Annotated in this window: 93 protein-coding genes, 2 tRNA genes and 1 pseudogene (2 of these 96 only partly in view); 45 read left to right on the top strand and 51 right to left on the bottom strand. The window is 62.0% G+C overall.

Annotated features, from left to right (window positions below; genetic code table 11):
- The 3 genes from AUC43_RS17840 to AUC43_RS17835 all read left to right on the top strand — a co-directional run.
- Positions 1–153 carry the 3' end of a response regulator gene (locus AUC43_RS17840; protein ID WP_068196832.1) on the top strand. It extends 267 nt beyond the left edge of the window, so the window shows 153 of its 420 coding nt (coding positions 268–420); the start codon falls outside the window, past its left edge; it ends in the stop codon at positions 151–153.
- 93 nt (positions 154–246) lie between these two features.
- The gene (locus tag AUC43_RS21110) at positions 247–687 is read left to right on the top strand and encodes a hypothetical protein (RefSeq protein ID WP_157781157.1); all 441 of its coding nucleotides are present in this window, start codon (positions 247–249) and stop codon (positions 685–687) included.
- Between the two features lie 270 nt (positions 688–957).
- Entirely contained in the window at positions 958–2232 is a 1275-nt protein-coding gene (locus AUC43_RS17835; protein ID WP_199243472.1) for an ice-binding family protein, read from the top strand.
- A gap of 221 nt (positions 2233–2453) precedes the next feature.
- On the opposite strand, the gene AUC43_RS17830 is transcribed toward AUC43_RS17835, so the two are convergent.
- Positions 2454–3266 carry a hypothetical protein gene (locus AUC43_RS17830; RefSeq protein WP_233254046.1) on the bottom strand — a complete coding sequence of 271 codons (813 nt, stop codon included), beginning with the start codon at positions 3264–3266 and terminating at the stop codon, positions 2454–2456.
- Positions 3267–3868: 602 nt separating this feature from the next.
- Here AUC43_RS17830 and AUC43_RS17820 point away from each other — a divergent pair.
- Positions 3869–4744 carry a COG4315 family predicted lipoprotein gene (locus AUC43_RS17820; RefSeq protein ID WP_068196818.1) on the top strand — a complete coding sequence of 292 codons (876 nt, stop codon included), beginning with the start codon at positions 3869–3871 and terminating at the stop codon, positions 4742–4744.
- Positions 4745–4911: 167 nt separating this feature from the next.
- Here AUC43_RS17820 and AUC43_RS17815 read toward each other — a convergent pair whose 3' ends face one another.
- Positions 4912–5571 carry an ABC transporter ATP-binding protein gene (locus AUC43_RS17815; protein ID WP_068196816.1) on the bottom strand — a complete coding sequence of 220 codons (660 nt, stop codon included), beginning with the start codon at positions 5569–5571 and terminating at the stop codon, positions 4912–4914.
- A gap of 152 nt (positions 5572–5723) precedes the next feature.
- Between AUC43_RS17815 and AUC43_RS17810 the strand changes: the two genes are divergently transcribed.
- The gene (locus tag AUC43_RS17810) at positions 5724–6869 is read left to right on the top strand and encodes a glycoside hydrolase family 113 (RefSeq protein WP_082685188.1); all 1146 of its coding nucleotides are present in this window, start codon (positions 5724–5726) and stop codon (positions 6867–6869) included.
- Between the two features lie 69 nt (positions 6870–6938).
- Positions 6939–8135 (top strand): ADP-forming succinate--CoA ligase subunit beta, encoded by a 1197-nt coding sequence (gene sucC / locus AUC43_RS17805; RefSeq protein ID WP_068196814.1) that lies wholly within the window; start codon positions 6939–6941, stop codon positions 8133–8135.
- Positions 8136–8464: 329 nt separating this feature from the next.
- On the opposite strand, the gene AUC43_RS17800 is transcribed toward sucC, so the two are convergent.
- Positions 8465–8935: an Ohr family peroxiredoxin gene (locus AUC43_RS17800; RefSeq protein ID WP_068196811.1), complete on the bottom strand. Its 471-nt coding sequence runs from the start codon at positions 8933–8935 to the stop codon at positions 8465–8467.
- A gap of 161 nt (positions 8936–9096) precedes the next feature.
- On the opposite strand from AUC43_RS17800, the gene AUC43_RS17795 reads away from it, so the two are divergent.
- Positions 9097–9171: transfer RNA gene (locus AUC43_RS17795), tRNA-Arg, on the top strand.
- A 171-nt stretch (positions 9172–9342) separates the two neighbouring features.
- Here AUC43_RS17795 and AUC43_RS17790 read toward each other — a convergent pair.
- Positions 9343–9825 (bottom strand): META domain-containing protein, encoded by a 483-nt coding sequence (locus AUC43_RS17790; protein ID WP_082685187.1) that lies wholly within the window; start codon positions 9823–9825, stop codon positions 9343–9345.
- 355 nt (positions 9826–10180) lie between these two features.
- On the opposite strand from AUC43_RS17790, the gene AUC43_RS21820 reads away from it, so the two are divergent.
- On the top strand, positions 10181–11653 hold the full coding sequence (locus AUC43_RS21820) for an OmpA family protein (protein ID WP_199243471.1): 1473 nt from the start codon (positions 10181–10183) through the stop codon (positions 11651–11653).
- 121 nt (positions 11654–11774) lie between these two features.
- Here AUC43_RS21820 and AUC43_RS17780 read toward each other — a convergent pair whose 3' ends face one another.
- The 5 genes from AUC43_RS17780 to AUC43_RS17765 form a co-directional block, all read right to left on the bottom strand.
- Positions 11775–13850 (bottom strand): outer membrane beta-barrel family protein, encoded by a 2076-nt coding sequence (locus tag AUC43_RS17780; protein WP_068196799.1) that lies wholly within the window; start codon positions 13848–13850, stop codon positions 11775–11777.
- 513 nt (positions 13851–14363) lie between these two features.
- Positions 14364–14855: a hypothetical protein gene (locus tag AUC43_RS21105; protein ID WP_157781156.1), complete on the bottom strand. Its 492-nt coding sequence runs from the start codon at positions 14853–14855 to the stop codon at positions 14364–14366.
- 984 nt (positions 14856–15839) lie between these two features.
- Positions 15840–16325: a peptide deformylase gene (locus tag AUC43_RS17775; protein WP_068196795.1), complete on the bottom strand. Its 486-nt coding sequence runs from the start codon at positions 16323–16325 to the stop codon at positions 15840–15842.
- Between the two features lie 165 nt (positions 16326–16490).
- Entirely contained in the window at positions 16491–17549 is a 1059-nt protein-coding gene (locus AUC43_RS17770; protein ID WP_068196792.1) for a response regulator, read from the bottom strand.
- Complete coding sequence (locus AUC43_RS17765) at positions 17546–19144, bottom strand: sensor histidine kinase (protein ID WP_068196789.1); 1599 nt, start codon at positions 19142–19144, stop codon at positions 17546–17548. Before AUC43_RS17765 ends, AUC43_RS17770 begins: the two co-directional genes overlap by 4 nt.
- A gap of 184 nt (positions 19145–19328) precedes the next feature.
- Between AUC43_RS17765 and AUC43_RS17760 the strand changes: the two genes are divergently transcribed.
- The 4 genes and pseudogenes from AUC43_RS17760 to AUC43_RS21645 all read left to right on the top strand — a co-directional run bounded on the left by AUC43_RS17760 (position 19329) and on the right by AUC43_RS21645 (position 21892).
- Positions 19329–19646, top strand: a complete 318-nt coding sequence (locus AUC43_RS17760; RefSeq protein ID WP_068196786.1) for a hypothetical protein — start codon at positions 19329–19331, stop codon at positions 19644–19646.
- 972 nt (positions 19647–20618) lie between these two features.
- Complete coding sequence (locus tag AUC43_RS17750; RefSeq protein WP_068196778.1) at positions 20619–21506, top strand: universal stress protein; 888 nt, start codon at positions 20619–20621, stop codon at positions 21504–21506.
- Positions 21466–21663, top strand: a pseudogene (locus AUC43_RS21740) (L,D-transpeptidase family protein); the annotation flags it as partial. The gene AUC43_RS17750 and the pseudogene AUC43_RS21740, both read left to right, overlap by 41 nt.
- 91 nt (positions 21664–21754) lie before the next feature.
- Complete coding sequence (locus tag AUC43_RS21645; protein WP_233254176.1) at positions 21755–21892, top strand: hypothetical protein; 138 nt, start codon at positions 21755–21757, stop codon at positions 21890–21892.
- 145 nt (positions 21893–22037) lie between these two features.
- On the opposite strand, the gene AUC43_RS17740 is transcribed toward AUC43_RS21645, so the two are convergent.
- Together AUC43_RS17740 and AUC43_RS21100 are read right to left on the bottom strand one after the other, a co-directional pair.
- Positions 22038–22526, bottom strand: a complete 489-nt coding sequence (locus AUC43_RS17740; RefSeq protein WP_157781155.1) for a cation transporting ATPase C-terminal domain-containing protein — start codon at positions 22524–22526, stop codon at positions 22038–22040.
- Between the two features lie 170 nt (positions 22527–22696).
- A complete protein-coding gene (locus AUC43_RS21100) occupies positions 22697–22921 on the bottom strand; it encodes a hypothetical protein (RefSeq protein ID WP_157781154.1) in 225 nt (74 codons plus the stop codon).
- A 536-nt stretch (positions 22922–23457) separates the two neighbouring features.
- On the opposite strand from AUC43_RS21100, the gene AUC43_RS17735 reads away from it, so the two are divergent.
- The 8 genes from AUC43_RS17735 to AUC43_RS17700 all read left to right on the top strand — a co-directional run bounded on the left by AUC43_RS17735 (position 23458) and on the right by AUC43_RS17700 (position 28286).
- The gene (locus tag AUC43_RS17735; RefSeq protein ID WP_199243470.1) at positions 23458–23601 is read left to right on the top strand and encodes a hypothetical protein; all 144 of its coding nucleotides are present in this window, start codon (positions 23458–23460) and stop codon (positions 23599–23601) included.
- A gap of 20 nt (positions 23602–23621) precedes the next feature.
- A complete protein-coding gene (locus AUC43_RS17730; protein ID WP_068196768.1) occupies positions 23622–24452 on the top strand; it encodes a universal stress protein in 831 nt (276 codons plus the stop codon).
- An 88-nt stretch (positions 24453–24540) separates the two neighbouring features.
- Positions 24541–25443 carry a universal stress protein gene (locus AUC43_RS17725; protein WP_068196766.1) on the top strand — a complete coding sequence of 301 codons (903 nt, stop codon included), beginning with the start codon at positions 24541–24543 and terminating at the stop codon, positions 25441–25443.
- A 171-nt stretch (positions 25444–25614) separates the two neighbouring features.
- Positions 25615–25827 (top strand): YgaP family membrane protein, encoded by a 213-nt coding sequence (locus AUC43_RS17720; protein ID WP_068196764.1) that lies wholly within the window; start codon positions 25615–25617, stop codon positions 25825–25827.
- Positions 25828–25973: 146 nt separating this feature from the next.
- A complete protein-coding gene (locus tag AUC43_RS17715) occupies positions 25974–26282 on the top strand; it encodes a YtxH domain-containing protein (protein ID WP_068196761.1) in 309 nt (102 codons plus the stop codon).
- A 55-nt stretch (positions 26283–26337) separates the two neighbouring features.
- Positions 26338–26796 carry an Hsp20/alpha crystallin family protein gene (locus tag AUC43_RS17710; RefSeq protein WP_082685184.1) on the top strand — a complete coding sequence of 153 codons (459 nt, stop codon included), beginning with the start codon at positions 26338–26340 and terminating at the stop codon, positions 26794–26796.
- A 110-nt stretch (positions 26797–26906) separates the two neighbouring features.
- Complete coding sequence (locus tag AUC43_RS17705; RefSeq protein ID WP_068196758.1) at positions 26907–27731, top strand: universal stress protein; 825 nt, start codon at positions 26907–26909, stop codon at positions 27729–27731.
- Between the two features lie 147 nt (positions 27732–27878).
- On the top strand, positions 27879–28286 hold the full coding sequence (locus AUC43_RS17700) for a spore germination protein GerW family protein (protein WP_068196756.1): 408 nt from the start codon (positions 27879–27881) through the stop codon (positions 28284–28286).
- A 78-nt stretch (positions 28287–28364) separates the two neighbouring features.
- Here AUC43_RS17700 and AUC43_RS17695 read toward each other — a convergent pair whose 3' ends face one another.
- The 8 genes from AUC43_RS17695 to AUC43_RS17660 form a co-directional block, all read right to left on the bottom strand.
- A complete protein-coding gene (locus AUC43_RS17695) occupies positions 28365–29402 on the bottom strand; it encodes an AI-2E family transporter (RefSeq protein ID WP_068196754.1) in 1038 nt (345 codons plus the stop codon).
- A gap of 32 nt (positions 29403–29434) precedes the next feature.
- Entirely contained in the window at positions 29435–30454 is a 1020-nt protein-coding gene (locus tag AUC43_RS17690; protein WP_068196751.1) for an MlaD family protein, read from the bottom strand.
- 44 nt (positions 30455–30498) lie between these two features.
- A complete protein-coding gene (locus AUC43_RS17685; protein WP_082685183.1) occupies positions 30499–31284 on the bottom strand; it encodes an ABC transporter ATP-binding protein in 786 nt (261 codons plus the stop codon).
- An 11-nt stretch (positions 31285–31295) separates the two neighbouring features.
- Positions 31296–32054 (bottom strand): MlaE family ABC transporter permease, encoded by a 759-nt coding sequence (locus AUC43_RS17680; protein ID WP_068196748.1) that lies wholly within the window; start codon positions 32052–32054, stop codon positions 31296–31298.
- Between the two features lie 38 nt (positions 32055–32092).
- Entirely contained in the window at positions 32093–32992 is a 900-nt protein-coding gene (locus AUC43_RS17675; protein ID WP_068196746.1) for a universal stress protein, read from the bottom strand.
- Between the two features lie 353 nt (positions 32993–33345).
- A complete protein-coding gene (locus AUC43_RS17670) occupies positions 33346–34803 on the bottom strand; it encodes a BON domain-containing protein (protein WP_199243468.1) in 1458 nt (485 codons plus the stop codon).
- A 53-nt stretch (positions 34804–34856) separates the two neighbouring features.
- Positions 34857–37298: a phosphoenolpyruvate synthase gene (gene ppsA / locus AUC43_RS17665; protein WP_068196741.1), complete on the bottom strand. Its 2442-nt coding sequence runs from the start codon at positions 37296–37298 to the stop codon at positions 34857–34859.
- Positions 37299–37360: 62 nt separating this feature from the next.
- On the bottom strand, positions 37361–38179 hold the full coding sequence (locus tag AUC43_RS17660) for a universal stress protein (RefSeq protein WP_068196738.1): 819 nt from the start codon (positions 38177–38179) through the stop codon (positions 37361–37363).
- A 307-nt stretch (positions 38180–38486) separates the two neighbouring features.
- On the opposite strand from AUC43_RS17660, the gene AUC43_RS17655 reads away from it, so the two are divergent.
- Positions 38487–39212 (top strand): DUF1003 domain-containing protein, encoded by a 726-nt coding sequence (locus AUC43_RS17655; RefSeq protein ID WP_068196734.1) that lies wholly within the window; start codon positions 38487–38489, stop codon positions 39210–39212.
- A 15-nt stretch (positions 39213–39227) separates the two neighbouring features.
- Positions 39228–40217, top strand: a complete 990-nt coding sequence (locus tag AUC43_RS17650; RefSeq protein WP_068196731.1) for a 2-hydroxyacid dehydrogenase — start codon at positions 39228–39230, stop codon at positions 40215–40217.
- 64 nt (positions 40218–40281) lie between these two features.
- Here the strand turns inward: AUC43_RS17650 and AUC43_RS17645 are convergent, their stop codons facing one another.
- Positions 40282–41730 (bottom strand): BON domain-containing protein, encoded by a 1449-nt coding sequence (locus tag AUC43_RS17645; RefSeq protein WP_082685181.1) that lies wholly within the window; start codon positions 41728–41730, stop codon positions 40282–40284.
- Positions 41731–42070: 340 nt separating this feature from the next.
- Between AUC43_RS17645 and AUC43_RS17640 the strand changes: the two genes are divergently transcribed.
- Positions 42071–42814 (top strand): cupin domain-containing protein, encoded by a 744-nt coding sequence (locus tag AUC43_RS17640; protein ID WP_068196726.1) that lies wholly within the window; start codon positions 42071–42073, stop codon positions 42812–42814.
- Between the two features lie 26 nt (positions 42815–42840).
- Here AUC43_RS17640 and AUC43_RS17635 read toward each other — a convergent pair whose 3' ends face one another.
- From AUC43_RS17635 to AUC43_RS17595, 11 genes are all read right to left on the bottom strand, one after another.
- Positions 42841–43959: an ABC transporter permease gene (locus tag AUC43_RS17635; protein WP_068196724.1), complete on the bottom strand. Its 1119-nt coding sequence runs from the start codon at positions 43957–43959 to the stop codon at positions 42841–42843.
- Complete coding sequence (locus AUC43_RS17630) at positions 43956–45065, bottom strand: ABC transporter permease (protein ID WP_068196721.1); 1110 nt, start codon at positions 45063–45065, stop codon at positions 43956–43958. Before AUC43_RS17630 ends, AUC43_RS17635 begins: the two co-directional genes overlap by 4 nt.
- A gap of 241 nt (positions 45066–45306) precedes the next feature.
- A complete protein-coding gene (locus AUC43_RS17625) occupies positions 45307–46056 on the bottom strand; it encodes an ABC transporter ATP-binding protein (RefSeq protein ID WP_082685180.1) in 750 nt (249 codons plus the stop codon).
- Positions 46046–46987 (bottom strand): ABC transporter ATP-binding protein, encoded by a 942-nt coding sequence (locus AUC43_RS17620; protein ID WP_068196718.1) that lies wholly within the window; start codon positions 46985–46987, stop codon positions 46046–46048. Before AUC43_RS17620 ends, AUC43_RS17625 begins: the two co-directional genes overlap by 11 nt.
- Before the next feature lie 12 nt (positions 46988–46999).
- Complete coding sequence (locus AUC43_RS17615) at positions 47000–47962, bottom strand: HlyD family secretion protein (RefSeq protein ID WP_068196716.1); 963 nt, start codon at positions 47960–47962, stop codon at positions 47000–47002.
- Between the two features lie 16 nt (positions 47963–47978).
- On the bottom strand, positions 47979–49262 hold the full coding sequence (locus AUC43_RS17610) for a TolC family protein (RefSeq protein ID WP_068196713.1): 1284 nt from the start codon (positions 49260–49262) through the stop codon (positions 47979–47981).
- A gap of 58 nt (positions 49263–49320) precedes the next feature.
- Positions 49321–49947 (bottom strand): TetR/AcrR family transcriptional regulator, encoded by a 627-nt coding sequence (locus AUC43_RS17605; protein ID WP_068196709.1) that lies wholly within the window; start codon positions 49945–49947, stop codon positions 49321–49323.
- A 318-nt stretch (positions 49948–50265) separates the two neighbouring features.
- Entirely contained in the window at positions 50266–50436 is a 171-nt protein-coding gene (locus AUC43_RS20520) for a DUF3606 domain-containing protein (RefSeq protein ID WP_157781152.1), read from the bottom strand.
- 397 nt (positions 50437–50833) lie between these two features.
- Entirely contained in the window at positions 50834–52090 is a 1257-nt protein-coding gene (locus AUC43_RS17600) for a pyruvate kinase (protein ID WP_199243467.1), read from the bottom strand.
- Between the two features lie 6 nt (positions 52091–52096).
- Positions 52097–52711, bottom strand: a complete 615-nt coding sequence (locus AUC43_RS21335; RefSeq protein WP_199243466.1) for a pyruvate kinase — start codon at positions 52709–52711, stop codon at positions 52097–52099.
- Positions 52712–52859: 148 nt separating this feature from the next.
- Positions 52860–53759 (bottom strand): hypothetical protein, encoded by a 900-nt coding sequence (locus AUC43_RS17595; protein WP_068196706.1) that lies wholly within the window; start codon positions 53757–53759, stop codon positions 52860–52862.
- A 356-nt stretch (positions 53760–54115) separates the two neighbouring features.
- Between AUC43_RS17595 and AUC43_RS17590 the strand changes: the two genes are divergently transcribed.
- The 8 genes from AUC43_RS17590 (at position 54116) to AUC43_RS17555 (ending at position 66257) form a co-directional block, all read left to right on the top strand.
- Positions 54116–55117, top strand: coding sequence for a helix-turn-helix domain-containing protein (locus AUC43_RS17590; protein WP_068196703.1), 1002 nt, complete (start codon positions 54116–54118; stop codon positions 55115–55117).
- Between the two features lie 32 nt (positions 55118–55149).
- Positions 55150–56658: a sensor histidine kinase gene (locus AUC43_RS17585; RefSeq protein WP_068196697.1), complete on the top strand. Its 1509-nt coding sequence runs from the start codon at positions 55150–55152 to the stop codon at positions 56656–56658.
- 389 nt (positions 56659–57047) lie between these two features.
- Positions 57048–58517 (top strand): BON domain-containing protein, encoded by a 1470-nt coding sequence (locus AUC43_RS17580; protein WP_068196693.1) that lies wholly within the window; start codon positions 57048–57050, stop codon positions 58515–58517.
- 64 nt (positions 58518–58581) lie between these two features.
- Entirely contained in the window at positions 58582–59406 is an 825-nt protein-coding gene (locus AUC43_RS17575; protein ID WP_068196691.1) for a universal stress protein, read from the top strand.
- A gap of 130 nt (positions 59407–59536) precedes the next feature.
- Positions 59537–60436 (top strand): universal stress protein, encoded by a 900-nt coding sequence (locus AUC43_RS17570; RefSeq protein WP_068196688.1) that lies wholly within the window; start codon positions 59537–59539, stop codon positions 60434–60436.
- A gap of 189 nt (positions 60437–60625) precedes the next feature.
- Positions 60626–63310: a cation-translocating P-type ATPase gene (locus AUC43_RS17565; RefSeq protein WP_071885960.1), complete on the top strand. Its 2685-nt coding sequence runs from the start codon at positions 60626–60628 to the stop codon at positions 63308–63310.
- A 295-nt stretch (positions 63311–63605) separates the two neighbouring features.
- Positions 63606–64400: a universal stress protein gene (locus AUC43_RS17560; protein ID WP_068196685.1), complete on the top strand. Its 795-nt coding sequence runs from the start codon at positions 63606–63608 to the stop codon at positions 64398–64400.
- A 75-nt stretch (positions 64401–64475) separates the two neighbouring features.
- Positions 64476–66257 carry an ABC transporter ATP-binding protein gene (locus tag AUC43_RS17555; RefSeq protein ID WP_068196681.1) on the top strand — a complete coding sequence of 594 codons (1782 nt, stop codon included), beginning with the start codon at positions 64476–64478 and terminating at the stop codon, positions 66255–66257.
- Positions 66258–66301: 44 nt separating this feature from the next.
- Here AUC43_RS17555 and AUC43_RS20200 read toward each other — a convergent pair whose 3' ends face one another.
- The 5 genes from AUC43_RS20200 to AUC43_RS17535 all read right to left on the bottom strand — a co-directional run bounded on the left by AUC43_RS20200 (position 66302) and on the right by AUC43_RS17535 (position 72108).
- Complete coding sequence (locus AUC43_RS20200) at positions 66302–66598, bottom strand: transposase (protein WP_071885959.1); 297 nt, start codon at positions 66596–66598, stop codon at positions 66302–66304.
- A 108-nt stretch (positions 66599–66706) separates the two neighbouring features.
- Positions 66707–67438 (bottom strand): hypothetical protein, encoded by a 732-nt coding sequence (locus AUC43_RS21095; protein WP_157781150.1) that lies wholly within the window; start codon positions 67436–67438, stop codon positions 66707–66709.
- A 684-nt stretch (positions 67439–68122) separates the two neighbouring features.
- A complete protein-coding gene (locus AUC43_RS17545) occupies positions 68123–70006 on the bottom strand; it encodes a gamma-glutamyltransferase family protein (RefSeq protein ID WP_068196678.1) in 1884 nt (627 codons plus the stop codon).
- Positions 70007–70127: 121 nt separating this feature from the next.
- Positions 70128–70994: an aminotransferase class IV gene (locus AUC43_RS17540; protein ID WP_068196675.1), complete on the bottom strand. Its 867-nt coding sequence runs from the start codon at positions 70992–70994 to the stop codon at positions 70128–70130.
- Entirely contained in the window at positions 70984–72108 is a 1125-nt protein-coding gene (locus AUC43_RS17535) for a DmpA family aminopeptidase (protein ID WP_068196672.1), read from the bottom strand. The genes AUC43_RS17540 and AUC43_RS17535 overlap by 11 nt, the downstream gene beginning before the upstream one ends.
- A 678-nt stretch (positions 72109–72786) precedes the next feature.
- Between AUC43_RS17535 and AUC43_RS17530 the strand changes: the two genes are divergently transcribed.
- The 3 genes from AUC43_RS17530 (at position 72787) to AUC43_RS17520 (ending at position 79241) form a co-directional block, all read left to right on the top strand.
- Entirely contained in the window at positions 72787–75069 is a 2283-nt protein-coding gene (locus AUC43_RS17530) for a heavy metal translocating P-type ATPase (RefSeq protein ID WP_068196669.1), read from the top strand.
- Between the two features lie 57 nt (positions 75070–75126).
- Positions 75127–75504, top strand: a complete 378-nt coding sequence (locus AUC43_RS17525) for a cupredoxin domain-containing protein (RefSeq protein WP_068196667.1) — start codon at positions 75127–75129, stop codon at positions 75502–75504.
- 500 nt (positions 75505–76004) lie between these two features.
- Positions 76005–79241: an IPT/TIG domain-containing protein gene (locus tag AUC43_RS17520; protein ID WP_068196663.1), complete on the top strand. Its 3237-nt coding sequence runs from the start codon at positions 76005–76007 to the stop codon at positions 79239–79241.
- A 759-nt stretch (positions 79242–80000) separates the two neighbouring features.
- Here AUC43_RS17520 and AUC43_RS17515 read toward each other — a convergent pair.
- Positions 80001–80192: a hypothetical protein gene (locus AUC43_RS17515; protein ID WP_068196660.1), complete on the bottom strand. Its 192-nt coding sequence runs from the start codon at positions 80190–80192 to the stop codon at positions 80001–80003.
- A gap of 340 nt (positions 80193–80532) precedes the next feature.
- Between AUC43_RS17515 and AUC43_RS21890 the strand changes: the two genes are divergently transcribed.
- On the top strand, positions 80533–81372 hold the full coding sequence (locus tag AUC43_RS21890; RefSeq protein WP_068196657.1) for a fasciclin domain-containing protein: 840 nt from the start codon (positions 80533–80535) through the stop codon (positions 81370–81372).
- A gap of 121 nt (positions 81373–81493) precedes the next feature.
- Here the strand turns inward: AUC43_RS21890 and AUC43_RS17505 are convergent, their stop codons facing one another.
- The 3 genes from AUC43_RS17505 to AUC43_RS17495 form a co-directional block, all read right to left on the bottom strand.
- Complete coding sequence (locus AUC43_RS17505) at positions 81494–83443, bottom strand: T9SS type A sorting domain-containing protein (RefSeq protein WP_157781149.1); 1950 nt, start codon at positions 83441–83443, stop codon at positions 81494–81496.
- A 91-nt stretch (positions 83444–83534) separates the two neighbouring features.
- Positions 83535–84296 carry a PASTA domain-containing protein gene (locus tag AUC43_RS17500; protein WP_068196651.1) on the bottom strand — a complete coding sequence of 254 codons (762 nt, stop codon included), beginning with the start codon at positions 84294–84296 and terminating at the stop codon, positions 83535–83537.
- Between the two features lie 197 nt (positions 84297–84493).
- On the bottom strand, positions 84494–87208 hold the full coding sequence (locus tag AUC43_RS17495) for a D-alanine--D-alanine ligase family protein (RefSeq protein WP_068196648.1): 2715 nt from the start codon (positions 87206–87208) through the stop codon (positions 84494–84496).
- Positions 87209–87547: 339 nt separating this feature from the next.
- On the opposite strand from AUC43_RS17495, the gene AUC43_RS17490 reads away from it, so the two are divergent.
- Positions 87548–88738 (top strand): phosphoglycerate kinase, encoded by a 1191-nt coding sequence (locus AUC43_RS17490; protein WP_068196639.1) that lies wholly within the window; start codon positions 87548–87550, stop codon positions 88736–88738.
- Between the two features lie 221 nt (positions 88739–88959).
- On the opposite strand, the gene AUC43_RS17485 is transcribed toward AUC43_RS17490, so the two are convergent.
- The 8 genes from AUC43_RS17485 to AUC43_RS17450 all read right to left on the bottom strand — a co-directional run bounded on the left by AUC43_RS17485 (position 88960) and on the right by AUC43_RS17450 (position 95412).
- A complete protein-coding gene (locus AUC43_RS17485) occupies positions 88960–89316 on the bottom strand; it encodes a hypothetical protein (RefSeq protein ID WP_068196636.1) in 357 nt (118 codons plus the stop codon).
- 52 nt (positions 89317–89368) lie between these two features.
- The gene (locus AUC43_RS17480) at positions 89369–90382 is read right to left on the bottom strand and encodes a hypothetical protein (protein ID WP_068196632.1); all 1014 of its coding nucleotides are present in this window, start codon (positions 90380–90382) and stop codon (positions 89369–89371) included.
- Positions 90383–90410: 28 nt separating this feature from the next.
- Positions 90411–91265: an MbnP family protein gene (locus AUC43_RS17475; RefSeq protein WP_068196630.1), complete on the bottom strand. Its 855-nt coding sequence runs from the start codon at positions 91263–91265 to the stop codon at positions 90411–90413.
- Between the two features lie 133 nt (positions 91266–91398).
- Positions 91399–91737: a hypothetical protein gene (locus AUC43_RS17470; RefSeq protein WP_157781148.1), complete on the bottom strand. Its 339-nt coding sequence runs from the start codon at positions 91735–91737 to the stop codon at positions 91399–91401.
- Between the two features lie 221 nt (positions 91738–91958).
- Positions 91959–92699, bottom strand: coding sequence for a TIGR04283 family arsenosugar biosynthesis glycosyltransferase (locus AUC43_RS17465; protein WP_071885958.1), 741 nt, complete (start codon positions 92697–92699; stop codon positions 91959–91961).
- A 48-nt stretch (positions 92700–92747) separates the two neighbouring features.
- Entirely contained in the window at positions 92748–93386 is a 639-nt protein-coding gene (locus AUC43_RS17460) for a hypothetical protein (RefSeq protein ID WP_068196625.1), read from the bottom strand.
- Between the two features lie 126 nt (positions 93387–93512).
- The gene (locus tag AUC43_RS17455) at positions 93513–94790 is read right to left on the bottom strand and encodes a site-2 protease family protein (RefSeq protein WP_233254044.1); all 1278 of its coding nucleotides are present in this window, start codon (positions 94788–94790) and stop codon (positions 93513–93515) included.
- Positions 94753–95412: an HAD family hydrolase gene (locus tag AUC43_RS17450; protein ID WP_068196622.1), complete on the bottom strand. Its 660-nt coding sequence runs from the start codon at positions 95410–95412 to the stop codon at positions 94753–94755. The genes AUC43_RS17455 and AUC43_RS17450 overlap by 38 nt, the downstream gene beginning before the upstream one ends.
- Positions 95413–95511: 99 nt before the next feature.
- Between AUC43_RS17450 and AUC43_RS17445 the strand changes: the two genes are divergently transcribed.
- Together AUC43_RS17445 and AUC43_RS17440 are read left to right on the top strand one after the other, a co-directional pair.
- Positions 95512–95585: transfer RNA gene (locus AUC43_RS17445), tRNA-Ile, on the top strand.
- A 227-nt stretch (positions 95586–95812) separates the two neighbouring features.
- Positions 95813–96112 carry a helix-turn-helix domain-containing protein gene (locus tag AUC43_RS17440; RefSeq protein WP_068196619.1) on the top strand — a complete coding sequence of 100 codons (300 nt, stop codon included), beginning with the start codon at positions 95813–95815 and terminating at the stop codon, positions 96110–96112.
- 753 nt (positions 96113–96865) lie between these two features.
- On the opposite strand, the gene AUC43_RS17435 is transcribed toward AUC43_RS17440, so the two are convergent.
- Both AUC43_RS17435 and AUC43_RS17430 read right to left on the bottom strand, forming a co-directional pair.
- Positions 96866–98704, bottom strand: a complete 1839-nt coding sequence (locus AUC43_RS17435) for a M61 family metallopeptidase (protein ID WP_068196616.1) — start codon at positions 98702–98704, stop codon at positions 96866–96868.
- A 299-nt stretch (positions 98705–99003) separates the two neighbouring features.
- Positions 99004–100251, bottom strand: coding sequence for an alpha/beta hydrolase-fold protein (locus tag AUC43_RS17430; protein WP_071885957.1), 1248 nt, complete (start codon positions 100249–100251; stop codon positions 99004–99006).
- A 474-nt stretch (positions 100252–100725) separates the two neighbouring features.
- Between AUC43_RS17430 and AUC43_RS17425 the strand changes: the two genes are divergently transcribed.
- Entirely contained in the window at positions 100726–101589 is an 864-nt protein-coding gene (locus AUC43_RS17425) for a sigma-70 family RNA polymerase sigma factor (protein WP_068196611.1), read from the top strand.
- A gap of 157 nt (positions 101590–101746) precedes the next feature.
- On the opposite strand, the gene AUC43_RS17420 is transcribed toward AUC43_RS17425, so the two are convergent.
- Positions 101747–102991, bottom strand: a complete 1245-nt coding sequence (locus AUC43_RS17420) for an alpha/beta hydrolase-fold protein (RefSeq protein ID WP_071886127.1) — start codon at positions 102989–102991, stop codon at positions 101747–101749.
- 333 nt (positions 102992–103324) lie between these two features.
- Here AUC43_RS17420 and AUC43_RS17415 point away from each other — a divergent pair, with 333 nt between their 5' ends.
- From AUC43_RS17415 to AUC43_RS20695, 6 genes are all read left to right on the top strand, one after another.
- Positions 103325–105508 carry a sensor histidine kinase gene (locus AUC43_RS17415; protein WP_068196604.1) on the top strand — a complete coding sequence of 728 codons (2184 nt, stop codon included), beginning with the start codon at positions 103325–103327 and terminating at the stop codon, positions 105506–105508.
- A 3-nt stretch (positions 105509–105511) separates the two neighbouring features.
- Positions 105512–107890: an ATP-binding protein gene (locus AUC43_RS20700; protein ID WP_233254043.1), complete on the top strand. Its 2379-nt coding sequence runs from the start codon at positions 105512–105514 to the stop codon at positions 107888–107890.
- 21 nt (positions 107891–107911) lie between these two features.
- A complete protein-coding gene (locus AUC43_RS17405; RefSeq protein ID WP_068196599.1) occupies positions 107912–110050 on the top strand; it encodes a sensor histidine kinase in 2139 nt (712 codons plus the stop codon).
- Positions 110051–110052: 2 nt separating this feature from the next.
- On the top strand, positions 110053–112389 hold the full coding sequence (locus AUC43_RS17400) for an ATP-binding protein (RefSeq protein WP_068196596.1): 2337 nt from the start codon (positions 110053–110055) through the stop codon (positions 112387–112389).
- Positions 112390–112409: 20 nt separating this feature from the next.
- Positions 112410–112856 (top strand): hypothetical protein, encoded by a 447-nt coding sequence (locus tag AUC43_RS17395; RefSeq protein WP_068196586.1) that lies wholly within the window; start codon positions 112410–112412, stop codon positions 112854–112856.
- A gap of 136 nt (positions 112857–112992) precedes the next feature.
- Positions 112993–114427, top strand: the 5' portion of a protein-coding gene (locus tag AUC43_RS20695) for an ATP-binding protein (protein WP_233254042.1). The gene runs 362 nt beyond the window's last position; the window shows 1435 of its 1797 coding nt (coding positions 1–1435); its start codon is at positions 112993–112995; its stop codon lies beyond the right edge, outside the window.

Genomic DNA, 114427 nt, shown 5'->3' with positions numbered 1-114427 from the left:
TCTTCGCTGGCGTTGGCCGATACGACCAGAGCACAAGACTGCGCCCTCGTAGCCGGCATCATTCACAAGCCCCTGGACGAAGAACTCGTACAGACCATTTTGGCTGATTTGCGGGCGGAAGCAGCAGCAAGAACCGGCCAGCCAGAGGCCTAGAGCAGGCTGGCTACCGCATTTAGGGTAGGACTTTTACGGAGTAACCGGAAGGGTGACAGATACATTTGTCCCTATACTCTTCCGCGTCACCGAATGAATCTACCCTTTACGCCAATTGCTTATCGTTCGATTAACCTGCCCGGCAAATCAACTACTGGCAAAGTATACAACGTGCAGTATATCAACTTGCTAAAAATAGTTGCACTGGTCGTATTATTCTCGTTGTTGCTGGTGGCGCGGCACGTTCGGGCCCAAAGTCCCGTGGGCAAGCAGGGCGCCCATTCGACGGGTGCTGGTAATATCCAAGTTAAAGACATCACGGGCTACGCTGCAGTAAACTTCTTAGAAGCAAGATTTTTCAGTGAAGTAGCAGCTTTCCGTATCACCCCTTGGGCCAGCCAGGGTCGGAGCAACTTATTCGTGGCCAAGCCTGCGCAGGCAGCCGCTGGAAATGGGCAGTTGGCGCCGGCGCTCAGCCCGCGACCAGCCCGCTGGGGTAGTTGTAGACGCTGCGGGCCAAGTATTCGAGGCTAGAAGCTTCAGCGCAACTGCCGCCTTTGGGGCACCATCAATTTGTGCGGGCCCACCCGCAGCACAACTCCACGTGAGCAAGGCCCACGTGCCGCAGCCTTAATGTTTGGGAGCACAGGCTGGCCCGCAACTCCGGCGTACAAGTCTATCGAAGGTTCTAAAACACTAAATAACTGCTCCTTAAAACAACTATGGTTACCGGCAATGGCTAACTCAGCCGCCGAGTACCCTTTCCGACGTGACCATATTTTCCATTCCTACAACACTGCTATCATGAAAAAAATACTACTCTTACTAGGCGCTCTCACTTCGCTTTCGGCCTTACCCCAAACCAGCATGGGGCAAGTAGTGGCTCCTGCCCTGGGCGTTACTTCAACCTTCGCGGTTTTCACGGCTGTGGGCCGCCTCGACAACTCCGGGGCCACCGTTGTCACAGGCGATGTGGGCACGGGCTCCACCCCGGTAACTGGTTTCGGGGGGGCTCCGGCCGGAACCGTAATTGGAGGAGCAGTATATGTCGGAAACAGCGGCACCGGCGATGCCTACGCGACGCAAGCCGCGACAGATGTGGCCGTGGCCTACGGCCAAATGTCCGCCATTACTTGTGCGGATAACTCCCTAACCGTGTTGGGAGGACCGGTTGGAGCTCCTCAGGTACTCACGCCCAACGTGTATTGCCTGGGGGCCGCCACAACGCTGGCGGGTGACTTGGTCTTGGATGCGCAGAATAACCCCAACGCGCTTTTTATCATCAAGCTGAACGGTGCATTAACCACTGGGGACTTGTCCCATGTTAAGCTGATTAATGGAGCCTCTGCGGCCAACGTTTATTGGCAGGTCGAGGGGGCAGTTACGCTGGGCGCCAACTCTGTTTTCCGCGGGACGCTGCTAGCGCATGGGGCTATCAGCTTTCACACCGGGGCCACACTCTACGGCCGCGCCCTGACTACGGCAGGTGCCATTGATATGGTCACAAACACCGTTGCGATACAGGATATCAACGCACCTCTGCCAGTCACCCTGACGAGTTTCATGGTGGCGAATCAAAATGGCCATGCCCTCATCAAGTGGGCCACCGCCAGCGAGCACAACAGCAAAAGTTTCCGGGTGGAGCGCAGCAGTACTGGTATCGCCGATTGGCATACCGTTGCCGACGTGGCAGCTGCTGGCACTAGTACTTCCCCTAAACAGTATAGCGCTGTTGATACGCGGGCGACTTCCGAGGTCAATTATTACCGCTTGCGGAGTACGGACCTCGACAGTACTTTCTCCTATAGCCAGGTGCGGGCAGTGCACTTTGGGGCAACTGCCAGCCAGACGGCCACGGCCTTTCCCAACCCAACCGCCAACCTGCTCACCGTTAGCGGAGCCGGCACGGGCAGTCAGCTCACGCTGACCGACGTAACAGGAAAAGTCTGCTGGAAACAGACTGCCAGTGCCACTGGATTGGACCTATTGGATACCAGTGCGCTGCTGCCCGGCACTTATCTGCTGCGCATTATTTCAGCTCAGGGGCAAGAAAAAATGGTGAGGGTGAGCAAAGAATAAAACCCAGGAGTTGTCCCGGTTGCTTTGCAAGGTTAATCGGGCGCTTGGTCTATTCTAGGGTGAGACGTAGGGACTTCGCTCTGGTGCGCACCACCTGCAAACCGCTAGGCATCTATTATCAATGCTTAGGATAATTTCAGCCCAACGCCCTTTTAAAAAGGGTCAAACGAAAAGCCCGGTACCGCAAGGTGCCGGGCTTTTCGTTTGAATTAAGCCGAAGCTCAGGCGGCGGCCTTCTCGCCGTTCTCACGGTCGTCGATGGCTTTGCGCAGCTTGGCGATGGCCTGCACGGCGCGCTCCTCATCGAGGCGGTTGATGTTGAGCAGCATCTTGGTCTTCTCCGGACGGGTAATCACCGGATGGTTGAGCAAGCGGATGATTTCCTCTTTCTGCGAAGCCGTGGCGTACTGCACCGGCGCGGCTTGCTCGGCGGCTACTGCCGGCACTTCGGCGGGAACTACCTGCATGGCGGGCACGGCCTGGGCTACAGCTGCTGCCGGAGCGGGTGCCGCTGCTGGCGTGTTGGTGTTGTACTCCATTTCCTCAGCCGGCGTGGGCTCGTAGCCAGCGGCGCGGATAATCCAAGCTAGGCAGTTGCGGTACGCCTTGCCGATGGCCCGGGTCTGGGCCATGCTCATGATGGCAAATTCCTGGTAGAACTTCTTGCCGCTCTCCTTATTGGAGCACACGGCAAAGCCGGCGCCCACGGTGAGCTGGTGGCGGATGTCAAACAGCGTCACCTTGGCTTGGTATTTCAGTTCCTGGTCGCTGCTCACGTTGATGACGTGCTCCACGATGGGCACAATGCCAAGGCGCGAGCCAGCGTACTGCCAGCCTTCGACGTTCACAAACTCCTTGCCCTGCACATTCGTGGTGAGCTTGTTGTCCTTGATGAACTTAGCGAGGTCCTTCGCCAGGTCCAGCGTCTCGTCGGAGCGGCTCAAATCCAAGCTCTCGATTTTAACTTTTTTGGTAATGTCCTTGGTGGTTTTGGTGGCCTCGGTCATGGCTGTGTTTTTTATTAATGTGTCCAACTGATGTTCGGATGTATAACCAACAGCTTGCACGAAACGTGCCAAGAAAGCCATAAATATTAGTAAATTTTATTGCTGTATATCAAGTGTTTGTGCTGGTTATTAAAATTAGTTAAAGCTAATGAGGTTGGGAGAGCGCCAGCTCAGTGCAAGGCCCTTTGAGACTAGCCATAATCGGGCCAGGGGCAGTGTGCTCTGGCTCTGTGTTTTTGCTGGGCAATGCGGCTGCTTAAGGATTTTAAACCAACCAAAACAACCTTTTTCCGGCTGCCTCCGAGTATCTATATGTAACCCTCAACAGGCACGCTTGGCTGGCTTTCCGCCGGCGCTGCCTGTGGTTGCACTGGCTGGCTTTTTTGCCGGGAGTTAGCACAGAAGTCGGCGCCGACTTCCGGCCGCTCTCCGCTCACTGCCGACCGGTAGTTCTCGTCGTCCTTTTTCCATTTGGCCAAGCGCCTAGCCTGGCCTGCCTTCCCCGCCATTCCCATGGCCGAGGACGTGACTTCTTGTGCCCTGTTTTTTAGCTCAAGAATCATTCAGCCGCCTTTTTTCAAAAGCTTAAACACAACTCCGTCATGGTAAAACCAACACAATCTTTCTTGATGCGCTTCTGGCTGCTTGGGCTGGTCCTGGCGCTCTTCGGCTCGATGAGCACGGCCTTAGTTAGCTGCAAAAAGGACGGCGACGCGCCCGCCGAAGACCCCGATGCTGTAGCGACCGTGAAGCTCGCTACTTCTGCCACGCTCGGCACCTACATGACCGATGCCAGCGGCAATACCCTCTACTTCTTTGCCCGCGACGTGGACGGGGCCAATACCTGCACCAGCGCCACCTGCAACCCCCTGTGGCCCGTGTACTACGAGGCCAACCTGAAAGTGCCCAAGGCCCTGAAAGCCGAAGACTTTGCCACCAAAACCACCGCCGACGGCCGCCAGCAAACCACCTATAAAGGCTGGCCGCTCTACTACTACGCCCCGGCCGCGAGCGGCGTGTACACCCGCGAGGCCGCTGGCCAGACCGGAGGCAACGGCATTGGCGGCATCTGGCACGTAGTAAACCCAAGCTACGGCGTGGTGCTGGCCAGCAAAAGCGTGGAAGACAAAACCACCCACGCCGTCAGCACCAAAACCTACCTGACCGATGCCCTGGGCCGCACGCTGTACTTTTTTGCCAAAGACAACACCAGCTCAAGTACGCAGGCTACCAACTGCACGGGCGGCTGCGCCGCCATCTGGCCGGCGCTGTATATGAGCGCGCCCGCGGTGCCGTCCACGCTGTCAGCCAGCAACTTTGGTACTCTTACCCGCGAGCAGAGCGCGGGTACCGGGCCCTATGGCACCGGGTCTACCTCCCGCGAGCAGCTCACCTACAAGGGCCGCCCCCTGTACTACTACGCCGGCGACGCCGCCACCCGGGGCAAAGTGGAAGGCCACAATCTGGACGACTCCGGCGATAAATGGTTTGTGGCCACTCCCTGAGTGAGCTAGCAGCGGGCGAGGAGGGAAGCGTACCAGCGTCATCTCGGGCTTGCCGAAGCATCTCTACCGCTTCGTTGCAGCGAGGCAAATACTCACCTGGTAGGGGTGCTTCGGCAGGCTTGGGATAACGTGCTTTTTGTAGCCAATGAGCTCAACCCGGGCACCGCTTAGCCGCCTTCCAGAATGTGGCCGTCGCGCATCACAATCTTGCGGTCGGCCATTTCGGCCAGCTGGTCGTTGTGCGTCACAATCACGAAGGTCTGGCCCAATTCCTTGCGCAGCAGGAAGAATATCTGGTGCAGCTCTTGGGCGTTTTTGGTGTCGAGGTTGCCGCTGGGCTCGTCGGCGAAGATGATTTCGGGCGAGTTGATGAGGGCGCGGGCTACGGACACGCGCTGCTGCTCGCCACCGCTCATTTCGCTGGGCTTGTGGTCGGCACGGAATTCCATGTTGAGCATGGCGAGCAGCTCGCGGGCCCGCACGCGCACTTCTTTTTCGGAGCGGCCGGCCAGGTAGGCGGGCAGGCACACGTTTTCGAGGGCCGTGAACTCGGGCAGCAGGTTGTGAAACTGGAAGATGAAGCCAATGTGCCGGTTGCGGAACCGGGCCAAGTCGTTGCGCCCCAGCGAGCTCACCGATTCGCCGTCGAACAGTACTTCGCCCGAATCGGGGTTGTCGAGGGTGCCAAGGATGTGCAGCAAGGTGCTCTTTCCCGCTCCCGAAGAACCGACGATGCTCACGATTTCCGACTTTTCAATCGTTAAATCGATGCCCTTGAGTACGTTCAAGGAGTTGTAGCTCTTGTGAATGTTGATAGCTTGCAGCAACGGGGGGTAGCAAAAGACGTGAATGGTGCAGTAGTGGCAAAGCTACGCACAATCCCGCCGGAGCGGAACCCTAGCCGTTGCGTCGCCAACCAACTGGCGCAGACAAGATTTTGGCTTCACTAAAAAAACGACCGTTGACTGGATTCTTCCCCATGGCCCTTCCTTCCTTTTCGTGGCGGCGCTGGGTACCGCTGGCGTTGCTGGGGGTGGTGCCGCTGCTGGCCCTCTGGTGGCCCCGCCGCCCCGGCACGGCCGGAGCGAACCGCGCCGATGCCAGCGAGCTAATGGCCCCGGCTGCTTCGTTTGGCGGCCCGGGCACGTTCGACAGCACGCGGCTGCGCGGCGTGAGCTGGGTGGGCGGCGATTCCGTTACAGATGCCGAGCTTGAGCCGCTGCGCAAAGCCCACGTGACATGGATAGCGCAAATGCCCTTTGGCTGGCAAGCCGGGGCCACCGAGCCGGTGATTCGGGTGCGCACGGAGCGGCGCCCGAGACGCGGTGGGTATTGGGGCGAAAGCGATGCCGGCCTCATTCAAACCGCTCAGCTGGCGCACCAGCACGGCCTGCGTACGCTCATGAAGCCCCATCTGTGGGTGCGGGGCAATGGCACCTGGCCCGGCGACATCAACATGATCAGCCCCGCCAACTGGGACGCGTGGTTTGCCAGCTACGCCAGCTACATCCTGCACTATGCCCAGGTGGCCGAAGCGGCGCATTTCGACGGCCTGTGCATTGGCACCGAGCTGCTGCACGCCACCGAGCCGGCCCACGACCGGGCCTGGCGCCGCCTCATCCGCCAGATTCGGGGCGTGTACCACGGCCCGCTCACCTACGCTGCCAACTGGAGCGGCGAGTACCAGCAAATCAAGTTCTGGGACGCGCTGGACTACGTGGGCATTCAGGCGTATTTCCCGCTCAGCAACGCCGCCAGCCCTTCGGTCGATACGCTGCTGCGCGGCTGGCAGCCCCACCTGCGCACCTTGGCGGCCTGGCAAAAGAAAATCAAGAAGCCGGTGGTTTTCACCGAAATTGGCTACAAAACCACCTCCGATGCCGCCGCCCGCCCCTGGGAATGGCCCGAGCGCACGGCCGCTTTTGCGACCCCCGACGAAGCCACCCAGGCCCGCTGCTACGAGGCCATGTTCCGGGCCTGTTGGGGCCTGCCGTGGCTCAAGGGCATGTTTATCTGGAAATGGTACCCCGGTCTGGCCCCCGACGGCCCGGCCCGCCGCCACGCCGATTTCACGCCCCAGCACAAGCCCGCCGAAGCCGTGTTGGCCCGGTGGTATGGGCAATGACGGGCTAAGGCGTACTTTCGTGCCACCAACCGAGAGTCAGCCTAGCTAAACCACCCCTTTACCGTTTTTATGAACATTCACGAATACCAGGGTAAGGACATCCTGAAAAAATACGGCGTGCGCGTGCAAGAAGGCATCGTGGCCGATACGCCCGAGGAGGCCGTGGCCGCCGCCGAGCGGCTAACCGCCGAAACCGGCACCAGCTGGTACGTCATCAAGGCGCAAATCCACGCCGGCGGACGGGGCAAAGGGGGCGGAGTGAAGCTGGCCAAAAACCTCGAGCAGGTGAAGGAAATTGCCGGCAACATCATCGGCATGCAGCTCATCACCAAGCAAACCGGCCCCGAAGGCCGCAAAGTGCACAAGGTATTGGTGGCCCAGGACGTGTACTACCCCGGCGCTTCGGAGCCGAAGGAGTACTACATGAGCGTGCTGCTGGACCGCACGGCGGGCAAAAACGTCATCATCTACACCACCGAGGGTGGCATGGACATCGAGGAAGTAGCCGAGGCGCATCCCGAGAAAATCAACCGCGAGCACGTGGACCCCGCCGTGGGCCTGCAGCCGTTCCAGGCGCGCAAAATCGCGTTCAACCTGGGCCTCGAAGGCGAGGCGCACAAGGAAATGGTGAAGTTCGTGACGGCCCTCTACAAGGCCTACGACGAAACCGACAGCGCGATGTTTGAAATCAACCCCGTGCTGAAAACCTCGGACAACAAAATCCTGGCCGTTGACGCCAAGGTAACCTTGGACGAAAACGCCCTGTACCGCCACAAGGATTTCGTGGGCCTGCGCGACTTCAACGAGGAAGACCCCTTGGAAGTGGAAGCCAGCCAGAACAACCTGAACTACGTGAAGCTCGACGGCAACGTGGGCTGCATGGTGAATGGCGCCGGCCTGGCCATGGCCACCATGGACATCATCAAGCTGAGCGGCGGCGAGCCGGCCAACTTCCTCGACGTAGGGGGTGGAGCCAACGCCCAGACCGTAGAAGCCGGCTTCCGCATCATCCTGAAGGACCCGAATGTGAAGGCCATCCTGATTAACATCTTCGGCGGCATCGTGCGCTGCGACCGGGTGGCAAACGGCGTAGTAGAAGCCTACAAAGCCATCGGCGACATCCGGGTGCCCATCATCGTGCGCCTACAAGGCACCAACGCCGAAGAAGGTGCCCGCATCATCGACGAAAGCGGCCTGAAGGTTTCTTCGGCCGTACTGCTGAAGGATGCCGCCGCCCGCGTGAAAGAAGTACTGGCTACGGCTTAGTTGCCGGTTGCTCGTTATTAGTTGTTAGTAAAAAGGCCTGCCTGAGTTATCAGGCGGGCCTTTTTTTGCTAATCATGCCGGGCAGGGGTGGCACCTCACCCCCGGCCCCTCTCCAAAAGAGAGGGGAGCCTGACGTGAAGAAATCAAAAGGCCCCAGCTCAAAATTGAGCTGGGGCCTTTCCGTCTTTTGCAGTTAAGCTAAAATATTGAGTCGTGGCACCCCTCTCTTTTGGAGGGGGGGCGGGGGTGAGGTACCACCAGGCAGGACGGCCCGAGAGTTCATACTCCGCTTCCAGTTGAGCTAACAACTGACAACGAGCAACCGACAACTATTTATGCTCGGCTACGCCCAGGTTTTCTTCGGCTGCTACTGGCAGGGGCTTGCCCAACACGCGTAGCTCCACTTCCATGTTGCCGCGGGTGCCCACTGAGTAGGGGCAAATCTGGTGGGCCTGGCGCACCATGGCAATGGTTTTTTCTTCGTCGAACTTCTTCAGGTCCACGTCGAGGATGGCGCTGAGCCCAAAGGCGTCGCCTTCCTGGAACAGCGTCACCGAGCATTTCACGGTGCTTTCCTTATCGAGGGTGTCGCCGGCTTTCAGGGCCGTAACGAGCAACGCCTGCTGAAAGCACGAAGCGTAGCCGGCGGCAAACAGCTCTTCGGGGTTGGTGGCGCCTTTCTTTCCGCCCAAGCCTTCGGGTACCGACATTTCCATATCAATGGCACCCGTGGCGGAGCGGACGTGGCCGCTGCGGCCACCAACGGCCGAGGCATCGGCCGTATACAGGTTCTTTTTCATAAAAGGATGTTAAGGGTTGAGGTTTTAAAGCAAGCACACGGTTGACTTAACTGGTTTTGCGCCCCCTGGGTTTTTACAGATGCGGATAAGGCGCCGAGAATTATGCCGCATATTTGGTCGCCCTTGCTTTTGTGGCTACTTTTGCAGCCCTATCCAGGCCCGGTGATGTCGTACAACGGATAGTATGAGAGTTTCCGAAGCTCTTGATCTAGGTTCGATTCCTAGCATCACCACCAAAAAGCCCCTTCTGCACTAGCAGGAGGGGCTTTTCTCATTCAAAGGGTATCGGTAAGCAGACTGTTCTAGCAGCTTTCCGCGCCTTTCCGAGGGCAGGCAGTCTGCAATTCCTTGAAGAAAGAGGCCCGGCTCTGCGCAGAGGCGTAGTTTCAGGTATCAGCTTCGCTCCATCACTTCTTTCTGGGGGCAGCTCGGAACTGAGCCAACGGCCCGCCCAGGGTATCGGCGGGGTAGAGGCTCAGGGTATTTCCCCGAATGCGGTAGTGTCGCGCTTTATTTAAAGCCTGGAAGAAGGCGGCCTCGGCCGTGAGGTCGGGGCAGGCGCTCCGCGTCGTGACCAGCGGGCCCAGCCGGAGCTGGCCCTGGGCAGGCGCCGTGTAAGGCCCCGAAAACTTATTGCAGCTCGCCCGGCCTTCGGCGCGGGCGCGGCCGTCGTGCAAGACCAGAAACGGGGTTTGCTCCGAAAAGGGCGCCGGTTTGCCACTGAGTTCGCTCAGCTCCCACCGGATGTCGCGCAAGGGGGCCGCCGTGGGAGCCGTTTTGTCGACTGCCGCATCTACCGGGCCGCCCGTGGGCCGTTCGGCCAGTTCGTAGCTGCACGCCGTGGGCACGAGCAGCACGGCGGCCCAACCCAAACAAGCAAGTGGCTTCATCGCAATCAAGGCTTGAATGAAACGTCAGGCTTGTTTACGTGAGCCAACTGGTTTGGTAGACAAGCTCTTGGCCAAGCTCAGCCACTGCTTACGGGCGGCAAGAGGAGGCCACCACCGTGAGCCGCAGGCGAATTCATTAGATGGGGCTGAAAACAGGAGCGGTGCCACTTGCCGAACAGCTCAATTTCGCGGGCACTACACGGTGGCGCTCCGCTAGCATTCGACAATTATTAAGTGTTGCAATTTTTGTTAATTATCTCATCCATAACCTTATGTAATGAAATAAGTATATCCGATGTATTTGCGCGTGCCCGGCCGGGCATTGCGTTCGGACCCTTTAACTCCCCACTGCTTTATGAGACTTACTCTACTCCGCATGCTGGCCCTACTGTGCGTGACGGTGCTGGCAACTTCGCAGGGGCGCGCACAGAATTCCGACCAGCGAACGGCCGTGAGCCTCTCCGGCAGCGCCTACCAGTACAAGGGCAGCCTGGGCTCCGATTTCTGGAAATGGGACCGCAACAAATACGGCCCCGGCATTGGCATCAACCGCTACCTCACGTCCGGTGCCGACCTGGGCCTGCACTTGGGCTATGTTAAGCTGAAAGGCAGCCAGAGTTCCTCCACCTTCTTCAACACCGGCGTGGTGAACGTGAACCTGGCCCTGAAGCTCAAACTCAACAACGGCTGGGCGCTGAAAGAGGAGTCCGTGGTGCAGCCCTACCTGCTGCTGGCCCCGGGGCTGGCTTTCACGAGCCGGGAAGGCCAGGTGCGAGGCCGGAATATCGACGAAAACAAAACCTATTTCGACGCCTTTGGGGCGGCCGGCATCACATTTCGGCTCAGCGATGCGGTGGGCATCTTCCTGCAAACCGGCCAGCACTTCCCGCTCAATGGCAACATCGACGGCGAGTTTAACCGGGACGCCAACAAGATTGACGACCGCTACCTGCAGCACACCCTGGGCGTGACCTTTGGGGTGGGCAAGCCCAAAGACACTGATGCCGACGGCGTGCCCGACCGCAAAGACAAATGCCCCGGCACGCCCGCCGGCGTGAAAGTGGATGCCAACGGCTGCCCGCTGGACGCCGACGCCGACGGGGTGCCCGACTACCAGGACAAGTGCCCCACCGAAAAAGGCCTGCCCACGCTGGAAGGCTGCCCCGACCGCGACAACGACGGCGTGCGCGATAGCGAGGACGCCTGCCCCGACGCGGCCGGTACCGCCGCCCTCAAGGGCTGCCCCGACACCGATGCCGACGGCGTGGCCGACCCCAACGACAAGTGCCCCGGCACGCCCGCCGGCACGCCCGTGGATGCCAATGGCTGCCCGCTGGTGGTGGACAAGGACAGCGACGGCGTACTCGACAGCCTGGACCGCTGCCCCGATACCCCCGCCGGTGCCCGCGTCGATTCGGTGGGCTGCCCGCTGGCCATCGACTCGAAAACCAAGGCCCTGGAAGTACCGGTCCGCTTCCGGACCAACAGTACCACAATCGACCGGCGCTCGTACCCGGCCATCACCCGGATGGTGCGCGCCCTCGCTGCCCACCCCGACTACAACCTGCGCATCACGGGCCACGCCGACAGCCGCGGCACCGAGGAGTACAACCAGGCCTTGTCGGAACGGCGGGCAGAGGCCGTGAAACGCTACTTCACCGGCAAGGGAGTCGACCCCAACCGCATAATCACCGAAGGCCGCGGCGAAACGGAGCCGGTGGTGCCCGACACCTCGCCCGCGAACATGGCCCGCAACCGCCGCGTCGAGTTCCATTTCGACTACATGCCCGCGGCCACGCCCACGCCGCCCCCCACGCCCCAGCCCTAGGCGGGGGCACCGGGCACCGAAGCGTCGGGCACTGAAAAAAATCTCCCGGCTATGGGCCGTCCAATTCCAGTTGGGCGGGCCGTAGCCGGGAGTTTTGCTATGTGGCGGGTACCGGGCCCGACTATATTTTACCGAAGCGGTATGTGAGGGCCGCGTTAAAGCGGCGGATGACCACCCGCGACTCTTGCACCTGCTGGAAGGTGGGGTCGGTTAGCTCACTGGCGGTGCGGCGGTACTGCTGGAAGGGACTGCTGACGGAAAGGCTGAAGCGCGCCTTGTTGTTTTTCAGCAAGTCCTTGTTAAGCGTCACCGTATTCCAGAAGGTGCTTGCCGTCTTTCCCTGCAGCAGAATGCCGGAAGACGAGTAGCCCAGGCTGCCACTGGTGCGCCAGGTTTTGCCGAGCCGGTAGCTGGCATTGCCGGAGGCCTGGAGGGTATAGCCCGCATTGGTGCGGGGCCGGCCACCTAGCTGGCTGCTGAAGCGGGCATAGCCGAGGGCGGTGTTGGCGCTGAGGCTGAGATTCTTGAGCAGCGTGGTGTTGCTATTTAGGGAGAGGGTGGTGCGCTGGTTTCGGCCGCCGTTGCTTGAAGTGGTACGGGCCACCGAGTCGGGCGCGACGGTGGTGAGCTGCTGGATGGCACTGGCCGTGAAATCGTGCGTTAGGCTCGCGTTTATCGACGTGCTTTTCACAAAGCTGCTGAAGCTGGCACTGAAGACGTGGCTGATGGTAGAATGCAGCCCAGGGTTGCCGTAGGAGATGTTTTGCGGGTCGGTCAGGTCCACGTACGGGTTGAGCAGGTACAGCGCGGGCCGTAGCAGGCGCTGGGTGTAGGAGGCGCTGAGGGTACTCGTCTCCTTGAGCCGGCGCGAGACGTTCAGGCTGGGCACCAGGTTGGTATACTGCTGCCGGGCCAGGGTGCCCGAGGTTTTGAAATTGGCATCCACGCGGGTGAGTTCCAGGCGGGCCCCGGCTTGCAGCCGCCACTTGTTCTTCTTCAGAATGAGGCTGGTGTAGGCCGAGTGGATGGCCTGCTGGTAGCCGAAGTTGTTGCTCAACTTGGGGTCCAGCACGAAGACGTCGGTGAGCGAATCCCGGGTTTGGTAGAAGTAGTCGCTGCTGTTGCGTTGGAAGCTAGTTTTCAGGCCCATTTCCAAGGTTTGCTTCCGGATGGGCTGCACGTAATCCAACTGCAGCGTTTGCTCCCGGGTGCGGTCGTCGTTGTGGGTGGTGCTCACCCGGCCCTTGTAGTTTAGCAGGGGCAGCACCGTGAAATCCGAGCCGTTGGTGCTGGTACTGGCGGTCGTTTTGTAAGCCAGAGTGAGCAGCTGTGCCTCGTTGCCCTTGAAGTTGTGCTGGTAGTTCAGCCCCACGTCGTAGCCGGATTGGGCATTCTGGCCGGCGTTCAGGTTTTGGTAGGCCTGCTTCAACTCGCCCGTGCTGTTTAGCCGCTGGGCCTGCTGCACGCTGCTATTGGCGCCGCTGCCCTGGCTCAGGCCATAATTGAGGCTCAACTGATTGTGGGCATTGGGCTCGCAGCCGGCCTCGCCGCTCAGGTAGAAAGAGCGGCTGTTGTTGTTGCTCGTGCCGGTTTGCTCCAGCCGGCTTCGGCGGAGGAAGTCTTCCCGGAACATGCTGCGGCGGGAAGTGGGGCTGGTGCGTTCCTGCCCGCCCGCGTTGGCCGAGAGGCTAAACAGCCCAACCTTGGCTGTGGTATAGCCCCCGTACGACGCGCCTTTGGGGCTGCTGGCACCCGCGTTTACCGAGCCGTTGTAGCCATTAAGGCTTTTTTGATAGGTAATGATATTTAAGACGCCGCCCACGCCCTGGGCGTCGTAGCGGGCAGGCGGATTGGTGATGACTTCGATGCGCTTAATCATGCCCGCGGGCATGCTGCTGAAAACCTCGCTGGGGCTATGCGCAAACAAGGCAGAGGGTTTCCCATTGATGAGCACCTGGTAGCTGTCTTGGCCGTTGAACTGCAGGTTATCGTCGGCATCCACGGTCAGCAGGGGCACTTTGCGCAGCATTTCCAGGGCCGTAAGCGTACTGCTTTCCGGGTCGGCGTCCACGTTGTAGCTGATTTTGTCGAGGTCCTGCTCAGTGAGGGGCTTTGGGGCCACTACCTGGATTTCGCTGAGCTCGGTGGCGCTGGGAGCCAGCACGATGGTGCCCAGGTCGAGCGTTGGGGTAGCCAAGGCTGGAACCTGGATGGTTCGGGACCGGTAGCCGATACAGGCAACGACAAGTTGATGTCGCTTTCCCATAGGAGATTTAAACTCAAATGCACCACTTGATGTCGAAGCAGTGACAACCACGGTTCTGAGCTTTTCAATTTCTTGCAGTAGTACTCGGGCGTAACCAAGGGGTAGCCGATTGACAGAATCTATTAAAATACCTCTAATAATCTTATCCTCTGTTTGTGATTGGCCCTGTCCCAAACAAGTATAGGAACTGCAAAAGCATAAAGCCAATAACAGATTTATTGATATCTTTTTAATGTAAAAAGCTTTCCACATTATGGTGACTTGGTTAGTCTTGGCTTTGACAACATATTATTAGTGCCCCTAACTTTAAAATATTACCATTTAAGCTTTATTACATTGAGGTTTATCACACCTTTCAAACTATCCTATAAAATGCCGATGCCTAATCTGGCCTTTTTATAAGATGTTTTGAAAGGTGTGACTGTCAAATTACTTTAAAAGCTATTATTGAGCTTCTGGTGTTAATAGAAGGCGAGTACCATTGATTACAGCATATACAGCTGTAGGTGTGAAATTAGTGACTTCATAGTGCCATCCATTGCCACCGCCTTGGCAAGAACCAGTAATGAGCACACATAACCCTTCAAGCGAGGCATGGCCATTCGTCACAGGAATAGGTGTAGGTTGAGATGAGTAATTTGTATTCGTCTGCCCGGGTATTGGATGGTCAGGATTACCTTGATTATAGCAATACACTGTGGCATTTCCACTCACTACTTCTATAGATGCCAAAACCGAGCTAACATTACCAAGGCCATAAACTGTCCCGTGTGCACATACTTGATAGTCTTGGTTATTGCCTTGCTGGATAGGACCTGAGGTATAAGTGCCTGGTTCTTTTTTTTGAAAGTGAGGGTTAGCTTTTTGTGCCTGTACAACACTGAAATTGAACAGTGCAATTATGAAGAGGACAAAGGATGAAATATTGGTTTTCATGGCGATAGGTGTTAAAGAAAAATGAATAATGATTTAAAGTGTCGCGGTAGGGCAAAGGCTCTACCATCAGGCAGAAAATCGTTGGTATACAGATTGATAATAAGGCCTTAGGCGAAATTGGGCTACGATGGGTTAATAATCGACGATATTAAACTGACTTATAGGCATCCCAATCAGGCACACAAAGGCCACTTCCTCATAGGCAAGGATGATTTAAGGTTCCATTTTTATACAGGGCCGCACGACAGCCATCGGGCTGTGAGACCGGGTGATACTAGCGCCGCAGCGCGGCAGACCCGGTAATTGACAGGGCATGGGTAGCTGTGTAACCGGGCCCGGTTTGGCACAGCAGCGGGTAGCAACTTCCTGCGAGGAAATTGAGCCGACGTCGGATGAGCTCGCGCCGTCGCGCCAGTAGACCAGAAAATAGGCGTGGGGCTATTCGGGATAGCGAATACTTGCGCTATCGGACTAGCAGTAGGTCCCTAAAGGTTCGTTGTAAGGAGCTTGTAGTGTTTCACCAAATATCAATATCCCGGTATTTTCCACGTATGTGGGCTCACAAGCTAAGCCGTAACAGCTTATGGGTAGATAGCGTCTTAGAAGCCATTTGTTGCCGGTGCTAATATAAAGAGAAAAACCATAAAAAATATCAAAGTTTTACAAAAAATATTCTATTGTTGAGGCTGCTTATTTGCCTTGGCTCAGGGCCAAATAATACTCTGATAACGCGGATATTTATAGATGGCCAGTGCTATAGGTAACAAGCTTCCACGCCATCAAATGGTTAGGGACACTATCAATCCCCTTGCTTACGTTGTTAGATACAAGAATATAGTAAAGAGAATTTTAAGTGGGAGAATGTCCTTGGCAGCGAAGAAAATCTTATTTTTTCGTCACCACGCAGCTATGCAGCCGCCATTGGGCAGCGCAATGCCATTGGGCTCATCTGTACCGATGCTTCGGGTAAGTGCTTTGAGCAAATCAGGGCTTCCACCGAAACGACTGCTGGTCGATGGCGCGCATGGTGCACAGTACGCCGTCGAGGTGGTCGCATTCGTGCTGGAGCAGCTCGGACAGCGCGTCCTGCACCGGCCAGACTTGCGGCTGCCAGTGCTCGTCGAGGTAGCGAACCGTCACGGCCTGGTGGCGCAGCACCCGCACCAGCAGATTGGGGAAGCTCATGCAGTCGTCCCACAGCTCAAACATGGCCTCGCTGTGGTCGGTCAGCTCGGGATTGATGAGCACCATCGGGCGGTCGAGGTTGAGGTACACGAGGCGTTTCATGATGCCCAGCTGCGGGGCGGCGATGCCGCGCCCGAAGTGGTACCGGGCCCGCACTTCGCTCATCACGTTGTGCAGGTCGGCCACCCACCCGGCGAGGTGCGGCAGGTCGGCTTCCACCACTGGCGCACACGCCTCGTACAGGCGTGGGTCACCGAGCAATACCATGTCAGCTAGCGTTTTCATTCGTGAGGGAGGTATAAGGAATGTAGGGGCCTAAAGTAAGGCAGCCCGATTAAGTTGAGCTGACTGGGGGGCGCGAGGTGTGAGCAGCCAGAAGGCAGGAAGCAGGAGCAGGGCACTGAGCAGCCCGAGCACTCCACCACGCAAGCGGCTCGCACCCAAGCCCGGCTACCAGTTGGTGCGCCGGAGCTTCTCGGGCTGCAGCACCCGGATGAAGCGCGGATTCAGCTCCAGGATGCCGGCCTGGCGGAACTCGCTCAGCGTGCGGCTCAACGACTCCGGGGCGGTGCCGATGAGGGCGGCCATGTCGTCGCGCGAGAGGGGCAGGCGTGGGTCGGTGGGGTCGAGGGCGAGCTGCTGGGCGTGGAGGCGCAGGAGCGTGTCGGCCACGCGCTTGCGCAGCGAGTTGTAGGCCATGTCGAGCAGCAGCTCTTCCTGCTCGCGCACGCGGCCAGCCAGCAAGCGCACAAACTGCTGGCTCACTTCGGCGTTGCGATTCAGCAGCTGCGTGAAGTCATCGGCCGGAATGTAAAGCAGCACGGCGTCTTCCACGGCGGTGGCGGTGTCGTGGTGGACAGTGCCTTCGAGCAGGGCTTTGTAGCCGAAGAACTCGCCGGCCTGGTACAGGCCCGTGATGAGCTCCTTGCCGGCGGCCGTGTTCTTGCTGGTTTTCACCCGGCCGCTTTGCACGAAGTACAGCCGGGTGGCCTCGTCGCCCTCGGCGTACACTACCTGCTTGCGGGGCACGGGGTGGGGCTTGCGGTCGGCCGATAGGCTTTCGAGGTTGCCCACCTGCTGGGCATCGTGCAGAAACTCGTTGAGGCCATCGGCCTGCAGGTCGTATTCGGGGCGCAGGGTGGCGAAGCGCGCCAGGCGCCCGCTGATGGCGCTGAGCAGCTCAATTTCGGAAAAGGGCTTGGTCAGGTAGTCGTCGGCGCCCAGCTCCATGCCGCGGCGCAGGTCGGAGCGCTCGGTTTTGGCCGTGAGGAAGATGAAAGGCACGCCGGCCAGCTGGGGGTTTTGGTTGAAGATGTGGAGCACGCCGTAGCCGTCGAGCACCGGCATCATGATGTCGCACACCACCAGGTCGGGTTTGGTTGCCAAGGCTTTTCCCACGCCTACTTTGCCGTTTTCGGCCGTGAGCACCGTGTAGCCCGCCAGGGCGAGCAGCTCGGCGGTGTTTTCGCGAATGAAGTCGTTGTCTTCAATCAAAAGAATGGTTTTCATTCGGCGGCGTGCGTTTGGTAGGGGATGGTGACGGTGACGGTAGTGCCCACGCCGAGGGTGCTGTGCAGGGAAATGGTGCCGTTCATCAGCTCCAGGTATTTGGCAATGATGTACAGGCCCAGGCCGGTGCCGGGCACGTTGGTAACGTTGCGGGCCCGGAAGAAACGCTCGAACAAGTGCTCCTGGTCTTCGGCCGAAATGCCCACGCCCTGGTCTTCCACCGTGAGCGTGAGCACGCCCGCCTCGCAGTGGGCCCGCACCCGCACCCGGGCATTCTCTCCGGAATACTTTAAGGCGTTGGAAAGCAGGTTGACCAGGATTTTGCGCAGCAGCGAGGGGTCGAGCCACACCGTTTCGGGGCAGTCCACGTCCTGCTCGATGGCTTGGCCGGGCTTCATCAGGGCCTGCACATCGGCCACGGTGCTCGTGAGTAATTCCAGGATGCTGAGCTCGGCGGGCCGGGCCAGGATGTTGCCTTCTTCGATGCGCCCCACGGAAAGAAACTCCTCCAGAATGTCGTTGAGGTGATTCACAGACTGGCGGATGCGCTCGAGGTGGCGCTGGCGCTGGGCCTGCTGCCCGGCCTCGGGGTACTTCTCGATAAGGGCAGCGGAGGAAAGCACCGCCGTGAGCGGCGTGCGAAACTCGTGCGAGGCCATGCTCACGAAGCGCGACTTGAGCTCGCCCAATTCCTGCTCGGCCGCCAGGGCCTTGGCCAGCTCGTCTTTGCGCTGCTCCAGCTGCTCGAGCGTGCTGAGCAGCGCGTGCGTGCGCTCGGCCACCTTCTGCTCGAGCTCGGCGTTGAGGCGCTCCACCCGCTGGCGCTGGGCAATGAGCTCGCGCTCGGCTTCCTTTTTCTGGGTGATGTCGACGCTGTAGGACACCACATAAAGCTCGTCGTCGAGGTGGAAATAGCTCAAGCTCACTTCGACCGGAAAGACCGAGCCGTCTTTGCGCAGGCCCTGCAGGTTGCCGCGGTGGGCGCCCATGGCCCGCACCGATGGCTGGGCGTTGAACGACGCCCGCAGCCGGTCGTGCCGGCGGCCCGGGACCATGGGCACCAGCTGGTCAATCTTGTGGTGGGCCAGCTCGCCCTCGGCGTAGCCAAACTGCTGGTGGGCCATCTGGTTGGCCGATACGATGGCGCCCGCGCCGTCGCACACAATGATGCCGATGGTGGCGTTGGCCACCACCGCCTCGAAGCGGCTCACGCTTTGCGCCAGGTTGTGCTCGGCCTGGTGCAGGCGGTCGATGTCGCTGATTCTCACTAAAAAGTACAGCTTGCCTTCGATGAAAAAGCCCGTCAGCTCCACCCGGGCCCAGAACGTGTCGCCGGTTTGGCGGCGCAGCACGGCCTCAAATTCCCGGTGGCCGGCGGTGGGGTGGTCGGCGTCGCTTTCGCCCTGGGGGCGCAGGCGCAGAGTGCGGTCGGGGTCGTCGTAGAGGGCCTGCGCCGATGGGTAGCCCAGCAGCCGGTACCCCGCCGGGTTGACCTGGGTAAACCAGTCCAGCTCAACATCATAAACCCCCACAAATTCGGAGGCCTGGTTGAGCAGAATATCGGCTAGCGCCCGCGCAAAAGGGTCGTGCGGCATAGGGAAAAGCAAAACAGCGGCGCCCGGCCCACCCGCGCCCAATCGTGGGAGTTGCCCGTGCGCTAGCGGATGATGAAGGTCAAGCGTCCGCATGAGAAACATCATGGGGAGGCCGCGGGACCGAAAAGTAATTTTACAACAACAATCCGACTTACTAATTGACTTCTACTCACTCGCATCCCTGATGGTTCCTGTCTCAACCTCACCTGTGCTGCTGGGTACAGCCGTGTTGCTGGTGCTTTTGCCACCGGATTCTACCACTCAAGCCCCCGTCGAGCCCGGCATTAGGGCCGCGCTGCGCAGCCTGCAAGACCAGCTGGGTAGCTCCATTCGGGTGCTTACCATCGATGAGGCCAACCACCCGGCCGTGGTGCGCAGCTTCGGGCTCGACGAGCTGCCGGCCTGCGTGCTCGTGCGCCAGGGCGTGGAGCTGTGGCGGCAGCAGGGCCTCCCGGCCGAAGATGGCCTGGCCTCGACGCTGCTGAGCAAGGTGAGCCCCTAGACCCGAACGGGCGCCGAATAAATGGCCGGCCTGCGAGGCAGCTGGCCATGGCCATAAACTGGGCCGCAACCTGTTAGATTCTGCTCGCGTCTTTCACTGGTACTGCCGAGGCCCGGGTGCGATTCCATCGTTTTAGCGCGGTTTATGTCACTGTTTGGTTGGTCGAGCTTACTAGCACTGCTGCCGAGGAACACCCCAGAGGTGAGGCCCCGGAGCGGCCAGGCGCTCAGTGCCTATCCGCCGGAAACGGCTGGGGCAACCACACCTGCCCTGGCGACTGTCGGCTTAAAGGTGGCGTTGCTGCGCTGCCAGTCTACCCACCGCCTCATCATTGGGCACCCCTGCCGACCTGCGCCCCCGCTCAGCCGCCAGATTGCGTCCGAGAGCGAGGCGCCGCAGTGGCGCGTGGCTTGCCGCTTTGCCACCCGGCCACGCCGGTCCTGCGCGCAGGCCACGGCCCGTGCCTTCTCAGCTCGCGGATTGTCCTTTTGCGATGCCATTGATTCCAAGGGTTTTGAATGGCCCGCCTGCTCCCCGAAAAAAGCTTGTATCTACCAGCAGCGCCCCATGCGCCTGGCAGCGTTGCTGCTAAGGCCCGACAGTGCGCAGGCTACCATGCCCGCTATAGCCAAGGGTGAACCAGCCCCCGAATTCCGCAGTTTACACCTGAGGCATTCTATGCCCTTGCACGTGCGCTATGCCACCTGTGCGGTGGCTGCTGGCCAGCCTCGGCTCTACCCCGAGGCATAGGGCCGGGAGGCTGCCCCTGGCAGCAATTATTGGACAGCCGAACCACTGACCTTTTGTGGGTAAGCCGGCCCCGGGCGGGCCGTCCGGCCGCTTCGGCTCCATTCGCAAACCGCTCTGCCGTAGTCCCGTGGTGGCCGGCCAGCTGCTAAGCTTCCGCGCCTTTGCGGCCCTTCACTCCAACGCCCTGTCCTCATTGAACGCTCTTCCTGCTTTTCCGCCACCATGAAAACCATTCTCGTTCCCATCGACTTCACGGAGCCGTCCGAAAATGCCTTGGTGTATGCCAACAGCCTGGCCGCGCGCCTGCCCGCCAGAATCGTGCTGGTAGACAATGGCTCGGCCGACGAACCGCCGCCTGAGCTGCGCGCGGCCCGCCTGCGCCGCCTCGAAGCGCTGGCCGAGCGCCTGCGCTACCAGCAGCTGGCCCGCCAGAGCGGCCGGCGCATCAATTACTGGTACCACTTGGCCACCGGCCCCATTCCCGATGCCCTGGAGGCGCTGGTGACCGGCTACAAGGCCGACCTGCTGGTGACCGGCCTGAACCTGACCAAAGGCACCGCCTCCACTGCCGCCGGCGACGCCGTGACGCTGCTGCCCGACCAATTGAGCTGCCCCGTGCTCATCGTGCCGCCCGGCCACCACGAGCTGCCCACCTACGTGGTGGTAGCCGGCAATTTTGCGCACTTCCAGGGGCAGCGGCTGGCCTGGCTGCCCTGCCTGGCCCGCACCACCAGCGCGCACTTCGACCTGGTGCAGTTTCAGCCCGACGACAGCATGTGCCTCGGGTCGTTGAAAAAAGCGCTGCTGAATGCCCACGCCCACCTGCCCAGCGCCGCCGTGCACATGCTGCCCCAGGAAGACGCCTTGGAGGGCATCAGCGGGTATTGCTCGCAGCATTCAGCCGAGCTGCTGGTAATAGCCAGCTCGGCCGGCGAGCTGTTGCACCAGTTTTTCAACCCCAACGCCACCCGGGCCAATCCCTACCACCTGTGCATTCCGGTGCTGCTGCTCCCCACCTGGACCCGGCCCACCGAGGCCAATTGGGCGGAATGCAGTTTAAAGCTGGCCGTTGAAAATAGAATGGCAGACGTTTCCATGGAGACGCTGTAGGCCGGGTGCCGGCAACATCGTTTTTCGGTTCGATTACCCATACTCCATCTACCTGCACGACACGCCCTATCGGGAGCTCTTTACGCAGCCCGGCCGGGCGCTGAGCAGCCACGGCTGCATCCGGCTGGAAAGGCCCCTGCAGCTGGCCAAGTACCTCCTGCGGCGCGACGGGCGCCCGGTGCGGCTGCCCAGTGAGGACGCCTTTGCGGGGGCAGCTGCCATTCAAAGACTACATCCTGCGCCACCCCATGCCGCTGTACGTACGCTACGCCACCTGCGGAGCCGAGGCGGGAGCGCTAAAATTCTATGCGGACCCGTATGGCTGCGACGCGACCCTGCGCCGGGCCCTGTTTCCGGCTCCAGCAAAAGCCGGTTCGCCGATGTAAGGGTTTGAAATTGAGCTAAAAAATCAAGGTTTTTGCCCCGAACTGGGCATTCAGCCAATACCAACCGTCACCCCGCGCGCCGGCGCAGGGTTTCGGGCCATGGCGCTTCGGGTCAGCGCTTTGTATCCTTCAAACCACCCCGTCCTCAGGGCCGCCACCCCGTCCTCAGGGCCGCCACCCCGGCGCAGGCCGCCAGCTGCGGCCAGGTGAGCGGCTGCAGCTGAAATAGATGCTGCAACGCGGGCACGTAAAGGTACAGGGCCAGTAGCAGCAGGGTGAGGCCCACCATGGCGGGCAGCAGCGGGTTGTGGTAGCGCAGGGTGGTAAGCAGCGTGTGCTGCCGGGACCGGCTGACCAGGGTAAGCAGCACATTGGCCAGCACAAGGGTGGTGAAGGTCAGGGCGCGCGTCAGGGGCTCGGAATAGCCCTGCGCCAGGGCGTAGCCGGCCATGCCCAGCACGCCGGCCGCTACAACCAGCCCCTGGCCAATGCTCAGGGCCAACTCTTTAAGCTGCAGAAAGGAAGTAGTGGCCGGGCGGGGCGGGCGCTGCATGGTGCCCGCCTCGATGGTCTTATTCTCAAAGACGATGGAGCAGGTGGGGCCCATGAGCAGCTCGAGGGAAATGACGTGCACCGGCCCAGCAGCACCCACGCTTCGGTGTAGCTCCCAATTTTGAAATAGACGCCCGCCGTGAGGACCAGCACCACAAACATGGGCTCGACCACGATGCTGCGGATGATGGTCAGCAGCCGGTGCTGGTTGGCTGGGGTTAGGATATTGGGGCCGTAGCGGGCGCGCTGCTGCTAGACTTCGGCGGCGCTGAGCCCAACGCTCAGGACTGGCAAGGGCAGCGGTTCGGGGAGCGAAGGAGACATGGCGCGGAGTTCAGGAGCCAAGCCCGCGTTCCGGCTTCGGAAGCGGGCTGCTGGCCGGGCGGCCTCGGGCGCGCAAGTGCGCCACACAAAGACCGGCGGGGCATACGCGGGCGGAGGATGAGAAAAATCAAGGCGGGGGATGATAGTAGTCAAGGCAGGGAACAGGTTCAAAATGCATTTTTGTATGTGTAAAATCCTGAATTAATTACTTGCCGAGTCAGCGGTTCTGGCATCACTTATTCGCTTACTCGTCATGGTTACTACATCGTTTTGGCTGGCGCTGGTACCGCTGGCCCTTGTGTACCTGGCCGTGGTTTCCCTGGCCATGCTGGGGGCGCGGGTGCGCAGCACTTCCCACCCAAGCTAGTTGGGCGCGGGTACCCCAAGTTTGGATGGCTCAGCAAACTCTTCACCCTTCGGGAGCCTGTAAACCGGGGGATGGCTGGCGCCTCGGTGCTGATTAGCAGCGCCCTGCGCCCTGCTGCCCGCCCACCTCTGACCGATGACCCGCCCAACGCCCGAGGCCGGTGCGTGGCGCCGGCCCTGGGTTTCTCACAAATCTTAATAAGTCCTGAATACCCTTTAAACAGGACCGTAACAGTTTCATTATGAATAGCCCAGTGTTTAAAAGCAATTCCTTTCCTTCCTCCCAGCGGCCCGCGGCGCGCACCACGTGGCCTACGCTCCGCTTGAGCCGGCGAGAACGGCCGTCCGGCTACGCGGTGGCCCAACTCAAGACGGAAGCAAGTGCCCTGCTCGGTGATACGCTCACCGAAGCGGCCGGCCTGGCCCGCACCCCGGTGGAGATGGATACCTACGCCGGGTCGTTCTAAATCCCTTTTTCTCCCTTGCCATGAGCCTGAGCCCCGCCTTCGTCGTCCTGACCGACTTCTTTGCGGTCACCAACCGGGCCCTCTCGTATGCGGCGGGGCTGGCTGTGCCGCTCAAGGCGCCGCTGGTGCTTCTGCACGTGCGGCACGACGAGCTACTCTCGCCCGAGGAATACGCCAACCGCTACACGCTCAGCGGCGAGCGGGAAACCCTGGCCGGGCTCCACAAGCTGGCCGACAGTCAACCCGTACCCACCGAAGTGGAGGTATCGGAAGAAATCCTGCCCGAAGCCGTGGCCGACGCCGTGCGGCACTACCACCCGCAGCTGGTGGTACTGGGCCGCCCCGGCGCGGCCACTACCCCCGCCGACGTGGTGCGCGCCGCCGCGCGCGACCTGCTGCACCACGTGCCCTTCCCGCTGCTGGTGGTGCCCACCGTAGGGGGCGCGTTTCCGCCGCGCAAACTGGCGCTGGCCGTCGATGGCGATGACTTCACGCTCTACGAAGCCCACAGTATCGTGCAGCACCTGCTCAGCGGCTTGCAGGCCTCGCTCACCCTGCTCACCGTCACGAGCCAGCCCGATACGGGGGCCATGGCCGGGCCGCGGGCCCGGGAGTCGGTGCGCATGAGCGGCCTGGTACCCAGCCAGGCCATGGCCGGACAGCCGCACGTCGTGTCCAGCCCCAGCATTCCGGACGGGATTCTGCAGGGCGCCGCCGAAGTGGAAGCCGACCTGCTGGTGGTCATTGCCCGGCGGCACAGCTTGCTGGGCCGGCTGTTTCACCACAGCACCACGGCCCAGCTCATCAGCGACAGCCCCCTGCCAGTGCTCCTGATGCCCGCCCTGGACTAAAAGCCCAACGCTCTTACCACGAGAGCCGACTTCGCCTCCTGGCGCGGGTGTTCGGCTTCTTGCCAGCCTCACTTCCTTTCTTCTCGTTATGAAACTTACGTTCGTCGTCCTGACCAGCTTTTACCCGGCATCGCAGCAGGCGCTGGAGTATGCCGATGCGCTGAGCCACGCCGTGCACGGCCGGCTGCTGCTGCTGCACGCCAAACGGGTCTCGTTTTTTGACCCCTACATCTTTGCGGGCGAAGCCTGGCACCAGCAGGAGCTTAAGCAGGAAGTCGACACCAAAGCCCTGCTCGACCGCCGGGTGCAGCAGCTCCACTCGCCGGCCACCCTGGAGATGGTCACCGACCTGCTGCCGGACCTGGCCCGCGACCTGGCCAAGAAGCACCAGCCGGCCCTGTTCGTGTTGGGCCGGCCCGGCCCCGAAAAAATCAGCTTCGAGCACCTCAGCCCCGTGGCCATGGAGCTGCTGCGCGTGGTGCAGCTGCCCATGCTGCTGGTGCCGCTGGGGGCGCCAGTGCCGGCGGTGCCCCAGCGCGTGCTCATCGCGGCCGACGACGAAGATTTTGCGCTGGGCGATACCCACGACGCGGTGCACCGGCTGCTCACCGGCCTCCGGGCCGAGCTCACCGTGGCCCACGTAACGCCCCTGGAGGACGACGCCAGCTGCGCCCGCGCCCTGCACGCCGTGCAGCACAGCGGCCTTACCAGCGGCCTGCCCGTGCCCACCCTGCGCGGCTACCAGGCCGAGCTGCCGGCCGAGGGCGTGCTCGCCGCCGTTCGGGACACCAAGGCCGACCTGGTGGTGGTATTGGCCCGCACCCGCAGCTACCTCGGCGAGCTGTTTCACAAGAGCGTGACGGCGCAGGTAATCAAGCACAGCCCCGTGCCGGTGCTGGTGGTGCCCGCCAAAGCGCCGGCCCCCGCGCCCCAGCAGCGGGTGGGGACCCAGCACGGTTCCGACGACATTCGGCTCTGGCCCACGGTGTAGGCCAAGCTGAACCAAATGGTATTTTACCGCTGAGCTCCCCCTTAATAAGCGGCTGATTATCGCTTGTATTCCATGAGACAAGTCATCTTGGGGCTTGATAATCATCATGGAATTAGTGACTTGTAAATAAGAAATTTGATACGTCATCAACTTCTCAACTACTTGCCAGTGATGCCTCAGAATGTGGGATTTAATGACCGGCTGCTACGCATACTGCTGGCGGCCGTGGTGGCGAGTGTGCTGCTCACGCGGGGATTCAGCGGCCCGGTGCTGCTGGCTTGGATGGTGGCACCCCTCGTGCTGCTGCTTACGGGGGCCACGGGGTTTAGCCCCATTTATGCCGTGCTGGGACTGAGCACGCACCACCCGCCTTTGCAGAAATAAACGGCCTGCCCGGCTGGCCGGGTGCGGTTTTCTTAATAGTGCTTGCTCAACATCAATTTGTAAGTCAGGGCCTTGCCGCGTTGGGGCCAAGGCTGGCTTATGCACTTCTCACTTTCACATTTCGCCCTTTTCTTTCTTCACGAGCCATGAACACCTCAAAAAACAACTCCCGGAACACCTCCCGGAAAGCCGCCGACCGACTATCCGCCAACAAACTATCGGTGTCGGCGCTGCTCGCATTTGGGGCCGCTTCGGCTGCCGGCATACTGGCGGGGGTACTCTGGGCGCCCTCCCCGGGCCAACAAACGCGCAGCAAGCTGGCTAACCGTCTGCGCACCATGACGCAGCCGCTGATGGGGCCGGGCCGCTCGCAGCAGGGGCGGCCCGCGGGAGCCTCGCGCGGCGGCGACCTCTCCATGCAGCCCGACCACTTGCTGGAAAAGCCCAAGGCCTAATCTTATAATTTTTATTTCCTATCCGAGTCCTTCCATCCTTTTTTCTTTCAGCGCCATGAGCAACATTCAGCGTTATCAAAACTCGTTTTTTGACGTGATGCCAACCCGCCTCGGCACCATGCTCGACCGTTTCTTTTTCGAAAATGGGCCCACTTTGGGAATGGGCGTCACGTTCTCGCCCAAGGTCGACACCTACGAAACGGAGAAAAGCTACAACATTGACGCCGCCCTGCCTGGCCTCAAGCAGGAAGACATCAAGGTTGACTTTGACCAAGGCGTGCTCACAATTTCGGGCGAGCGCAAGTTTGAGAATGAGCGCAACGAGCACCAGTACCACGTAGTGGAAAACGGCTATGGCTCGTTTATGCGCACTTTCCAGTTGCCAAACGCTGGGGACGCCAACAAAATCCAGGCGACTTTCGACAACGGGGTGCTGCACGTGGAGGTGCCCAAGGATGGGCGCAGGCCGTCGCAGCATCAAATTCCCATCAAAAGCGGGTCGAAAAACAAATAGCCATCGGCCAACTGCTGCATTCGAATCATCGGGACGCGCCGCGCCTGGGGCGTGAGTATGCAAGATTTTTCATCACCAGGGCCGGGCAAGTCCGGACAACCTTCTTTTGTATGGAACCGACCTTTGTAGTGCTGACCGATTTGTCGGCCGCTGCCGAAGCGGCCTCAACCTACACCGCGCGCCTGGCCACCCTGATGGGCGGGCAGGTGGTGCTGCTGCACGTCTACCACGACCCCTTGCTGGAGCCGGAAGCGGCCATGATGGCCGTGCCCGCCCTCGAGGCCAACCGCCAGCAGGCCATGTCCGAGCTCGTGCAGCGGGCCCAGCAGCTGCCGGTGCCGGGCAAGGCCGAAATGTCGGAGGAAACGCTGGAGGTGGCCCTGCAGCAGGTAATATCCCAGTACCACCCGCTGCTGCTGGCAGCGGGGCGCGAGGCGCCGCACACGGCCCTGGACCGGCTGGTGGCCAACCTGGCCCTGCCCGCGCTGCGCCAGGCCCGCTACCCGCTGCTGCTCGTGCCCGAAACCTGGACCGGCGCCGGCCTGCCCCGGCGCGTGGTGGTGGCCGCCGACGAGCAGAGCTTCTGGCTCACGGCCCCGTCGCTGGCCCTGGCCCCGCTGCTGCAGGCCCTGCAGGCCAAGACCACGCTCGTGCACGCCAGCCCGGGCCGCGGGCCGGCCCCGCTCGACGCGGCCCTGCTGGCGGTGGGGCGCACGGGCCTGTTCGGGGGGCTGACGGGCAGCGACGTGTACGAGGTGCCCGAGGAGGCGCCGGCCCCGGGCGTGCTGCGGGCCTGCGCCGAGCTCGGGGCCGAGCTGCTGGTCGTGCCGGCCCGGCCGCACACGCTGCTCGGCGGCGTGTTCCACCGCTCCGTCACGGCCGAGCTGCTCCGCCGCAGCCCCATCCCCGTCCTCGTGCTGCCCACCATGCCCTGATTTGGGCGGCGGTGCGTTCCGAAATGGCTCAATTCAGCCTCGATACCATTTTGCCCAGATAGGCGGCCGCATAGCCCGGTAGCAACCCGCTGCCGGGCTATGCGGCCGTGTGCTATTTATACCCTCAATCTTTATTGCTCTATTGTTATGAATCCTAATGAAATAACCACCACAGGTGCGCCCTCGCTTGCCGAGCGCCTGGCGCAAGTGCTCAGCCATTCCGTCCGGACCGAAGCCGTGTATGGCACGCCCGTGGAGCGGAACGGCGTCACGGTCATTCCCGTGGCCCGGGCCTATTATGGCTTTGGCGGCGGCAGCGGCACCAATGCCAAATCCGAGGCCGGCACGGGCGGGGGCGGCGGCGCTACCATAAACCCCGTGGGCTATATTGAAATGAAAGACGGGCGCACGAACTTTCGGCCAATCCGCAGCTCGGTGGTGCCGCTGGTGGCCGTGAGCGGCCTGGTCGCTTACATGCTGATGCGCAGCATGCCGCGGATGCGGGCAAGCCGGCGGATTGATAATGCCAACTGGGTAGGTGATGTAAGCGAGTAACTGTTTGGGGCGCTGCTGGGTGAGCTGACCGGGTTTGGCCAGCAGCGCCTCCACCGGTTGCTCAGCTCAATTGCAGCCTCACAAATCCAGGGGGCCGGCCGGATGACGGGAGCGGTTTTCGCGCTCAAACACCTTCATCAACACCAGGAAGTAGGAGAGGAGCAGGGGCCCGAGCACCAGCCCCATGATGCCGAAAATCTCCACCCCCAGCACCACGCCGGCCAGCGTCACCAGCGGGTGAATGTCGCCGATGCGCTTGGCCAGCACCATGCGCAGGAGGTTGTCGATGTTCATCACGACGATGACGCCGACGAGCAGAATGCCCACGCCCTGGCTGATGGCGCCCTGCGTAAACTTGAACAGCGCGGCCGGCCCCCACACCAGCGGCGTGCCCAGCACCGGCACGAAGGCCATAAAAAAAGCTACCACGCCCCAAAAAACGGCATCGGGCACGCTAAAAATCCAGAGGGTGAGGCCGGTGAGCACCGCCTGCACCAGTGAAATTACGGCTGAGCCTATTACGTTGGCGTTCACGTTGTTGCGCAGCGATTCGCCCAGCTCCTCCACGGTGCCGTCGCGGAAGGGCAGGTAGCGGCGCAGGCCCCGCAAAAACCGCTCTTCGCCCATGAACATGAAGTACAAGGTGAAGAGCATCAGCCCAATGACCACCGTAAAGTCGAGCAGGCCGGTGGCCAGCACCGGCAGCTGCCGGCTGAGCCAGGCCACGCCCTGCTGCACGATGCCCCGGATGCTTTGCTCGTTGGTGAAGGTGTAGCCCGTGCGGTGCTCGATGGCGTGCAGCAGGCCCATTATCTGGCTGGTATCTTGGGCGTAGTGCCGGATGCGGTTTACGAGCAGCAGCGTGAGGGCAGTGAAAGGCAGGATGATGACCACCAGCGCAAACGTGAGCAGGGCCAGCGTCACGAGCTGGCGGTTCCAGCCGCGGCGGTGCACCAGCGCCTCAAACCACGGCCGCAGCACCACAAACAGAATGCCGGCCCCCAAGAACCCCGTTACGTAGCCGCCCAGCCCAAACAAAATCAGCCCCGCCAGCCCCAGCAGGCATGAGAGCAGCAGCAGGTGCTGCTGCTGGGGCGAGTAAATGTTTTCGGACATATACGGGGGCGGATGGGCAGGACAGGTGGGGGCTACTGCTTAGCGGCCTGGGCTTGTTTGTCGGGAGTAGGCTGCTTTTCGGCCGCTTGCTGCTGCTTGGCTTGCTTCTTCTTTTGGCGGCGGAAGTAGCCGCGCAGCAGGAAGTTGTGCTGCAGCGCCTCCATGCTTTGGCTGAAGCCGGCCGTGCCCTGTGCCACGTTTTGCACGCTTTGCTTGAGCTGCCGGCTCACCGTGGAATCGGTCAGCAGGGTGTTGAGCGGGCCCTTGGGGTTGCTCACCTGCCGTTTCAGGCTGGCCACGGTGCTGGCCAGGGTGTCGGAGGTCTGGGCCAGCCGGCGGGTGGCGTGGTGCATCTGGCCGGCAAAAGCTGTGTCGGTGAACAGGTAGCCCGCCGCGCCGCGCCCCTGCCGGACGCCCCGCGTCAGCCGCTGCACGTCGCGGGCCGAGGCCATCAGCAGGTCGGTGGTGGCGGCCACGTGGCTCATGCTGTGGCTGAAATTACGGGCCAGCTGCTCGTCTTCGAGCAAGCTCCAGAGGGCTTTGCTGCGGTTGAGCCGCTGGGTCATCGCGCGCAAATCTTTGGTGATGCCCACCAGGTTTTTGTTCGACACGTTGAGCGTGCCCAGCATGGCGTCGATACCCAGCGGAGATTTGGTGCGCAGGATGTCGCCGGCTACTACGGGCGGGGCCGGTTCGGGCGAGGCGTTCAGGTTGATGATGGTGTTGCCCACCAAGCCGTCGGTGCCGATGGAAGCAATGGCGTTTTTCTTCACGTAGGGGCGCACGTCGCGGTTCAGGTCCATGGCCACGCGCACGGTGCTGTCGTTGAGGATGCGGATGCGCCGCACGGTGCCCACGTTGATGCCGGCCAGGCGCACGTTGTTGCCGGTGAGCAGGCCCGACACGTTGCGGAAGTCGGCCTGCACCTGCAGCGACGAGCTGAACAAGTTCTGCTTGCGCCCGAGCAGAAAGAGCGTGATGACCAGGCAGGCCAGCCCAACCAGCACAAACAAGCCCAGGCGGAAATTATTAGCGGCGGTGGATTCGGTCATGGCCAGGGAAAATGAGGGCGAGCAAAGCCGGAAGCCGGCCGGGCTCAGGCAAAAAACTCGTGGATTTTGGGGTCGTCGCGCTGCTCCAGCTCGGCGTAGGTGCCCTCGGCGTAGCAGCGGCCGTCTACCAGCAGGGCCACCCGGTCGGCGGTGAGGCGCACGCAGTTCATGTCGTGCGAGATTATCAGCGAAGAGGTGTTGTACTTGTGCTGCACTTCCCGGATGAGCTGGTCGATTTCGCGGGCCGTAATGGGGTCGAGGCCGGTGGTGGGCTCGTCGTAGAGAATGATTTCGGGCCGCAGGATGAGCGTGCGGGCCAGCGCGATGCGCTTGCGCATGCCGCCCGACAGCTCCACGGGCATCATATTGGCAGTGTTGGCCAGCCCCACGTCCTCCAGGGCCTGGCGCACCATGTCGTCTTCCTCGCCCGCGCTGTGCTCCAGCCAGTGCCGCCGCAGCGGAAACAACAAGTTTTCGCGCACCGTCATCGAGTCGTAGAGCGCATTGCTTTGGAACAGAAAGCCCACCCGGGCCCGCAGCTGGTCCATGGCCGCGTGGTCCAGCGAGGCCACGTCCTGGCCCAGCACCGTGATGGTGCCCTCGTCGTAGGGCAGCAGCCCAATAATGCACTTGATGAGCACGGACTTGCCCGAGCCGGATTTGCCGAGCACCACCACGTTTTCGCCCCGGCCCAGCGTGAGCGAGAAGTCGCGCAGCACGTGGTTGTCGCCGAAGGATTTGCTCACGTGGTCCACCGTCATCACCACTTCGCCGGGCTTGCCGGGCGCGGGGGGGGCAGGAGCGGGCTGCAGGGTAGGTTCTGGGGTCATAACCTGGGCAGTTAGTTCAGGCCGAGCAGGCCGGTGATTTGCACGGCCAGCAAGTCGAGTATGAAGATAACCAAGGACGAGACCACCACCGCAGAGTTGGCCGCCTGCCCCACGCCTTCGGTGCCTTTTTCAGAATTATAGCCTTTGTAGCAGCCAATTACGCCGATGGCGAAGCCAAAGAAGAAGGTTTTGATGACGGCCGGCACCACGTCGCCAAAGGCCAAGCCCGTGAGGATGTTGTTGGTGAACAAAGCCATGGTGGTCACGCCTTTGAGGTTGATGCCGAGGTAGGAGGCGAAGAGGGCAATGGCATCGGCCATCACGGTGAGCACCGGCAGCATGAGCGTGGTGGCGATGACGCGCGTGGCCACCAGGTACTTGAAGGGGTTGGTGCCCGAAACCTCCATGGCGTCAATCTGCTCGGTGACGCGCATGGAGCCCAGCTCGGCCCCGATGCTGGAGCCGATTTTGCCGGCAAAAATCAGGGCCGTGATGATGGGCCCCATCTCCCGGATGATGGTGAGCCCCACCATGGTGGGAATCCAGGATTCGGCCCCGAACTGAGCCATGGTGGGCCGGCTTTGCAGCGTGAGCACCATGCCCATGATGAAGCCCGTGATGCCCACCAGCGGCAGCGACTGGTAGCCAATGATGTAGCACTGCCGCAGCAGTTCGTGGATTTCGTAGCGCGGCCGGAATCCCTCGCTGAAAAAGCGGCCCGCAAAGCGCGTCATCGCGCCGGTTTCGTCAAGCAGAGCAGAGTTACTCATGGGATGAAAAAAGAACGTGTGGGCCGGGCCGCGGAACCCTAGGACGCCACCTGGCCCACATATTGGGTGGTGGCTTCCGCTTCTGAAGCCGTTAATTCCTGGGTGGGCAATAGCAGCATCGGCACCGGGCACGCGTGGGCCACGTGCGCAATCACGCCGCAGTTGAACACGCTGCACACAAACGTGCGGGGCCGGGCAAAGAGAATGACGAGGTCGGCCTGCAAATCCAGGGCGGCCTGCACGAGGCCCAAGCTGGGCGGCTCGCGCTTCACCTCGTAGGTGGTGTAGTTCAGAGCCGGCAGTAGTTCGGTGTGGCACACCGCCGCTTGGGCCCGCGCCAGGCCGTTGCCGTCGGGGCCGTCAGGGCCATCGGGCGGGGCCACGTGCACCACGCAGTAGGTGGCGGGCCAGCTGCGCAGCAGCGGCCCCAGCGCCTGGGACGCCGCATTGAGCCGGAAGCCTTCGCCGTCGGCCGCCACGGCTACCAGGGCGGGCAGGCCGGGGTTCTGCGCGGCGCACTCGGGCACAAGCAGCACGGGCAGGCCGGAGTCACGCAGCACCGGCAGGGCCTGGTCGAGCAGCAGGGCGTCGAGCAGGTCGTGCTCCTCGTACAGGGCCATCACCAGGAGCTGCGGCTGCCGCTCGCTGATTAGCTCCCCCAGCACGTCGTGCAGACTGCCGCGGCAGGCCGACGCGGTGGCCGGGACCGGGAGCGTGCGCGCCAGCTCGGCGAGGGCCGCGTCGGCTTCCAGCTTTTCCTGGGTGTAAAAGTCTTCCGGAATCACCACCATGCCCATCTCCGGCGTGAACACGGGCTCCTGCTCCAGGTACAGCAAATGGAGCTGGCCGCCCACCGGAGCGGCCAACAGCGCGGCCAGGTGCGCGGCCCGGTGGGCCGCCGGCGACAAATCCGTGAGCACGATAAAAGTCGGTTTCATAACGGAGGCGGAAAAGGCAGGTGCGCCAAGGCGCCCGGCTGGAATTACGCTTGCGACTGCCTAATTTAACGAATTGAGCAATAATACTTTTGCGGAGGCGGCGCGCCATATCAGCTGCTCCGGTTGCTTCCAATATTGAGCTGGTTTCAGCCAGCGAAGGCGTTTGACATTTTGGTATAAAAGGGCGTTGGCACCAGGCTAAGAGCGTGTTTGGAAATTTGATTTTCGGGTCATGCTGAGCTTGTCGAAGCATCTCTCCCGCTTCGTTTGGAGCTTTTTTAACGAAGCGGGAGAGATGCTTCGACAAGCTCAGCATGACGGAAACGGTCTTTTTATAAAATCCCAAACATGCTTTAATGCGGCGGCCCGAACTGAGTTAAAAGTTGATTGTCGATGGCGGTGGCGCCTCCTTCGTAGGCGCTCAGGGCGGCGTTTTCGCGGTCCAGCTCGGTGGCCACGGTGCCGGTGAGGGTGGCCACGCCTTTGTCCACGCGCACCTCCACGTCCTGGCTGTGCAGGTGGGCCGACCAGTTGAGCTGCTGCTGAATGCGGTGCTCGATGTCGGCATCGGAAGGCGAGCCGAACGTGGCGGCCTCGCCGCTGGCAATCAGGCTGCCGTAGTGGTCGCGGTCGGTGGTGGCGGTGGCGAGGATGCCCAGGCGGTTTTCAATCGCCACAATGCCTTCGATGTTGGACGCCACTTCCTCGGCGTGCGTTTTCTCGAAATGCGAATCCAGCTTGCCGCGCAGGATAACCCGGCGATTGGTAACCGCAACTGCCACCGGCGCCTGCTTCAGATACGGGTCGCGCAGCAGCGCCTCCTCGATGCTTTGCTGCAGCTTGGGGTCTTCCACGTGGATGTTGGGCCGCACGCGCAGGGCGTTGTGAACGTGCCGAACGCCCACCACGCCGCGGGCGTCGTGCTCGGCGGCCCGCCGGCCGGCCAGGCTGCTCACCAGGCCCTGGAGCGTGACCCGGCCGCCGCTCACCTGCACGTCCACCTTGTCGGCGTGCAGGCGCGGGTTGTAGCCCAGGCGGGTCTCGATGGCCTGCTGAATGGCTGCGTCGGTCTTGGCGGTGTACTTGTCCTGATGCAGGTCGTGGCAGCTGGCGTCGTGCGCTACCGCCAGGTCCTTGGCCTCGACCCGCGCGGCGCCCGCCAGCCAGGCCGTGGCAATGGCCCGCCGGCGCTCGGCCGCGCTGCCCACCTTGCCGCGCAGCTCCACCACGCCAGTTTCCTGGGCGGTCACCTGAATCAGGGCGTGCCGGATGCGGTGGTCCCAGGCCAGCAGGTGCTCAACGGCGGCCGTGAGCTCGGCCGCGGACTTGGCCGGGTGCCGCTCGCCAGCCGGGTAGCTCAGGCGGTCTTCCACGTCGCACACGCCGCGCACGCCCTTGGCCACGCGGAGCACCTGCTGTTTTTCGGCCCAGGAGCGCACCTGGCCCAGCAGCATGACCTTGCCATCGCGCGCCGTGCAGCTGATTTCGGACGGGTGGGCCACGGCATTGCGCAGCAGGGCTTCTTCCACGTCGCGGCGCAGGGCGGCATCGGGCACCTCGCTGCCGCACACTGAGAGGGAGTTCACCACGTCGCACACGCCGCGCACGGTGCTTGCAATTTCCTCGGCGCGCTCGCGCATGTGCAGGCAGTCGACGTGGCCCGTGAGCATGACCGTGCCCTCGTGCGTGGCCACATCGATGAGGTGGGGGGCGACGCCCTGCTTGCGGGCCAGCAAAAATTCCACAGCGGCCGAAATGTCGCTGTCAGACAGGGCCCTTTCTGTTTCCAAGTGGGTTTCTTGCGAGTTCATGGCCATGGGAATTGTCAGACAATTGGTTACGGCAGGGCCTTGAGGCCCACGCGTTACACCGACACCGCCTTTTGGCTCTCCGCGGGTTCTCGCTCCTGGGGCGGGCCGGCCAGGGCCTGCTCGGCCGCCACCATGTTGGCCATGCCGCTGAGCAGGGCATCGGCGGTGAAAGAAATGCTGTTGATGCCCTGCTCCACCAGGAAGCGGGCAAATTCCGGGTAGTCGCTCGGGGCCTGGCCGCACAGCCCAATGGGCCGGCCGCAGGCTCTGGCCGTGCTGATTACCTGCGCCAGCAGCCGCGTGACGGCCTCGTTGCGCTCGTCGAACAAGCCGCTCACGATGGCCGAGTCCCGGTCGAGCCCCAGGGTGAGCTGCGTGAGGTCGTTGGAGCCAATGGAGAAGCCATCGAACACCTCGGCAAACTCCTGGGCCAGGATGACGTTGCTGGGGATTTCGGCCATCACGTACACTTCCAGGCCCTGCTCGCCGCGCTTCAGGCCAAACTCGTCCATCAGGGCCACCACCTGCTGGCCCTCGGCCACGGTGCGGCAGAAGGGCACCATCACCTTCACGTTGGTCAGGCCCATGCTCAGGCGCACGCGCTTCAGGGCCTCGCACTCCAGCCGGAAGCCCTCGCGGTACTGCGGGCTGTAGTAGCGGGAGGCCCCCCGGAAGCCCAGCATGGGGTTTTCCTCGTCGGGCTCAAATTGCCGCCCCCCAATCAGGTTGGCGTACTCGTTGGTTTTGAAGTCGCTCAGCCGCACTATCACCTCGCGCGGGTAGAAGGCCGCCGCCACAAACCCAATGGCCTGCGAGAGCTGGTCGATGAAGTACTCGGGCTTGGTGTCGTAGCGGGCGGTGAGGGCCGTGATGGTTTCGCGTGCTTTCTGGTCGGTGAGCTGGTCGAAGGCCACCAGCGCCATGGGGTGAATGCGAATGGCGTTGTTGATGACGAACTCCATGCGCATCAGCCCCACGCCCTGGCTGGGGTAGCGCGCCAGGTGCAGCGCCCGGTCGGGGTCGGCCAGGATGAGCAGGGGCTTGGTATGCGGCACTGCTACGTGCTCCAGGTCGATGTCCGTCACCTGCCAGGGCAGCGCGCCGTCGTAAATCTGGCCTTCGTCGCCCTCGGCGCACGACACGGTGATGAGCTGCCCGTCTTGGATTTTTTCGGTGGCATCGAGCGTGCCCACCACGGCCGAGAGGCCCAGCTCCCGCGCCACAATGGCTGCGTGGCTGGTGCGCCCGCCTTTGTTGGTTACTATTACGGCGGCTTTGCGCAGCACCGTGTTCCAGTCGGGGCTGGTAATGTCGGTGACGAGGATGTCGCCTTGCTGCAGGCGGTGGCCGTCGGCGGGCGAGTCGAGGATGCGGGCCACGCCGGTGGCAATCTGGTTGCCCACGGCCTTGCCCTTGGCCAGCACCTTGCCTTTCTGGGTGAGGTGGTACTCGTGCAGCAGCAGGGTGCGGCGGCCGTGGTGAATGGTTTCGGGCCGGGCCTGCACGATGTACAGCTCGTTGTTCAGCCCGTCTTTGGCCCATTCTATGTCCATGGGCATGCCGTAGTGCTCCTCAATGCGCAGGCACCAGAGCCCCAGCAGCTCGGCTTCGGCATTGGTGAGCACAAAGGTTTCGCGGCGCTCCTGCGGGGTGTCGGTGTTTTTGATGCCCGCCACCTGGGTGTCGGAGTGCGCATAGTGCATGGTTTTGGCCTTGTCGCCGAGCTTGCGGGTCACCAGCGCCCGTTTGCCTTGGCGCAGCGCGGGCTTGAAGAGGTAGAACTCGTCGGGGTTCACGGCACCCTGCACCACGTTTTCGCCCAGGCCCCAGCTGCCGGTCACATATATCAGGTTTTCGTGCCCGGTTTCGGGCTCGATGGTGAAGGCCACGCCAGCCGAAGCCAGGTCCGAGCGCACCATCGTTTGCACGCCCACCGACAGGGCCACCTGCAAGTGGTTGAAGCCGTTCTGGATGCGGTACTTGATGGCCCGGTCGTTGAAGAGCGACACCAGGCACTCCTGGCAGGCGTGCAGCACGGCGTCCACGCCCCGCACGTTCAGAAAGGAGTCGTGCTGGCCGGCAAAGCTGGCGGTGGGCAGGTCCTCGGCGGTGGCGCTGCTGCGCACGGCCACCTGAATTTCGTGGGTGTATTCGTGGCACAGTTGCCGGTAGGCCTCGGCCACTTCGTCGGCCACTACCTGGGGCAGCCTGGCAGCCCGCAGCATGGCCCGCGCCTGGGCGCCCACTTCGTGCAGATTGCTGAATTCCTGCTCGTCCACGGTGGCGAGCAGGGCCGTGAGGGGCTCGCGCAGGTGGTTTTCGTCCAGAAACAGCCAGTACGCGGCGGCCGTGGTGGCAAACCCATCGGGCACGTTGATGCCTTGCGCGCTCAAGCGGTTGAACAGCTCTCCCAGGGAAGCATTTTTTCCGCCAATCAGGGCAACTTTGTCATTGGACAGTTCGCGGAAGAATAGGGTATAAGCTTCACGTGACATGACGGGATGAGTTAAGTTGGATTAGCGCCAATGCGCAGGCGTCGTTTGCGAGGTGAGCTGCCTCATTGCGCCGGCATGATGAGTACGGGCAGGGCGCTGTGTATTAGCACTTTGGCCGTGGTGCTTTGGTGGAAAAGCTGGCTCAGGAAGCTTCGGGGCCGGGCAATGAGCACCACTAGGTCGTAGTCGCCGGGCTGAACGGCGGCTAGAATACCCTCGGCGGGGTTGGAATTCACCACCGTGAGGCTTTGCATGGGCGGCAGGCCTTCGGCCAGGCCCGCGCGCCGCACCGCCTCCAGCGCCAGCGGGGCAAAGTCCTCGCTGTTGGCTTCGGACTGCACATGCAGCACCGTGATTTCGGCCCTCAGGGTTTTGAACATGGCATGGATGGGGCCGCTGAATTTGCCCAGGGCAAACGGCTCCCCGTCTTCCGCCAGCAGCACCCGGCGGGGCGGCGCGGTGCTCACCACGCCGTGGGGCACCACCAGCATGGGGTAGGGGGCTATCCGCAGGATGTCGAGGCAGGTGGTGTGCACCAGCTCGTCGGGCTCGTCGGAGTAGTCGGGCCGCCCAAGCACGATTAGGGTGGGGTGGTGGCGCGCGGCGGCGTCGGAGGCGGCCACGGCCACACGGCCGTGGCCCACTTCGGCCACCACGGGCACGGCCAGCCCGCGAGTGACACTGTTGAGGGCCAGGCCAATGGCTTCCTTGCTCAGGTTCGAGAGCCGGCCGGTGAACAGTTCCGGGTCGAGGATGGAGTCGCGCCGCACGTGCAGCAGCACCAGGCGCGCGCCCAGCGGCTCGGCTAAGTTGGTGGCGTAGTCCAGGGCGCGGTTGGCGGCCTGGAAAAAGTCCGTCAGGACCAGCAGCGAGGGAGTCATACGGGATGCCGTGAGGGTTTGCATGCAGCTGCAATTTCTACTGTTTTAGGGCCGGGCCCCATGCGAAAAATCAAAGCGTCAATTGATTTGTATCATGCCGTTGACATCCCCAATTGGCCCACCTTTGCCACGCTGACGGCCGTGGCGTCTCGCGGGCCATTGTTGCCTTTTTTCGCTCAGATTTCCGCCCAATTTCCATGCTGCCGCCCCATGCCCGCCGCACGGTGCGAAAGTCCCTGCGCTACGGTTGCTGCCCAGCTCATATGCTGCGTTAACTATGGCATCATGAAGTGCTTACTTCAATATAATGTCTGAACGCCTGCTGTCCCCCACCTTCATCAGCAGCTGCTCCGGGCAGGAGTTTCCGGTGAGCGAGCGGGTGAGCGCCCGCACGCTGCGGCCGGCGTTGCTCCAGCTCATTCAGCAGGACAATCCCAAGTTCACGGCGGACGGCTCGCTGGCGATGTCGGAGCTCAACCAGTACCGCCGCAAGTACATTCAGAGCTACCTGCTGCGCGAAGTGGGCGAGCTCAACGAGCTCGAGCAGACCGTGCTCGACCACCTGCAGAACGACCACACCCTCACCGATAAGCTCGAGGAGGAGCAGGAGTCCCTCACGCTGGGGCAGCGCCTGGCCGACCAGATAGCGGACTTTGGCGGCAGCTGGACGTTCATCAGCCTGTTTTTTGGCGTGCTCATGCTCTGGATTGTGTCCAACACGCTCGTGCTGGCCCACCGGGCGTTCGACCCGTACCCGTTCATTTTGCTCAACCTGGTGCTTTCGTGCATTGCGGCCCTGCAGGCCCCGGTAATCATGATGAGCCAGAACCGGCAGGAAGACAAAGACCGCCAGCGGGCCAAAAAAGACTACATGATAAACCTGAAGTCGGAGCTGGAAATCCGCATGCTGCACGAGAAGCTGGACCACCTGATTATGCACCAGCAGCAGGATTTGTTGGAAATCCAGCGCATTCAGGTTGAAATGATGAACGACATCATGGCCCGGATTGAAAAAAACCGCGTTCGAGCCTAATTCAGCCCCCTTGCTATGCACCTGACTGTATTCAGCGCCTACGCTTACGAGCAACCCTACCTGACCCGGGCCGCGCAGGGCCAGCACGAGCTGCGCTTCGTGCCCGCGCCGCTGGGCCCCGACACGGTGGCCCAGGCCCAAGGCAGCCAGGCCGTGGCCATCTTCGCCAACGACGACGCCTCGGCGCCGGTGCTCGAGCGCCTCGCGGCCCTGGGGGTGCGCGGGGTGGCCGTGCGCGCCGCCGGCCACGACCAGGTCGACCTGGCCGCGGCCCAGCGGCTGGGCCTGCGCGTGGCCAATGCCCCTGACTACTCGCCCTACGCCGTGGCCGAACACGCCGTTACGCTGATGCTGGCCCTCAACCGCCGGCTGCGGCTGGCCGACCAGCAGCTGCGGGCCTACGACTTCCGGCTGGGCAACCTCGTGGGGTTCGACATGCACGGCAAAACGGTGGGCATCATCGGGTGCGGGCGCATTGGGGGCGTGGTGGCCCGCATTCTGCACGGCTTCGGCTGCCGCCTGCTGGGCTACGACATCAAGACCAACGACGAACTGCGCCAGCGCTATGAGCTGACGTATGTGCCGCTGGAACAGGTCTGCGCTGAAGCCGATATTATCAGCATTCACGCGCCACTCAACGAGCACACCCGCCACCTCATTGATGCTGACTTGCTGGCGAAGATGAAGCCCGGGGCCATGCTCATCAACACCGGGCGGGGCGCCGTTATCGACACCGAGGCTGCCCTGGCCGCGCTCCAATCGGGCCGCCTGGGCTACCTGGGCATTGATGTGTATGAGCACGAAAAAGGGCTGTACTTCAACGACCACACGCTCTCGCCCAGGCCCGACCAGCTGTTTGCCGCGCTACTTGCCCACCCCAATGCCCTCGTTACCGGCCACCAAGCCTTCCTGACCCGGGAAGCGCTGAGCAACATTGCCGACGCCACCATGGCCTCCGTCACGAAGTGGGAGCACAACGAACCTTCCACCTGCGAGCTGGTGTAGGCCGTTGGCCCAGCTCAATTAGCCCAATTTCTTTTTTTTTCAACCGCTTCTGTTTCGTGGGGCCCTACGCGGCCGGCCGCACGTTCAGGTGGTTGTTCACTTCCACGGCCCCGCAGGCGTGGGCTTCGGCGGCGGCCTGGCGGCGCTCCAGGGCCGAATCTACGGTGCCGGTGAGCGTGACGCGGCCATCGTGCACGCTCACGCTGATGTCTTGGTCGTGCAGCTGCGCCGACCAATAAAAGTGGGTGCGAATGCGGTCCTTCAGCACGTCGTCGGGCTCCAGGTGGCCCAGCGACTCGGGCGCCGTCACCACGGTGTCGGATGGGAGCGGGGACTCCGGCACCTCGTTCTCGGCGTCGTAGAGCACCACGTGGTTCACTACTTCGGCTACGTGGTTTACGCCGGCCACTACTTCTGCCGCCCGCTCCTGCTCATAGTGCGAGCCCACGGTGCCGTAGAGCTCCACTTTGCCCTCCTTCACGGCCAGGGTGAAGGCGTAGCGGCCGAGGTAGGCATCGTGGGCCAGGGCCGCCTGGGCGTGCTCCTGGATGATGGAATCGGGGGAAGGGTGCAGGTGCTGCACCTGCAGCAGGTTGTGCACGGTGCCCACGCCCACCACGTTGGCGGCGTCCTGCCCGGCGGCGTCGCGGGCACGCAGGTTGCCGATGGTGCCCAGCAGCGTGGCCACGCCGTTGTGCACGTGCACTTCCAGCGGCTGCTCGTCCACGCGCGGGTCAAAGCGCAGCGCGTCCAGGATGGCCTGGGCAACATCCGCGTCGGCCTTGGGCTGGTTTTTCTCGCTGCGCAGCTCTTTGTCCAGGGCCCAGCTGGCCACTTGCAGCTCGGTGGCGTCTACGCGGGTGGCGCCGGCCACGTAGGCGGTGGCCACGGCCTGGTCGTGCTCGGCGGCGGTGCCCACCGTGCCGGAGAGGTGCACCTCGCCTTTGGTGGTGCGCACGTGCACCAGGTCGCTCTTCACCCGGATGTCCCATTCCAGCAGCTCCTGAATGAGGGCGGTGATGTCCTGGTCCGATTTCGGCAGGCTGGCCCCGCGCACAGTGAGGCGGTTGTTGAGCTGGCGCACGCCCGGCACGCCCTTGAGCACTTGCAGCACCAGCTGCTCTTCGGCCCAGGATTGCAGCGTGCCTTCCACCGTCACCTGGCCGTCGTGGGTGTGGCAGCACACTTTGTAGCCGCGCGTGGCCGGGTCCTGCATCAGGGCAATTTCGACCCGGCACAGTAGCTCGGCGTTGGGTAAGTCGGCGGTGTGCACGCTGATTTCATTGATTACGCCCCGCACCCCGCGCACGGCTTTGGCCAAATCTTCGGCCCGCTGGCGCGAGAGCAGGCTGTCGGTTAGCCCGGTCAGTTCCACAATGCCTTCCCTGCAGGCGACTTCCAGCAGGTTGGCCTGCACGCCTTTCTTCAGCTTGAACAGCCGCTCAACGGCCTGCTTGATGTCGTGGTCGGCCAGCCGTTCTTCCACAGCCAGGGGAGCAGGTTGCGTACGCATGGTAAGGGAGCAATAAAGCGAGCAGATAGGGCCAGCAATGCCGAGTGCCCGGCCGTGGCCCAATGAGAAACCCGGCTTGAACTGAATAGGAAAATTATCATAAATAAGCCATTGATTGACAAGGGTATAAATCAACTGCCAAATGAGCTTATTTATCGCCTCAAAAGTGTGCTTTTCCGGCTTTTTAAGTAATGATACCAATCACGGGGGCGCTTGATTTCTGTCATGGCCGCGGCACCAACAAAAGCCCACCTTTGATCCTTCATTGCCGGTGCCAGGCGAACCTCGCTTTTCTAAAATGTTGGGCTAACTGCCGCTAGAGCCCCTATTCCAAATTGCCATGGACCCCATGAATACCGTTTCGGAGGTACTCAACCATCTGAAAAGCAAAGGCTACACCGTCGACTTCAATCTCGCCGAAGGCTACCTGGTAGACCCCAACAACGACCTGCGCGTGCACCCCGACGAGTTCGAAGTTGACCATCACTACCGCTTCGAAGGCACGTCGGACCCCGGCGACGAAGCCATTGTGTACGCTATTTCCTCCCCCAAGCACGGCGTCAAGGGCACACTGGTGAATGGCTACGGCATCTACAGCGAGGAAATGGCCGATGCCATGGTGCGAACCCTGGCAGAAAAAGCCCAGCGAAGTGCCACGCAAGGCCGCGACACCGCAACGGCCGAAAAGGTCAACGTGGCCACGCCGCAACGCCCCGAAGGCACGCGCTACCTGGATGCGCCCATGGTGACGATGGACCTGCTGGCCCTGCGCAAACAGATAAAGGAGGAGCCGGCCTGGCACACCAGCGACCGCAACTCCATCACGCTGCTCAAAAGCGAAGGCCTGCGCATCCTGCTCCTCGCCTTGCAGCCCGGCGCGCAGCTCAAGGAGCACACCGCCCCGGGCCCCATTTCCGTGCAGGTGGTGGAAGGGCACGTCACCTTCCACACCGAGCAGCAAACAGCCGAGCTAACCGAGGGCCAGATGGTGTCGCTGCATGCCGGTATTCCGCACAGTGTCACGGCCCGGGAAGAATCGGTCTTTCTACTCACCATTGCGACGCCGCTTGCCAAGAACCGTTAGGTGGGTTTGCGGTAGCGCAGCGGCAGCTAGGTGGTTTTGCGGTAGTTCAGGATGGCCCAGGTGTTGAGCACAACGGCGAAAAGGGCTTCGTAGCCCAGCTGGCGCGATACCTCCGCCAGGCCGCTGCCCTTCAGGATAATCAGGCGGACTACTTCGATGAAGTGGGTGAGGGGGATGAGGTTGGCCAGGACGCGGGCCCAGGCGGGCATGCTGTCGAGGGAAGTGAACAGGCCGCTCATCAACGTGAAAATCATGATGAAGAAGAAGGCCACGAACATGGCCTGCAGCTGGTTTTCGCTGTAGGTGGAAATCAGCAGGCCAAAGCCCAAAATCGCCACCAGGTACACCGCGGCAAACAGGTAGAGCGTGCCCAGGCTGCCCACCGGTACGATGCCGTAGACCCCGCGCGCAATGAGCAGCCCGATGGTGAACACCAGCAGCCCCAGCAGCCAGAACGGAATCATCTTGCCCAAAATGAACTGCCATTTTTTGATGGGCGACACGTTGAGCTGCTCGATGGTGCCGAGCTCCTTTTCCCGCACAATGTTGAGGGCCGACAGGAAGCCGCCCACCAGCGTGAGCAGCAGCACCAGGATGGCCGGCACCATAAACACGTAGTAGCGCCCCAACGGATTGTACCAGTTAATAGCAGCCACGTCGATAACCGTCGCGCCGCGCGCGGGCCCCGGCCCGAGCCACTGCAGGCGCACATCGCTATTGTAGTCGGAGATAATGCGCGTGAGGTAGGCGCCGCCCAGCGCGGCCCGGGTGCCGTTGATGGCATCGACGGCCACGGCCACCTGCTGCGTGCCTTCGCGCACGAGGTTGCGCTCGAAGCCGCGCGGGATTTCCAGCACGATGTCGGCCTGGCTGTCCTCAATAAGGTGCAAGGCTTCCTGGTATGAGGCGCTGGCCCCGACCAGGCGGAAGTAGCCCGAGGACGTGATGTTGCGCGTCAGCTCGCGGGAGTAGCTGCTGTGGTCGTGGTCGACGAGGGCCAGGTTGATGTTCTTGACGTCGTAGTTGGCGGCCTGGGGCAGGATGAGGAGCTGCACAGTGGGCATCAGGAAAATCAGGGCCAGGATGCTCCGGTCGCGGAACATCTGGCGGAACTCCTTGCGCAGCAGAAACAGCAGGATTCTCATGCCAGACGGATGTTAAAGTTGCGCAAACTGATGCCCAGTAGGGCCACCGACATGCCCAGCAGAATCACGGTTTCCCGCCATACGGCCCCAAAGCCCAGCCCCTTCAGCATCACGGCTTTCACGATGAGGTAGTACCAGTGCGAGGGCAGCAGGTTGGGCACGAGGCGCAGCGGGCAGGGTAAGTTTTCGAGGGGAAACATGAAGCCGGTGAACAGCAGCGTGGGCAGCATCATGCCCATCATCGAGACCAGCATGGCCACCTGCTGCGAGGCCGTGATGTTGGAAATCAGCAGCCCCAGCGACAGGCAGGCGACGATAAATACCGTGCTCACGCCATAAAGCAGCACCACGCTGCCGCGGATTTCCACGTCCAGCACAAACACCGACAGCAGCATAATCAGGGTGAAATCGAGCAGGGAAAGCACCAGGTAAGGCACGGCCTTGGCGATGAGCACCAGCAGCGGGCGGAAGGGCGACACGAGCAGCACTTCCATGGTGCCCCGCTCTTTTTCGCGCACAATAGACACCGACGTGAGCGTGGTGCAGACTATCATGAGCACCAGCGCCAGCACGCCCGGAATGAAGTTGAGCGAGCCGTTCATTTCGGGGTTGTAGAGCAGGCGCGTTTCGGGCACAATCTGGAAGGGCAGGGCGCCCGCGGCCTGGTTGAGCTGGCGCTGGTAGTCGCCCACAATGGCCGTGAGGTAAGTGGTAATGGTGGAGGCCGTGTTGGGGTCGGAGCCGTCGGCCACGATTTGCAGCTGGCCGCGCCCAGTGTGCCCCAGGTCGGCGCTGAAATGGGCCGGGAACACCAGCGCGGCCTTGATTTTGCCCTGCCGGAAAGCCGTTTCCATGGCCGCGTAGCTCAACGGCGCCTGCTGCAGGTGGAAGTAGCGGCTGGCCTGCAGCTTGCCAATAATCTGCTGCGACGCCTGGTCGTGGGCAAAGTCCACTGCGGCCAGGTTGATGTTCTTCACCTCGCTGCTCAGGGCAAAGCCGAAGAGCAGAATCTGCGCCGTGGGCAAGCCGAAGAGAATGAGCAAGGTGCGCCGGTCCCGGAAGACGTGGTAAAACTCCTTGCGAATGAAGACGAGCAGCTGTTTCATGGGTTAAATCAGGGCTTCCGGCTGAGCGGTGCTAGGCAACTCGCTTAGGATAGTGACTCAATCGTCTGTCATGCAGAGCGCAGCGAAGCATCTTATCGCCGCGGAACGATTTGTGCTGACTTGATAAGATGCTTCCTGCGTCAGCATGACAGGCGATTAACGGGCAGGCGATTGGGGTTACTTGCGTGGTAGAGATGCTTCGACAAGCTCAGCATGACGTTCTTCTTTATTGTGACTAGCCCTATTCTCCCCGCTGCGCGCCCCGCGCCAATTGGTAAAACACGTCGTCCATGGTGTCGGTGTGGAACTGCTGCTTCAGGTGGGCGGGCGAGTTCAGGGCTTCCACGCGGCCGTCGACCATGATGCAAACGCGCGAGCAATACTCGGCCTCGTCCATGTAGTGAGTGGTCACGAAGGCGGTGATACCCCGGTCGGCCGCGGCGTAGATGAGCTCCCAGAACTGCCGGCGCGTGACGGGGTCCACGCCGCCGGTGGGCTCGTCGAGAAACACGATTTTGGGGTCGTGGAGGATGGCTACCGAGAAAGCCAGCTTCTGCTTCCAGCCCAACGGCAGGTCGCGGACCAGCTTTTTGGCTTCGCTTTGCAGCCCCAGCGTCGTTACCAGCTCCTCGCTTTTGGTGCGCAGCTGCTGGTCGGGGAGGCCGTAGATGCCGCCGAAAAACTCGATGTTTTCCAGCACTGTCAGGTCCTCATAAAGCGAGAACTTCTGGCTCATGTAGCCGATGTTCTGCTTGATTTGCTCCTGCTGCCGGTATACGTCGAACCCCGCCACCGTGGCCTGGCCCGAAGTAGGGTAGGAGAGGCCACAGAGCATGCGCATGGCCGTGGTTTTGCCCGCCCCGTTTGCCCCCAGAAAGCCGAATATTTCACCCGGTGCGACCTCAAACGAAATCCTGTCCACGGCCCGAAAGCCGTCGAAATGCTTGCTCAGCTCGTGGCAGCTGATGGCCGGGCCAGGGTTAGTTTCCATGCGCAGCGGTGGGGTTGGCCGTCATCAGCTCAATAAATCGGTCTTCGATGGTGGGCTCAATCGGCTTTACCACGATGCCCGTGTGCTGCCGGGCGCGGAGGTAGTCGCGCAGCGCCGCGTCGTTATTGGGCTGATTTTGCCGGAACGCCACGTGCACAAACTCCCCAAACGCGTAGCTGCTGAGCACCGGCGCGTAGGCCCGCAGGTCGTGGAGCAGGGAATGCACGGCATCGGTTTTCACCGCGTAAAGGGGGTGCGGATACGCCCGGACGATGTTATCAGGCGTGTCGATGGACAGGATTTTGCCGCCCTGCAGCAGCGCAATCCGCTCGCATAGCGTGGCTTCGTCCATGTAGGGCGTCGAAACCAGGATGGTGATGCTCTGCTGCCGGAGCTGCCCGAGCATAGCCCAGAATTCCTTGCGCGACACCGCATCGACGCCCGTGGTGGGCTCGTCTAAAAACAGGACGGTGGGCTTGTGAATCAGGGCGCAGCACAAGGCCAGCTTCTGCTTCATGCCGCCCGAGAGCTTGCCCGCCCGCCGGTCCCGAAACGGCTCAATCTGCTCATAGATGTCCTTAATCAGCGCGTAGTTGGCCGCGATGGTCGTGTCGAACAGCGTGGCGAAGAAGTTCAGGTTTTCCTGCACCGTTAGGTCCTGGTAGAGTGAGAACCGGCCCGGCATGTAGCCCACCGTGTTGCGGATAGCCTGATAGTCGGTGCGCACGTCGTGTGCGGCCACCGTGGCCGTGCCCGAGTCGGCGAGCAACAGCGTAGTCAGGATGCGGAAAATGCTGGTTTTGCCCGCCCCATCCGGCCCAATCAGCCCAAACAGCTCGCCCGGCTTTACCGCAAACGATACGTCCTCGACAGCCCGCACGGTGCCCTTCTCGTAGGTCTTGGTGATGTGCTCTAGCGTGACAGCGTCCATGAGTCCAGCCGGTTAGTGAGTAGTGGCGTGGTCGGGTAGCAGTACCTCGCCGTACATCCCGATTTTCAGGTAGCCGTCGTTTTTTACCCGGATGTTGGCTGCGTACACCAGGTTGGCGCGCTCGTCCTGGGTCTGAATGGTCTTGGGCGTAAACTCCGACTTGCTCGAAATCCAGGTGATGGTGCCGGGGTAGTTTTTGAAGCGTTTGTCACCGTTGTCGATGCGCACGGTCACGGGTTGGCCCAACTTCAGCCGCGGCAATTGCGTGCCGGTGAAATAGGCCCGCAGCGTGAGCGTATCGGTGTTGGCGATGCGGTAGAGCGGCTTGCCCACCGTGGCCATCTCGCCGGCAAAGGCATATTTGGTGAGCACGGTACCCGTCACGGGGTTCACAATCTGGCCTTTGCGCACCTGCTCCTCAAACTGCGCGGCGGTTTTGCTCAGGGCAGCGCGGTGGCTGAGCACGGCGCGGTTTTGGGTGGCCGTGTTGCTCTCCGCCACCCGGATTTGCTGGCGCGTGACGGCCAGCTGGGCCTGGGCTTGGGTGATTTGAGCGTTGAGGTCATCGAGCTGCTTTTGCGTGGCGGCATCGGCCCGGATGAGGTTTTGGGTGCGGGTGCGCTCGCGCAGCAGCTGTTGCAGCTGGGCCTGCTGCACGGCCAGCTGCCGGCGCGTGAGCTCCACCTGCGGGGCAGCGCTGGCGGTTTGCTCGCGCAGGGCGGCCACGGTGGCCTGGGCCTGCTCTTGCTGCAGCCGGGCGGTGGTCACATCCAACTGGCCCACGGTGGCGCCGGCCTTCAGCACCTCACCCTCCTGCACGGGAAAGGAAAGTATCTGCCCGTTTTGCTGCGCCGAAACGATGATTTCATCGGCCTCGAAATTGCCGGACGCATCAAAGTCGGGCCCGTGCTTTTGGCAGCCGGCCTGGAGGGCCAGCACGGTGGCCGCCAGCGAAAGGGAGGTGATGAATTTCATGCGGGAAACGGGCGGGCTAATTGCCGGACGTGGTTTGGTAAGCGTACTGCGCCTGCAGCAGCTGAATCTGGTGCAGCACCTGGGCCTGGCGGGCCGCGTCTTCGGCGTTGACCTTCGTGATGTACTCGTGTGAGGTGATGACGCCGTTTTGCAGCTGGGCCTGGGCGGAAGTCTTCACGGAGGCCCGCAGCGCCACCAGCTGCTCGTCCTGGGCCAGCAGCTCTTGGTAGCGCTGCACATCGGCGCGCTGCTGGCTCAGGGCCAGGTTGGTGTTGAACAGGAAGGTTTCGCGCTGCAGGTCCACGTTTTGGCGGCTCAGGCCGAGGAGCTGCACGTCGTGGCGGCGGGTGGTGTAGAGGCTGCTCGGGTTCCAGCTCAGGCGCACGCCGCCGAGCCAGAAAAAGCCGAAGTCGTTGCTGATGAAGTTGAACGTGGGCCGGCCGTAGTTCTGCTGAAAGAAGGCGCCGAGCCGGGGCCGGTAGGCGGCCCGCAACAGGTTTTCCTGGGTATCGTAGGTGCGCTTCTGCGCCTCATACAAGCTCAGCTCGGGGCGGTTGACCGACTGTGTGAGGCCCACTGGGGCGGGCAGGGCCAGTGGCGTTTGCTCGTCCAGGGTTTGATTGATGAAGAGTCCGAGCATGGCCAGATACGCCCGGCGGGTAGCGCGCAGCTGGGTCAAGCCTTGGTCCACGCCCAGCAGCTCGGCCTTTAGCTCGTTGAGGCTGCTGCGGAAGGCCACGCCGTTGGCTAGCTGGGCCTCGGTTTTCTGCACGCCGTTTTGCAGGTCGGCCCGGCGAAGGGCCGTTTGCTTGAGCTTCGCATCCACGAGCAGCACCCCGAAAAACAGTTGATTAACCCGCTCGCGTAGGGCGTAAAGGTTGACTTCCATGTTCTTTGCCTGCACGTCAGCCTCGGCCCGGCGCGCCTGCTGGGTGTAGCGGATGCCGCCGCCATCATACAGCACCTGGTCGAGCTGCCCAGTCACCTTGTACTGGTCCTTGCTGATGGTGGCCAGCGCGGCGGCCAGCGGAGACCCGGCGGGCAGCTCTTTGGCAAAGTTGATGGTTTCGCTCTGGTACGTGGCCTGGCCGGAGAAACTGAGCTGCGGCAGGTAGCCCTTGGCGGCGTTGGCCACCGAGTAGTCGCGGGTTTTCTCTATCAGCTCGCGCTGCCGAGTTAGCGGGTAGGTTTGCTGCGCCCGCGCCTGGCAGTCGGCGAGCGTCAGCGCCGGCTGGCCCGACTGCGCCCAGCTGGTGCCGGCCAGGGCCAGCCACCCAATAAGTGCCACTGTTTTTTTCATGAGCGAACCAAGGGTTGAAAGCGCACTTTAAAAAACCATTTAACTAACCGGCAAAAGGCTACGCCGACTGCAACAGGGTCTCAAACCACTGCGGCAGCAGTCGCTTGCGCTCCTGCATGAGGGCCGCAAAAGCGGCATCATCCTGCTCGGCGGCCAGCTGCAGCACCGGCCGCGCCACAAACGGAAACACAGCCATGCCCAGCAAGCTCATCAGCAGTTGTAAAGGGTAGCTTGCGCTGTGCCGGGCGCCCAGCTCCTCCCGCAGCTGCTGGGCAAAGCGGGAGTGGAGCAGCACCTTTTGGGCGCCCATAATGCCCGCTAGCTTCGCCGGATTGGCTTTTAGCTCACTAAAAATAAAGACGGGCAGCTCGGGCTGGGCCAGCAGCAAGTCGACATAGAAAGCAGCAATCAGCTCCACTTTTTCGCGCAGGGAAGTGGCTTCGTCCAACATGATGCGCTGCAGCTCGCCGGCAAACTGCTGCAGCTTTTCCAGCATCACCAGGTCAAATAGCTTTTCCTTGCTTCGGAAGTAATAGTTGAGCAGGGCAATGTTGAGTCCCGCTTCTTGGGCAATGTCCTTCACCCGCGTAGCCGCGTAGCCTTTCTGCAAAAACACTTTGCGTGCCGCTTCCTTAATGCGTTCTTCAGTGCTCGTATCCAGCGCGTCAGAGGCGGGTTTTTTCATGGCAGAAACTGTCTGGTGCTGAATCGATGAAGGCTAGCTTGATTTGGGCTTCAAGCTGTGAACTTCATTCGCAAAGTTAGCCCAATTACTCGAGGTTTAAAATTATGTTTTAAACAAACGTTTAATAATTGGCAATGGTTTTAAACCCCCCTTATTTGGGTGATTTAATTGCTTCACAAGCGAAAAAGCAGAAAGCCGGGAGGGTTCCAGCTCAGGTCCGGCATACGGACCAAGCGGGGCTAGGACTAAGCGCCATACTATTCACAGACGCAACCGAAGTTGTCCGGGCAGCGGCAAGAAGTGCTGTAAACGCGCGCTTTAGCGGCTCAGGTAAGCCTGAACGTCGGCGGGCAGCGTGCCGACGGCCAGGATGGCATTGCGCAGCTGGGTTTCGGAGCAGTGCATCACCTGGCACCAATAGTTCACGGCGATGGTAGACTGCAGGTTGATGCGGGTGAGGTCGACGGTGGCGGGCGGTTGCAAGGGCAAAAGGAAAAATTGGGGTGAAAAAGCAGAGGCAGCTTGTGCCGAACTTCTTGTCCGCAGAGACTCCCGCTAATGTAAGGGCATCCAAGCGCATGAAGTTCCGCTTGCGCTACGCGGGCCTTTCACCAAGCTAAGCAATTTTCTTCCAAATTGCGCCAAGCCGGAGACAAGGAAAATACCAGCCCAATCGTAAGCTCCGCAGTGCCAGCCGCAAACGGTGGAATTGCGAATATCCAGTGCTATATGCCGAAATTTGCGCCATGGGGTATTTATCCAAAGTCAATTTTTTTCGAGAGGTTCTGCCCAAGGCGGCCATCCTGGCGGCGCTGGTGGGGCTGCTCACGGTGCTGGAAAAGTGTGGGGTCATCCATCGCTGGTAATAAAACAAGCAGGGGCTGGCTTATAGCGGGGTGCTTTCGGGCTCCGGCAGCATCTGGGCCACGTGCAGGCTCCGCAGCATGGCGCTTTTCTTGTGCTGGTGGCCCTGCATGCGTCGGAAAATACCATCAAGGGTTTCGACGGCCTGCACCACCCGCGGCCCTTTGTTGAGCATGACGCATTCGGCCCGGTTGCCCATGGCCGCATCCGTGATTTCGGCCCGCGAGGGCAGGCCGCCGCTGGCCAGGCTTTCCAGCACCTGCGTAGCCCAGATAACCGGCACATGCGCCGCTTCGCACAGCCACAGGATTTCTTCCTGCACCTCGGCCAGGCGCTCGAAGCCGCACTCCACGGCCAGGTCCCCGCGCGCTATCATCACCCCAAAGCCAGGGGCCCGCATTGCAGTGAGCAAAATGGCCGGCAGCTGCTCGAAGCCCCGCTGCGTTTCTACTTTGATAATGAAGGGAATGGGCCGCTCCGTGAGTTGGGCCAGCCGCTGCTGGAGCAACTCCACATCTTGTGGCCGGCTGGCAAAGGAAAGGCCGACCATGTCCGCGTGCTGTGCAATGAAAGCCAGGTCCTCTTGGTCTTTCGGAGTCAAGGCGGGCAGGGGCAGCAGGCTGTCGGGCAGATTGATGCCTTTGTCGTTGCGCAGTTTCTCGCCCTTTGCCCGGGCCTGGGTGATGCGCACGAGCAATGCATCTGGCTCCACTTGCTCCACCACGCCGCCAATCTTGCCATCGTCGAACCAGACCCGCTCGCCCAGCTTTACATGGTCGAGCAGCTCCGGCATGGTGCAGCCGATAGCTGCCTGGGTACCGGTGGAGTCCAGCGCCCCGGGGTACCGGTTGAGCTGCAGCACATCGCCGGGGCGCAGGAGCAGAAACGCTTCGAGCCGGGGAATCCGCTGCAGCATCGCCTCTCCGGCGGGACTCCAAAAAAGGGTGTCGGGGGCCAGATAGGCGGTTTTGCGCAGCTCAGCCCAACAGCCCTGCTCGCTGATGCTCAGCACGCGTAGCTTGCGCTTGCGGCCGCGCCGGTCCCGGAACCGAACGGGGTTATTGGCCTGCAAGCCGCGGAGCCACGCCGCCGGCAGCGCCAGGCTGACCAGCGTGCTAGCGGAATTGGCGGGGGCTGGTTGGGGCTGCTCCTGCGGCGTCAGCCACACAGAGGCGGGCATCAGCACCCGGCCAGAATCGTCGCGAAACGGGTTGATTCGCAATATGGAAGGGCCCGGCGGCAGGCCGGCGGTGCGGAGCTTGGCCCCGGCCAGGTCCATGCTGATTCAGCAGCTCCTGCCCAATTCCTGCTCGGCGTGGCGCAGGTGCTCAATCATCTTTTGCCAGGCGGCCACGTTGTCGTGCGCGCAGTTGATGCGCGCGCAGTCCATGCCCTGGCGCAGCAGGTCCCGGACTAGGGCGTAGTCGGCCGCGGCCTCGCTGGGCAGGGTAACCATGATGCGGACGCCGCGGCTGGCCGGAACGGGGCCCAGTACGGCATCGCTGTGCTGAGCCAGCAGCCCCGCCCCACTGGCGAAAGCCGGCGCGTCCTCGCTGGGGAGCAGCAGGTTGGGTGTGCCCGGCTGGGTCAGCTCGTGTAAAACGGCCAGTACCGCCTCCACGCTGGCCAGGGCGTGGGCCTCGGCACGGCCCAACGAGGAGAGACCGAGCACGGCCAGGCGGCTTTGCAGGGGGCGCAGGTCGCGGCGGCGCAACGCCAGGTAGTGCAGGAGGTTGAAGGCGCTGGCGCGAAAGACCGGGCTAACGGCTGCCACGCGGCTGCCGGCCTGCGCGGCCGCCTGTACCATTTCCTGGCGCAATGCCGTTAGCTCGGCCAGCAGTTCGGCAATTTCTGCAGCGTAGCGGGTAGCAAACGAGGATGAGGTAGGTTCGTCGGACATAACGAAGTGCGTTTGGAGCCACCAGCAGTTGTTATCGGCTGGCCCTTATTTCTAAGGTCGCGATTTCACACGCCGCTTCAAAGCACAACGATGGGTGTCGATGCGTTAAAATCCAGGCTGCCCGTTCGGTATTCTCTTGTAGTATGGCTCAGTAGGTAAGCTCGCGCTGCGCCAGCCGGGGCCGCTGGTTGGGGGTAGTGCGCAGGTGGTCGGCGCCCCAGCTAAAATTCATTGACCCGTCGGCATTGGGTACCACAAACACCGGGTCGTTTTCCGCAATGTGTGCCGACACGGCGAACATCGCCATCACGCCGGAGCCCAGGTGCATGCACACAAAGCCCAGCGCTACTTGCCAGAATGCCACGGGCAGCACCTGGGCGGGCACCACCAGCAGGTAGAATAAATAGTAGGCCTTGCTCACAAAGGCCGAAACCCAGCGCGCCAGCGGGTTTTGGGCCCACACGCGGTCCGACTTTTCCAGTTTCTCGCGCTGATAGTACTGAAAATGGCGGAACAGCGCCCAAAACAGAAGGAAGAATGGATAGAGCAGCCGCAGGTACCGGCGCCGGTACACGTGCCCCGCCCGGGTGGTGGTAAAGGGGGTCACGTACACCAGCGTATAGTCCGAAACTTCGTTGGGCGCTTCCTGCGGGCTGCGTTGGGCCGGAGTGGGCCCGGGGGGCCTGGTTTTGTAGCGGTAGCCGTTGCTGCTGAGCAGGCGCTTGTAGTGCGTTAGAAAGGACTTCATCCAGGGGCGCGTGGAGAACAGAATCCCGCGGGCGGCGTCCTGCACAATGCTGATGGCGGCCCGCAGCAGGAACGCGCCCATCAAAAACCACAGCAGCAAAAACATGCCCAGCGGCATTGCCACGAGCAGCAGCAGGCCGTAGGTGGCGCCAAAAAGGACGCTGAACAGTACCGTTTTTCCAACGGCCAAGGGGGTGGTGTACTCGCTCAGGCCCTGCTGTTCGAAATATGCATTCAGGCGGTGCTCAAGCGCCTGACACAACCTCCGCACCGGGTCGGGCTGAAAGTGGGCTGTGTTCATGGCGGTGGTGGCTAAAGGTGGTCAATGCTGCCCGGTACCGGCGTGTACCACCCGGCTAAGGTGATGCAGCACAGCGGCCGCGGCCTGCAAGGGCGAGCAAAACGCAGCGTGAACCACGAACCGCTCGAGCTGACGGATGGGCTTTGCACGGCACCAGAAAGTTACCATCTCAGTAGGCTGAACCCTAATTGAGGGCTAAGACTTCATTTTTTAATTTCCGCTACTCCTGCTCCGTTTCGGCTACGGCCCGGTTTTGTTCGGCAGCTGGTGCAAATCGGCCAGGCCTGCTTTGTTTTTGGCTCAATATTTACTAACTTATTCGATTATTATTGCAATTTCCACCCAGCGGGCTACCCATGAAGCTGCCCCATGCACAGGTGCGATTTTTCCAGCACATCAAAGCCCAGCTGCTCCCGCATCAGTCGTTGGTGGAGGAAGTAGCCGACCTCCTGGGGCTCAGTACCGATAGTGCCTACCGGCGCATTCGGGGCGAAAAATGCATGGACTTGAACGAGGTGCAAAAGGTTGGGCTGCACTTTCGGGTTTCCATCGACCAGTTTTTGTTTCCCCAAACCGAGGCCATCCTCTTCACGGGGCGGCAGCCGCTGCAGGAAGCGCCTTCCCTCGAGCACTGGCTGCAGGATATGGAACGGCAGCTTGAGCTGATTAATGGCTATGCCAATGCGCACATCTACTTTATCGTTAAGGACATACCGGTTTTCTACCACTTCCAGTTTCCGGAGCTCACGGAGTTCAAGTTCTACTTCTGGATGAAGTCCATCCTCCACGACGACAAGCTGCGCGGGGTAAAATTCAAAATCGGGGATGCGCGTTACCGCCCCCTGCACGAGGCCTGCCAACGCCTGGTGGGGCTCTACAACCGCGTTGCGACCACCGAAATCTGGAATGCGGAGAGCCTGAATAGCACCCTGCGCCAAATCAACTTTTACAAGGAATTTGAGGCCTTCGACTCCGAAGACGACCTGCACCTGCTGTACGCCAGACTAGGCGAGCTGCTCAACTACCTGGAAGCCCAGGCCGAGGGCGGCACCAAGTTCACCAGCGGCCAGGCGCCCCGGCCCGATGGCCCCGCCTACCAGCTGTTCATCAACGAGTTGATACTGGGCGACAACACCTTGGCGGCCGAACTGGGCAAAGGCCGCATCACTTTTCTCAACCACAGCGTGCTCTACTTCGTGGGCACCCGCGACGAAGGCTTCAACAACTTCATGTTTGCCAACCTCGACAATCTGATGAAGAAGTCTACCCTCATCAGCGGCAGTGGCGAAAAGGAGCGCACCCAGTTTTTCAACACCCTCCGCCACCGACTGCACGCCCAAACCCTGGCCCTCCGCTAGCCCCCGGCCCTGCGCCTAAACGCCCTTCGAGCATGGACTATTTACAGCTAGTACCGGCAGCTTGGCGTCTTCGGTTTCCGGATGCGACCGAGCGGGAGTTTATTGATTACTATAACGTTACGACCATCAATGCCATCCGGATATCCCTGGCCGTGGGTGTCATCCTCTACGCCGCGTTTGGGCTGCTGGACTTGAATTCCCTTCCCGTCACGACTTCGACGGCCTGGTTCTACCGCTTTAGCGTGGGGTGCCCGGCCATCTTTATTGCCCTGCTGTTCAGCTACATCACGCCCCTGCGGGGGCTTTTGCAAGTGGTGATGACCGTGATGTGCATCGTGGCGGGCCTGGCGCTGGTGCTCATCGTGCGGCAAAGCCAGCCCACCGAGCTGGCCTACGACCATTACTATGTGGGCGTGATAATCATCATGATGTTTACGGGCTCGTGGGTGCGGCTGCGGTTTTGGCATGCCTTGGCGGCCCACACCGTCATCATTGGCGCCTACTTCATCCTCGTCTCGCACGCCCGCCACCTGGCCGTCGACCGCCATCTGATTGTCAACAACACCGTTTTTCTGCTGGCCGCCTACTTTGTGGCTTCCTTAACGGGCTACATTTTTGAGGTTGACAGCCGCATTGGTTTCCTGCAGTGGAAAACCATCGAAGCCGAAAAGAACACCTCCAACCTGCAGCGCGAAGAAATAACAGTGCAAGCCCAGCAGCTGGCCGAAACCATTGGCGTGCTGAAGGATACGCAGGCCCAGCTGGTGCAGCGCGAAAAAATGGCTGCGCTGGGCGAGCTCACGGCCGGGGTGGCCCACGAAATCCAGAACCCCTTAAACTTCGTCAAGAACTTTGCCGAGGTGAGCCGGGAGATGCTGGAGGAGATGCAGCAGTCGCTGGCCAACGAGCACCTGACCGAACCCGGCACCGCCACGGTGCAGGCGCTGCTGCGCGACCTGGGCAACATGCAGCAGAAGATAGGCCAGCACAGCCAGCGGGCCGATGCCATCGTGAAAGGCATGCTGGAGCACTCGCGCAGTACCGGCGGCAACCGCCAGCCCACCGACCTCAACCGCCTGGCCGAGGAAGCCCTGCGCCTGAGCTACCACAACCGCCAACTCCAGGAACCGGCCTTCACGGCCAACCTCGCCACCGATTTTGACCCGCACGTGGGCCTGGTTTCCGTGGCCTCCACCGACATTCAGCGCGTGCTGCTCAACCTGCTGGGCAATGCGTTCTACTCGGTGTCGCACAAAAAGCAGCGGCTGGGCGCGGCCTTCACGCCCCAGGTGAAGGTGGCCACCAAGCGCCGGGGCAAGGGCGTCGAAATCCGGGTGCGCGACAATGGCGCTGGCATGAGCAAAGAGGTGCTCCAGAAGCTGTTTCAGCCTTTTTTTACCACCAAGCCGCCGGGCGAAGGCACCGGCCTGGGGTTGTCGATAAGCCATGATATCATCACCAGCGGCCACGGGGGAGCCATCTCGGCAACTTCGCAGAGCGGCGAGTACGCGGAGTTTTGTATTACGCTGCCGGCCATGTAGTTGCGCCCCCCCCGGCGCCAGGGGCCGGCAGTGGCCATGGGGTAGGGATGAGGAAAATCAAGGGGGCGCATGATAGTGGTCAAGGCAATTGATGGGCTGAGAAAGCATTTTTGTCAAGTTCTGATTCTAACTCCTTCACCGGCCGAGCCAGCGGTTCTGGTATCACCTTCTTCGTCACTCGTCATGGTTGCTATTCCGTTTTGGCTGGCGCTGCTGCCCTTGGCGCTCATGTACCTGGCCGTGGCTTCGCTGGCCATGCTCGGGACCCGGGTGCGCAGCACCGCCCACCAGTAAGGCCGCACGGCCTGATACCGCCCGGGCGGCAAGGCCCTGGGCCGCGAAGCCGCTGCTAGCAGGCAGTGGCCCATACTCTAATTGCTTGTATCGTGATGACTACGCTCCCTTCTTCGGAGGCCCGGGAAGAACGCCTGGCCGACGCCGACATCATGGCGGCGGTGGAGCTGCTTTTGCTCAAAAAAGGGGTGTGTTCGAGCCTACTCCATACCCAGTGCCGGGCGGGCATTGTGGAGCTGGTGGGCTTCACCGACAGCCTGCTTTCGCGCGAGCGCGCCGTGGCCATTGCCAAAGCGGTGCGCGGCGTGCGCGGCGTCATCGCCGACATTGGCATTCGCACGCCCGATGTGCCCGACGCCGAACTCAAGCAGCGGGCGGAGCAGGCCCTGCAGCTGGACCCGGCCGCCGGCGACTACCCGGTGCAGTGCTACGCCCACAACGGCCACGTGCGGCTGGAAGGCACCGTGAAAACCTGGGCCGAATCGCAGCTGGTGCTGCGCGTGCTCACCGGCGTGCCCGGGGTGCGGCAGGTAGACAACCACCTCACCGTGCAGGATGGCGGCGTGAAAATCTCCGACGAAGACATTACCAAGCAAGTGCGCGAGCTACTTGACTGGGACATCCGCGTGAAGAGTCCCTTGGTCGACATTCGCACTGAGCAGGGCGTGGTGCACCTCTCCGGCACGGTAGGCACGGCCGCCGAGCACGAGCAGGCGGTGGCCACGGCCCACATGGCCGGTGCCCACCGCGTAGATGCCCGCGACCTGGTGGTGGCCTACTGGGCCCTCGACAAGGAGCTGCGGCGGCAGAAGTTTGCGCCCAAGGCCGACGAAGCCGTGGCCGAGGCCGTGCGCGACACCCTGCGGCTTGACCCGCGCGTGCAGGCCTTTGAGCCCCAGGTGCACGTGCGCGATGGCGTGGTGACGCTGCTGGGCACCGTGGGCAACCTGCGCGCCCGCCACGCCGCCGAACAAGACGCCGCCAACGTGGTGGGCGTGTGGGGCGTGAACGACTTGCTGCAGGTGCGGGGGCAGTTTCCCTCGCCCGATGGCCGCATTCAGCAGCAGATTAAGGATGCCCTGGCTTCCGATTCGTTTTTAAGCCAGTACAGCTTCACGGTGAACGTGTACAACGGCAAGGCCCAGCTCTACGGCACCGTCGCGTCGCACTTCGAGCTGGAGCGGGCGCAGGAAATCGTGGCCAGCTCCAGCGGCGTGGTGGAGTTGGTGAACTGCCTGGAGCTGGCGGCGGCCAATGAGGAACCAGCCGAGCTGGCTTTGGCCGCAACGGAAACGGACGAAACTCCGGTGCCTACGGCTTCGGGGCCCGTGCCCGACCATGTGCTGGCGCAGCGCCTGCGCCACCGCTATTACTGGTCGGCGCTGCTCCACGACCAGGACATCAAAATTGCGGTGCGTGAAGGCCGGGTGACCCTCACCGGCACCGTGGAAACGTGGCTGGAGCGCCGCCGCGCCGCGGCCGAAGCCCTGGAGTGCGGCGCCCGCGACGTGAACAACCACCTCCACCTGATGGCCAGCCCAACCGGGCCCGTGCCGACCGCCTAACCCCAGCATGCCAACCGGTTACGCGGGCCCTTTTCAATCTTACACGTAGCTTATTATGACTCCCATGACACCTGCCATCGTAGTACTGACCGATTTTTTTGCTCTCGCCAACCGGGCCCTTTCGTATGCGGCCGGGTTGGCCGTGCCGCTCAAGGCGCACCTGGTGTTGCTGCACGTCCGGCACGACGGCCTGCTGTCGCCCGAAGAGTATTCGCACAAAGCTGCCCGGCGCGACGAAAAGCAACTGCAGCAGGAGCTTAACAAGCTGGCCAGCAGCCAGCCCGTGCCTGCCGAAGTAGAGATATCCGAAGACTTCCTGCCCGAGGCCGTAGCGGAGGCCGTGCGCCACCACCAGCCCCAGCTGCTGGTGCTGGGCCGCCCCGGCACGGCGGTAGCGCCCATGGAAGTCGTGACCGGCGCCGCCATGGATTTGCTGCGGGCCGTGCCCTACCCGCTTCTGATTGTGCCCACCGTGGGCTGGGGCGACTTTCCGCCGCGCAAGCTGGTGCTTGCCGTCGATGGCGACGAGTTTACCCTGTTTGATAACCAGGGCATTATGGCGCAGCTGCTGTCGGCCTTAAACGCGACGCTGACGGTGCTGTACGTTACCAATCAGAAAGACCCAGGGGCAGCGGCCGGGCACCGCATTCGGCACGCCATTCACAAAAGTGGCCTCGAAGAACTCACGCAGGGGAGGGCCCCGCACATGGTGTACCACACCCACGCCAAGGACGGCATTTTGCTGGGCGCCACCGAGCTCAATGCCGACCTGTTGGTGGTGGTGGCCCGCCGCCACAGCTTGTTGGGCAGCCTGTTTCACCGCAGCGTCACGGCTCAACTTATCAGCGAAAGCGCCATTCCGCTCTTGCTGCTGCCGGCGCAGGACTAACCAAATTGAGCCAGCACTGCCCGCCGCATCCGGGCCGGCGGGCAGTGCTGGCTTTGAGCCCCGGAGACCGGGACATCCCTCGGTTCGCTTTTAGCTCAATTGATTAACTCCACGCTTTAATCTGCTTGCCATGAGCCTCGCGCTAATTGTATTGACCAGTTTCTATCCGGCGGCGCAGCAGGCAGTTGCCTATGCCGATGCGTTGGGCTGTGCCGTGGGAGGCCATGTGGTGTTGCTGCACGCCAATCGGGTCACCATTCTGGACCAATACGCCTTTGCCGGGGAAAGCTGGCGGCGGCAGGAGCTGGAGCGCGACGAAGAGGTGGAAGTCCTCCTGGCTCAGCAGGCCGCCCGGCTCCGGTCGCCATCCACGGTAGAAATGGCTACCGACCTGATGCCCGAACTGGCCGAGGACCTGATTTCCCGCCACCACCCGGCCCTTTTTATAATCGGCCGCCCGGACCCCGACGCGGCCGGCCCCGAACGACTCACGCCCATTGTGCTGGATATTCTGCGGGCCGCGCACATGCCCGTGCTGCTGGTGCCGCACGGCACGCCCGCTGCCGACCCGCCCCAGCGGGTGCTGGTGGCGGCCGACGGGGAGGCTTTTGGCGTGGCCGGGCCGGCGGCTGGCGTCCAGCAGCTGCTCAGCAGCCTAGGGGCCCGCGTGACGGTGGCCCACGTGTCGCCGCTGGAAGACGACGATGCTTGCGCCCGCGCCTTGAAAGCCGTGCAGGACAGCGGCCTCCTTACCGGGCTGGCCGATGTGGACCTGCAGGGCTTTCAGTTCCAGCACCCCATCAGCGGCATATTGGAAGCCATCAGAAGTACGCAGGCCGACCTGGTAGTGGTGGTGGCCCGGCCCCGCAGCTACCTCGGCGAGCTGTTTCACAAGAGCGTAACCGCTGAAGTAATGCACCAGAGCCCGGTGCCCGTGCTGGTGGTGCCCGCGGCCCAACCGCACGGTACCGATGGCAAGCTGCCGCAGCCGCAAGACAAATACACCGTGCCCTGGCCCGGAATATCCTAGCCCGCCCGGTGCAGGCGGGGTCAGGCCAAGCTCCGCAGGGCTACCATCCAGCTACTTTAGCGCCAGGCAGCTTGCTCAAAATGGAGTGGCTTACATTCCGCTTATGGCTTGAGGGTGAAGTTGCTATGGATTTAAAGCTGCGCGCCCCGTGTTTGCGGGGCAAGTAGCTTTCACGTTGCCCTTCCTATTATGGCTGCCCAAGTTGAAACCCCAGCCGCTACCGAGCCCCTGCATGCTACGGGCCTCACCGAAGCCGAAGCACGGGAGCGGCTACGGCAATACGGGCCCAATTCGGTAGAAGCCGCACCGCCCGAAAGTTGGGCTATAATCCTGCTGCGCCAGTTCCGCAGCGTGATAGTGGTGGTGCTGGGCGGGGCAGCGCTGTTCTCCTTTATTTTTCACGACTACGCCGAGGCCTATGCCATCCTGGCCGTCATTTTCATCAACGCCGCCATCGGGTTTGGGCTGGAATGGAACGCCCAGGCGTCCATGACGGCCCTGCGCCGCATGGGCCTCACCACGGCACGGGTAATGCGCGAAGGCCAGGTGCGGGCCGTTCCCGCCGACCAGCTGACCATCGGCGACGTGCTGCTGGTGGAGGCCGGCGAAGTGGTGGCCGCCGACGCCGACCTCTTCCACGCCCAGCAGCTGCAGGTGAACGAGTCGGCCCTGACCGGCGAATCCATGCCGGTGGAAAAAAGCCTGGCCGGCGCCCCGCCCGATGCCCCGCTGGCCGAGCAGCTGCAGCGGCTTTTCAAGGGCACGGCCGTGGTCAATGGCACGGGCCGCGCCGTGGTGACGCAGGTGGGCAGCGGCACCCAGCTGGGCGCCATTACCCAAATGGTGCAGCAGGCCGAGCGCGCGGCCACGCCCCTCGAAGCCAAGCTCAATCACCTGGCTCGCCAGCTGGTTTTCATCACCATTGGGCTGGCGGCTTTGTTTGTGATAATCGGGCTGTTTGAAGGCAAATCCGCTTATTTATTGCTGAAAACGGCCATTGTGCTCGCCGTGGCCGCCATTCCCGAAGGCCTCTCCATCGTGGCCACGCTGGCCCTGGCGTATGGCATGCTGCGGCTGGCCAAGCGCAACGTGCTGGTGAAGCGGCTGGCCGCGGTGGAAACCCTGGGCGGCACCGACGTCATCTTTACAGACAAAACCGGCACCCTCACCCAGAACCAGATGGCGGTTGATACCGTCTGGCTGCCCGAAACGCGCCTGCATTTTCCCGTCGATGCCGGGCATGTGGCCCTGGCGGGGGAGTCGTACCAGCTGCTGCTGCGGGTGGCCGTGCTGTGCAACAACGCCTCGTACTCGCCCACCCAGGCCGACGCCGCCCTGGGCGACCCGCTGGAAGTGGCGCTGCTGGCCTTGGCCCACGAGGGCGGCTTCGACGTGCCCGGCGCGCTGGGCACCGCCGACCGCCTTGCCGAGCGGCCCTTCAACTCCGAAACGCGCCTCATGGCCACCCTGCACCGGCACGTGGCCGGCCAGGTCTGGGTGGCCGTGAAAGGCGCCGCCGAAGAAGTGCTCCAGCACTGCACCCAGCAGCACACCGCCGAGGGCGCCCAGCCCTTATCCGAGCCGCAGCGGGCCGAATGGCTGCTGCACGCCGAGCAAATGGCCCAAACCGGCCTGCGCGTGTTGGCCCTGGCGTACCGGGTGCTGCCCTATGAGGACGAAAAAGAATGGGCCGAAGAGCTGACCTGGTTGGGGCTGGTGGCCTTTCTCGACCCGCCCCGCCCCGAGGTGATACCCGCCCTCAATGCCTGCCAGCGGGCCGGCATCCTCGTGCTGATGGCCACCGGCGACCACCCCGCCACCGCCCTCACCGTGGCCCGGCAGGTGCACATGGTGGCCGGGGAGGAAGCCGCTGTGCTAACAGGAGCCGAGCTGCGGGATTTGTTGGCAAACACCGACGAAACCGACCAACGGTTTTGGCAAGCCCGCGTGTTTGCGCGCGTGAGCCCGGCCCAGAAGCTGGACCTAATCCGCCTGTACCAGGAGCGCGGCCACGTGGTGGCCATGACCGGCGACGGCGTAAACGATGCGCCCGCCCTCAAAAAAGCCGACATTGGGGTGGCCATGGGCAAGCGCGGCACCCAGGTAGCCAGCGAAGCGGCGGCGCTGGTGCTGCGCGACGATTCTTTCGCTTCCATTGTGGCGGCTGTGGAGCAGGGCCGCATCATTTTCTTGAATATCCGCCGCTTCGTGCTGTACCTGGTGTCGTGCAACCTGAGCGAAATCCTGGTGGTAACGGCCACCAGTTTGCTGGCCACCGGTTCGGGGCTGCTGCCGCTACAAATCCTGTTTTTAAACCTGCTCACCGACGTGTTTCCGGCGCTGGCATTGGGGGTAGGGAAGGGCAGTCCTACCGTGATGAACCATCGGCCCCGCCACCCGCAAGGCCCCGTGATGCGACCCGGCGACTGGCGCCTGGCGGTAGCCTATGCCGCCCTGATGACGGCCGCCCTGCTGACCAGCGACCACCTCGCCCGCCACCAATACGGCCTCTCCGACGAAGAGGCCAATGCGGTGCTGTTCTATGGCCTGGGCGCTACCCAGCTCCTGCACGTGTTCAACATGGTAAGCATCGGCACGCCGGTGCGGCAAAACGACGTGCTCCGCAACCCCTACGTGTGGCTGGCCCTGGCCCTCTGCACCGGCCTGCTGCTGCTGAGTTATTACCAACCGCTTTTTCACCGGCTATTAGACATCCAGCCGCTCACCCTCACGGCCCTGCTTCTGATTCTCATTCCGGCCGTAGCCGTCCTGATAGTGGGCCACTTACTGGGCTTGCTCCTGAGTAAATGGCGTAAAAAACCATCTGGTAGCGCAGGCGCCGGACACAGCCCCCGCTGGCCTAAAGCGACCTGAATGGAGCTGGACTCTTGGGCAATAGTAAGGGTTAAAGTGTGCTGTCCTGCCGTTGGCGGGAGCTACGGCGCCCAGGCCAGAGAAGTTGAGCTGCGGAGCTGCCACCCGAGCCATTGCCCTAACATGCATCAAGTCCAGGCTTGATAATCGTCATGGTATCGGGTGAGTGTTTAGGCGAATTTAGGGCAGCGTTTACTGGTTGCGGCGGGATTTTAAGCCCGGGCGCTCCAGCAGCATGCAGCGCATCGGCCCGCGCCCGCCCTGGTTCCCGATGATGGCCCCGTTACTCCTTTCTATGGAACCTGCTTTTGTCGTGCTCACCGATTTGTCGTCTTCCGCCGAAGCGGCATTGCTGTATACGACCCAACTGGCCAGGCACGTCAACGGGCGCGTGGTGTTGCTGCACGTTTACCTGGACCCGCTCCTGGAACTGGAAGTATCCCTCGTGCCGGCCACCGTGCAAGTGGCCAGCCGCCAGGAGATAATGGCGAATATGGCAAAGCGCACCCAGCAGCTGGGGGTTCCGGCCCTAATCGAGCTTTCCGACGATTCGCTGGAGGTCGCGGTCCAGCACATGATTTTGCGGTACCACCCACTGCTGCTGGCGGCGTGGCGCGAGGCGCCGCACACGGCGGTGGCCAGCCAGGCCCGCTACCCGCTGCTGCTCGTGCCCGAAACCTGGACCGGCGCCGGCCTGCCCCGGCGCGTGGTGGTGGCCGCCGACGAGCAAAGCTTCGGGCTCACGCCCCCGGCGCTGGCCCTGGCCCCGCTGCTGCAGGCCCTGCAGGCCAAGACCACGCTCGTGCACGCCAGCCCGGGCCGCGGGCCGGCCCCGCTGGACGCGGCCCTGCTGGCGGTGGGGCGCACCGGGCTGTTCGGGGGGCTGACGGGCAGCGACGTGTACGAGGTGCCGGAGGAGGCGCCGGCCCCGGGCGTGCTGCGGGCCTGCGCCGAGCTCGGGGCCGAGCTGCTGGTCGTGCCGGCCCGGCCGCACACGCTGCTCGGCGGCGTGTTCCACCGTTCCGTCACGGCCGAGCTGCTCCGCCGCAGCCCCATCCCCGTCCTCGTGCTGCCCATTACCGAGGCTTGAGCTGATTGCTGAGCGGAAAACCACGTCGCTGAAATTGTGAAGAACTAGTTAAACAGCATATAAGCTGGTTGTTTGATGAATTTGTGGCAGATTATACGGCGCTTGGTTCCCTACGTGCGGCCCTACCGCAGCTTGGTGGCAGCCACGCTCTTGCTCACCCTGATTGGGGCCATCACGGCACAGGTCAACCCCTTCGTGCTGCGCTACACCGTGGATTCGGTGCAGCGGCTGCTGGCCGAAGGCAAGGGGCTGCGCGCCGGTATGCCGCTGCTGCTGCTGATAAGCCTCATCCTGCTCACCAAGGAGCTGATTAACATCGCCCTGGAATTCGGCCAGAAGTTTTTCGGCGAAGAAATCCGCATCTACGTCTCCAGCGCCTTGTCGCAGGATGCGGTGCGGCGCATTCTTTCCTACCGCCTGGGCTTCTACGCGGAGCTGGGCAACCAAACCGGCCGGCTGCAAACCCGCCTCGACAAGGGCGTGGACAGCCTCATGAAGCTGGTGCAGGACATGTTTATCGACATTCTACCGCTGCTGGCCAACGCCGTGGTGGCCCTGGGCATCATGTTCGCGGCCAGCTGGGAGCTGGGCCTGGTGGCGCTGGCGGTGCTGCCGGTCTACTTTGGGTTGAGCTACTGGCAGGCGTACCGGCTCAGTGCGGTGCGCCGCCAGATGCGCAAGCTGCGCGAAGACAAAAACCACGGGCTGCTCAATCTCATCGATTCGGCCGTGGTCATCAAGAGCTTCGTGCGGGAAGACTACGAGGAGCAAAAGCAAAACTTCCTGCAGCAGCAGCTCCGGCGGGCCCAGCTGCACATGCGCAAAACCAACTTCCTGTTCGATGGGCTCAAGTCCTTCGTGGAGCAGCTGGGGGTGGTGTTCATCGTGGTGCTCACGGCCTACCTGGTGCTGGCCGGGCGCATGTCGCTCGGGGCCATCATGTTTCACATCATGCTCTTTCACAACGTGTCGGCCCCCATCCGCCAGCTCCACCGCATGTACGACGAGCTGAACGAGGTGCACACCTACTCCGAAGCCTTCTTTGAGATGCTGGACGCCCCCGATGCCGTGGAGCCCAGCGGCCCGGTGCTGCCCACGCACCTGCGCGGCACGTTCGAGCTGCGCCACATCGACTTCACCTACCCCAGCGGCACCCAGGCCCTGCACGATGTGGGCCTCACCATCGCCGCCGGCAAAACCACGGCCCTGGTGGGGCTGAGCGGCGCCGGCAAAAGCACCGTCATCAACCTGCTCTGCAAGTTGTATCAGCCCCAGCACGGCGAGCTGCTGCTCGACGGCATTCCCCTCGCCGAATACAACACCCACGCTCTGCGCCAGAACATTGGGCTGGTGCTGCAGAAAAACCACATTTTTAAAGGCACCGTGGAGGAAAACATCCGCTATGGCCTGATGGAGGCCAGCCGGGAAGAGGTGCAGCAGGCCGCGGCCAAAGCCTTCCTGCACGAGCAAATCCTGCAGCTGCCGGAGGGATACGAAACCGATGCCCAGCAGCTCTCCGGTGGGCAGCAGCAGCGCATCGCCATTGCGCGGCTCTTCCTCAAAAACCCGCCTATCATCTTCCTCGACGAGCCGACTGCCTCGCTCGACGCCGTCACGACCGAGCAAATCAAAGCGAGCATCGATGCCCTGAAGCGGGGCCGCACGGTGGTCATCATCTCGCACAGCCTGTCCCAAATCGTGGATGCGGACTTCGCCTATGTGCTGCAGCAAGGCCAGGTGGTAGAAAGCGGCACCCACCGGCAGCTGTACGAGCACGACGGGGCCTACCGCCGCATTTTCGACGCCTCGGCCCGCAGCCTCAACATCGAGAAAATAGCCCAGACCATGACCCTTTAACCTGCCTCATTCACTGAATGCTCGTGGCTGTTGCAGACCTCGCTCTAGATGGTTCTATTGCGGAGTTGCCGCTTCGCGAGTGCCTCAGTTAGCGCTTCGGGGCGTCTGTTTCGTCGGCCAGAGCAGGTAGTTGTGGGCAGCAGTGGCCGGGGCAAGGCCGCCAGGCTCACCTGCCGTTGGGACTGGTATTTCAGCAGCTTTTTGAGATTGTAGGCCACGGCCGCCAGCAGCATGGTTTTGTGCGCTCCCGCGTGGCCGCGCACGCTCAGCCGGCGCAGACCGAAGTGGTGCATCAGATTCCCAAAACTAGGTTCGACCGTGCCCTGGCGGACCCGCCGCATGCGCCAATAAATTATTGGTTTTGGGCTCAACTGCAAATTGCTTTAAACAAGTTTATTTCCTTGCTGCTATTAAGAAGGCCAATACTTCTGTTAGCAACTGACTTTTCATCAGAAATTTTCAACAGCTAAATACGAAAGAATGGCAAGCCCTGTTGAACTTGTTAAAATTACAACTATGAGATTTAACGTCTTGACTTTAAGTATTATACTTTTATAGTTAAAGTTGTTTATGGTTCGAATGTTTTCAATTTGAGTAAATACATTTAACCAAAAAGCTAGCATAAGCCCACCTCCAAATAGAAAAGGTGTGATGGCGTTAAAGTTTTCTTGTCCATTAGTTCTTCTTAGTAATTCTTCGACAAAGCCAAATAAAAAGGCATGTCCAAACTGGAATTTTAAAATAGAGGCAACAACGAAATATAAAGCGGGAAAGGCAAACACAAGTCCAAGTATCCCATATATTTTGTTTGCCGAGATGTAATGATGATTTACAAAATAATTATTGCTAATCATTGTAATTAACCCTATTAAAGAGAAACCCCCTAGAATTAAAGTGGGGTTATTTAAATTAAAAACAGCTTCAAACGATATCGCACCGAAATAGATAAGGCTTGAAAGCAATACAGGAAAAAAATCCCTTTTGTCTATATAGTTTAATCTGAAACAAAGGTAAACCCCAGATAATAGCCCAACAGTCCCACCAATAATAGATGATGGGATTAATTTATAGGGTGTTAAGTAATGTCCAATTAGGGAAGACAAAATCATGATAATGCCTGTCGCAAAATTGACAACTACAAATATCTTTAAGTGATTTTTTAGAGCATTAAAACTTTTCATATCCACAGTTTTAAGGTTGCCGCCTGCATTCGGATAGCCGCTACGCTGCGCCGTTGCTAGTTGCGGCCATCCGACGATGGTATGCTACTAGGTAGAGCGTAATCCGCACCATATGGGGCGGGATTACGCTCCTTGTTTTTTTAAAGGGCAAGGTCGTCGAGAGGCAACACGGGTACGCTGCATGGGTATAAATTCTGATGCTGACATGGCCCAATAAGCTCCTAACAATGCAATGGCACTCAATATACATCATAAATGCCAATAAAAACACGAATCTTTACATCGCCAATCAAACTGCTAATAATCCTGCCCGTGTGATGGTAAAGCTGTCTGACCGCCAAAAAGCAAGTAGACAGCCTCGCGGAGCTGCCCTCGGGTTCAGTTCTCCACGCCTTTTGGGCATACGAAGCGCGGGAGTAAATGCCAGCCGAAAAAGAGGTTCCATGGGGCCGAAGCAGCCCATTAGCTGGTCGAATCGGATGCTCTCCGTCATCGAATAATTATTAAATAATAGTTTAAGGACTACTAAATAATTGCTTGCACGGGAGAATTCACCCGTAGTAAAAGGGCGGCTGCCCCCGCTGGTGAGGGGGTTGCCTTCCGGTCCTACTTCGACCAGTAGACGCCAAAGCACGACGTTTTAACGTGCTTTGGCGTCATCCTTAACCTGGGTTTTTCCTGCTCCTACCAGCCGATGCCGTAATCTTCGCCGTGGTTGCTGGAGCCCCCCCAGAGGCTGCCGTGTTTCCAGTCAAAGTAAATGGCATTGATGGGCCCGCTGGTGCGGTCGCCAAAGCTTAAGGTGTAGCCCAACTTTTTAAGTTCTTCCCGCACCCGTTCCGGGGTGTTTTGGTTGAGCAGAATCTGGCCGGGTTTGGGTTTGCGGTCGTCGGTTTTGGAGCCGCCCAGCGAGAGCCACAACTGGTTGGTGTTGAAGTTGGCGGCCTCGGAGGCTTGCTGGACGGTCATGCCGAACTCCACTACGTTCAGGAAAAACTGCAGCAGGTTCTGGTCCTGGGTGTCGCCGCCCTGCACGCCAAAGGAGAGGAAGGGCTTGCCGTCTTTAAGCGCCATAGAGGGCGTTAAGGTGACGCGGGGCCGTTTGCCGGGGGCCACCACGTTAAACGGGTTCAGGGCGGGGTCCAGCACAAAGCTTTGCATGCGCTGGCTCATGCCCACCCCGGTGTTGCCCGCAACGCAGGCCGGCAGCCACCCGCCGCTGGGCGTAACCGACACCACCCATCCTTCCTGGTCGGCGGCTTCCACGGTGGTGGTGCCCCGCCACAGGCGGTCCTGGTACTCGGCAGGCGCCGAGTGGTTGCCCAGGTCGTGCTTCGGGGCAAAGTTCCGTTTGGTGGTGTCCATCTCGTAGCCTCTGGCTTTGAGCAGCTTCAGGTACGGGTTCTTCTTTCCTTCGAATGGGTACGGGTCACCGGGGCCGATGCGGGGGTCGTTTCTCTGGTATTGAATCAGGCGGGCCCGCTGCTTGGCGTAGGCCTTGCTGAGCAATCCCTTGATGGGTTCTTCTGGGGCGGCATGCGAGTCGCCGTAGTAAAAGTCGCGGTCGGCAAACGAGAGGTTCATGGCCTGGTACACCGTGTGGATGTACTTGGCGCTGTTGTAGCCCATTGCCTTCAGGTCAAAGTTTTCCAGGATGTTGAGCCCCTGCAGCATGGCGGGTCCCTGGGTCCATTGCTGCAATTTGTACACGTCCACGCCTTTGTAGTTAACCGTGAGCGGCTCCTCTTCCAAGGGTTTCCAGCGGGCCAGGTCTTGCAGGGTAATCAGGCCGCCCTGTTCGGTTGAGCCCCGGACAAATTCCTGGGCAATGTCGCCGGTATAGAAGCGGGCGTAGGCCGCCATAATGGCCTCTTTCCGGCTTTTACCTTGCTTCAGGGCCGTTTTTTCTGCCTCTACCAGTTTGGTCAGCGTTTGCAGCAGGTCTTGCTGCACAAAGATTTCGCCGGCTTCCGGCGCTTCCCGCTCCTGGCCGGGGTGCGTCAAAAACAGCTTTTTGCTGTACGGCCATTGTTTGAGCAGCGCTTTGTTTTTCTCGATGCTGTTGGCCGTCTGCGCTTCGATGGGGTAGCCGGCGGCCATTTCCATGGCCGGGGCCAGCACCTGCTCCAGGCTCAGGGTGCCGTAATTGGCCAGCATGTGCATCAGGCCGCCCGGGGTGCCGGGCGTGGTGGCAGCCAAGGGGCCGTTTTCCGGCGGAAAATTATACCCTTTGCGTTTAAAGAAATCGGCCGTCGCCCCGGTCGGCGCCACGCCCATGGCATTGAGGGCGATGACCTTTTTGGTGTTCGGGTTATAAATCAGCGCCTGGGTTTCCCCGCCCCAGCTCAATACGTCCCACATGGTGCAGGTAGCGGCCAGCATGGCGCAGGCCGCGTCGACCGCGTTCCCGCCTTTTTGGAATGTTATGGCCCCGGCCGTCGCCGCCAAGGGTTTGCCCGTAATGGCCATCCAGTGCTTGCCGTGCAGCGGAGGTTTCTGGGTCTGTTGGGCGAGACCGGGCAACGAAAAGACGAGTTGCGCCAGCAGTGCAAAGAAGAGAATTTTCATGACATGATGGTTTGGGAAGGTAAAGGTGAGCGTGTTTAGGACTTCCGCGCTGGGGGTGATTTACGGCGAACTAAGGCGACAAAAACCAGAAAATGACAATTTTAGATGCTCGTCTCAACGCTTACCCGACCGGCGCGGCGGCCGGGCGGCTCTGGTGCGCTTCTAACCCCAGCAGCGCCTGTAGCAAAGCCCGGGTTACGGGCCCGGGCTGGCCCGTGCCCAAGACCACGTCGTCAATCTGCACCACCGGCAGCACGCGCTTGGTGGTGCTGGTCAGAAAAGCTTCCTTGGCCTGGTACACCTCAGCCAGGGTGACAAGGCCTTCGGTAAGACGATAGGGCGACTCGGGCAGGCTCAGCAGGTTCTGGCGCGTGATACCCGCCAGCACGTCGGTGGCGGGCGTCACGACCGTGTGGTCGTGCTTCACGATGAAAAAATTGGCGCGCGGGGACTCCGTTATCACCCCTTGGTGGTGGTAGAGCACCTCGCCGGCCCCCCGGGCCTTGAGCTGCTGCAGGAGCCGGATGCCCGTCACGTAGTTGATGGACTTGGCCGCCGGGAGCTCGCGCACGTAGTCGTAGGTGATGAGCCTGATGCCCGCCGCTACCTGCGCCGGCGTGGGCAGCGCCAGCGGCTGCTCGGTAACCACCAGGTTGGGCGCGCCCGGCTCGTAGCCGTTGGCGGAGTAGCCGCCGGTGAGCAGGAGCTTGACGCCGGACAGTGGCAGGCGGTTGCGCTCAATCAGTTCCTCAATCACCGCCCGAAGCGCCGGCCGCGCCAAGGGCACGGCCAGTTCCAGCAGCTGCGCCGAGCGGTAGAAGCGGTCGAGGTAGGCCTCGAGAAACAGCGGCTGCCCGGCGTGCACCTTGAAGAAATCGAACACGCCGTAGCCGCGCTGCACGGCCAGGTCGCTGACGTGGAGAAACGCCCGGTCCAAGGGGGTGAATTGGCCGTGCAGGTAGGCGTAGAGGGACGAGTTAGCGGGCATGATGACGCGATAAAATCTTGAGCACTTTCTCCAGGGGCAGGGCCTCGATGCGTTGCTTGCCTTGCATGGTTTCGGCTTGGAACAAGGAGTTAAGGATAGCTTCCTCCGTGGCCTCGATGACGGCCAGAAACAGCGGCGATACCGCCTCGTTGGTCAGCGTGGTTGCCGTCTGGCTCGCCGCCGTCGGTGCGTACGGCACGCGGCCGCCGGGGTGGGTGGAAAAGGCGACGACGTAATCGCCGCTGCCGTTGGCGGCAATGCCGCCCGTTTTGGCCAAGCCGAGCATCGCGCGTTTGGCCAGCCGCTCCAGGTTGCGGGCCTCGAGGGGGGCATCGGTGGCGACCACAATCATGCAAGAGCCGTCGGCGGGGTCGGGCAGCTGCTGGCTCAAGTAAAACTGCTTCAGCTCCCGGCCAACCGGAGCCCCGTTGATTTGGAGCACGCCGCCAAAATTCGTTTGCACCAGCACGCCCACGGTGTACCCGCCCAGCGCCGCCGGCACGACGCGCGATGCCGTGCCAATCCCGCCCTTAAAGCCAAAGCACACCGTGCCCGTGCCGGCGCCGACGTTGCCCTCGGCGACCGGCCCGGCCTGGGCCTGCTCAATGGCGGCCAGCACGTGCGCCGCCGTCACGTGCCGGCCGCGGATGTCGTTGAGCACCCCGTCGTTGGTTTCCCCGACCAGCGCGTTCACCGACTGCACCGTTTCGTTGCCGGGTTGGCGCAGCACATAATCGACCACGGCGTTCAGGGCCGTGCCCACACTCAGGGTATTGGTGAGCACAATGGGCGTTTCCAGCACGCCCAGTTCCTGAACCTGTGTGCTGCCCGACAGCTTGCCGAAGCCGTTGCCGACGTAGACCGCGGCCGGCACTTTCTGCTGAAACACGTTGCCCGGGTGTGGCACAATGGCCGTCACGCCCGTGCGCACGGCCGCGCCTTCTATCAGGGTCGTGTGCCCGACGCGTACGCCGGCGACATCGGTGATGGCGTTGAGCGCGCCGGGCGGCAGCACCCCGATGCGGATGCCGTACGCGCGGGCGCGCTTTCGCTCCTGGCTACGAGCCGGACAGGCCAGGCCCATGAGCAGCAACAGGAGCAGGAGTGGTTTCATGCCGGGGACAGCGAGAGCGGTGGCGTAGTGACGTAAAGGTATCCGGCGCCGCTCTCATTACCAGCACGCTCGGGGCGTGGAACTCTAGCGGAATGGCCGGCGGGGCTACCGCCCAAAAGGGCGTTCCACCCGCAACGCCCGCTGGGCGAGGAAACGAGGGGCTTGGTGGATGGGGTATGGGGCGGTTGCCGAACGCACCGCAAAGCGCTTTCGCGGCTCCGTGCTCCTAATTTCGGGCGCGCTAGGCAAGCGTGTGGGGGCGCCCCTCTCGTTGGGCTCGCCTACTTCCGTCTGTTTCCAACCGGCCGTGGGCGCCTATGGCGGGCGCCACGGTAGTAGAACGCCAACCAAGGGTTTAGCAAAACGGTGATAATGGCGGAGTGTGGCTTGCGGTTCCTTCCCACCCAGCCCAAGATACCGCGCCGAGGCGGATGGGGTATCGATTCTGGCCGTGCTATTAGAGTGGCTTTTTCGGGTAATACGGAATTGAGCCAAACCGGGGCCCCAAATGTTAGTGCTGATGCGTCAACTACCAAAAGCCGCAAATTCTGCAACTCTGGCGCAGGATTCCGTACCACCGCGGCCTGAAAGTAGCCGTTCCTTTGTACTGTCGTTCTGGGCCCAGCTTTTTTTAAGGGCGCAAGCAGAAACTCCAGGTGCTTTAGCGCCACCCGTGCTATGTCTCCCACTACCGAAAAAACCGAAACCGCCACCCTCGACATCGAAGGCATGACCTGTGCCTCGTGCGCCTCGGCCGTGGAAAAGTCGCTCAGCCGCGCGCCGGGGGTGCAGAGCGCCCTGGTCAATTTTGCCACCGAAAAAGCCACCGTGCAGTACGTGCCCGGCCAGGCCAGCCCCGCGACGTTGAAGGAAGCCGTGGTAAACGCCGGCTTCGGCGTGACGGAGCGCCCCCCGGATACCAGCGCCGCCGACCGCCAGGCCGAAATCGACCGGCAGAAGGCCGCCGCCTATGGCAAGCTCAAGCGCCGCTTTTGGGTGGCCGTGGGGCTGGCGGTGGTCATCATGCCGCTGAGCATGCTCATGCTGTGGCCGGCCCTGGCGCAGCGCGTCAACATGCAGTGGCTCAACTACCTGCTGCTTATGCTCACGCTGCCCGTGCTGCTCTACAGCGGCCGGGAGTTTTACAGTTCGGCCTGGAACAGCTTCCGGCACCGCGCGGCCAATATGGACACACTTATTGCCGTGGGCACGGGCGCCGCGTTTCTGTATAGCCTGGCCGCAACGGTAGCGCCGGGCTTCTTCATGCGCCACGGGCTGATGCCCGAAGTTTACTACGACACCACCGCCACCATCATTGCCCTGATTTTGTTGGGCAAGGTGCTGGAGATGCGGGCCAAAACCCAGACTTCGGCCGCCATCCGCACGCTGATGGGCCTGCAAGCAAAGACGGCCCGCGTGGTGCGGGCCGGCGGGCAGGAAGTGGACGTGCCCATCGAGCAGGTGCAGCTGCAGGACATTGTGCTGGTGCGCCCGGGCGAGAAAGTGGCCACCGACGGCATCATCACCGAAGGCCACTCGGCCGTGGACGAGGCCATGCTCACCGGCGAAAGCCTGCCCGTGGAAAAGCGGGCCGGCGACCCGGTTTTTGGGGCCACGCTCAACAAAACCGGCGCCTTCCGCTTCCGGGTGACCAAGGTGGGCGCCGATACCATGCTCGCCCAGATAGTAAAGCTGGTGGAAGACGCCCAGGGCAGCCGCGCGCCCATCCAGCGGCTGGCCGATAAGGTCAGCGCCATTTTTGTGCCCACCGTCGTTGTCATTGCCCTGCTCACCTTCGTGCTCTGGTTCGACCTGGCGCCGGTGGCCACCCGGCTGCCGTTGGCCCTGGTCAACTTCGTGTCCGTGCTCATCATTGCCTGCCCCTGCGCGCTGGGGCTGGCCACGCCCACGGCCATCATGGTGAGCACCGGCAAGGGCGCCGAACACGGCGTGCTGATTCGCAACGCCGAGGCGTTGGAGAAAGCCTACAAGGTGAACACGGTGCTGCTGGACAAAACCGGCACCATCACCAGGGGCGAGCCCGCCGTCACGGCCTTTGTGCCCGCCACCGGCCAGGATGCCGCCCATCTGCTCCATCTGGTAGCCGCCGTGGAGCGGCAGAGCGAGCACCCCCTCGCGGCCGCGGTGCTGCGCTACGCGGAGGCCCAGGGCACCGCTCCGCTGCCCGTTACCAATTTCCGGGCCGTGGAAGGCAAGGGCGCGGCGGCCACGGTAAATGGCCAGGCCGTGCTCATCGGCAATCAGCGCTTGCTGGAAGACGAGGGGGTGGCCGTCCCGGCGGCCTTGCTCAGCCAGGCCGAGCTGCTGTTGAATAACGCCAACACGGTGCTGTATGTGGCCGTGGCGGGCCAGGCAGCGGCCATCCTGGGCGTGGCCGACACCGTGCGCGATACGTCTTTGGCCGCCGTTCAGCGGCTGCAGGCCCTGGGCATTGAGGTGGTGATGATGACGGGCGACAATCCGCAAACGGCCGCCAAGGTGGCCGGGCAGGTCGGCATCAAGCGCTTTTTCGCCGAGGTGCTGCCCGCCGACAAGGCCGGCAAAGTAAAGGCCCTGCAAGCCGAAGGCCGGGTGGTGGCCATGGTCGGCGACGGCATCAACGATGCGCCCGCCCTGGCCCAGGCCGATATTGGGCTGGCCATGGGCGCCGGTACCGACGTGGCCATGGAAGCAGCCGGCATCACGCTCATGCGCTCGGATTTGAACGGCGTGGTGCTGGCCATTGAGCTGTCGCGGCATACCATTCGCACCATCAAGCAAAACCTGTTTTTCGCCTTCATCTACAACACCCTCGGCATTCCCATCGCGGCGGGGCTGCTGTACCCGTTCTTCGGGTGGCTGCTCTCGCCCATGCTGGCGGCCGGCGCCATGGCCCTCAGCTCGGTGTCGGTGCTCACCAACTCCCTGCGATTAAGGTGCTTTGCTCCAATGAGGAATTAAGACTGCAGAATTCAGCCCCGTAATTCCTCATTTCTCACGCTTCATTCCTCATGTAAAATGGATACGGCTGCTATCATCGTCACCGTTGTTGGGCTGATCCTGGCGGGGTTCGTGCTCTGGTACTTCTTCTTTTCACCCCACCAAACCGCCAGTGCGGTGTCGTCGTCCAGCGGCGTGCAGGAAGTAGACATTACCGTGAAAGGCGGCTACTCGCCCAATGTAATCGAGGTGGAGCGCGGCAAGCCCGTGCAGCTCAACTTTTACCGCGACGAGGAGAACAGCTGCTCCGAGGAATTGCTGATGCCCGACTTCAGCATCCGGCGCGACTTGCCCGCCTTCCAGACAACCCTGGTGGAGCTGTTGCCGCAGCAGGCCGGGCGCTTCGAGTTTACCTGCGGCATGGGCATGCTCCGCGGGGCCATCGTGGTGAAGTAGGAGGGAGGCACTCCCAAGGGAGTGGGAGGAAAAGGTGCCCCGGGTTTAGCTCAACTTTGGAGTTTTTAACAGGCTAATCGCGTGGCTTCTGCGCTCGGGACGGCATCCTGGCCGCCGCCGCATGGCCACTAGCCACGCTTAAGTATCAGGTAATCATAAGGGGACGAGGCAGTCTCAGGCATAAGCCTTTTGACATTTGCTGCCGTGAGCACCTCGCTGTAGCTGGGTGCTTTTTGCCCAATAAACCCCCATCAGTACGGCCGCTCGGGGCATTTTGCTTTCTCGGGTTAAAGCTGAACGCGGCCGCATTTTGCCGCCGGCGGAAAGGCTAGCTTATTGGATATTAGGCAATAACTCAGTGCTCAGCTTGGGAATTGCACTCAGCTTCTAAGACTGAGTATTATTTTTTTGTTCAAAGTGTGTCCAATTGCGCTATATGTCCATATTCTCCTTATATCTTCGTTTTAATTCTACCCATTTATTTTCACTTTTTCAAGACTATGAAACACTTTTCCTTTTCTAATGCCCATGGGCGTTTAGGAAACAAAATCAATCAATTTGCCACCGCACTGGGGCTGATGGTTGCTGTTTCCTCAGCCCAAGCCGCGGACCTGGCTTCCATTACTTGCGCCAAGGCCAGCATTCACGCGGCCGCGTTGCGGGGCGTAACGGCGGTGCCTACCATCACCAGCTTCACCCCCACTTCGGGAACGGGCGGCGCAGTAGGCACCGGCACGCTGGTTACCATTACGGGCACCGACTTTACGGGCGCAACCGCTGTGAAGCTCAACGGGGTGGCTGCTACCAGCTTCGCTGTAGTGGATGCCCAAACCATCACCTTTACTGTACCGGCCACGGCTACTAATGGCACCATTTCCGTCACTACTCCAGACGGGACAGCTACTAGCACTGGAATCTTCTACCTGCCGCCTACCCTTTCCACATCGTCGGGACTCACCCCTAATGCCCGGGTAGCCGGAGGCCCCGATATTACGCTGACTATTAAGGGCACGAACTTTACTCCTGCTTCGACGGTCGATTTTAACGGGGTAAGCTACACCCAGACCAGCAGCACGGCAACTTCGCTGGTTGTAACTATCCCATCCACGGCTTTGGCCACTGCAGGCAGTTTCCCGGTTACCGTCACGAGCGCAGGCGGCACCTCAAACAGTCTCACCTTCATTGTGAGTAACCCCAGCACAGCCGGTGCCTTTGAGAATATTGAAAAGGGTGCCAAAGGAGGTTACGCGGTTGACACGGTGGGCTTGGCTAGTGGAATCTGGACCTTCTCCGATGCTCTCATCGGCACCTCCTTTGCTGATAGGTTTAACGGCCTGAAATCGGCCCGTATCCGGGCTGGCTTCATCCGCATGGACTTTGACAAGCCGACCGGCGCAGGTGTAGTAACCGTAAATGCGGCCCTGTACGGCAACGACGCATCCACTAGCTTCATCCTTGAAAAATCGACCGATGGCGGTGCTACTTTCACTACGGTCCCCGGTGCTCCAGCGGCCCTCACGGCTACGCTCACGCCCTATACCTTCACGGTGAACCAAGTTGGCAACGTGCGTTTCCGCATTAGCAACACCACCACCACTGTCACTGCCCCCGCTACCCTTCCCCGCATCAACGTTGATGACATCTCCATCACCAACTTCGCATTAGCACCTACCATCGCCAGCTTCACGCCTACCTCGGCGGCAGCCGGCACCACGGTTACGGTGACGGGCACGGATTTCACCGGCGCCACGGCTCTGACGCTCAATGGTGTGGCCGTCACCGGCTTCACCGTGGTTAATGCCACCACCCTCACCTTCGTGGTGCCGGTTGGCGCTACCAGTGGTACCCTGGCCGTTACCACGCCTTTCGGCACGGCTACCAGCACCGGCACGTTGACGTTCATCGCCGACAACCCGGCCCCGACCATTGCGAGCATCACGCCCGCCACGGCCGTAGCCGGCAGCGGCGCGTTGACTCTGACCGTTAACGGCACCAACTTCATCAGCGGGTCGGTCGTGAACTTCAACGGCACGGCCCTGACTACCACGTACGTGTCCGCCACCCAGCTCACCGCAGCGGTTCCGGCTACGGCCGTTGCTACGGCGGGTACTTTCAACGTTAGCGTAACGAATGCCGCTCCTGGCGGCGGCACTTCGGCCAATGCCACGTTCAGCGTTACCGTTCCGGCGCCTACCATCACGAGCTTCACGCCCACCAGCGGCCTGGCCGCCGCCACGGTTACCATCACCGGCACGGACTTCACCGGCGCTACCGCCGTTACGCTGAATGGCGTTGCCATCACCGGCTACACCGTGGTTGATGCGCAGACCATCACGTTTGCCGTGCCCGCTACGGCTACGTCCGGCGTTATCGCCGTGACTACCCCCACGGGTACTGCCACCAGCACCACCAGCTTCACGGTAATTGCGCCCAACCCGGTGGCTACCATCACGACCCTGGCACCGGCTACCGCCATCGCGGGCGCAGCAGCTCAAACCCTCACCGTGAATGGCACCAATTTCCTGGCCACCTCGGTGGTGAACTTTAATGGAGCGGCCCTGACCACCACGTACGTATCGGCTACGCAGCTCACCGCGGCCCTGTCGGCTTCGGCCCTAACCACCGCCGGTGCTTACAACGTGACGGTGACCAACCCGGCTCCCGGCGGCGGCACCTCGGCGGCTGCCACCTTCACCGTAACCGTGCCTGCTCCGACCATCGCCAGCTTCACGCCGGCCAGCGCCCTGCCCGGCACGCTCGTAACCGTAACCGGTACCGATTTTACCGGCGCGACGGCTGTTACCCTGAACGGGGTCGCCATCACCGGCTTCACGGTGGTAAGCGCCACCAGCCTGACCTTCACGGTACCAGCCGCAGCCACCTCGGGCGCCATTGCAGTGACCACGCCTACTGGCACGGCCACCAGCACCACTACGTTCACGGTGCTGGTGCCCAATCCGGTTCCCACCATTTCGGGCATTGCCCCCGCCACCACCGTGGCCGGCAGCGCCGCCTTCACCCTGACCGTGGACGGCACCAACTTCATCACCGGCTCGACGGTGACGTTTAACGGTGTGGCTCTGACTACCACGTATGTATCGGCCACGCAGCTCACGGCCGCGGTACCGGCTTCGGCCGTCGCCACCGCCGGCAGCTACCTCGTAACGGTAACTAACGCGGCCCCCGGCGGCGGTACCACCGCTGGTTTCACGTTTGTGGTAACGGCTGCTGCGCCCACCATTGCGAGCTTCACGCCCACCACGGGCGGCCCCACCACTACCGTTACCATCACCGGCACCAACTTTACGGGTGCTACTGCCGTCACGATTGGCAGCTTCGCGGTTACTTCCTTCACGGTAGACTCGCCCACGAGCATCACCTTGGTGTTGCCCACGGGCACGGGCAGCGTAAGCGGCTTCATCGCGGTGGTTACGCCTGGTGGCACCGCTACCAGCACGGCTACGTTCAACCTGGTTTCGGTCACGCTGGCCAGCAAGAACCTGCCCGGCCTGTCGGTTTACCCCAACCCCTTCCAGGACCGTGTAACGGTGGCCCTGCCCGGTTCGGGCGCTGCCCAGGTCGCCCTGCGTGACCTCACCGGCCGCGTAGTGGTGCCCATGGCGGCCCTGGCAGCTGACAAGCAATTGCTGTTGCCTAGCTCACTCGCTGCGGGTTCGTACCTGCTCGAAGTACGGCAGGGCAACGTAACCGCTGTGCGTCGCATCCAGAAGCAATAGTCAGGTTTACCTAGCCTACCAGGCTGTTTAGAAAGGTCTCCCCGCGAAAGCGGGGAGACCTTTTTTGTTTATTATAATCCACAACGAGTGGGCATTTCTCCCTAAAGGTGGCTCCTGTAGGTAGGGCCGCTTGGCTTTGTTAAGCGACTGTGAGGCTATGCAGCTCATGAAGAAATTGAGCTGAAATCGGCTCGACTCCATGCTAGCTGTGTGGTGAGAAATTGCTTCCACAATTCCAGAATGTTGCGTGATGGTGCAGGCTGTGGCTTTAGCAGCAAAAGCTGAGCTTTAGAAAAATAAAAAAGATATTTTTTTTGTATTTAATTACATTTTATCCATACATTTCGGCATGAAAACAGCATTAGACTTGGCGTACGAAGCATACGCCGCACGCAAACAAGAGGAGCGCCGGGCACAGATGCTGCGGCTGCGTCAGGAACTATTGGCATCGCTTCCACGCCCCACTGCGGGGAACCGAGGCGCTGCAGCGAAAAACCCTGGCACTACAAGTGTGCCCAGGTCAGTAACTGCATAAAATGCAGCGAATTATCCGAGGATAGGGATAATATCAGCTGAGTCCGACCGGATGCCATTGGGTGATGAGCCTGTGCTGTCCACAGCTCAATCAACGGCCTTATTGCTGGAGACTGCAAAGCGTAAGCAGCCAAAGCGTCATTGCGCGCCGCTCGTATTTCGCCGCGTGGCATCCGGTCTTCGGCTTATACCAGTGGAATCGGCACAATTTCGATGGCTTCGGGTTCATTCGAGCTCTTGGGCCATTTCGTGGCGCTGGGTGTGGGTCAGAAGGGAGTAGAAGGTCTTGGTGCCCTTAGTGGGAATGTGGCTGGCCGGCAGGAGAAGCTCCACTTCGTTGGTAGTGTAGCTGATGTCCTGCGGTAACTCGTGCTTAGAGGCTATTCGGGCGCGGTCGCGCTTCGTCGGGGAGGGCACCCGTGGGCTCCTCGTAGTCGCGTCAGTGCTTATACTATACTACTGGTCGAAGACCAGTTCGGGCTTTAGGGTGTTTCAGTCTCGTGGCTGGACGTCTTTTGGCAGGAGCTGGAGGGTAGGGTACAACCGTCTAGCTGCTAGCTAGATTGGGCAATGAATGAGTGAGGTTCGGCTGCTTGGTTAAGTTGACCAAAGCCTTGGAGGAAAGGGCGGGTTTGGTGCCGAATTCTAGTCAGATAGACATTGATTTATGTTTAAGCTCCTCAATGGGTTACATCCAAAGTGGTGGCTGATTACGTATAGATGGCTTACCGCATTTCTTTCACTCAACCCCAACGCCATGAACCTCAAACCTTTCTTAGCTACTCTAGCCCTGAGCGCAGCCATTGCCGCGCCTGCATTCGCCCAGGATGTGGTGAAAGCCAAGAGCGACGCCGAAAAAACCAAAACGAAGGTCGATGGGACGACGACCAAAACCAAAATGGCCGACGATGGCAAGATGAAAGTCAAAGGCAAATCGGATGCCGGCGACAAAATGAAAGCGAAGACCAAGCCTCGCGCCGATGGCACGATGAGCGGCTCGGCCACTAGCTCCGGCGATATGGGCACGGGCGCCACCGGAACCGGGGCTGCCGGAGCCACCGGAATGGGTGCCACTGGAACCGGCGCTACCGGCACAGGTGCCACGGGTGCCGGAGCCATGGGCACCGGCACGGGCGGCGTGATGGTGGGCGGCGCCATGATGACCGCAGATAAAGACATCGTAGACAATGCCGCGGGTAGCTCCGACCACACCACGCTGGTGGCTGCCGTGAAAGCCGCCGGCCTGGCCGAAACCCTGAAAGGCGCCGGCCCCTTCACGGTATTTGCCCCCACCAACGCCGCGTTTGACAAGCTGCCCGCCGGCACCATGAACTCGCTGGTGACCCCCGGGATGAAACCCACGCTCACCAAAATCCTGACCTACCACGTAGTGCCCGGCCGCTACACCGCCGGCAATCTTACGCCCGGCCAGGTGCTCACCACCGTGGAAGGCGAGCAGCTGATTGTGATGAAGAATGGCAACGGGGTAATGATTAAGGATGCCAAAGGTGGCATGGCCCGCGTGACCATTCCCGACGTTATTTCCAGCAACGGCGTAACCCACGTTATCGATACTGTGCTGATGCCAGCTAAATAAGTAAGCTGGTATTAGCATAAAGGAAGTAACCAATTTAGGGGTACTTCCCTCATGGTGAGAATACAAGAAAGCCCGCCAGATTAACTGGCGGGCTTTTTTGTGCGCGGTGGTTTCTGTTGCGTCATTCCAGCAGGAGGCGCCGCCCAACAGTACGGCCATCGGCCAAAGTGAGCCGAACGGTGTAAACGCCGGCCGGCAAGAAGGGCAGGGTGAGCTTGGGCTGGCCCGCCTGCGCGGTGGGCTGCTCCCAAATGGTGCGGCCCACGGCATCGAGCACGGCCGCGCGGGCAAAGGCCGGGCCGGCAATACTGACGGTGCCGTGCGCAGGGTTAGGGTAGAGACTGTAGGCCGCCGCTTCGCGGGCCGCGGCGGTGGCGGTGGCCACGTTATTGGTCATCACGGGGCGCATCATCAGGGCGCCGCGCGGCGCTGTGCCCCGGGGAACAAAGTTGGCGGTGTCCCAGGCACCGGTGTTGTCGCGGCGCCAGAGGTGCTTGGCTGGGAAAGTGCTGTTCAGGTCGAGGCCGTAGTGCAGGTCGCGGCCCTGCGACGGCTGCGAGAAGCCCACGTAAAAGCTGCCCGTCACGCGAACGGGCTGGTCGAAGGTGACTTCAAAATACTGCCACCCCGTGGGCAGGGGGTTGGGCATTACCACCGTCTTGGCCGCGCGGGGCACGGGGTTGGGCTGGCCCGAGGCATCGTCCCACACGCTCACGGTCACCGACCGGCTGGCGCGGTCCGAGGCGGTGAACACCGGGTACAGGCGCAGGGCACGCACGTAGTCGGGCTGGTTGAGGTCGAAGCGGTAGGCAAACGCCGAGGCCTGCCCCGTGGAGTAGGGAATGAGCTGGGTGATGTTTTCGGCCGTGCCATCGTCGTAGGCGTAATAATTATTCAGCTCCACGTCCCGAAAAATCGTGTCGTTGGGCAGCGTGCGCGGGTTGCCTTCCTGCGTGTTGAGGGCCAGGGTGTAGCGCAGGGTTTTGGGCGTGCCGGAGGTGGGCACGGCTACGCGGTTGGCGTGGCCCGTCACGCTGTCCTGGCGGGGGTTGACGGGCAACGCGCGGCTGGCTTGCAGCCAGTTGCCGAGTGGCGCGCCTGCGGGCAGCTCCCGCACGGTGCCGAATACATTGATGGGAATGGGCAGCAAGCCCGCGTTCAGGTTGCTGATGTTCACGCCCAGGCGAGGGTTGAGCTCGCTGGTGGGCGGGGCGGCGGCGTTGAACTGCCACACCGGCATTGCCGCGAACCGGCGCAACGGGCTGCGCAGCCCCCCCGAGGGGTTGCCGCCGCGCAGGCCCGCGCTGGTGGCAATGTCGACGAAAGTGGTGTCGGCGAGGCCGCGCGTGCGGCCGCGGTCCAGCACCACGTAGTCCACGCTGAAGCCGTCGCTGTTGTCGGACGTATTGCCGCTGGCGATAAACATAAACTGGAAGTCGCCGTGCAGGTACTTAGCCGCGTTCAGGTCAATTACCTGCTGCTTGAAAGGCGTGCGCTGGCGGGCGCTGCGGTACACCCACGCCGATTCCCAGGTGCCGGTATTGGTTTTCAGAAAGAGCTCCAGGCGCACGGGCGTGCTGCTGGTGTTGCCGTTGGGCACGCCCACAATGCTGCCGGCTTGCCAGCCAAAGCTGAGGTACACCTGGTCGCTGGTGCTGAGGCCGCCCAGGTTAATGGGTTGCGACGTCAGCGAGTCGATGGTGCCGTAGGAGCTGTTGATAACGCCGCTGTAGCTCTGCCCGTTGGCCCGGAGGCCGTCGAGGGTGGCGGCCCCGCGGGTGAGGGGCTGCACCGCCAGGCGGTTGCTCACCAGGGCGCCCCCGGTGGGCAGCCAGTTTTGCACCTTGGGCCGGCCTTCGAGGGGCGAGGTAAAGTCGTCGAAGAAAGGCAGGGCCAGGGCCGTGGTGCCGCGCCGCAGGGCCAGGCGTTCGGCGGCCGAAGGGGCGTAAGCGGCCCGGGCGGGGTCGGCGGCCAGGGGCAGGGCCGGGGCTACCTGGGCCGAAGCCGTTCCGGCAGCCAAAAGCAGCGCCGGCAGCAGACGGCAGCCATACTTGCGGAAAAGTGTTGTCATATAGAGAACCTAAGGCCCGGCAACGCCGGGCGCAGCAGAATATTGCTTATCTCCAACGCTATACAAGTGGCCGCGCCGCGGGGTTGCCTGCTTATTTAGCCACCCAGATATCCACTAGCTGGCCCATGCGGATGGTGGCGTCGGGGCCGTAAATGGGGCGCTGGCGCACCACCGTGCCGGGCGTCTGGCCTGCCTCGGCGGGCAACTCAAATACTTCGCCTTTTTGCAGGCCCTGGCCAATGAGCAGGGTAATGGCTTCGTCTTCGGGCATGTCCACCAGTTTAGGCACGGGGAAGGTTTGGTTGCCCTGACCGTCGCCCACCACCAAGTCTACCCGGGTGCCTTTGGCAATGGGGGCGCCGGGGGCTATTTCCTTGCCGTTGACCAATTGCTTGAGCACGGCATTCTGCGCCAGGTCGGGCACCAGCTGGATTTGGCCCACCACCAGGTCGTAGCTGTTGAGGATGAGCTGGGCGTTTTTCATCGAACCGTCGGTGAGCTTGGGCATCTTAATTACCGGCGGGTTCTTCATGCTCACCTGCAGGTAGATTTTGCGGCCTTCCTTCACTTTTTCGCCGGGCGCGGGGTCCTGCACCAGCACCGTAAACGGCCGGATGTTGGGGCTGTAGCTGGAGTCGTCCACGAAATAGGCCAGTTTGCGCTCGTCGAGGTAGTTTTCCAGGTCGGCCACGTTCATGCCCGTCACCTTGGGTACCGTGATGGTTTCGCCGTGGTGGGTGCTCACGGGCAGGTAAACGTAAAAGAAGCCCAGCACAAGCACTACCCCCACGGCCAGAATGAGCAGTAGGTGCTTGAGAACGTCGAGCGGAGTATCTGAAGAAAGGAAAGCCATTGTGGTAGGAGCAAATTATTTAGGCAAAGAACGAAAAACTCCCATCCTTATTAAGGAGGGGATATTTTCGCAAAGCGGAAATTGGGATGGTTGGTTCGTTGAACAACTCGCGTCGGACTCGTTTTGACGTCTCGTTCGGATGTCGTTCAACGAATCCAACCACCCCCGTCCGAGCCTGCGGCTCGAACATCCCCTCCTTAGCTAAGGAGGGGAGTGGGGACATGACTTGCTCGTTCCACCCGGGCCTTGCCAAACTCCAGAATCCGGTCGATAAACTGGTAGGGCGTGTAGCCGGCCAGGGCGGTTTGGTGGAAAATGCAGGTGGCGGGCGTCATGCCGGGCAGGGAGTTGACTTCGATAATGAGCACCTCTACCTGGCCCTGCTGGCGCACGCGCACAAACGCATCGATACGGGCGTAGCCTTGTATGTCGAGCACCTCGGCCACGCGGCGCAGCACGGCCTTCACCTCGTCGGAGATGCGCTGGCGCTCGGCGGAGTCAGAGGCGTAGCGGGCGGGGGTAATGTTCTGGCCCTCACCGGCCAGGAACTTCTCCTCGAGGCTCAGCACCTCGCCGGTAGCCAAGGCCTCGCTGGCCTCGAACACCTCAATCTTGAGCTGACCCTGCTCGTCGTACGACGTGAGAAGGCCGCCCGTGATTTCCAGGAAGTGCGCGGCCCCATCGCGGCTGATGAGGGTTTCGACCAGGAAGGCATCCTTGCGCGGAAACTCCTCCTTAAAGCCCAGATGCAGCACCGCGGCCGGGCCGGAGAGTAAGTCCTCTTCGGTGCGGAAAATCAACTGGCAGAAAGCCTCCAGCTCCAGCCGGTTTTTGATTTTCTTTACCGCCGAAGAGCAGCCGTCGTCGGCGGGCTTGGCGATGAAGGGGTAGGCGAACTGGGTTTCGAGCGAGCGGTAGAAGCTTTCGGCGTCGGCCTGCCACTCCAGCTTGGGGGCCATGCGGTGGTCGGCCACGAGCAGGCCGGCTTTGCGCAGGCGCTCGTTGGTTTCGAACTTGTTGATGGTGACGCTGCTGCTGGCCACGCCCGAGCCATTGTAGGGCAGGTGGAGCTTCTCGAGCTGCTGCTGCAGGGCGCCGTCTTCGCCGGGCCGGCCGTGCAGGGCAATGAACACCTCATCGGCGAGTTGAGCTAACTCTTCGAAAGAAATGCGGCGCGGCTGGGCCAGGGCCTGGCCCGCGTAGGTGCTGGTGATGACGCTGGCCTCGCGGCGGATGCGTTCGAGAATCGGGTGCGGAGCCTCGCCGGCTTCGGCGTGCTCAATTTTCTCGCGGATGTCGTCGGCGTTGTCCTTCAGCATCACGTTCACGGGCAGCACGTAGAGCTTGTGCTCGTCGGCCGAGCCGGTGAGGAACACGGGCACCGGCGCGTACTTGGCCGAGGAGCTGAGCTTCTCGTAGATGTTGCGGCCGCTTTCCACCGAAATGTGGCGCTCCGACGAGTAGCCGCCCATTATCACGGCCACCCGAATGCGCTCGGTGGCCTCGTGCTGGCGGCCGGCTACGGCTTCGTCCAGCTTGGCCAGCAGTTGCGCCAGCTTCACCGGGCGCAGGCCGGCGCGGCGGCGCGCCGCGAGCGACGTACGAATGAGGTAGGTGAGAAACTGTGAAGGATTCAGCCCGATTTCCGCTGCCTGGTGGAAGAAGAACGACGCCGGCAACATGCCCGAAGTGGTGTTCGGGTCATTCAAAAACAGTTTGCCATCGTGACCCACAAAGCCATCGAGACGGGCATATACCTGGAAGCCGAACGTGCGGAACATCTCCTCGCAGGCCTCGCGGATTTCCTGAATCTTCGCCTCCGGCAAATCAATCGGCGTGACTTTCCGGGCCAGGCCGGGCAGGTACTTCGAGCGGTAGTCGAACATCTCCTCGCCCTTCACAATCTCCGTGGGCGGCAGGGCCAGCGGCAGGCCGTTGGGGTCTTCTACCACAATGCAGCTGAACTCGCGTCCGGCCACGAAGCTTTCCACCAGCACCTGGGTTTCGCCGTCTACGTTGGTCAGGAGCACCTGCTCGGCGCTTTCCAGCCGCTCGTTGAGGGCGAAGAGCAGGGTTTCGGGGTGGTAGATGGGCGCGGTTTCGTCGTCGAACACCACCGGCAGGCCGATGCCCTCGCGGATGTCGGTAAGGTGCTGCACCCAAGCCAGCTTGTCCTGCTCGCCGAGGCGCAGCCAGTCTTCGCGGGTCACGAGTTTGCGGAATAAACTACGGTCGATAGCGGCCTCAAACTTGGCGAGGTTGTCGGTTTTGAGAATGCTCACGCCGATGCTCGAGCCCTGGCGCGGCGCCTTGAGTACCAGCGGCAAGCCCAGCTCGCGCACCAGGTAGGCGAGCGTGGCGGCGTGGTCGGTGGTGTCCCATTCCTCGGCCTTGATGACGCGGAAATTGGGCGTGGGCCGGTTCAGGGCGTGCAGCAGGTTTTTCTGCGCAATCTTGTCGATGCCGAAGGCCGAGGGCAGAATGCCGGAGCCGGAGTAGGGGATGCCCAGCCACTCCAGCATGCCTTGAATGGCGCCGTCTTCGCCGCCCGGCCCGTGCAGGGCCAGAAACGCGAAGTCCATGAGCTGCGGCAGCTCCTCTACCTGCACCTGCCGGCCCACCTTCATAATGGCGTGAAACCACTCCTCGTGGCTCAATTCGCCCAGGCTTTCGATGTATACCTGCAGGTGGTGCACGGAGGCCGGCTGCGACTCCACGGGCGGGTAAAAGTCCCGGATGGTGCCCTTGTAAATAAACTGCCAGTCGAGCAGAATAAACTGCCCAAGGCTATCCACGAAGATGGGCACCGGTTGGAACAGGGCCTTATCTAGATTATCAAAGACGGTGCGGCCGCCGGCGAAAGAAATTTCCCGCTCGCGCGAAGTGCCCCCGAAAAAAATGCCAATTTTCATAAGTACCGCAAAGGTAAGGATAAGCGGGAGGGGATGGGATTGATGATAGGGGGAATTGTGGCAAGCAAGAACGACAACTCCCCTCCTTAGTAAGGAGGGGACGTCAAGCCGCAAGGCTTGGCTGGGGTGGTTAGCTTCGTTGAACGACGGGCGAACGATACCCGAACGATGCCGTAACGAGTCCGACGCGAGTTGTTGGCTACGCCGACCTTCGGTTCAATGCCTACAACCACCCCAGTTGCCGCGGGCGCGGCAACATCCCCTCCTTGGTAAGGAGGGGAGTTTTGGTTCTACTTTGCAGGCCCAATCCACTCACTACACACCTTACCGCTACTTTCCATGAACACCCTCGATACCTACAATTTCGCCGGCAAGCGCGCCGTGATGCGCGTCGATTTCAACGTGCCGCTCGACAAGGACCTGCGCATTACCGACGACACCCGCATCCGAATGGCCACCCGCTCGGTGATGAAAATCCTCAACGACGGCGGCTCGGTGGTATTGCTTTCGCATCTGGGCCGGCCCAAGGGGGGGTACGAGAAAAAGTATTCGTTGGAAAGCCTTGTGGCGCGCCTCTCGCAGGAATACGGCCGCCCGGTGCAGTGGGGCGGCGATGTGCTCGGCGCCGAAGCCGCGCAGAAAGCCGCGGCCCTGCAGCCCGGCCAGGTGCTGCTGCTCGACAACGTGCGCTTTTACAAAGAGGAAGAAGCCGGCGACCCCGCTTTTGCCGCCAAGCTGGCTCAACTCGGCAACGTGTACGTGAACGACGCCTTTGGCACGGCCCATCGGGCGCACGCCTCCACGGCGGTAATAGCCAGCTTTTTCGGCCCCAAAGACCGGGTGGGTGGCTACCTGCTGCAGTCGGAGCTCGACAACGCTAAGAAGGTGCTGGAAAACGCCGAGCGGCCCTTCACCGCCATCATGGGCGGGGCCAAGATATCCGACAAGATTCTCATCATCGAAAAGCTGCTCGATAAGGTCGATAACCTGCTCATTGGCGGGGGCATGGCCTACACCTTTGCCGTGGCCGAAAACGGCACGGTGGGCAGCTCCCTGCTCGAGGCCGACAAAGTGGACCTGGCCCGGCAGCTCATTCAAAAAGCCAAGGAAAAGGGCGTGAACCTAGTGCTGCCCTCCGATTCGCTCATCGCCGACCGGTTCGCCAACGACGCCAACGTCGAAGTGGCCGCCAACCACCACATTCCCGACGGCTGGATGGGTCTTGACCTGGGCCCCGATAGCCGCGAAACCTTCGCCGAAATCATCCGCAACAGCAAAACCATTCTTTGGAACGGCCCCATGGGCGTGTTTGAGATGAGCAACTTCTCGCTCGGCACCGAGTACGTGGCCCGCGCCATTGCCGAGGCCACTGCCAACGGCGCCTACTCTCTCATCGGCGGCGGCGACTCGGCCGCGGCCGTGCAGCAGCTCGGCTTCGGCGACCAGGTAAGCTACATCAGCACCGGCGGCGGCGCACTGCTCGAGTACATGGAAGGCAAGGAACTGCCCGGCGTGGTGGCCTTGGGCTAGTAAGGCCTGCCCAAAGTAGAACGTCACGCAGAGCGCAGCGAAGCATCTCGCCCGCGCCGTCTGTCATGCTGAGCGCAGCGAAGCATCTAATCGCTGCTGAACGAATCGTTCGAACGTGAGAAGATTCTTCGCTGCGCTCTGCATGACAGTTGCTTTTGAAAACATAAAAAGCCCCGGCTGCATGTGCAGTCGGGGCTTTTTGCGCAGTTTAAGCTGCTTTGTTACTTAACCTGCGCCTGGGCTTCCAGTAGGTGCAGCAGCTCGTCGGCGGCTTTTTCAATGTCGTGGTAGCCTTGCTGGGCGGCGCGCTCCTTGGCGGCAATCAGACCGTCGCGGTGCACGGTTTTGAAGTCGCCGTAGGGGAATTTGTAGCGGCCTTTGGTGTCTTCGCCCTTGCTCATGTCGAGGCCGAGGTGCCAGTTGCCGTACTCCTCAATCTTATGCTTTTCCAGGAAAGCATTTTCATCCGAGGAATCGGGGTTGTGCTGGCCCCAGTGCCCTTCGTCGTTCTTGATTTTGCCGTCTCGGATAAGGCGCTTGGCGTAGGTGACGGCCTGGGGGTTGAGGGAGGTGCTCATGGGAAAGGAAGTTGGTGGTGTCCTTGAGTACGAAGCCGGGTAATGGGGGTTCCTACTGCGCAGCTTTCTTGTGCAGCAAGTACTTGGTTTGGTTGAAGCTATAGCCCACCGACAGCACCAGGCGGCCCGCGCTGGCGGGGTGGTCGGTGGCGGCGGTGTAAATGGGCAGCTGGAAGCTGGTGTTCAACGACACGTTTTTGTAGTACACGTCGAGGCCCGGGCCCAGCAGGGCGTTGTTCATGGCGTGCTCGCCGGTGAGCTGGCCTTCCAGGGTTTCGCCCTTGGTTTTCTCGTAGAAAAATTGGGCCGATGGATACACCTGCCAGTCGGTGCCCAGGGGAATGCGGTAAAACAGGCTGGCGAAAGTGGCGGTACTGGGCGCCAGGCTGTTGCGAAACGCATTCTCGGTAGAGCGACGGTAGCTGCTGTTGATGCTCAGGCCCAGGCTGCGGAAGCCGGCAATGTAGTTGGCGTACACAAAGCCGTCGGTGGTGCCGGTGCCCACCTGGTTGAGCAGCGGGTACCGCTCGCCCTGGGCGTTTTGGCGGCGGAACTCGCCAGTGGGCAGCTTCACGCCCCCGCCCACAATGAGGCGGCTCTGGATGCCGGCCGTTTCAATCTGCCGGATGAGGTGGTAGCCGGCAAACACCGTAATGTCGCCCACACCCGAGGCGTTGAGCTGCTTGCCATTTATCTGCGAGGTATTCATCACGTAGGGCACGAAGGCGTTCAGCTCCACGCGCTGCGAGAGGAAGTACTTGCCGCGCAGCTCAATGACCCGGAAGGCTTCAAAATCGGTGGGGTCGCCGCTGTGGTCGTGCTCGTAGCCGTTGTCGCTGTTGAGCGAAGAGGGGAAGAACGGCCGCGCGCCCTTGGGAAAGAAATGCGGGGTTTGGCCGTACTCCTGGTAGCCGTTGAAGATGCGGTAGCGGTGCATCAAACTCAGGCCGCTCTGGTTGTCGTAGGGCGTGATGCCCATAAAGCAGCCGCAGATGTCGCAGGCGCGGCCGGGACGCGGGGCCAGCAGGAGCAGGGCGGCCAGTAGGAAAAGCGAAAGGGTTTTCATGCCGGGGAGGGAAGGCAACGGGCCTGGATTAGTTGGCGTGAATGTGCGAGACCGAGAACATGCTCGCGGCCACATTGTCGGCGAGCTTGGCGGCTGCCGGGCCGCCCATCTTATTGTACACTACGGCAAAATTCACCGGGTTCAGGAAGGGTGGGTTGGTGGCCGTGGCCGGGTTGGGCCCGTTGAACAGGTTGGCGATGTCGACGTGCAGGTGCACTTCGGGGAAGTGGTCGGGGCGCACCAGCAGGTTGGCGGTGGGGAAGGGCAGGCGCACCGTCCGGATGGTGTTGTTGGCCGCGCCCTTGTAGCCGGCCACGTGAAACACCAAGCCCCCGGTGGTGGCCTGGGGCGCGTGCGGCGCCTGCGGGGAATAGCCTTCCAGCTTCAGGTTGATAAACTCCGAGCCGTTCATGTCCCAATACATGCCGTTGTTGGCATTGAGCACACCGGTGAAATTACCGGCCTTGGTGCGGGCACTGTCCACGCCCACTGTGAAGCCGACGGCGGTGTAGTCGCCCACCGGCACGCCGGTCATTTTCAGGTCCTGCGACGCTGCATCCGCGTGGTCGACGAGGAAGTAGGTGTCCGGCACCGCGTAGCTGGAGTTGTCGGCCTTAAATAGCTTCACGTTGGAGATGTAGTACTTGAAGGTGCTCACCGTGAAGTCGTCGCCGTGGGCATTTTTATAGGAAGTAGTGCCGAGAACCAGCTTGCTGAACGTGGTGACGTTGGCCGTGCTCGTCACGCTCACCCCGTTGTCCATGTGAAGGGTAAACTCGCCGGTTTCGGTAGTGGGCGGCTCGGGGTCTTTCTTGCAGCCCGCAAGGCTAAGGACAGCCAGCACGAGGGCGCCGGCCAATTGAGAAATTGACAGAAATTTCATTGTAGAATAGAAGCTTAAAGCTGATTGAAAGCAACGGCGGGGCAGCGCGCCGTTGGGCCCGCCGCGGGCGCGGCTGGGCCAGCAAAGGCCGTTCTTCCAGCCATGCGGGAAGAACCAGACCCACAATCAGACTTTAGGCCAGGGGCGGGCGAAACACGCCGGGAGGCGGCACGGCCGCGCCGCGCGCCGTGGCAAGCGCCGGATAGCGCCGGGCTGGCAGCCGCCACCGCCGGGGTGCCAGCAGCGCAAAGGCAGCCGAGGGCAGCACCTCATATTTTACCTTGGCCTGTGCGCCTGCCGGGGCTTTTTTCTCGGCCGCATCGGCTTTGCGCAGCTGTTTGGCGAGGTGGCATTTGCCGTTGCAGTGCAGCTGCGGCCGGGCCTTGTTCACGCAGTACAGCGCCGTGATGCGCGCCTTATTGAGCTGATAATCCACGACCAGCACCTCCTGCCCCAGGGTTTGGAGCAGCATGAGGGCAGCAAGGAAAAAAGCCAGGAAGCGTTGCACGGCGTAGCAGCAGGAAGAGACCGGCCGCCACAAAGGTAACCCAGCCGGCAAAGGGAATAAGCAGGGCTTAGGCAATGCTACCGCTAGCTCAATTTCATGCTTCGGTTTACGCATCAGGAAAACAAGAAGTGTCAAAAGAAATTGAGCTGAAAAGCATGGGGTAAGGCGCTCCAGTCTCGTTGGTCCTACAGCTTATTCTGCCGGATTAGGGCCCGGTAAACGCGGAGCAGGCGGGGCTGCGACACACCCAGGCGGTAAAGCGCGGTGAGCAGGTAAAACACGCCCTGGAGCCGGAAGACCCCATTTTCGCGGTATTTGCGGGCCGAGGTAATTACGGTATCCGGCAGCACCCGGAGCCGGGTGTGCTGCCGTAGGCGCCGCGTTATTTCCTGGTCTTCCATGATGAACAGGTCTTCGCGGTAGCCGCCAGCTGCCTCAAACACTGGTTTTGTTACAAACAGGCTCTGGTCGCCGAAGCGGGCGGCTTCCACATTGAAGCGCGTAAACCACGCATTGGCCCGCAAAAACCAGTGGGGCTCGTCGAAGGCCAGGCGGAAGCAGCCGCAGCCGTACCCCGCCGCCACTGCCTGGCGGATATCACTGAGAAAGCCGGCCGGCGGTAAGGTATCGGCGTGCAGGAAATACAAGATGCTGCCGCGGGCGTGCCGGGCCCCAAAGTTGAGCTGGGCCGCGCGGCCTTTGGTGGGGCAGGCCAGCACACGGGCACCGGCCTGCCGGGCCAGGGTGGCCGTGGCATCGGTGCTGGCGCCATCGGCCACAATGATTTCAACGGCCGCATCGGTGCCCGTGCCGGCTTGGGCTAAATGCCTCAGCAGCTTCACGATGCCCTCGGCCTCGTTGAAGGTGGGGATGACGATGCTCACCAGGGCCGGGGCGGCAACGGGGCGGGCGGAGAGTGGCGGCATGGCGTGCTGAAAAAGAAGAAAACCCGCAACAGCCCGCCGCCGAAATCGTTAGTTTAGGTACGGCGAATCCAGCTCCTGGCCCATGCTTCGGAGCGTATCGGTGCTGCGGCGGCCAGTGAGGCGCGTGGAGAGGGCCTGGGCTTCGCGGGCGCTGAGCACGTCCAGCTCGTGCAGCCAGGCCACCCGCCGGAGCTGCGGCTCAATAAAGCCCAGGGGGTTGACCTGCCCGTACTCGTCGCGCAGGTAGGTTTTGGTGCGGCGCTCCAGCTCCGCCACCAGCGCCCGGAACTGCTTGCGCTGCCAGGGCCGCCCGGCCAGGGTCACGGACAGGTGGGCGGTTTGCAGCCGGAAGGTGCACCACTGCTGCTCAAAGCGAATCCACATCGACAAGGCATTCACGCCCAGAATCAGCCACCAGGAGTAGAGCGGGAAGCCGGTGTGGCCCGTGGCCAGCCACTCGCGCCAGGGCCCATAGCCCAGAAACACCAGCAGCAGGCCCGTGAGCACGAGCTGATTAACCGGGATGAGGCGGTGCTCGCCGGACTTCACCGGCAGGATTTCTTCGTAGGGCACTTCGGTTTCGAGGGTGGCCACCCCCTGCGGATTGCGCTTGCAGACGTACAGGCTTTCGGCCCGCAAGGCAATGTGGGTAGTGCCCAGAAAAAGCTGTTTTTGGGTAAAAATCATTCCGAGAAAAAAGACAAATAGCCGGCGCTGCGGCTGAAAAGCAAATGAGAAAATAGCCAACCATGCCGCCCGGCTGTACCGATTTCTGGTTTAACCAGCTTGGTTAATCTGAATGCCCGAAGGCCTTTACTTAAACGGGCTGGGGGTGAAGCAAAGGACAAAAATAACCACCATCAGCCAGCCCATTACTTTGCGGCCGGGGCTCAGCCGCCGTTCGTCGGGCGCAGGCGGGTGGTAAATGCCCGTGAAGCGGCCCAGCAGCAAGCCGAATATCAGCCAGCCGGGGTTGCCCATAACGCCGGGTTGGGCTACGCTAAAGGCCAGCTGTGCGCACCAGATGCCCGCCGCCAGCAGCAGCCCCTGGCGCGGCTTCGGCAGCACCCGCCAGAATATCAGCCCCAGGTACAGCGCATACACCGGGCCGCCGTAGAGCCAGGTTTGCCAGTCGCTGTGCAGCGTGAACAACCCTAGTCCGGCATAAAAAACAAACCCGATGAAGAGCACCAGCGCAGCCTGGTTGAAGCGCCGCCGGCCCATCAGCCCGTAGAGGATGTGGCCGCCGTCGAGCTGGCCCATGGGCAGCAGGTTGAGGGCGGTGAAGAACAAACTCAGGGCGCCGGCCATCAGCACGGGGTAGTGCATTAGCTCGTTGGGGTGGGGCAGCCGGGCCGGGTTGGCAAACGCGGCCTCGAGCAATCGGTAGAGCAGGGGCTTGGCCAGCGTAATGCCTTCCTGGCCGGGCGGGTACACATAGCGGGCGTAGTCGGCGCCGTACCGGGCGTACTCGGGGTGAATGGCGAATAGATAATCCAGCGGCGGCAGTTGCGTGAAGCCGTACACCAGCAGCGGCACCGCCACCACAAAGCCCGCCAGCGGCCCAGCCAGCCCAATATCGAAAAACTCGCGCCGCGAGAAAATCCGGTCCTTGATGCGGATGATGGCCCCAAACGTACCCAGCCCCATCGGAAACGGGATGTAGTATGGCAGCGAGGCACGCACGCGGTTGTGCCGGGCCGTGAAGTAATGCCCAAACTCGTGCACCGTGAGCACGCCCAAAAACGGCAGCGCAAACCACAGTCCGCGCTCCACCTCGGCGCGCAGCGCGGCCCCGCGCAGCGCAAACACATCGAGGGGCAGAAACCCGATGTCGCCCCGCGTGAGTTGAATGCCCGCCAGTGTGGTGGTCACGAGCGTGATTAAAAATAGCAGGATGTGCACGGCGTACGTGCGTGCCGGCGACGGCTCGGGCCGCTCGAAGCGCCGGAACAGCCGGCGGGCCCGGACCTGCTCCAGCGTGAGCCGCGCATGCGGCGCGGGCACCGGCGCTGAATCGGCAGTGCGGGCCACCTCGGGGTAGTCGGTGGGGTCAGGAACGGGCGGGGGCGTATTCTCGGGGAAAGGCACGGATGGCTTCGGGCAGGGCAGTGGTGAGGGTGAGGGGTGGGGCCAGGTGCAGCACCCGCAGCCCCAGGCGCCGGGCCGTGGCCACGTGCTGCGGGCTGTCCTCAATGAACAACGTATCCGCGGCTTGCCAGTTCATTTCGGTTAGCGCGTGCCGGAATATTTCCTCGCCCGGCTTGCGCAGGCCCACTTCCTGCGAGTAAAACACGCGGTCGAGTACGTCGGCAATGCCATGCTTAAAGCCGTATTTGGTGGCCAGGCGCTGGTTGATTTCGGCGATGTGCAAGGAGTTGGTGTTGCTCAGCAGGGCCGTTTGGTGGCCTTGCTTGCGCAGCTCGCCAATCAGGGCCAGGCGCTCGGCCGGCACGTCGAGCAGCATGGCGTGCCATGCGGCGTCGAGTTCGGCGTCGGTGGCGTCGAGCTGATAAGCTTCGCGCAGCCCGGCCCGAAATTCGGCCGGCGTGATGCGGCCCGTTTCAAACAGGTCAAACAGTTCAGCCTGTTGGGCTTGCGAAAACTCGATGGTGCTGCCGGCTCGGCTTAGCCGCCGCATGGCCGCCGGGGTGGCCTCGTAATCAATGTCGATGATGACGCCGCCAAAATCGAATAACAGATGAGGTAGCATGGGGTGGCTTGTTTTTCCGTGGGCGAAGGTCGTACTTTTGTCGGGTTGGAGGGCCGGCAACGGCAAGGGTTGAGGTGAAAGATGACTGCCTCCAGCACCGGGCCTATAGCTCAATCGGTTAGAGCAGCTGACTCATAATCAGCAGGTCACTGGTTCGATTCCAGTTGGGCCCACTAGAAACCCCGTCTAATTCAAGTAGAAGGGGTTTTTTGTTATTTTAGTACCATTATAGTACCACCTCTGTTGGAGAGGGCTGTTGTTGGCCGTAGAATCCCCTAGTGTTCGCTATGTTCGCAAACCACTGTTCCTTAATGTTCTATAAAATACCGTAAGGCTGTTGGTAACGAGGGGTAGGTCGTTTTGCGTAAAGGGAGGTGTCACTAAACCAGCACTTTACCAGATGCAATTCACCTTAACATTACCACCCGACTTTGTTCAGCAACTGGCCGTTCACTTGCTGACGGATATTCGTCAGGAGCTAGCCCGACAGGGGGCTACAAATAACGCGCTGGCGGGCAAGACTGCCGACCTGCTTACTTCAAAGATGGTAGCCCAGCGCCTAAAGGTCCACGAGAAGACCGTAATTCGGTACATTCGATTGGGTAGGATTCATGCTGCAAATCACGGCACGTTGGCCCGGCCAAAGTACCGGGTGAGCGAGGCAGACTGTGCGGCGTTCTACGTTGCTAACCAGGCCTAATGAAGTTCGTCGGTAAATAATGCTCTTTCGCACGACTGGTGCGTGAGCATATGGCACTTGCTCTGCTAAAATTGTCTACCTGCGGCGGAACCTGCCCGCGACGCCAAAAATCACCGGCGCCGTTATGCCAGAGCACCCGACCTCAGTTCGCTTGAAGATTACGCCGAACAACTCCGTGCTGGCCTTCCTTCTACTGTTCCCCGTAGTGTTCATCCCGCCAGGGTCGTTTTCAGATGATTGTACCATCAACGGCGTCCACCGAGCCCTATGCTGACCGAACGGCTATTGATTCTGATGATCAGTGAGGAATGCCTTTTTTTATGTGTTAAATGGGCTTGTTCCTACCCGTTAAGAAAGCGGAAGATTGCGGCATAAAAAAACTTGCGCTTTACTGAGCAATTCCGCTTGCTGCTCGCCCTCGTTTCACGATTCCGACCGTGGCTGTTGCAAAACTCGGTGGGCAACGCAGAAACGCTATGTGCTTACACTCAGCGCGTGTCAAAAGCCCGTTTAAGCGTCATTCTCCTTCAGCTCGGTTCGTAAAGACTTCGCTTGAAGGTGTCCCGCTGAGTTCTGCAACAGCCACGACCGTTTTCCTGAACCTAGCATCGGGCAACTGACCGACTATGAATTGAGCGGGCGCAAATCATCGCACGAACGAACCACACACCGGCCTGGCACAACGCGACTAAATGGCTTAGCTGAGCGCGCAACCAGGGTGCCATCGATTTTCCCGTGCCACGCTGGAGCCGGTTAGTTCTTTTTTCCACTTAACCATGCTTTACGGAAAGCTAGTTGCTGGCGCGTGGCCGACGGGAGGGCCACCACTTCCAGCGTCGGTGCTTCCTGGAGCGTTACCGGCACGGTGCGCACGCCGTCCCGGGCCCGCACTTCCACCGGCACCACATCACCGGGCTTGTGCGTGGCCAGTAATTGCTGTAGCACCGTGGCTCGTTTCAGCGGTTGGCCATCGAATTTGAGCAGCACGTCCTCCCGGTCGATGCCGGCCTGGTAGAGCGGGCTGCCGACGAGGGACGAAGCAGGCAGCAACGCGCCGCTGCTGTCGGGCAGGAATTGGAGGCGGTTGAGGCCGAGGCTGGCCTGCCCGGCTTTGGCCTTGCGCAGTTGCAAGCCCGCCGGGGCCAGGAGTTGCGCGAACTTCGGCAGCTCGTGCCCGTAAATGTGGTCGCGGAAAAAGCGACCCGCAAAAGCGGTGTCGTGGCTGACTTCGCCCAGCACCCGCTGCAAATCGGGCAGGGTGTAGGGGCGCTCGGGGGCGTAGTTGCGCTGGGCTTTGCCGTACTGCCGCCACACGGCCCGCATAAAGGCGTCGAGGGTCGTTTTGTGGTTGGCCCGCAGGTCCAAATCCAGCGCCAAGGCGTTGGCCCCGCCGATGGCGTAATAGCTGAGGTAGGTGTTCGCGCGGTTATCCGGGTCAATGGCCGCGGCGGCATCCACGAACGGCGCTTGCTGGCTCATCTGCACCGGGGAGTAGCGGGCTGCCCCCGGCGACAGCAACAGGGCGTTGACGAGGCCGTTCACCCCCCTCTCGCAGAATTGTTGGTCGGTCAACACCCCGGCGCGGCGCAGCAGCAACGGGCCGTAATACGACGTGAAGCCTTCAGCAAACCACAGCCCGCTGCTCATGTCAGCCCGGTCGAAATCGAAAGGCTCCAGGTCTTGGGGGCGGATGCGCTCCACGTTCCAGCTATGGAAAAACTCGTGCGCCACGGTGCCCAAATTGCGCTCGGCACCGGCCCCGCGCAGGGGCAGGTTGCTGGTGACGACCGTGGAGTTGCGGTGCTCCATGCCGTCGCCGCTGGTTTGGGGCAGGTAGTTGGCCAGGAAGGTGTAGCGGCCGAAGTCGTACGCCGGCAACTCTCCGAAGACCGCGGCCGCTTCCTTCACCACTTTTTTGGTTAGCGCTACGTAACTGTCCAACTCGGCGTCGGTGCCCTCGTGTAGCATCTGCATTTCGATGGTGCGGCCTTGTTCCTGCCACGTGCGCGTCTGGAGCGGCCCCAGCGAGGCGGGTGAGTCCATGAGGTATTGCAGGTGGGGGGCGTACCACGTGCCGGTGGCCGCATCGGGGCGCAGCTGCGACGCCACTTGCCACCCCGTCGGCAGGTCGAACTTTACTTCGGCCGGGCGTTGCTCCAGGCCGCGGGCGTAGGCCAGGGTCGCGGGCATGTTGAGTTGGGCGTGGCGGCTGTCAATGCCGGCGTAGGTGCCGTCGGTCCGGTCGCCGAAGAGCGTGTAGCGGAACACCACGGCCCCGTCGTGGCCCGCCACGTCCCAGCCGGACGGGTCGGGCCGGGTGATGCGCAAGGGGTTGCCTTTCGAGTCGGTGGCGCTGACGTCGTAAACGTTCTTCGCGAATTCGTGCAACGCGTAACGCCCGGGCGACGAGCGCGCCATGCGGACCTGCAACGGGCCCGGGGGCAGTTGCGCAAACGTGACGCGGACGCGCGCCTCGTGGTGCACGGCATTGGGGAACGCCACCGTGTAGGCCACGGGCGCCTGCGCGGCCACCGGTGCGCAAAAAGCCAGCGGCAGCGCCACCAGAAAAGCAGTAACCGTGTTTTGAATCATCAACAGGGGGGATAGAAAAACCAAAGGACGCGCTAAAGGTAGTCGCGGTTAAATAGGGCAACAGAAGACAGGATAGTTTCTTTTTTTACGAGCCATATCCCCCATCGAGGCCTGCACTAGGCTTTTAAAACAGGGCGGCTAGTGGCCGAGGCCATTGCCACCGTTTAGCTGAACTCACTGAGCTTCGCAATGTCAAGGATAGCCCAGTTGTAGCAGCGGGGGTAAAATCCTGTTACACGCGTTTAGGGGCTAATGCACGGCCAACTAGCCGCCCCGCACCGAGGTGGGCGTTCCCTGCGCTAGCCCTGTTTTTTAGCCTGAAGCTGGTCGAGCTTTTTGCGAACAATAGGGGTTTCCTTTAGCTGCAAGGACTTCGTGTAGGAAGCAATTGCCAAGTCCGGCTGATTTTGCTTTTCGTAGTAGTAGCCCATTGTGGCGTGCGCGCTGGGGCTGGCGGGATAATTCTGCAGGTTTAACTGGTAAAGAGCCAGCGCGCTTGGGGCTTGCCCGGGCATAGACAAAAATTTATAAGCCAGTCTAGTAACGATTGACTCGGGCGGCAGCACCGCGTAGCCGACCCGCGCCGAAACCTGCTGGTAATGCGCCACCAGCTTGGCCGCGGCGGCCTCGGTTGGCTTGTCCGCAAAGAGGGTGCTGTACTCCGCCGGCGCCAGCATGTAGGGCTGAAAGATGTATCGCAGCGCGTCGTAGGTCGCATCCACGGTGACCAAACTGTGGGTGTCGGTGGGGTAATAGCGGTAAGTCGACCGTAATCCGTTGCTTTTGGTGCGGGCCAAATTCCCGCGCAGCTTCCACTTGGCACGGGTATGCTGCCCGTCTACCGACGGGTCTTTTGCCGCTCGCACGGAATCCAGACCGGTCGTATTGGCCGAGGCAACAAATAACGTGCGCCCTTTAAAATGAGGCTGGGCCAAGGCCTCGTGGGCCTCTTTGAGTAGCTTTTCGCCGTCCCACCACAGGCTCGGGTCCAGGGCCACGTAATGCTCAAACAAGGTGGCGTGGTGCACCAGCGTGTTCAGCACCAGCAGCCCCCCAAACGAGTGGCCAATCAGGGTGCGGTGGGCCGAGGCCGGGTAGTGGGCTTCGATGTAGGGAATTAACTCTTTTTCTATGAACGCGGTGAATTTTTCGGCGCCGCCGGCTGTTTTCAACTCTTCCGGGGACATGCCTTCCACACTGGTTGGGCGCGAGGGCGTCAGGTCGCGCGTGCGCAGGGTGTTCGCGATGCCAACCACAATCATTTCCGGGAATACGCTACTTGTCGCGGCGCTTAGGCGCTGAATGATGTCCGAGGTGTACGCAAAATGAGAGGCGCCGTCGAGCAAGTACACCACCGGGTAGCGTTGTTTGGCATACGCCAAGTAACTGGCGCTGGCCGGCAGCGACACCCACACCTTGCGCTGCTCGTTGAGCACCGCAGACGTCAGACTGTCGACGTGGCCAATGACGATAGCGCCATTCTTTACGGTTTGCGCCTGAGCCAGCACGGGGCCGACCAATAATAACAAGAGGAGAAGTCGCTTCATGCAAAATGAGTTGAGTTTAAGCACGCAAATATATAATATTATATAGGAAAAAGCATGATTCGCTCGGTACCAGCTGAACATTAACCCATCGCTCGTTTTACTAAACAGAGTGTCTTTGTGACGCGCCCCTTTGTGTAGGGGCGAGCAGTTTCCAAAATTTATGTTCTCCTGAAATTCTTTGCCCTGGATTCAGTGAACCGACATACTGAACATAAGTTAGCGCTAATGAGAGCCATAGCGCTTGCCAGCGCCTTGACAAAGCGGCTGCACTAACCCCACGAGTCGCCCCTGGGCCCCCGCTGACGGTGTGGCCCACCGGAACCGGCCGCTGCCGGCCGGGACGGCTGGTTTGCCCTCCGCGTGAACCTTTCCTCCGGGCAGCGTCTTGATACCCGTTGAACCAGGCTGAATAGGCACGTGCCGGGGCTGGTCCTTTCTTCACTTTGAAACCACAACAAGCAGCGCCGTTCCCGCATGAGACAGCTTAAAATCAGCAAGCAGATCACCAACCGCGAAAGCCAGTCGCTGGACAAGTACCTGCAGGAGATCGGCAAAGTGGGCCTGGTCACGATTGACGAGGAAGTAGACCTGGCCCAGCGCATCCGCGAAGGGGACCAGCTGGCCCTCGAAAAGCTGACTAAGGCCAACCTGCGCTTCGTCGTGTCGGTGTCCAAGCAGTACCAGAACCAGGGCCTGACCCTGGGCGACCTCATCAACGAGGGCAACCTGGGGCTGATCAAAGCCGCCAAGCGCTTCGACGAGACGAAGGGCTTCAAATTTATTTCGTACGCCGTGTGGTGGATTCGCCAAAGCATTCTGCAAGCCCTGGCCGAGCAGAGCCGCATCGTGCGCCTGCCGCTGAACCGGGTGGGCTCGCTCACCAAAATCAGCCGCTCGTTCGCGGAGCTGGAGCAGAAATTCGAGCGCGAGCCCTCGCCCGACGAGCTTGCGGAGTTGTTGGACCTGAGCACCGCCGAAGTGGCGGACACGCTAAAACTCTCGGGCCGCCACGTCTCGATGGACGCGCCCTTCGTGCAGGGCGAGGAAAACAGCCTGTTCGACGTGATGGCAAACGAGAACGAGGAAAGCCCCGACGCCGGCTTGCTGCACGACTCCCTGCGCCGGGAGGTCCAGCGGGCCCTCTCGACCCTGACCCGGCGCGAGGCGGACGTCGTCACGCTCCACTTCGGGCTGAATGGCAACGCGGCGCGGACGTTGGAAGAGATGGGCGAGCAGTTCGGCTTGACCCGGGAGCGGGTGCGGCAGATCAAGGAAAAGGCCCTGCGCCGCCTCCAGCACACCTCGCGCTCAAAGGCCCTGAAACCCTACTTGGGCTAGCGGCGGCGGGCTACTCCCTGGATGGCCCACGCCAGTGGTGGCCTTGGTTGAAAGGTTGGCTCAAAAGTGGCATTCGCTCCTTTCACCACAGGGATCATGTTTACGGCACGACCCTTTAACTGAACTCGCGAAGCTTCGTCTGCCTCCCTGTTGGCCACTACTTCTTGGCCTGAAGCTGCGTCAGCTTCTGCCGGGTCTCGGGGTATTCTTTCAGCTGCAAGGCCTTGGTATAGGCGGCAATGGCCCGGGCCGGCTGGCCCTGGGCTTGGTAGTAGTCGCCGAGGCTGTCGTGGACGTTGAAGCTGGTGGGGTAATTTCGCACATTGAGCTGAAACAGGGCCAACGCCCGCGCGGCTTGTTCGGGCTGGGCCATCAGGCGGTAGGCCAGGGCATTGACCGTGACTTCGGAGGGCAGCACCGGATAGCCGGCCTGCGCCGAAATTTGCTTGTAATGCGCCTCCAGCAGGGCCGCCTGCTCGACCTTGGAGGCGGGGTTGAACAAGTCGCTGGTAGCGGCCGGCGACAGCGCGTAGGCCGGAAACAGGAAGTGCAGGGCGTCGTAGGTGGCCAGCAGGGGCACCGTGTTGTGCGTATCGGTGGGGTAATACTGGTAGGCCCAGCGCAGCCCGTTGCGGCGGTTGCGGGCCAGCTCGTCGCGCAACCGCCACTTGGAACGGGTCATCGCGCCGCCGACCGACGGGTCCTGGAGCACCTGGAGCGAATCCTGACCGGTGTTGTTGGCCGAGGCCACGAACAAGGCCCGGCCGGCAAACCGGGGCTGGGCCAGGACCTCGTGGGCCTGCTGGAGCAGCTTCTCCTGGTCCCACCACATGCTGGGGTCGATGGCCACGTAATTTTCAAACAGGGCGGGGTGGTGCACCAGCGTGTTCACCACCAGCAGCCCGCCAAACGAATGGCCGATGAGCGTGCGGTGGGGCGTGGTGGGGTAGTGCGCGTCGACGTAGGGAATCAGCTCCTTTTCCAGAAAAGCGGTGAAGTTTTCGCCGCCGCCGGAAGTTTTGAGCACGGCCGCGGACAGCTCCCCGGTGGCGGTGGTGGAGATGGACGGGGTCAGGTCGCGGGTGCGGTTGGTGTTGGGAATGCCGACCACAATCATTTCCGGGCACACCGAATTCGGGTATCCGCTCAGCTTTTGCAGCACGCCCGTCGTGGCCGTAAACCAGGCATCGCCGTCGAGCAGGTACACCACGGGGTAGCGCCGCGGAGCATAGACCGGGCTGGTGGCGCCGTCCGGCACATACACCCAAAGCTTGCGCTTTTCCTTCAAGACGGCCGACGTGACGCTATCGACCCGGCCGATGACAATGGCGTTGTTTTGAACCGTTTGGGCCTGAGCCAGGGCGGGGCCAACCACTAAAGCCAGGAGGAAAAGTAACTTCATGAAGAAAGAGTTGAATTTGGGCACTCAAATGTACAAGTATATACAGCGAAAACCCTTATTTTCCCGATGCTAGCCGGCAGTCAATTAACTCCTCCTTAGCTTTTTCGACCGTTAGACTGAACGGTCGCAGGGCGTAAGTGGAAGTCGCTTCGCGCAGACGGGGGTCGGCGCGGCCTGAAAGGCCTGTTAACGTGCACGCACCGCAGGCCTTGTCGGTCAAGCGGGTGCGGCACGGATAAACCCGTTTTCGCCGTAGCTTGCCCGTTCAAAGCTCAACTTTCCCTTTAATTAATTCCACTTCCGTGTAGGGCTGGCGGCGTGGTCCCTGGCTTTATGCGCTACTTGTTGTTGCTGGCCGCCGTCTGGCTGCTGACCCTGCCCGCCCGGGCCACCCCGTTGCCCGCCGACACCGCCGTCCTGCACGTAACGCGCCTGCCCGCCGCCGGCCTGACGCTCACCAAAGGCTGGCGCTACCACCCCGGCGACGACCCCGCCTGGGCCCGGCCCGATTTCGACGATAGCGCCTGGGACACGCTCAACCCCGTGCGCCCTTGGCGCGAGCAGCCCACACGCTTTTACACGGGCCGGAGCTGGCTGCGGCTGCGCTTCCAACTCGGCGACAGCCTGAGCCGGCAGGTGCTGCTGCTGCGGCCCAACGGCACCGGCGCCTTTGAGCTCTACCTGGATGGGCAACTGCTGCGCCGCGAGGGCCGCCTGCACCCCGACCTGCGCCGGGTGGAGAGCAACCCCAACGCGTCCGCGCCGCTGGACCTGCCCGCCCTGGGCCGCGGGCCGCACGTGCTGGCCGTGCGCTTTGCCCCCATGCAGTACCCCGCGTGGCTGCTGGGGGTGCGCACCTCCTACCCGCCGCTCTTCTGCCAGCTGTTCACGGCGCCGCAGGCTCGGCGGCAGGACGCCGAGCTGGCGCAGTTTGTCACCCGGTTTATGGTGTTGGCCGGCGTCTTTGGGCTGCTCACGCTGCTGCACCTGGTGTTCTTTCGCTACAACCCCGCCCGGCCGGCCAACCGCTACTTCGCCCTCTACGCCGGCACGACGGCCCTGTTCTTCGGCCTGCACGCCTACCTGCAAGGGGACACTGATTTCTCGTCCAACGCGCAGCAGATAGTGGCGTGGGTGACCAGTTACTGGTTGCAGCTGCTGAGCTACCTCTGGGCGGTGCGGGCGCTGTACGCCCTGTTTGGCTACCGGCCCGGCCGCCTCTACTACGGGCTGTGGGTCGTCAGTGTCCTGACCCTGGCCGGGGGCAGCTTTTACGTTTTTAGCACGGGGCCTTCCAATTTCGCAGTGGTCGTCTGCATGGGGCTGGCCATCGTCGAGCTGCTGCGCCTGACCATCCAAGCGGGCCGGGAGCGGCAGCGCGGCGTCGGCATTGTCGGCACCGGCTTTGCCATCGGGCTGCTTTGCCTGGTGGCCGGCGTTGCGCTGGCCGTGGCCCACATATACCGCTTCCACGGCTACCCCATCTTCGTTATTTTACTCCTGCTCGCCTTCCTGGTGCCGGCGCTGGGCATCAGCCTGTTTCTGGCCCGCGAGTTTGCCCTCGACGCGCAGCAGCTGCTGGCGAAATTAGGAGAGGTGGAGCAGCTTTCGGCCCAGACCATCGCCCAGGAACAGGAGAAACAAGCGCTGCTGGCGGCGCAAAACGAGACCCTGGAAACGCAAGTCGCCCAGCGCACCGGCGAGCTGCAACGCTCCCTCAGCGACCTGCGCGCCACCCAGGCCCAACTCGTTCAGAAGGAGAAAATGGCCAGCCTGGGCGAGCTCACGGCCGGCATCGCCCACGAAATCCAGAACCCGCTCAACTTCGTCAACAACTTCTCCGAAGTCAGCACCGAACTAATGGCCGAGCTGGAAGAAGCCCAGGCCGCCGGCGACACGGAAGAGGTCGCGGCCCTGGCGGTGGACGTGCGGCAGAACCTGGGCAAAATCACCGAGCACGGGCGGCGAGCGGCGGCCATCGTGCGCGGCATGCTCGAGCACTCGCGCACGAGCACCGGCGAGCGCGCGCCCACCGACGTCAACCAGCTGGCCGACGAGTACCTGCGCCTGGCCTACCAGGGCCTGCGGGCCAACGACAAAGGCTTCCAGGCCACGCTGCAAACCGACTTGGCGCCGGGCCTGCCGCTGGTCGAGGCCGTGGGGGCCGACCTGGGCCGGGTGCTGCTCAACCTGTTCAGCAACGCCTTTTACGCCGTGCACCAGCGCCAGCAGACCGGCGAGGCGGGCTACGCGCCCACCGTCAGCGTGGCCACCGCGCGCGCGAACGGCCACGTCGCCATCCGGGTGACGGACAACGGCACCGGCATGCCGGTCGCGGTGCAGGCCAAAATTTTCCAGCCCTTCTTCACCACCAAGCCCACGGGCGAGGGCACCGGCCTGGGCCTTTCCTTGAGCCACGACATCATCGCCCAGGGCCACGGCGGCACGCTGGCAGTACAAAGTCAGGACGGCCAGGGCACCACGTTCACGATTTGCTTACCCGTTTCTCCCGTTTAGCCCATGCGTGCTTTTCTACTTCGCCTGCTGAGTGGGCTAGCCCTATTGCTGCTGCTCAGCCCCGCAGCCCGTGCCCAGCCCAGCCCGGCCGAGAAGGCGCAATTTCAGCGCCGGCTGCGCGCCATCCGCTTCGACCACCGCTACTGGGATGCGCCCTTCGACTCGCTGCAGCGTGTACTCGCCGGCCAGCACGTGGACTCGCTGCGCCTGCAAACCCTGGAGCACCTGCTGGACACATACCCAACCACCGCCCTGCAAGGGCGGGAGCAAGACGCCGCCCAGCAAGAAGCCGCGGCGCTGGCCGCCCGGCTCCACTACCCCGAGCGCGTGCCGCTGCGCCTCGTCGCGTACTACCGGTCCCACGCTGCCGAGTTGAAGAACCAACCGGCCCTGCTCGACACGCTGCGGGCGGCCTTGACGTACTACGAGGCCCTGGGGCCCGTGCCGCAGCCCTTCCTGCTAGAACTTATTGGCCGCTTCTACAACGCGTTAAACCAGAAGGAGGCGAAGCGGGTGTTTGTTCAGCGCCGGCTGGCCTACTACCAGCCGCACGGGCCCGTGGCCAATGTGGCCATGTGCTACCGCGCCTTGGCCGGCTACTACGTGTCCCGGGGCGACTACAACCAGGCCATCAGCTACGAGCTGCGGGCCACCGAGCTGTTTCGCACCTTCTACAATTTTTGGTACTACAATGAAATTTACGTGATTGGGGCCAACTATGCCTCCTGGGGCAACAGCGCCCGCGCCCTGTCCTACCTGCAACAAGGCTTGAACTGGCCCGGCATTCTCCCGAGTGGTTGGCGGTTCGTGAACCGCAACATTGCCGGCATCTACTTCCGGCAGGGGCGCTACCCGCTGGCCCTGCGCTACGCCACGCTGGCGTTGCGCCCGCGCACGCCTTCCGACACCCTGTTGGCCGCCGAACTAGCCCTGGGCCTGGTGCAGCGAAGTGCCGTACTACTGGCCCTGGGCCGGGTAGGCGAAGTGCCTCCGTTGCTGCAACACGCCCAGCACCTGGTCGACTCGCTGAACCTGCCCCTGTACTCGTCCGGGGGATACTGCGAGCTGAACGCGACCTGGGCCAGGTACTACGCGGCCACGGGCGCCTACCCCCGCGCCGAAGCGGCCTGGCAAGCCGCGTACCGCCAGGCCCGGCAAGAGCACCGCACGCCGCTTCGCCTGGCCTACCTGCAAGCCCTGGCGCACTTTTACCAGCAGCGCGGGCAGCCCGCCCGCTCCAATCCGTATGCCCTGGCCGCGCTGGCCCTGACGGATACGCTCAATACTGCCCAGGCCGCCACGCACGTGGCGCAGTACGAAATCGAGCAGGCCGACCGTGCCCAGCAGGCCCGTATTGCCGCCCTGCGCGAAACCCAACTGCTCGATGCGGCCCGCGCCCGGCGCCAGCGCTATGTGCTCGGGGCCGTGCTGGTCGTGCTGGCGCTCATTGGCGGATTCTCGTTTTTGCTTTGGCGCGGCAACCGCCGCCAGCAGCAGGCCAACGCCGCGCTTAACCGCCTCAACCAAGCCGTCACGGCCCAGAAAGGCGAGCTGCAAACCCAGCGCGACCAGCTTGACACCAGCCTGACCGAGCTGCGCGCCACCCAGGCCCAGTTGATTCAGAAGGAGAAAATGGCCAGCCTGGGCGAGCTCACGGCCGGCATCGCCCACGAGATTCAAAACCCGCTCAACTTCGTCAACAACTTCTCCGAGGTCAGCACCGAGCTGCTGGCCGAGCTGGCCGAGGAACAACTACGCCCGGAACGCGACGCCGGCTTGGAAGCGGAACTGGTGAGCGACCTGCGGCAGAACATGCAGAAAATTACCCAGCACGGGCAGCGGGCGGCCGGCATCGTTAAAGGCATGTTGGAGCACTCCAGTTCCGCCGCCGGCGAGCGCGAGCCCACCGACCTGAACCGCTTGTGCGACGAGTACCTGCGTTTGGCCTACCAAGGCCTGCGCGCCAAGGACAAAAGCTTCAACGCCACCCTAAATACGGATTTCCTGCCCGACCTGCCGCGGGTCACGCTCGTGGGCGCCGACGTGGGGCGGGTGTTGCTCAACCTGTTTACCAACGCCTTCTACGCCGTGCGCCAGCGCCAGCAAGTGGGCGAACCCGGCTACCAGCCCCAGGTGGGGGTGCGCACGCTGGTCTTGAACCAGCAAGTGCAGATACAAGTGACGGATAATGGCACGGGCATGAGCCCGGCCATTCAAAGCAAAATCTTCCAGCCCTTCTTCACCACCAAGCCCACGGGCGAGGGCACGGGCCTGGGCCTGTCGCTCTCCCACGACATCATCGCCCAGGGCCACGGCGGGAGCCTCACCGTCGATAGCCAGCCCGGCCAGGGCGCCACCTTTACCATTATGCTTCCCTGCTAAGGGCGCGGCCACTACCTGTTCATGAAGCTCCTGTTCCTGCTGCTGGCCCTGCTCGGCGTTCTCCCCGTCCTGGCCCAAACACCCGACCCGGCTGCCATTCGCATCAGCCGCCTGCCCGACACGGGCCTGATTCTTACCAACGGCTGGCGCTACCACGCTGGCGACAACCCGGCCTGGGCCCGGCCCGAGTTCGACGACCGCGCCTGGGACACTATCAATCCTACCCGGCCCCGGCGCGAGCTGCCGGCGCAGCTGAGTTCCGGGATTAGTTGGCTGCGACTGCGCTTTCAGCTCAGCGACAGCCTGCGCTTGCAGTCCCTGGTATTCCATGCCCACCAGCTGGGCGCGTGCGAAGTCTACCTCAACGGCCGTCTGCTCATGCGGCAGGGCCAGCTAAACGCAAATCCGTCGCAAGTCGTACCGCGTGGGCGGTTTCCCAAACCGGGGCCGCTGCCAACCGGCGGGCCAGCGGTGCAGGTTCTGGCCGTGCGCTACGCGCCCTGGCAGTCGCCGCTATTGGGCGACATCCGCGCGCAGCCCCACCAGGTCATGTGGCTGTTTACCGCCGAGCAGTTCTGGACCGACGAGGCACGGCAACGCACGAATGCCACCGCCTACCTGGTGCCCATTGGTTTTTTCGCCTTGTTGACGTTACTGCACTGGGCTTTTTTCCGCTATAATCCCACCCGGCGCGCCAACCTCTACTTCGCGTATTTCGCTTTGGCCTTGGCCTTGGCGTTTGTGGCCGGCTACTGCACTGGCACGCTGGCGTACCCCACGCACCTTTCCTTTTTTTTAGTAGGTTTTACAGGTGGCGCGCTGTTAGGCCTGAGCTACATAATGGCCGTGCGGGCCTTATATGCGCTGTTTAAGGTGAGGCCGGGCCGCCTCTACCTGGGCCTGTGGGTGGTGTATGTAGGTTACCTGGCAGGTTTCTTCTTACCAAAGTCGGTGCCAACCTGGGAGGTGCTTCTGGCAATAGCTGCCGTGGAACAACTGCGTCTGATAGGGCGGGCCCTGCACCAAGGGCAGCGCGGGGCCTGGATTATCGGCAGCGGCTTTGCTGGTGGGCTGGTGGTGCTCTTGTTGTTGTACCTGACACCATCGGGGAGCATTGCCACCCAGTCAACGTTGCTGTACTCGTTGGGGGAAACGTTCGCATTTATGCTGCCAGCGTTGGGTATCTCCCTGTTTCTGGCCCGCGAGTTCGCCCTCGATGCCGAGCTGCTGCTGGTAAAGCTGGGCGAAGTCGAGCGACTGTCGGCCCAAACCCTGGCCCAGGAGCAAAGGCAACAAGCGCTGCTGGCCACCCAAAACGACACCCTGGAGCAGCAAGTGCAGCAGCGCACCGGTGAGTTGCAGCGCTCCCTCACGGAATTGCGCACCACGCAGGCCCAGCTCATTCAGAAAGAGAAGATGGCCTCGCTTGGAGAGCTGACGGCGGGCATCGCCCACGAAATTCAAAACCCGCTCAACTTCGTCAACAACTTCTCCGACGTGTCGGCCGAGTTGATGGCCGAATTGCAGGAAGCTCTGGCCACCAGCGACACGGCCGAAGCCACGGCCTTGGCGGTGGATGTCACGCAGAATTTGGGCAAAATCCACGAGCATGGGCAGCGGGCGGCCAACATCGTGCGCGGTATGCTCGAGCACGCGCGCCCGAGCACCGGCGAGCGCCAGCCCACCGATATCAATGCCCTCTGCGACGAGTACCTGCGCTTGGCCTACCACGGCCTGCTGGCTAAGGACAAAACCTTCACCGCCGAGTTGAAGACGGATTTCGCCCCCGGTTTGCCCCAAGTGGAAGGGGTAGGGGCCGACTTGGGCCGCGTGCTGCTCAACCTCTTCAATAATGCCTTCTACGCCGTGCAAAAACGCCAGCAAACGGGTGAAGCGAGTTACGCACCCACCGTTAGCGTCAGCACGAAGCAGGTGGGTCAGCAGGTGGAAATCCGCTTCCGCGACAACGGCACGGGTATGCCGCCCGAGGTACAGGCAAAAATCTTTCAGCCCTTTTTCACGACTAAGCCCACGGGCGAAGGCACCGGCCTGGGCCTGAGCCTGAGCTACGACATCATCACCAAAAGCCACGGCGGCAGCCTGCGCGTGGCGTCCGTGCCGGGCGAGTCCACCGAATTTATCATCACGCTTCCCGCTTAATCGTGCCCGCCTCCTTTCCCCTGATTTTGCGGCGAACGCAGCGGCTCTGGCCGCTGCTGCTGCTGCTGGCCAGCCCACTGGCCGCCCAAATCCGCCTGCCTGTCCTGAGCCCCGCCGACCAGGCCCGCCACCGCTACTGGGAGGCCACGGGCGATTCGCTGCGCCGGGTGCTGGCCACCCAGCGCGCCGACACCGCCCGCCTGCGTACTCTCCAGCACATGATCGATGTGGCTCCGGCGCAAGCCGAGAGTCACATGCAGGACCGGGACTACGAAGAGGTGATTGCCCTGACCGGCCGCCTGCACCGCCCCGAGCGGCGGGCCTACCGCCTGCTACTGCACGGCAACCAGCTCCTGAAACGCAAAGCCGTGGGGCCCGCCCTCGATAGCCTAACAGCAGCCATTGCCGTGTTTGACCGCCTGCACCGGCCGGTGCCAGACCTACTGGCTTCCATCCGCTTCTTCTTCGTAGCCGCGGGCCGGCTGGAGGCGCGGCAGGCCTATTACGAAGGCCACCTGGCCACTTACGGCCAGCGGGGCGATACCGCCAGCATGGCGGTCTGCTACCACGGACTGGCCGGCTACTACAACGCCCGCGGCGACCACAACCGGGCCATTGGCTATTACCTGCAAGCAGCCGAAGGGTATCGGTACTTCGACTGGAACACCTCCTACAACGAGCTGGCCACCGCCGGCCAGCTGTACGCCGAGTGGGGCAACCTGGCCCAGGCGCTGCACTATTTGCGGCAGTCGCTGGCGGGGCAAGGTGGCCCGCGCGGGCAGCTGCCCAGCTCCATCGCCTACCGCAACTGGACGATGGCCGATGTCCAGCTGCAGCTGCACCAAAATTCGGCCGCGCTGCGCGCCATCGACGTAGGGCTGGCGGCCGCCGCCCGGGACACCGCTGGCTTTGAGTCGGCGGCTTCAACGAAAGCCTTCGGGCTGGTGCTGAAAAGCGCGGCGCTGCTGGCGCTGGGGCGCCCGCGCGAAGCCGGCCCCCTGCTGCGCACGGCCGAGCACCTGAACGACTCGCTTCAACTGCCCTTACTAAGCGGCCTCGGCTATTTCCAGCTGGACGCGACCTGGGCCCGGTACTACACGGCCCTAGGCGATGAGGCGCGCGCCGAAACTCACTGGCTGGCCGCCTACCGCACGGCCCGGCTCAGCCACGCCACTTCCCTGCAGCTGGCCTACCTGCGCGAGCTGACCCGCTTCTACCAGCAGCGCCGCCGGCCGGCTGTGGCGGCCACCTACGCCCTAGCGGCCCTGGCCTTGACTGACACCTTGCGCGCGTCCGAAGGCGCCCTGCACGTGACCCATTACGAAACCGAGCGAGCCGACCAGGCCCAGCAGCAGCGCATCGCGGCCCTGCGCCTGACCCAGGTGCAGGACGCCGCCCGCGCCCGCCGCCAGCGCCTGCTGCTAGGAGCCACGCTGGCCGGGCTGGCTTTGCTGGCCGGCCTAGGTTTCGTGCTGTGGCGCGGCAACCGCCGCCAGCAACAAGCCAACGCGCAGCTGCAAGCCCAACGCGACCAAACCGCGCAGGCGCTGCAGCATCTGCAGACCACCCAGGCCCAGCTCATCCAAGCCGAGAAGATGGCCAGCCTCGGGGAGCTCACGGCAGGCATTGCGCATGAGATTCAGAACCCGTTGAACTTCGTCAACAACTTCTCCGAAGTCAGCGCCGAGCTCATGCTGGAGCTGGAAGAAGCGCAAGCGGCTGGTGATGGGGCAGAGGTAAGCGCCTTAGCGAACGACGTGCGGCAGAACCTGACCAAAATCACTGAGCACGGACAGCGGGCGGCCGGCATTGTCAAAGGCATGTTGGAGCACTCCCGCGCCAGCACGGGCGAGCGTCAGCCCACCAACCTCAACGCCCTCTGCGACGAGTACTTGCGCCTGGCTTACCACGGCCTGCGGGCCAAAGACAAGTCTTTCAATACGGAGCTACAAACCGACTTCGCGCCCAACTTGCCGCTGGTGGAGGGGGTAGGCGCGGACCTGGGCCGGGTGCTCTTGAACCTGTTCAACAATGCCTTCTACGCCGTGCGCCAGCGCCAGCAAGCCGGCGAGCCCGGCTACCAGCCGCAGGTGGGGGTGCGCACCGTGCTGCTCAACCAGCAGGTCCAAATTCAGGTCAGCGACAACGGCACGGGCATGAGCCCGGACGTGCAGGCGAAGGTGTTCCAGCCCTTCTTCACGACCAAGCCCACGGGCGAAGGCACGGGCCTGGGCCTTTCCCTGTCCCACGACATCATTGCCCAGGGCCACGGCGGTATGCTCACCGTCGAGAGCCAGTCCGGCCAGGGCACCATTTTTTGCATCAGCTTGCCGGCGTAGACCGGCTTTTATCGCCCTGCATGTTCCTTTATACCCCCAAGCGTAATCTCCTGTTGGCGCTGTTTGCCCTGCTCTGTGGCGCCGGGCACCTGCGCGCCCAGCCCACGCCCCGGGCCGGCTACCGGTACTGGGAAGCCAACCCCAACTCATTGCGCCGGGTGCTGGCCACCCAGCACAGCGATACGGCCCGCCTGCGCACTTTATTGCACCTGGACAACGTCTATGACGCCTACCTGTCGGTGGCCGATTTTGAGAGCAAGCTGACCGAAAAGGTGCAGCTCACGCGGCGGCTGCGGCGCCCCGAGGCCAGCGCCTACCGGCTCTGGCAGGCCGGCCGGCAATTCAGGAATGCCAAGCCCGACACCGGGCCGGGGCTCGACAGCCTGAAACGGGGCCTCGACAGCCTGCAAGCGGCCGTGAAGGCTTTTGACCAGCCTGGGCTGGGCCATAGAGGGGCCGTTAGGTAGTGTGTCCCAACAGTTCCTAAGGCTGAAACAGCCGGCGGCGCGGCTGGCGTGGTTGCGCGCCAAGGTGGCCCAGTACCAGGCTCGCGGCTCCTGGCAAAACCTTTCTTACTGCCACTTTCGGCTCGGGCTTCCACTTGTGACCCAGGGCGATTACAACCAGGGCATCAGCCACTACTTGCGCGCGGCCGACCTGGTGGGCACATTTGACCGGTACCAGCAGGAAAACCACCTGAAAGTAGTGGGCTATTACTACGCCGAGTGGGGCAACCCCGCCCAAGCCCTGCGCTACCTGCGCCAGTCGCTGGCCGTGTACGCCACGCTGCCCCGGCGCGACGGCTATGACTACCTGGCCTACACCTACCGGGGCATGGCCCAGGCCTACCGCCAGCTGCGCGACTACCCCGCCGCCCTGCGCGGCGCCAACCAATCCCTGGCGGGCGTCCCAACCGATACGACCCGCCTCTACACCGCCAGAGTTCCCGAAGTTCGGGCGTATGGTTTAACGCTGAAAAGCGCGGTGCTGCTCGACATGGGCCGCGGGGCTGAAGCGGCCCCCCTGCTGGCACGGGCCCAGCAGTTGGCCGACTCGCTTAAGCTTGGCATTGGCAATAGTGGAGTCACTATTGAACTGGATGCGACCTGGGCGCGCTACTACGCTGCCCGCGGTGAGCCCGCGCGCGCCGAAGCCGCCTGGCTCGCGGCCTACCGCAAAGCGCGCGAGGGCAAGGAAGTACCCCTGCGCCTGGCCTACCTGCGCGCCCTGACCGACTTTTATACCCGGCGCGGGCAGACGGAACCCGCCGGCCGCTACGCCCGCCTCGGCCTGGCCCTGAGCGACTCGCTCACCACCCAACAGGGCGCGTTTCACCTGGCCCAATACGAGGCCGAGCGCGCCGAGCAGGCCCAGCAGGCCCGCATCCAAGGCCTGCGCCTGGCCCAGGTGCAAGACGCGGCCCGCGCCCGCCGCCAGCGCCTGCTGCTGGGCGCCACGCTGGCCGTGTTGGCCCTGCTGGCCGGCTTGGGCTTCGTGTTGTGGCGCGGCAACCGCCGCCAGCAGCAAGCCAACGCCCTGCTCCAAGCCCAGCGCGACGAAACGGCGCAGGCGCTGAAAGATTTGCAATTCACCCAAGCGCAGCTCATCCAGAAGGAGAAGATGGCCAGCCTGGGGGAGCTGACGGCCGGCATTGCCCACGAGATTCAGAACCCCTTGAACTTCGTCAACAACTTCTCCGAGGTCTCAGCGGAATTAGTTGCCGAGCTGCGTGAGGAACGAGCCAAAGGGACGGCAGCTGATGTCGGCCTGGAGGAAGAGCTTTTGGAAGACTTGACGCAAAACCTGGGCAGAATTGGCCACCACGGGCGTCGGGCCGCGGGCATTGTCAAAGGCATGCTGGAGCACTCGAGCAGCGGCGCGGGCGAGCGCGAGCCCACGGACCTGAACCGCTTGTGCGACGAGTACCTGCGCCTGGCTTACCAGGGCCTGCGGGCCAAGGACAAGAACTTCAACGCGGCGTTGAATACCGACTTTCTAGCGGACCTGCCCACTGTGACCGTAATAGGTGCGGACGTGG

Origin of the sequence: Hymenobacter sedentarius (assembly GCF_001507645.1) — a bacterium.
In the GTDB taxonomy this organism is placed as follows: domain Bacteria; phylum Bacteroidota; class Bacteroidia; order Cytophagales; family Hymenobacteraceae; genus Hymenobacter; species Hymenobacter sedentarius.
This window is presented reverse-complemented; position numbering and strand designations above follow the sequence as displayed.

What these genes read in the sequence shown, in the direction of transcription:
- AUC43_RS21110 (WP_157781157.1), top strand. Translation starts at nt 247, where the DNA reads ATGAATCTACCCTTTACGCCAATTGCTTATCGTTCGATTAACCTGCCC.
- AUC43_RS17835 (WP_199243472.1), top strand. Translation starts at nt 958, where the DNA reads ATGAAAAAAATACTACTCTTACTAGGCGCTCTCACTTCGCTTTCGGCC.
- AUC43_RS17820 (WP_068196818.1), top strand. Translation starts at nt 3,869, where the DNA reads ATGCGCTTCTGGCTGCTTGGGCTGGTCCTGGCGCTCTTCGGCTCGATG.
- AUC43_RS17810 (WP_082685188.1), top strand. Translation starts at nt 5,724, where the DNA reads ATGGCCCTTCCTTCCTTTTCGTGGCGGCGCTGGGTACCGCTGGCGTTG.
- sucC (WP_068196814.1), top strand. Translation starts at nt 6,939, where the DNA reads ATGAACATTCACGAATACCAGGGTAAGGACATCCTGAAAAAATACGGC.
- AUC43_RS17800 (WP_068196811.1), bottom strand. Translation starts at nt 8,935, where the DNA reads ATGAAAAAGAACCTGTATACGGCCGATGCCTCGGCCGTTGGTGGCCGC.
- AUC43_RS17790 (WP_082685187.1), bottom strand. Translation starts at nt 9,825, where the DNA reads ATGAAGCCACTTGCTTGTTTGGGTTGGGCCGCCGTGCTGCTCGTGCCC.
- AUC43_RS21820 (WP_199243471.1), top strand. Translation starts at nt 10,181, where the DNA reads ATGAGACTTACTCTACTCCGCATGCTGGCCCTACTGTGCGTGACGGTG.
- AUC43_RS21105 (WP_157781156.1), bottom strand. Translation starts at nt 14,855, where the DNA reads ATGAAAACCAATATTTCATCCTTTGTCCTCTTCATAATTGCACTGTTC.
- AUC43_RS17775 (WP_068196795.1), bottom strand. Translation starts at nt 16,325, where the DNA reads ATGAAAACGCTAGCTGACATGGTATTGCTCGGTGACCCACGCCTGTAC.
- AUC43_RS17770 (WP_068196792.1), bottom strand. Translation starts at nt 17,549, where the DNA reads ATGAAAACCATTCTTTTGATTGAAGACAACGACTTCATTCGCGAAAAC.
- AUC43_RS17765 (WP_068196789.1), bottom strand. Translation starts at nt 19,144, where the DNA reads ATGCCGCACGACCCTTTTGCGCGGGCGCTAGCCGATATTCTGCTCAAC.
- AUC43_RS17760 (WP_068196786.1), top strand. Translation starts at nt 19,329, where the DNA reads ATGGTTCCTGTCTCAACCTCACCTGTGCTGCTGGGTACAGCCGTGTTG.
- AUC43_RS17750 (WP_068196778.1), top strand. Translation starts at nt 20,619, where the DNA reads ATGAAAACCATTCTCGTTCCCATCGACTTCACGGAGCCGTCCGAAAAT.
- AUC43_RS21645 (WP_233254176.1), top strand. Translation starts at nt 21,755, where the DNA reads ATGCCGCTGTACGTACGCTACGCCACCTGCGGAGCCGAGGCGGGAGCG.
- AUC43_RS17730 (WP_068196768.1), top strand. Translation starts at nt 23,622, where the DNA reads ATGAGCCTGAGCCCCGCCTTCGTCGTCCTGACCGACTTCTTTGCGGTC.
- AUC43_RS17725 (WP_068196766.1), top strand. Translation starts at nt 24,541, where the DNA reads ATGAAACTTACGTTCGTCGTCCTGACCAGCTTTTACCCGGCATCGCAG.
- AUC43_RS17720 (WP_068196764.1), top strand. Translation starts at nt 25,615, where the DNA reads ATGCCTCAGAATGTGGGATTTAATGACCGGCTGCTACGCATACTGCTG.
- AUC43_RS17715 (WP_068196761.1), top strand. Translation starts at nt 25,974, where the DNA reads ATGAACACCTCAAAAAACAACTCCCGGAACACCTCCCGGAAAGCCGCC.
- AUC43_RS17710 (WP_082685184.1), top strand. Translation starts at nt 26,338, where the DNA reads ATGAGCAACATTCAGCGTTATCAAAACTCGTTTTTTGACGTGATGCCA.
- AUC43_RS17705 (WP_068196758.1), top strand. Translation starts at nt 26,907, where the DNA reads ATGGAACCGACCTTTGTAGTGCTGACCGATTTGTCGGCCGCTGCCGAA.
- AUC43_RS17700 (WP_068196756.1), top strand. Translation starts at nt 27,879, where the DNA reads ATGAATCCTAATGAAATAACCACCACAGGTGCGCCCTCGCTTGCCGAG.
- AUC43_RS17695 (WP_068196754.1), bottom strand. Translation starts at nt 29,402, where the DNA reads ATGTCCGAAAACATTTACTCGCCCCAGCAGCAGCACCTGCTGCTGCTC.
- AUC43_RS17690 (WP_068196751.1), bottom strand. Translation starts at nt 30,454, where the DNA reads ATGACCGAATCCACCGCCGCTAATAATTTCCGCCTGGGCTTGTTTGTG.
- AUC43_RS17685 (WP_082685183.1), bottom strand. Translation starts at nt 31,284, where the DNA reads ATGACCCCAGAACCTACCCTGCAGCCCGCTCCTGCCCCCCCCGCGCCC.
- AUC43_RS17680 (WP_068196748.1), bottom strand. Translation starts at nt 32,054, where the DNA reads ATGAGTAACTCTGCTCTGCTTGACGAAACCGGCGCGATGACGCGCTTT.
- AUC43_RS17675 (WP_068196746.1), bottom strand. Translation starts at nt 32,992, where the DNA reads ATGAAACCGACTTTTATCGTGCTCACGGATTTGTCGCCGGCGGCCCAC.
- AUC43_RS17670 (WP_199243468.1), bottom strand. Translation starts at nt 34,803, where the DNA reads ATGAACTCGCAAGAAACCCACTTGGAAACAGAAAGGGCCCTGTCTGAC.
- ppsA (WP_068196741.1), bottom strand. Translation starts at nt 37,298, where the DNA reads ATGTCACGTGAAGCTTATACCCTATTCTTCCGCGAACTGTCCAATGAC.
- AUC43_RS17660 (WP_068196738.1), bottom strand. Translation starts at nt 38,179, where the DNA reads ATGACTCCCTCGCTGCTGGTCCTGACGGACTTTTTCCAGGCCGCCAAC.
- AUC43_RS17655 (WP_068196734.1), top strand. Translation starts at nt 38,487, where the DNA reads ATGTCTGAACGCCTGCTGTCCCCCACCTTCATCAGCAGCTGCTCCGGG.
- AUC43_RS17650 (WP_068196731.1), top strand. Translation starts at nt 39,228, where the DNA reads ATGCACCTGACTGTATTCAGCGCCTACGCTTACGAGCAACCCTACCTG.
- AUC43_RS17645 (WP_082685181.1), bottom strand. Translation starts at nt 41,730, where the DNA reads ATGCGTACGCAACCTGCTCCCCTGGCTGTGGAAGAACGGCTGGCCGAC.
- AUC43_RS17640 (WP_068196726.1), top strand. Translation starts at nt 42,071, where the DNA reads ATGGACCCCATGAATACCGTTTCGGAGGTACTCAACCATCTGAAAAGC.
- AUC43_RS17635 (WP_068196724.1), bottom strand. Translation starts at nt 43,959, where the DNA reads ATGAGAATCCTGCTGTTTCTGCTGCGCAAGGAGTTCCGCCAGATGTTC.
- AUC43_RS17630 (WP_068196721.1), bottom strand. Translation starts at nt 45,065, where the DNA reads ATGAAACAGCTGCTCGTCTTCATTCGCAAGGAGTTTTACCACGTCTTC.
- AUC43_RS17625 (WP_082685180.1), bottom strand. Translation starts at nt 46,056, where the DNA reads ATGGAAACTAACCCTGGCCCGGCCATCAGCTGCCACGAGCTGAGCAAG.
- AUC43_RS17620 (WP_068196718.1), bottom strand. Translation starts at nt 46,987, where the DNA reads ATGGACGCTGTCACGCTAGAGCACATCACCAAGACCTACGAGAAGGGC.
- AUC43_RS17615 (WP_068196716.1), bottom strand. Translation starts at nt 47,962, where the DNA reads ATGAAATTCATCACCTCCCTTTCGCTGGCGGCCACCGTGCTGGCCCTC.
- AUC43_RS17610 (WP_068196713.1), bottom strand. Translation starts at nt 49,262, where the DNA reads ATGAAAAAAACAGTGGCACTTATTGGGTGGCTGGCCCTGGCCGGCACC.
- AUC43_RS17605 (WP_068196709.1), bottom strand. Translation starts at nt 49,947, where the DNA reads ATGAAAAAACCCGCCTCTGACGCGCTGGATACGAGCACTGAAGAACGC.
- AUC43_RS17600 (WP_199243467.1), bottom strand. Translation starts at nt 52,090, where the DNA reads ATGGACCTGGCCGGGGCCAAGCTCCGCACCGCCGGCCTGCCGCCGGGC.
- AUC43_RS21335 (WP_199243466.1), bottom strand. Translation starts at nt 52,711, where the DNA reads ATGTCCGACGAACCTACCTCATCCTCGTTTGCTACCCGCTACGCTGCA.
- AUC43_RS17595 (WP_068196706.1), bottom strand. Translation starts at nt 53,759, where the DNA reads ATGAACACAGCCCACTTTCAGCCCGACCCGGTGCGGAGGTTGTGTCAG.
- AUC43_RS17590 (WP_068196703.1), top strand. Translation starts at nt 54,116, where the DNA reads ATGAAGCTGCCCCATGCACAGGTGCGATTTTTCCAGCACATCAAAGCC.
- AUC43_RS17585 (WP_068196697.1), top strand. Translation starts at nt 55,150, where the DNA reads ATGGACTATTTACAGCTAGTACCGGCAGCTTGGCGTCTTCGGTTTCCG.
- AUC43_RS17580 (WP_068196693.1), top strand. Translation starts at nt 57,048, where the DNA reads ATGACTACGCTCCCTTCTTCGGAGGCCCGGGAAGAACGCCTGGCCGAC.
- AUC43_RS17575 (WP_068196691.1), top strand. Translation starts at nt 58,582, where the DNA reads ATGACACCTGCCATCGTAGTACTGACCGATTTTTTTGCTCTCGCCAAC.
- AUC43_RS17570 (WP_068196688.1), top strand. Translation starts at nt 59,537, where the DNA reads ATGAGCCTCGCGCTAATTGTATTGACCAGTTTCTATCCGGCGGCGCAG.
- AUC43_RS17565 (WP_071885960.1), top strand. Translation starts at nt 60,626, where the DNA reads ATGGCTGCCCAAGTTGAAACCCCAGCCGCTACCGAGCCCCTGCATGCT.
- AUC43_RS17560 (WP_068196685.1), top strand. Translation starts at nt 63,606, where the DNA reads ATGGAACCTGCTTTTGTCGTGCTCACCGATTTGTCGTCTTCCGCCGAA.
- AUC43_RS17555 (WP_068196681.1), top strand. Translation starts at nt 64,476, where the DNA reads ATGAATTTGTGGCAGATTATACGGCGCTTGGTTCCCTACGTGCGGCCC.
- AUC43_RS20200 (WP_071885959.1), bottom strand. Translation starts at nt 66,598, where the DNA reads ATGCGGCGGGTCCGCCAGGGCACGGTCGAACCTAGTTTTGGGAATCTG.
- AUC43_RS21095 (WP_157781150.1), bottom strand. Translation starts at nt 67,438, where the DNA reads ATGAAAAGTTTTAATGCTCTAAAAAATCACTTAAAGATATTTGTAGTT.
- AUC43_RS17545 (WP_068196678.1), bottom strand. Translation starts at nt 70,006, where the DNA reads ATGAAAATTCTCTTCTTTGCACTGCTGGCGCAACTCGTCTTTTCGTTG.
- AUC43_RS17540 (WP_068196675.1), bottom strand. Translation starts at nt 70,994, where the DNA reads ATGCCCGCTAACTCGTCCCTCTACGCCTACCTGCACGGCCAATTCACC.
- AUC43_RS17535 (WP_068196672.1), bottom strand. Translation starts at nt 72,108, where the DNA reads ATGAAACCACTCCTGCTCCTGTTGCTGCTCATGGGCCTGGCCTGTCCG.
- AUC43_RS17530 (WP_068196669.1), top strand. Translation starts at nt 72,787, where the DNA reads ATGTCTCCCACTACCGAAAAAACCGAAACCGCCACCCTCGACATCGAA.
- AUC43_RS17525 (WP_068196667.1), top strand. Translation starts at nt 75,127, where the DNA reads ATGGATACGGCTGCTATCATCGTCACCGTTGTTGGGCTGATCCTGGCG.
- AUC43_RS17520 (WP_068196663.1), top strand. Translation starts at nt 76,005, where the DNA reads ATGAAACACTTTTCCTTTTCTAATGCCCATGGGCGTTTAGGAAACAAA.
- AUC43_RS21890 (WP_068196657.1), top strand. Translation starts at nt 80,533, where the DNA reads ATGAACCTCAAACCTTTCTTAGCTACTCTAGCCCTGAGCGCAGCCATT.
- AUC43_RS17505 (WP_157781149.1), bottom strand. Translation starts at nt 83,443, where the DNA reads ATGACAACACTTTTCCGCAAGTATGGCTGCCGTCTGCTGCCGGCGCTG.
- AUC43_RS17500 (WP_068196651.1), bottom strand. Translation starts at nt 84,296, where the DNA reads ATGGCTTTCCTTTCTTCAGATACTCCGCTCGACGTTCTCAAGCACCTA.
- AUC43_RS17495 (WP_068196648.1), bottom strand. Translation starts at nt 87,208, where the DNA reads ATGAAAATTGGCATTTTTTTCGGGGGCACTTCGCGCGAGCGGGAAATT.
- AUC43_RS17490 (WP_068196639.1), top strand. Translation starts at nt 87,548, where the DNA reads ATGAACACCCTCGATACCTACAATTTCGCCGGCAAGCGCGCCGTGATG.
- AUC43_RS17485 (WP_068196636.1), bottom strand. Translation starts at nt 89,316, where the DNA reads ATGAGCACCTCCCTCAACCCCCAGGCCGTCACCTACGCCAAGCGCCTT.
- AUC43_RS17480 (WP_068196632.1), bottom strand. Translation starts at nt 90,382, where the DNA reads ATGAAAACCCTTTCGCTTTTCCTACTGGCCGCCCTGCTCCTGCTGGCC.
- AUC43_RS17475 (WP_068196630.1), bottom strand. Translation starts at nt 91,265, where the DNA reads ATGAAATTTCTGTCAATTTCTCAATTGGCCGGCGCCCTCGTGCTGGCT.
- AUC43_RS17470 (WP_157781148.1), bottom strand. Translation starts at nt 91,737, where the DNA reads ATGCTGCTCCAAACCCTGGGGCAGGAGGTGCTGGTCGTGGATTATCAG.
- AUC43_RS17465 (WP_071885958.1), bottom strand. Translation starts at nt 92,699, where the DNA reads ATGCCGCCACTCTCCGCCCGCCCCGTTGCCGCCCCGGCCCTGGTGAGC.
- AUC43_RS17460 (WP_068196625.1), bottom strand. Translation starts at nt 93,386, where the DNA reads ATGATTTTTACCCAAAAACAGCTTTTTCTGGGCACTACCCACATTGCC.
- AUC43_RS17450 (WP_068196622.1), bottom strand. Translation starts at nt 95,412, where the DNA reads ATGCTACCTCATCTGTTATTCGATTTTGGCGGCGTCATCATCGACATT.
- AUC43_RS17440 (WP_068196619.1), top strand. Translation starts at nt 95,813, where the DNA reads ATGCAATTCACCTTAACATTACCACCCGACTTTGTTCAGCAACTGGCC.
- AUC43_RS17435 (WP_068196616.1), bottom strand. Translation starts at nt 98,704, where the DNA reads ATGATTCAAAACACGGTTACTGCTTTTCTGGTGGCGCTGCCGCTGGCT.
- AUC43_RS17430 (WP_071885957.1), bottom strand. Translation starts at nt 100,251, where the DNA reads ATGAAGCGACTTCTCCTCTTGTTATTATTGGTCGGCCCCGTGCTGGCT.
- AUC43_RS17425 (WP_068196611.1), top strand. Translation starts at nt 100,726, where the DNA reads ATGAGACAGCTTAAAATCAGCAAGCAGATCACCAACCGCGAAAGCCAG.
- AUC43_RS17420 (WP_071886127.1), bottom strand. Translation starts at nt 102,991, where the DNA reads ATGAAGTTACTTTTCCTCCTGGCTTTAGTGGTTGGCCCCGCCCTGGCT.
- AUC43_RS17415 (WP_068196604.1), top strand. Translation starts at nt 103,325, where the DNA reads ATGCGCTACTTGTTGTTGCTGGCCGCCGTCTGGCTGCTGACCCTGCCC.
- AUC43_RS20700 (WP_233254043.1), top strand. Translation starts at nt 105,512, where the DNA reads ATGCGTGCTTTTCTACTTCGCCTGCTGAGTGGGCTAGCCCTATTGCTG.
- AUC43_RS17405 (WP_068196599.1), top strand. Translation starts at nt 107,912, where the DNA reads ATGAAGCTCCTGTTCCTGCTGCTGGCCCTGCTCGGCGTTCTCCCCGTC.
- AUC43_RS17395 (WP_068196586.1), top strand. Translation starts at nt 112,410, where the DNA reads ATGTTCCTTTATACCCCCAAGCGTAATCTCCTGTTGGCGCTGTTTGCC.